The organism is Mesorhizobium helmanticense (assembly GCF_003034915.1).
GTDB classification, from domain to species: Bacteria; Pseudomonadota; Alphaproteobacteria; order Rhizobiales; family Rhizobiaceae; genus Mesorhizobium; species Mesorhizobium helmanticense.
On sequence record NZ_PZJX01000031.1, the window covers coordinates 1 to 101,560 of the forward strand.

103 protein-coding genes, 1 tRNA gene, 3 pseudogenes and 1 riboswitch are annotated in these 101,560 nt (G+C 63.0%); of the genes and pseudogenes, 53 read left to right on the forward strand and 54 right to left on the reverse strand.

Translation table 11 applies throughout. The features are described 5' to 3' along the window. Positions 1 to 660, forward strand: a pseudogene (locus C9427_RS18175) (hypothetical protein); the annotation flags it as partial. Positions 661 to 692: 32 nt separating this feature from the next. Here the strand turns inward: C9427_RS18175 and C9427_RS18180 are convergent. The 4 genes from C9427_RS18180 to C9427_RS18195 form a co-directional block, all read right to left on the reverse strand. Then, positions 693 to 992, reverse strand: a complete 300-nt coding sequence (locus tag C9427_RS18180; protein WP_107650517.1) for a CcdB family protein — start codon at positions 990 to 992, stop codon at positions 693 to 695. Then, entirely contained in the window at positions 992 to 1,234 is a 243-nt protein-coding gene (locus tag C9427_RS18185; RefSeq protein ID WP_097573514.1) for a type II toxin-antitoxin system CcdA family antitoxin, read from the reverse strand. The genes C9427_RS18180 and C9427_RS18185 overlap by 1 nt, the downstream gene beginning before the upstream one ends. A 76-nt stretch (positions 1,235 to 1,310) precedes the next feature. Beyond that, positions 1,311 to 3,128 carry an ABC-F family ATP-binding cassette domain-containing protein gene (locus C9427_RS18190; RefSeq protein ID WP_107650518.1) on the reverse strand — a complete coding sequence of 606 codons (1,818 nt, stop codon included), beginning with the start codon at positions 3,126 to 3,128 and terminating at the stop codon, positions 1,311 to 1,313. A 3-nt stretch (positions 3,129 to 3,131) separates the two neighbouring features. Beyond that, positions 3,132 to 3,776, reverse strand: coding sequence for a thiamine diphosphokinase (locus C9427_RS18195; protein WP_107650519.1), 645 nt, complete (start codon positions 3,774 to 3,776; stop codon positions 3,132 to 3,134). A gap of 114 nt (positions 3,777 to 3,890) precedes the next feature. After that, positions 3,891 to 4,005: riboswitch (TPP riboswitch) on the forward strand. A gap of 43 nt (positions 4,006 to 4,048) precedes the next feature. Between C9427_RS18195 and thiB the strand changes: the two genes are divergently transcribed. From thiB to C9427_RS18215, 4 genes are all read left to right on the forward strand, one after another. Next, the gene (thiB, locus tag C9427_RS18200; RefSeq protein ID WP_107650520.1) at positions 4,049 to 5,047 is read left to right on the forward strand and encodes a thiamine ABC transporter substrate binding subunit; all 999 of its coding nucleotides are present in this window, start codon (positions 4,049 to 4,051) and stop codon (positions 5,045 to 5,047) included. Between the two features lie 7 nt (positions 5,048 to 5,054). Beyond that, the gene (thiP, locus tag C9427_RS18205) at positions 5,055 to 6,671 is read left to right on the forward strand and encodes a thiamine/thiamine pyrophosphate ABC transporter permease (RefSeq protein ID WP_107650521.1); all 1,617 of its coding nucleotides are present in this window, start codon (positions 5,055 to 5,057) and stop codon (positions 6,669 to 6,671) included. After that, positions 6,668 to 7,450 (forward strand): thiamine ABC transporter ATP-binding protein, encoded by a 783-nt coding sequence (gene thiQ / locus C9427_RS18210; protein ID WP_107650522.1) that lies wholly within the window; start codon positions 6,668 to 6,670, stop codon positions 7,448 to 7,450. Before thiP ends, thiQ begins: the two co-directional genes overlap by 4 nt. 254 nt (positions 7,451 to 7,704) lie before the next feature. Further along, entirely contained in the window at positions 7,705 to 9,174 is a 1,470-nt protein-coding gene (locus tag C9427_RS18215) for a M48 family metalloprotease (protein WP_107650523.1), read from the forward strand. A 3-nt stretch (positions 9,175 to 9,177) separates the two neighbouring features. Here the strand turns inward: C9427_RS18215 and C9427_RS18220 are convergent, their stop codons facing one another. After that, positions 9,178 to 10,041, reverse strand: a complete 864-nt coding sequence (locus C9427_RS18220) for an RNA polymerase factor sigma-32 (RefSeq protein ID WP_107650586.1) — start codon at positions 10,039 to 10,041, stop codon at positions 9,178 to 9,180. Positions 10,042 to 10,376: 335 nt separating this feature from the next. Between C9427_RS18220 and C9427_RS18225 the strand changes: the two genes are divergently transcribed. The 3 genes from C9427_RS18225 (at position 10,377) to C9427_RS18235 (ending at position 12,795) form a co-directional block, all read left to right on the forward strand. After that, a complete protein-coding gene (locus tag C9427_RS18225; protein ID WP_107650524.1) occupies positions 10,377 to 11,150 on the forward strand; it encodes an amino acid ABC transporter substrate-binding protein in 774 nt (257 codons plus the stop codon). 194 nt (positions 11,151 to 11,344) lie between these two features. Next, entirely contained in the window at positions 11,345 to 12,025 is a 681-nt protein-coding gene (locus C9427_RS18230) for an ABC transporter permease subunit (protein WP_107650525.1), read from the forward strand. Further along, complete coding sequence (locus C9427_RS18235; protein ID WP_107650526.1) at positions 12,022 to 12,795, forward strand: amino acid ABC transporter ATP-binding protein; 774 nt, start codon at positions 12,022 to 12,024, stop codon at positions 12,793 to 12,795. The genes C9427_RS18230 and C9427_RS18235 overlap by 4 nt, the downstream gene beginning before the upstream one ends. 74 nt (positions 12,796 to 12,869) lie before the next feature. Here the strand turns inward: C9427_RS18235 and C9427_RS18240 are convergent, their stop codons facing one another. The 6 genes from C9427_RS18240 to C9427_RS18265 form a co-directional block, all read right to left on the reverse strand. Further along, on the reverse strand, positions 12,870 to 13,451 hold the full coding sequence (locus C9427_RS18240) for a CarD family transcriptional regulator (RefSeq protein WP_006327799.1): 582 nt from the start codon (positions 13,449 to 13,451) through the stop codon (positions 12,870 to 12,872). Between the two features lie 369 nt (positions 13,452 to 13,820). Then, entirely contained in the window at positions 13,821 to 14,159 is a 339-nt protein-coding gene (gene fdxA, locus C9427_RS18245) for a ferredoxin FdxA (RefSeq protein WP_008873823.1), read from the reverse strand. A 149-nt stretch (positions 14,160 to 14,308) separates the two neighbouring features. Next, a complete protein-coding gene (locus tag C9427_RS18250) occupies positions 14,309 to 14,695 on the reverse strand; it encodes an RNA-binding S4 domain-containing protein (protein ID WP_107650527.1) in 387 nt (128 codons plus the stop codon). A gap of 14 nt (positions 14,696 to 14,709) precedes the next feature. Further along, a complete protein-coding gene (locus C9427_RS18255; RefSeq protein WP_107650528.1) occupies positions 14,710 to 18,081 on the reverse strand; it encodes a helicase-related protein in 3,372 nt (1,123 codons plus the stop codon). Between the two features lie 677 nt (positions 18,082 to 18,758). Further along, positions 18,759 to 19,481, reverse strand: coding sequence for a beta-ketoacyl-ACP reductase (gene phbB / locus C9427_RS18260; RefSeq protein ID WP_107650529.1), 723 nt, complete (start codon positions 19,479 to 19,481; stop codon positions 18,759 to 18,761). Between the two features lie 91 nt (positions 19,482 to 19,572). Beyond that, positions 19,573 to 20,757 (reverse strand): acetyl-CoA C-acetyltransferase, encoded by a 1,185-nt coding sequence (locus tag C9427_RS18265; protein WP_107650530.1) that lies wholly within the window; start codon positions 20,755 to 20,757, stop codon positions 19,573 to 19,575. A 300-nt stretch (positions 20,758 to 21,057) separates the two neighbouring features. On the opposite strand from C9427_RS18265, the gene phaR reads away from it, so the two are divergent. Beyond that, a complete protein-coding gene (phaR, locus tag C9427_RS18270) occupies positions 21,058 to 21,669 on the forward strand; it encodes a polyhydroxyalkanoate synthesis repressor PhaR (RefSeq protein ID WP_107650587.1) in 612 nt (203 codons plus the stop codon). Positions 21,670 to 21,697: 28 nt separating this feature from the next. On the opposite strand, the gene C9427_RS18275 is transcribed toward phaR, so the two are convergent. After that, the gene (locus tag C9427_RS18275; RefSeq protein ID WP_107650531.1) at positions 21,698 to 22,846 is read right to left on the reverse strand and encodes a citrate synthase; all 1,149 of its coding nucleotides are present in this window, start codon (positions 22,844 to 22,846) and stop codon (positions 21,698 to 21,700) included. Positions 22,847 to 22,946: 100 nt separating this feature from the next. Here C9427_RS18275 and C9427_RS18280 point away from each other — a divergent pair, with 100 nt between their 5' ends. The 7 genes from C9427_RS18280 to C9427_RS18310 all read left to right on the forward strand — a co-directional run bounded on the left by C9427_RS18280 (position 22,947) and on the right by C9427_RS18310 (position 32,592). Continuing rightward, positions 22,947 to 24,035, forward strand: a complete 1,089-nt coding sequence (locus C9427_RS18280; protein WP_107650588.1) for a citrate synthase/methylcitrate synthase — start codon at positions 22,947 to 22,949, stop codon at positions 24,033 to 24,035. A 154-nt stretch (positions 24,036 to 24,189) separates the two neighbouring features. Next, positions 24,190 to 24,972, forward strand: a complete 783-nt coding sequence (locus C9427_RS18285) for a 3-hydroxybutyrate dehydrogenase (protein ID WP_107650532.1) — start codon at positions 24,190 to 24,192, stop codon at positions 24,970 to 24,972. A gap of 47 nt (positions 24,973 to 25,019) precedes the next feature. Next, positions 25,020 to 26,150 (forward strand): patatin-like phospholipase family protein, encoded by a 1,131-nt coding sequence (locus C9427_RS18290; RefSeq protein ID WP_107650589.1) that lies wholly within the window; start codon positions 25,020 to 25,022, stop codon positions 26,148 to 26,150. Positions 26,151 to 26,241: 91 nt separating this feature from the next. Beyond that, the gene (locus C9427_RS18295) at positions 26,242 to 27,663 is read left to right on the forward strand and encodes a coniferyl aldehyde dehydrogenase (protein ID WP_107650533.1); all 1,422 of its coding nucleotides are present in this window, start codon (positions 26,242 to 26,244) and stop codon (positions 27,661 to 27,663) included. Positions 27,664 to 27,966: 303 nt separating this feature from the next. Continuing rightward, positions 27,967 to 29,154, forward strand: coding sequence for an efflux RND transporter periplasmic adaptor subunit (locus C9427_RS18300; RefSeq protein WP_107650534.1), 1,188 nt, complete (start codon positions 27,967 to 27,969; stop codon positions 29,152 to 29,154). Positions 29,155 to 29,156: 2 nt separating this feature from the next. Further along, complete coding sequence (locus tag C9427_RS18305; protein WP_107650535.1) at positions 29,157 to 32,336, forward strand: efflux RND transporter permease subunit; 3,180 nt, start codon at positions 29,157 to 29,159, stop codon at positions 32,334 to 32,336. A 97-nt stretch (positions 32,337 to 32,433) separates the two neighbouring features. After that, a complete protein-coding gene (locus C9427_RS18310; protein WP_107650536.1) occupies positions 32,434 to 32,592 on the forward strand; it encodes a DUF3309 family protein in 159 nt (52 codons plus the stop codon). Between the two features lie 73 nt (positions 32,593 to 32,665). On the opposite strand, the gene C9427_RS18315 is transcribed toward C9427_RS18310, so the two are convergent. Then, a complete protein-coding gene (locus C9427_RS18315; protein WP_107650537.1) occupies positions 32,666 to 33,631 on the reverse strand; it encodes an NAD-dependent epimerase/dehydratase family protein in 966 nt (321 codons plus the stop codon). Positions 33,632 to 33,725: 94 nt separating this feature from the next. On the opposite strand from C9427_RS18315, the gene C9427_RS18320 reads away from it, so the two are divergent. Then, positions 33,726 to 34,631, forward strand: coding sequence for a LysR family transcriptional regulator (locus C9427_RS18320; RefSeq protein ID WP_107650538.1), 906 nt, complete (start codon positions 33,726 to 33,728; stop codon positions 34,629 to 34,631). On the opposite strand, the gene C9427_RS18325 is transcribed toward C9427_RS18320, so the two are convergent. From C9427_RS18325 to C9427_RS18335, 3 genes are all read right to left on the reverse strand, one after another. Continuing rightward, on the reverse strand, positions 34,595 to 35,770 hold the full coding sequence (locus tag C9427_RS18325; protein WP_107650539.1) for an MFS transporter: 1,176 nt from the start codon (positions 35,768 to 35,770) through the stop codon (positions 34,595 to 34,597). The two genes, C9427_RS18320 and C9427_RS18325, sit on opposite strands and share 37 nt — an antisense overlap. A gap of 269 nt (positions 35,771 to 36,039) precedes the next feature. After that, complete coding sequence (locus C9427_RS18330) at positions 36,040 to 36,348, reverse strand: DUF1244 domain-containing protein (RefSeq protein ID WP_107650540.1); 309 nt, start codon at positions 36,346 to 36,348, stop codon at positions 36,040 to 36,042. A gap of 26 nt (positions 36,349 to 36,374) precedes the next feature. Beyond that, complete coding sequence (locus C9427_RS18335) at positions 36,375 to 37,172, reverse strand: N-formylglutamate amidohydrolase (RefSeq protein ID WP_107650541.1); 798 nt, start codon at positions 37,170 to 37,172, stop codon at positions 36,375 to 36,377. 287 nt (positions 37,173 to 37,459) lie between these two features. Between C9427_RS18335 and C9427_RS18340 the strand changes: the two genes are divergently transcribed. Both C9427_RS18340 and pyk read left to right on the forward strand, forming a co-directional pair. Then, on the forward strand, positions 37,460 to 37,906 hold the full coding sequence (locus C9427_RS18340; RefSeq protein WP_425351661.1) for a DUF1036 domain-containing protein: 447 nt from the start codon (positions 37,460 to 37,462) through the stop codon (positions 37,904 to 37,906). Further along, complete coding sequence (pyk, locus tag C9427_RS18345) at positions 37,903 to 39,339, forward strand: pyruvate kinase (protein ID WP_107650542.1); 1,437 nt, start codon at positions 37,903 to 37,905, stop codon at positions 39,337 to 39,339. Before C9427_RS18340 ends, pyk begins: the two co-directional genes overlap by 4 nt. A 313-nt stretch (positions 39,340 to 39,652) precedes the next feature. Here pyk and C9427_RS18350 read toward each other — a convergent pair whose 3' ends face one another. The 12 genes from C9427_RS18350 to C9427_RS18405 all read right to left on the reverse strand — a co-directional run bounded on the left by C9427_RS18350 (position 39,653) and on the right by C9427_RS18405 (position 48,252). After that, on the reverse strand, positions 39,653 to 39,856 hold the full coding sequence (locus C9427_RS18350) for a hypothetical protein (RefSeq protein ID WP_107650543.1): 204 nt from the start codon (positions 39,854 to 39,856) through the stop codon (positions 39,653 to 39,655). 96 nt (positions 39,857 to 39,952) lie between these two features. Further along, positions 39,953 to 40,537 carry a tetratricopeptide repeat protein gene (locus C9427_RS18355; RefSeq protein ID WP_107650591.1) on the reverse strand — a complete coding sequence of 195 codons (585 nt, stop codon included), beginning with the start codon at positions 40,535 to 40,537 and terminating at the stop codon, positions 39,953 to 39,955. A gap of 214 nt (positions 40,538 to 40,751) precedes the next feature. Beyond that, positions 40,752 to 40,877, reverse strand: a complete 126-nt coding sequence (gene ykgO / locus C9427_RS18360) for a type B 50S ribosomal protein L36 (RefSeq protein ID WP_006327841.1) — start codon at positions 40,875 to 40,877, stop codon at positions 40,752 to 40,754. Positions 40,878 to 41,054: 177 nt separating this feature from the next. Continuing rightward, positions 41,055 to 42,131, reverse strand: a complete 1,077-nt coding sequence (locus C9427_RS18365) for a 5-(carboxyamino)imidazole ribonucleotide synthase (protein WP_107650544.1) — start codon at positions 42,129 to 42,131, stop codon at positions 41,055 to 41,057. Then, positions 42,128 to 42,625: a 5-(carboxyamino)imidazole ribonucleotide mutase gene (purE, locus tag C9427_RS18370; protein WP_107650592.1), complete on the reverse strand. Its 498-nt coding sequence runs from the start codon at positions 42,623 to 42,625 to the stop codon at positions 42,128 to 42,130. The genes C9427_RS18365 and purE overlap by 4 nt, the downstream gene beginning before the upstream one ends. Before the next feature lie 221 nt (positions 42,626 to 42,846). After that, a complete protein-coding gene (locus C9427_RS18375; RefSeq protein WP_107650545.1) occupies positions 42,847 to 43,365 on the reverse strand; it encodes a DUF6985 domain-containing protein in 519 nt (172 codons plus the stop codon). A gap of 93 nt (positions 43,366 to 43,458) precedes the next feature. Further along, on the reverse strand, positions 43,459 to 44,661 hold the full coding sequence (locus tag C9427_RS18380) for an aminotransferase class V-fold PLP-dependent enzyme (RefSeq protein ID WP_107650593.1): 1,203 nt from the start codon (positions 44,659 to 44,661) through the stop codon (positions 43,459 to 43,461). A gap of 25 nt (positions 44,662 to 44,686) precedes the next feature. Then, a complete protein-coding gene (locus tag C9427_RS18385; RefSeq protein ID WP_107650546.1) occupies positions 44,687 to 45,148 on the reverse strand; it encodes a RidA family protein in 462 nt (153 codons plus the stop codon). A gap of 35 nt (positions 45,149 to 45,183) precedes the next feature. After that, positions 45,184 to 45,972, reverse strand: coding sequence for an amino acid ABC transporter ATP-binding protein (locus C9427_RS18390; protein WP_107650547.1), 789 nt, complete (start codon positions 45,970 to 45,972; stop codon positions 45,184 to 45,186). A 4-nt stretch (positions 45,973 to 45,976) separates the two neighbouring features. Next, positions 45,977 to 46,627, reverse strand: a complete 651-nt coding sequence (locus tag C9427_RS18395; protein ID WP_097571995.1) for an amino acid ABC transporter permease — start codon at positions 46,625 to 46,627, stop codon at positions 45,977 to 45,979. Next, on the reverse strand, positions 46,628 to 47,293 hold the full coding sequence (locus tag C9427_RS18400) for an amino acid ABC transporter permease (RefSeq protein ID WP_097571996.1): 666 nt from the start codon (positions 47,291 to 47,293) through the stop codon (positions 46,628 to 46,630). 77 nt (positions 47,294 to 47,370) lie between these two features. After that, positions 47,371 to 48,252 carry a transporter substrate-binding protein gene (locus tag C9427_RS18405; protein WP_107650548.1) on the reverse strand — a complete coding sequence of 294 codons (882 nt, stop codon included), beginning with the start codon at positions 48,250 to 48,252 and terminating at the stop codon, positions 47,371 to 47,373. Between the two features lie 118 nt (positions 48,253 to 48,370). Here C9427_RS18405 and C9427_RS18410 point away from each other — a divergent pair, with 118 nt between their 5' ends. Further along, complete coding sequence (locus C9427_RS18410) at positions 48,371 to 49,171, forward strand: IclR family transcriptional regulator (RefSeq protein ID WP_107650549.1); 801 nt, start codon at positions 48,371 to 48,373, stop codon at positions 49,169 to 49,171. 35 nt (positions 49,172 to 49,206) lie between these two features. Here the strand turns inward: C9427_RS18410 and C9427_RS18415 are convergent, their stop codons facing one another. Then, positions 49,207 to 49,410, reverse strand: a complete 204-nt coding sequence (locus C9427_RS18415) for a YdcH family protein (protein WP_006327868.1) — start codon at positions 49,408 to 49,410, stop codon at positions 49,207 to 49,209. Between the two features lie 240 nt (positions 49,411 to 49,650). On the opposite strand from C9427_RS18415, the gene C9427_RS18420 reads away from it, so the two are divergent. From C9427_RS18420 to C9427_RS18430, 3 genes are all read left to right on the forward strand, one after another. Next, positions 49,651 to 49,830, forward strand: coding sequence for a YdcH family protein (locus C9427_RS18420; protein WP_107650550.1), 180 nt, complete (start codon positions 49,651 to 49,653; stop codon positions 49,828 to 49,830). Between the two features lie 342 nt (positions 49,831 to 50,172). After that, a complete protein-coding gene (gene ispG / locus C9427_RS18425; RefSeq protein ID WP_107650551.1) occupies positions 50,173 to 51,426 on the forward strand; it encodes a flavodoxin-dependent (E)-4-hydroxy-3-methylbut-2-enyl-diphosphate synthase in 1,254 nt (417 codons plus the stop codon). Between the two features lie 4 nt (positions 51,427 to 51,430). Next, on the forward strand, positions 51,431 to 52,282 hold the full coding sequence (locus C9427_RS18430) for a lytic transglycosylase domain-containing protein (RefSeq protein WP_107650552.1): 852 nt from the start codon (positions 51,431 to 51,433) through the stop codon (positions 52,280 to 52,282). A gap of 210 nt (positions 52,283 to 52,492) precedes the next feature. Here the strand turns inward: C9427_RS18430 and C9427_RS18435 are convergent, their stop codons facing one another. Next, complete coding sequence (locus C9427_RS18435; RefSeq protein WP_107650553.1) at positions 52,493 to 53,410, reverse strand: polyprenyl synthetase family protein; 918 nt, start codon at positions 53,408 to 53,410, stop codon at positions 52,493 to 52,495. Positions 53,411 to 53,489: 79 nt separating this feature from the next. Here C9427_RS18435 and C9427_RS18440 point away from each other — a divergent pair, with 79 nt between their 5' ends. The 3 genes from C9427_RS18440 to C9427_RS18450 all read left to right on the forward strand — a co-directional run bounded on the left by C9427_RS18440 (position 53,490) and on the right by C9427_RS18450 (position 55,239). Beyond that, the gene (locus tag C9427_RS18440) at positions 53,490 to 54,251 is read left to right on the forward strand and encodes a biosynthetic peptidoglycan transglycosylase (RefSeq protein WP_107650554.1); all 762 of its coding nucleotides are present in this window, start codon (positions 53,490 to 53,492) and stop codon (positions 54,249 to 54,251) included. A gap of 139 nt (positions 54,252 to 54,390) precedes the next feature. Continuing rightward, the gene (gene rpmF, locus C9427_RS18445) at positions 54,391 to 54,573 is read left to right on the forward strand and encodes a 50S ribosomal protein L32 (RefSeq protein ID WP_008834724.1); all 183 of its coding nucleotides are present in this window, start codon (positions 54,391 to 54,393) and stop codon (positions 54,571 to 54,573) included. 264 nt (positions 54,574 to 54,837) lie between these two features. After that, positions 54,838 to 55,239: a hypothetical protein gene (locus C9427_RS18450; protein ID WP_107650594.1), complete on the forward strand. Its 402-nt coding sequence runs from the start codon at positions 54,838 to 54,840 to the stop codon at positions 55,237 to 55,239. Positions 55,240 to 55,241: 2 nt separating this feature from the next. Here the strand turns inward: C9427_RS18450 and C9427_RS18455 are convergent, their stop codons facing one another. From C9427_RS18455 to C9427_RS18465, 3 genes are all read right to left on the reverse strand, one after another. Then, entirely contained in the window at positions 55,242 to 55,673 is a 432-nt protein-coding gene (locus C9427_RS18455; RefSeq protein WP_107650595.1) for a GlcG/HbpS family heme-binding protein, read from the reverse strand. Positions 55,674 to 55,871: 198 nt separating this feature from the next. Beyond that, entirely contained in the window at positions 55,872 to 56,105 is a 234-nt protein-coding gene (locus C9427_RS18460) for a hypothetical protein (protein WP_107650555.1), read from the reverse strand. A gap of 74 nt (positions 56,106 to 56,179) precedes the next feature. Beyond that, positions 56,180 to 56,704, reverse strand: a complete 525-nt coding sequence (locus C9427_RS18465; protein WP_107650556.1) for a winged helix-turn-helix transcriptional regulator — start codon at positions 56,702 to 56,704, stop codon at positions 56,180 to 56,182. A gap of 98 nt (positions 56,705 to 56,802) precedes the next feature. Between C9427_RS18465 and C9427_RS18470 the strand changes: the two genes are divergently transcribed. Both C9427_RS18470 and C9427_RS18475 read left to right on the forward strand, forming a co-directional pair. Then, positions 56,803 to 57,669 (forward strand): alpha/beta fold hydrolase, encoded by an 867-nt coding sequence (locus C9427_RS18470; RefSeq protein ID WP_107650596.1) that lies wholly within the window; start codon positions 56,803 to 56,805, stop codon positions 57,667 to 57,669. Between the two features lie 115 nt (positions 57,670 to 57,784). Further along, positions 57,785 to 58,441, forward strand: coding sequence for a glutathione S-transferase family protein (locus tag C9427_RS18475; RefSeq protein ID WP_107650557.1), 657 nt, complete (start codon positions 57,785 to 57,787; stop codon positions 58,439 to 58,441). Positions 58,442 to 58,506: 65 nt separating this feature from the next. On the opposite strand, the gene C9427_RS18480 is transcribed toward C9427_RS18475, so the two are convergent. The 3 genes from C9427_RS18480 to C9427_RS18490 form a co-directional block, all read right to left on the reverse strand. After that, positions 58,507 to 58,794 (reverse strand): ArsR/SmtB family transcription factor, encoded by a 288-nt coding sequence (locus C9427_RS18480; protein WP_097572017.1) that lies wholly within the window; start codon positions 58,792 to 58,794, stop codon positions 58,507 to 58,509. 31 nt (positions 58,795 to 58,825) lie between these two features. After that, positions 58,826 to 60,073: an MFS transporter gene (locus tag C9427_RS18485; protein WP_107650558.1), complete on the reverse strand. Its 1,248-nt coding sequence runs from the start codon at positions 60,071 to 60,073 to the stop codon at positions 58,826 to 58,828. Between the two features lie 98 nt (positions 60,074 to 60,171). After that, positions 60,172 to 60,366: a DUF1192 domain-containing protein gene (locus tag C9427_RS18490; protein ID WP_097572019.1), complete on the reverse strand. Its 195-nt coding sequence runs from the start codon at positions 60,364 to 60,366 to the stop codon at positions 60,172 to 60,174. Positions 60,367 to 60,501: 135 nt separating this feature from the next. Here C9427_RS18490 and C9427_RS18495 point away from each other — a divergent pair, with 135 nt between their 5' ends. From C9427_RS18495 to C9427_RS18505, 3 genes are all read left to right on the forward strand, one after another. Next, on the forward strand, positions 60,502 to 61,512 hold the full coding sequence (locus C9427_RS18495; RefSeq protein WP_107650597.1) for an NAD(P)H-quinone oxidoreductase: 1,011 nt from the start codon (positions 60,502 to 60,504) through the stop codon (positions 61,510 to 61,512). Positions 61,513 to 61,673: 161 nt separating this feature from the next. After that, complete coding sequence (locus tag C9427_RS18500) at positions 61,674 to 61,814, forward strand: DUF1127 domain-containing protein (protein WP_008873877.1); 141 nt, start codon at positions 61,674 to 61,676, stop codon at positions 61,812 to 61,814. Between the two features lie 263 nt (positions 61,815 to 62,077). After that, on the forward strand, positions 62,078 to 63,190 hold the full coding sequence (locus tag C9427_RS18505) for a helix-turn-helix transcriptional regulator (protein WP_107650559.1): 1,113 nt from the start codon (positions 62,078 to 62,080) through the stop codon (positions 63,188 to 63,190). Positions 63,191 to 63,215: 25 nt separating this feature from the next. On the opposite strand, the gene C9427_RS18510 is transcribed toward C9427_RS18505, so the two are convergent. Both C9427_RS18510 and C9427_RS18515 read right to left on the reverse strand, forming a co-directional pair. Then, on the reverse strand, positions 63,216 to 63,926 hold the full coding sequence (locus C9427_RS18510; RefSeq protein ID WP_245437098.1) for a LysE family transporter: 711 nt from the start codon (positions 63,924 to 63,926) through the stop codon (positions 63,216 to 63,218). Positions 63,927 to 63,964: 38 nt separating this feature from the next. After that, positions 63,965 to 64,108: pseudogene (locus C9427_RS18515) on the reverse strand (helix-turn-helix transcriptional regulator); the annotation flags it as partial. Between the two features lie 181 nt (positions 64,109 to 64,289). Here C9427_RS18515 and C9427_RS18520 point away from each other — a divergent pair. The 3 genes from C9427_RS18520 to C9427_RS18530 all read left to right on the forward strand — a co-directional run bounded on the left by C9427_RS18520 (position 64,290) and on the right by C9427_RS18530 (position 67,349). Further along, entirely contained in the window at positions 64,290 to 65,561 is a 1,272-nt protein-coding gene (locus C9427_RS18520) for a YadA-like family protein (RefSeq protein ID WP_245437099.1), read from the forward strand. 92 nt (positions 65,562 to 65,653) lie between these two features. Further along, entirely contained in the window at positions 65,654 to 66,235 is a 582-nt protein-coding gene (locus C9427_RS18525) for a hypothetical protein (RefSeq protein ID WP_245437100.1), read from the forward strand. Positions 66,236 to 66,650: 415 nt separating this feature from the next. Beyond that, positions 66,651 to 67,349 (forward strand): DUF1013 domain-containing protein, encoded by a 699-nt coding sequence (locus C9427_RS18530; RefSeq protein ID WP_107650560.1) that lies wholly within the window; start codon positions 66,651 to 66,653, stop codon positions 67,347 to 67,349. Positions 67,350 to 67,425: 76 nt separating this feature from the next. On the opposite strand, the gene C9427_RS18535 is transcribed toward C9427_RS18530, so the two are convergent. The 4 genes from C9427_RS18535 to C9427_RS18550 all read right to left on the reverse strand — a co-directional run bounded on the left by C9427_RS18535 (position 67,426) and on the right by C9427_RS18550 (position 69,302). Then, positions 67,426 to 68,145 (reverse strand): helix-turn-helix transcriptional regulator, encoded by a 720-nt coding sequence (locus tag C9427_RS18535; RefSeq protein ID WP_107650561.1) that lies wholly within the window; start codon positions 68,143 to 68,145, stop codon positions 67,426 to 67,428. A gap of 73 nt (positions 68,146 to 68,218) precedes the next feature. Further along, a complete protein-coding gene (locus C9427_RS18540) occupies positions 68,219 to 68,626 on the reverse strand; it encodes a hypothetical protein (protein ID WP_107650600.1) in 408 nt (135 codons plus the stop codon). Between the two features lie 18 nt (positions 68,627 to 68,644). Next, positions 68,645 to 69,010, reverse strand: coding sequence for a VOC family protein (locus C9427_RS18545; protein ID WP_107650562.1), 366 nt, complete (start codon positions 69,008 to 69,010; stop codon positions 68,645 to 68,647). Between the two features lie 124 nt (positions 69,011 to 69,134). Then, positions 69,135 to 69,302: a hypothetical protein gene (locus C9427_RS18550; RefSeq protein WP_107650601.1), complete on the reverse strand. Its 168-nt coding sequence runs from the start codon at positions 69,300 to 69,302 to the stop codon at positions 69,135 to 69,137. Positions 69,303 to 69,537: 235 nt separating this feature from the next. Here C9427_RS18550 and C9427_RS18555 point away from each other — a divergent pair, with 235 nt between their 5' ends. Then, positions 69,538 to 69,699, forward strand: a complete 162-nt coding sequence (locus tag C9427_RS18555) for a hypothetical protein (protein WP_008873884.1) — start codon at positions 69,538 to 69,540, stop codon at positions 69,697 to 69,699. 21 nt (positions 69,700 to 69,720) lie between these two features. Here C9427_RS18555 and C9427_RS18560 read toward each other — a convergent pair whose 3' ends face one another. The 7 genes from C9427_RS18560 to tkt form a co-directional block, all read right to left on the reverse strand. Then, entirely contained in the window at positions 69,721 to 70,434 is a 714-nt protein-coding gene (locus C9427_RS18560) for an SGNH/GDSL hydrolase family protein (RefSeq protein WP_107650563.1), read from the reverse strand. A 78-nt stretch (positions 70,435 to 70,512) separates the two neighbouring features. Then, positions 70,513 to 71,253: a DUF899 domain-containing protein gene (locus C9427_RS18565; RefSeq protein ID WP_107650564.1), complete on the reverse strand. Its 741-nt coding sequence runs from the start codon at positions 71,251 to 71,253 to the stop codon at positions 70,513 to 70,515. A gap of 145 nt (positions 71,254 to 71,398) precedes the next feature. Continuing rightward, positions 71,399 to 72,424: a class I fructose-bisphosphate aldolase gene (locus C9427_RS18570; RefSeq protein ID WP_107650565.1), complete on the reverse strand. Its 1,026-nt coding sequence runs from the start codon at positions 72,422 to 72,424 to the stop codon at positions 71,399 to 71,401. 127 nt (positions 72,425 to 72,551) lie between these two features. Next, complete coding sequence (locus C9427_RS18575; protein WP_107650566.1) at positions 72,552 to 73,748, reverse strand: phosphoglycerate kinase; 1,197 nt, start codon at positions 73,746 to 73,748, stop codon at positions 72,552 to 72,554. 108 nt (positions 73,749 to 73,856) lie between these two features. Next, positions 73,857 to 75,761 (reverse strand): potassium/proton antiporter, encoded by a 1,905-nt coding sequence (locus tag C9427_RS18580; RefSeq protein WP_107650567.1) that lies wholly within the window; start codon positions 75,759 to 75,761, stop codon positions 73,857 to 73,859. A 220-nt stretch (positions 75,762 to 75,981) separates the two neighbouring features. Beyond that, positions 75,982 to 76,992, reverse strand: a complete 1,011-nt coding sequence (gap, locus tag C9427_RS18585; protein ID WP_097572030.1) for a type I glyceraldehyde-3-phosphate dehydrogenase — start codon at positions 76,990 to 76,992, stop codon at positions 75,982 to 75,984. Positions 76,993 to 77,150: 158 nt separating this feature from the next. Further along, positions 77,151 to 79,142, reverse strand: a complete 1,992-nt coding sequence (gene tkt / locus C9427_RS18590; protein WP_107650568.1) for a transketolase — start codon at positions 79,140 to 79,142, stop codon at positions 77,151 to 77,153. Positions 79,143 to 79,402: 260 nt separating this feature from the next. On the opposite strand from tkt, the gene C9427_RS18595 reads away from it, so the two are divergent. The 4 genes from C9427_RS18595 to C9427_RS18610 all read left to right on the forward strand — a co-directional run bounded on the left by C9427_RS18595 (position 79,403) and on the right by C9427_RS18610 (position 81,964). Then, positions 79,403 to 79,675 (forward strand): DUF4164 domain-containing protein, encoded by a 273-nt coding sequence (locus C9427_RS18595; RefSeq protein ID WP_107650569.1) that lies wholly within the window; start codon positions 79,403 to 79,405, stop codon positions 79,673 to 79,675. 11 nt (positions 79,676 to 79,686) lie between these two features. Beyond that, entirely contained in the window at positions 79,687 to 80,070 is a 384-nt protein-coding gene (locus C9427_RS18600; RefSeq protein ID WP_107650570.1) for a cell division protein ZapA, read from the forward strand. A 212-nt stretch (positions 80,071 to 80,282) separates the two neighbouring features. Continuing rightward, positions 80,283 to 80,942, forward strand: coding sequence for a peroxiredoxin (locus C9427_RS18605; protein ID WP_107650571.1), 660 nt, complete (start codon positions 80,283 to 80,285; stop codon positions 80,940 to 80,942). Positions 80,943 to 81,088: 146 nt separating this feature from the next. After that, on the forward strand, positions 81,089 to 81,964 hold the full coding sequence (locus C9427_RS18610; RefSeq protein WP_107650572.1) for an MBL fold metallo-hydrolase: 876 nt from the start codon (positions 81,089 to 81,091) through the stop codon (positions 81,962 to 81,964). A 56-nt stretch (positions 81,965 to 82,020) separates the two neighbouring features. On the opposite strand, the gene rpoH is transcribed toward C9427_RS18610, so the two are convergent. Together rpoH and C9427_RS18620 are read right to left on the reverse strand one after the other, a co-directional pair. Next, entirely contained in the window at positions 82,021 to 82,932 is a 912-nt protein-coding gene (gene rpoH, locus C9427_RS18615) for an RNA polymerase sigma factor RpoH (RefSeq protein ID WP_107650573.1), read from the reverse strand. A gap of 205 nt (positions 82,933 to 83,137) precedes the next feature. Then, a complete protein-coding gene (locus tag C9427_RS18620) occupies positions 83,138 to 84,199 on the reverse strand; it encodes an RluA family pseudouridine synthase (RefSeq protein WP_107650574.1) in 1,062 nt (353 codons plus the stop codon). A gap of 24 nt (positions 84,200 to 84,223) precedes the next feature. Here C9427_RS18620 and C9427_RS18625 point away from each other — a divergent pair, with 24 nt between their 5' ends. The 3 genes from C9427_RS18625 to C9427_RS18635 all read left to right on the forward strand — a co-directional run bounded on the left by C9427_RS18625 (position 84,224) and on the right by C9427_RS18635 (position 85,211). Beyond that, positions 84,224 to 84,607 carry a fimbrial protein gene (locus C9427_RS18625; protein ID WP_107650575.1) on the forward strand — a complete coding sequence of 128 codons (384 nt, stop codon included), beginning with the start codon at positions 84,224 to 84,226 and terminating at the stop codon, positions 84,605 to 84,607. Between the two features lie 30 nt (positions 84,608 to 84,637). Continuing rightward, on the forward strand, positions 84,638 to 85,045 hold the full coding sequence (locus tag C9427_RS18630) for a VOC family protein (protein ID WP_107650576.1): 408 nt from the start codon (positions 84,638 to 84,640) through the stop codon (positions 85,043 to 85,045). A 91-nt stretch (positions 85,046 to 85,136) separates the two neighbouring features. After that, positions 85,137 to 85,211 (forward strand) — tRNA-Glu (locus tag C9427_RS18635). A 44-nt stretch (positions 85,212 to 85,255) separates the two neighbouring features. Here the strand turns inward: C9427_RS18635 and C9427_RS18640 are convergent. Next, on the reverse strand, positions 85,256 to 86,176 hold the full coding sequence (locus tag C9427_RS18640; RefSeq protein ID WP_146172557.1) for a hypothetical protein: 921 nt from the start codon (positions 86,174 to 86,176) through the stop codon (positions 85,256 to 85,258). A gap of 360 nt (positions 86,177 to 86,536) precedes the next feature. Between C9427_RS18640 and C9427_RS18645 the strand changes: the two genes are divergently transcribed. Further along, entirely contained in the window at positions 86,537 to 87,118 is a 582-nt protein-coding gene (locus C9427_RS18645; RefSeq protein WP_107650602.1) for a VOC family protein, read from the forward strand. A 26-nt stretch (positions 87,119 to 87,144) separates the two neighbouring features. Further along, positions 87,145 to 88,035: a glutathione S-transferase family protein gene (locus C9427_RS18650; RefSeq protein ID WP_107650578.1), complete on the forward strand. Its 891-nt coding sequence runs from the start codon at positions 87,145 to 87,147 to the stop codon at positions 88,033 to 88,035. A gap of 351 nt (positions 88,036 to 88,386) precedes the next feature. Here the strand turns inward: C9427_RS18650 and C9427_RS18655 are convergent, their stop codons facing one another. Further along, positions 88,387 to 88,602, reverse strand: coding sequence for a hypothetical protein (locus C9427_RS18655; RefSeq protein WP_107650603.1), 216 nt, complete (start codon positions 88,600 to 88,602; stop codon positions 88,387 to 88,389). A gap of 729 nt (positions 88,603 to 89,331) precedes the next feature. Here C9427_RS18655 and C9427_RS18660 point away from each other — a divergent pair. From C9427_RS18660 to phoB, 9 genes are all read left to right on the forward strand, one after another. Further along, positions 89,332 to 90,180 carry a DUF2865 domain-containing protein gene (locus C9427_RS18660; protein WP_245437101.1) on the forward strand — a complete coding sequence of 283 codons (849 nt, stop codon included), beginning with the start codon at positions 89,332 to 89,334 and terminating at the stop codon, positions 90,178 to 90,180. 165 nt (positions 90,181 to 90,345) lie between these two features. Continuing rightward, positions 90,346 to 90,582 (forward strand): hypothetical protein, encoded by a 237-nt coding sequence (locus tag C9427_RS18665; protein ID WP_107650580.1) that lies wholly within the window; start codon positions 90,346 to 90,348, stop codon positions 90,580 to 90,582. A 576-nt stretch (positions 90,583 to 91,158) separates the two neighbouring features. Next, positions 91,159 to 95,445 (forward strand): PAS domain-containing protein, encoded by a 4,287-nt coding sequence (locus C9427_RS18675; RefSeq protein WP_107650582.1) that lies wholly within the window; start codon positions 91,159 to 91,161, stop codon positions 95,443 to 95,445. A 518-nt stretch (positions 95,446 to 95,963) separates the two neighbouring features. After that, positions 95,964 to 97,022, forward strand: coding sequence for a phosphate ABC transporter substrate-binding protein PstS (gene pstS, locus C9427_RS18680; protein WP_107650583.1), 1,059 nt, complete (start codon positions 95,964 to 95,966; stop codon positions 97,020 to 97,022). 60 nt (positions 97,023 to 97,082) lie between these two features. Continuing rightward, complete coding sequence (gene pstC, locus C9427_RS18685) at positions 97,083 to 98,072, forward strand: phosphate ABC transporter permease subunit PstC (RefSeq protein ID WP_107650584.1); 990 nt, start codon at positions 97,083 to 97,085, stop codon at positions 98,070 to 98,072. A 3-nt stretch (positions 98,073 to 98,075) separates the two neighbouring features. After that, positions 98,076 to 98,927: a phosphate ABC transporter permease PstA gene (pstA, locus tag C9427_RS18690; RefSeq protein ID WP_107650585.1), complete on the forward strand. Its 852-nt coding sequence runs from the start codon at positions 98,076 to 98,078 to the stop codon at positions 98,925 to 98,927. Next, complete coding sequence (gene pstB / locus C9427_RS18695; RefSeq protein WP_097572054.1) at positions 98,924 to 99,727, forward strand: phosphate ABC transporter ATP-binding protein PstB; 804 nt, start codon at positions 98,924 to 98,926, stop codon at positions 99,725 to 99,727. Before pstA ends, pstB begins: the two co-directional genes overlap by 4 nt. Before the next feature lie 31 nt (positions 99,728 to 99,758). Next, positions 99,759 to 100,466 carry a phosphate signaling complex protein PhoU gene (gene phoU, locus C9427_RS18700; protein WP_097572055.1) on the forward strand — a complete coding sequence of 236 codons (708 nt, stop codon included), beginning with the start codon at positions 99,759 to 99,761 and terminating at the stop codon, positions 100,464 to 100,466. Between the two features lie 16 nt (positions 100,467 to 100,482). Continuing rightward, positions 100,483 to 101,172 carry a phosphate regulon transcriptional regulator PhoB gene (gene phoB / locus C9427_RS18705; RefSeq protein ID WP_010911896.1) on the forward strand — a complete coding sequence of 230 codons (690 nt, stop codon included), beginning with the start codon at positions 100,483 to 100,485 and terminating at the stop codon, positions 101,170 to 101,172. A 16-nt stretch (positions 101,173 to 101,188) separates the two neighbouring features. Here phoB and C9427_RS18710 read toward each other — a convergent pair. Further along, positions 101,189 to 101,560: pseudogene (locus C9427_RS18710) on the reverse strand (ROK family protein); the annotation flags it as partial.

The window sequence follows — 101,560 nt, forward strand, 5'->3', positions numbered from 1 at the left end:
CCCGCCGCCGGCCCCGCACCGGCGGCGCCGGCCGATGCCGCGGCAACTCCGGCCCCAGGCGCCGCACCGGCAGCGCCGACGGCCGCACCGGCGGAAACGGCAGTGCCGGTCGGCCAGAAGGCAATCTTCTACGAGGAGCGCACCAGCACCGCCCAGGGCTCGGCCGAGCCCGGCAGCATTGTCTGGTCGCTGGTGCAGGAGTCGCCTGGTGGCAACCTGCCGCCCGAGCCGGCGATCCGCGCCGAGGCGACCATTCCCGGCAAGAATGTGCAATTGCGCATGACCATCCGCCGCAACACCGACCAGACGCTGCCGGCGAGCCACATCATCGAGATGATCTTCCTGACACCCGAGGGTTTCGACGGCGGCGGGGTCGACAACATCCTGCGCGTCGCCATGAAGAGCTCCGAACAGGATGCCGGCAGCCCACTGATCGGCATCCCGGCCAAGATTGCCGACGGCTTCTTCCTGGTCGCGCTCAACGACACCAAAGCAGACGAAGACGCCAATCTGACCTTGCTCAGGGGCCAGGACTGGATCGACGTGCCGGTCGTCTACAAGACGGGCCGGCGGGCGTTGCTCACCATGGAAAAGGGCATTCCCGGCGAGAAGGTGTTCGATGAGGCACTGAAGGCTTGGCAGGCGAAGACGGCGGGCTGAGGCCGGTTCGCTAGCCCAAGCTTCCCAACGCTTCAGAAGCCTTGGAACAGCATGTCGAGCGCGGCGACGATGTCGTCGTGATGCCTCGTCAGATTCAGTCGGCTTTCGCCCAGTTCAGTCGCTGCGATCGTGGCGATCAGATGGGTGGCCATGACCAATTTCCGCCCATTGATCTCGAATAAGGGATGGAGCTTTCGCATCGGCGATGGCGCCATCGCGGCCGGCAGAAGCGGGACGACCACCCGGGTCTTGAAGTGCTCGAGCAGATCGGCCTGAACGTCAAGGAGATAGCCGCCTTCGATGCTACCCGCGAAGACATCGTAGCGCGCCATCAGAACTGCCGATGTTCTGCCAGCGGAATGCCGTGTTTTTCGATATATTCGTTCCACGCATCTATCGTCGCGCGGTTCTCAAGCTTCCACAGCCGCGTCTTCTCGGCCGCCACTGCCTCTGCAATGCCGGCTTCCGCGGCGCGCGAGACGTTCACGTCGAGTCCCTTGGCTTCCTTCATGAGCTTTGAGTCGATCGACAGATTTGCCGGCTGGCGAACCGCATTCACAGCTATCTTGCGCATGACGACCTCCGCAACATGCGCATAATGTATGCGCATCCCTGTCCAGTCGCAACGACAAGATGCTTGAATTCGAGACTTAACCCTCCATCTCCTCGCGCAGCATCTCCAGTTCCAGCCATTCCTCCTCGAGCGCAGCCAGCGTGGCGCGCTCCTTGTCCAGCGCGGCGATGGTCTTCTGGAACGAGGCCGGGTCGCGCTCGTAATAAGCGGGATCGGCGATGTTGTTCTCCAACCGCGAGATCGAGGCCGTCACCGCCTCGATCTTCCTGGGCAGGGATTCCAGCGCGAATTTCTGCTTGAACGACAGTTTTTTGGCCGGCCCCTTCGGTTGAGCCACCTCAGCCTTGTCCGCCGCCGCGTCGCCGTTTTCTGACCTTGTCCGCGCCTTGCGGTCGTCGAGCCTTGTGCCGCCGCGTTGCGCCAGCATGTCCGAGTAGCCGCCGGCATATTCGATCCAGCGGCCGCCGGAGTCGGGCGCGATCACACTGGTCACTGTGCGGTCGAGGAAATCGCGGTCGTGGCTGACCAGGATCACCGTCCCGGCAAAACCGGCGACCAGCTCCTGCAGCAGCTCCAGCGTCTCCATGTCGAGATCGTTGGTCGGCTCGTCGAGCACCAGGAGGTTCGCCGGCCGCGCCAGCACGCGGGCGAGCAGCAGCCGCGCCCGCTCGCCACCGGAAAGTTCGCGCACCGGCGTGCGCGCCTGCTCCGGCTTGAACAGGAAATCCTTCATGTAGGAGACGACGTGGCGCTGCTGGCCATTGATGACGAGGTTCTCGCCGCGCCCGTCGGTCAGGTAGTTGGCCAGCGTCTCTTGCGGATCGACGGCCTCGCGCTTCTGGTCGAGCGTGGCGATCTCCAGATTGGTGCCGAGTCGCACCGTTCCGGCATCCGGCTGCAATTCGCCGGTCAGCATCTTCAAAAGCGTCGTCTTGCCGGCGCCGTTCGGCCCGACCAGGCCGACGCGATCGCCGCGCTGGATGCGGGTGGAGAACCCCTTGACCACTGTAAGATCGCCAAAGCTCTTTTCGATGTTTTTCGCCTCGATGACCAGCTTGCCGGATTCCGCCGCGTCGCTGGCCACCATGGTCGCCGCGCCTTCGGCGCCGCGATGGCCGCGAAAGCGCTGGCGCATGGTCTGCAATTCGCCGAGCCGACGCATGTTGCGCTTGCGCCGCGCCGTCACGCCATAGCGCAGCCAGTGCTCCTCGCGCACGATCTGGCGGCCGAGCTTGTGCTGCTCACGCTCTTCCTCCTCCAATACCTGGTCGCGCCATTCCTCGAAATGGCCGAAACCCTTGTCGAGCCTGCGGGTCTGGCCGCGGTCAAGCCAAACGGTGGCGCGCGACACGCGCTCGAGGAAGCGGCGATCGTGCGAGATGACGATCAGCGCCGAGGAGGTACGGCTGAGCTCCTCCTCCAGCCATTCGATGACCGAGAGGTCAAGATGGTTGGTCGGCTCATCGAGGAGAAGAATGTCGGGCTCCGGCGCCATGACGCGGGCGAGCGCCGCGCGCCGTGCTTCGCCGCCGGAAAGGTCGTTCGGCCGCTCCTCGCCGGAGAGGCCGAGATGCTCCATCAGATAGGTGGCGCGGTAGGGATCGTCGGCCGGACCGAGCCCCGCCTCGACATAGGCGCGGACATTGGCGAAACCATCCATGTCGGGCATTTGCGGCAGATAGCGCACAGTGGCCGAAGGCTGGCGGAACACCTCGCCATCCTGCGGCTCGATCAGCCCAGCGGCAATCTTCAGCAGCGTCGACTTGCCCGAGCCGTTGCGGCCGACCAAGGCGATCTTGTCGCCTGCCGCAGCCGTCAGCTCAGCCCCGTCGAGCAGCGGCGTGCCGCCAAAGGTCAGTCTTATCCCGTCGAGATTGAGAAGCGGCGGCGCCATAAATCAACTTTCGGGAAGCGGGTAGGGATGGGCGAGCAGCAGTGCACGGCCATGGCCGAGCGCGATCTCGAGCCGGCCCTTGACCGCGTTGGATATGGTCAGCGACGAGCCAAAGGCGACATCGACATGGTTCAGCAGCCATTGGGCGCCGGTTACAGTCAGGCCGGAAAGGTCGGAGAAGCCGAGGATCGAGAACAGCGTGCCGCCGGCATAGTCGAATCGGGCCTTGCCCGGCAGCAAGGGGACGCCTTCCTGGGCGCCGCTGGTCAACAATACCTTCGTCCCTTCCTCAGCCAGCCGAACGCCGAGCGCCAGATGCAGGAACGCGTGGTCGGCGCGCTTGCCGCCGAACGCGCCTGCTAGCACGAGGCTGGTCGCACCGCGTTCGAGGGCGGCGGCGATGGCGAGTTCGCCGTCGGTCATGTCCTTTTCGGCCGGAAACACTTTCCGTGGCACGGAAGCCAGATCGTCCGGCAAATCGGCCGGCACGGAATCGAAATCGCCGACCCAGAGCTCCGGCGTCAGGCCCAGTATCCGGGCATGGCCGATGCCGGCATCGGCGGCGATGACGCGGGAGCCTTCGACCTGGCGGTCGAGCAGCGGCGTGCGGATGAGATCGCCGCCAAGCAGGATGGTGAATGTGCTCATATCGCGTGGCCCTTACCAGCCCTGCTCCAGAAACGGAAGGCGAAACGCAAGGCCATGCCTTGGCCGCCGGCAAACTTCCGCTTGCGCGGCACTTCGGCCGGGCTTATGTGTCGAAACGCTCTAACGGGGTGCCGGACGCGATCTTCGCGGACCGGCTGAGAGGCAAGCCTGCCAACCCGCTGAACCTGATCCGGTTTGTACCGGCGGAGGGATTAGACGCTTCGGACAACCCGACGCCTCAATTCCTTTCCACGCGAACGAAGGAGGCGCCGATGCGCACGCTTTTATGCTCCCTTATTTTGGCAATTGTGCTTGCTGGCTCCGTGCCGGCATCCGCGCAGGACAAACTCACCGTCTATACCTATGAGAGTTTCACCGCAGATTGGGGTCCAGGCCCTGCGGTGAAGAAGGAATTCGAGGCCGAATGCGGCTGCACTGTCGATTTCGTCTCGGTCGCCGACGGCGTGGCGCTGCTTAACCGCGTCAGACTGGAAGGGGCGGCGACCAAGGCCGACATCGTGCTCGGCCTCGACACCAATCTGACCACTGAGGCCAAGGCGACCGGGCTGTTTGCGCCACACGGCGAGGTCTTGGATGTCAATGTGCCGGGCGGCTGGAGCGACGACATTTTCGTGCCGTTCGACTATGGCTATTTCGCCGTCGTCTATGACACCGAGAAGCTGAAGACGCCGCCGAAGAGCCTCAGGGAATTGGTCGAGGGCGATGCCGCCGACAAGATCGTCATCCAGGATCCGCGCACCTCGACGCCAGGCCTCGGTCTGCTTTTGTGGGTGAAGTCGGTCTATGGCGACAAGGCGCCGGAGGCGTGGGCGAAGCTCAGGGCAAAGGTGCTGACAGTGACGCCGGGCTGGAGCGAGGCCTACGGCCTGTTCACCAAGGGCGAGGCGCCGATGGTGCTGTCCTACACCACTTCGCCGGCTTACCATGTGATTGCCGAGAATACCGAGCGCTATCAGGCCGCCTCTTTCGAGGAGGGCGAGTATCTGCAGATCGAGGTCGCCGGCATCACCACTTCAGGCGCGAAGAACCCGCTGGCGCAGAAGTTCCTGACCTTCATGACCGGACCGAAATTCCAGGACATCATTCCCGAGACCAACTGGATGTTCCCGGCCGGCAAGACCGACAAGCCGCTCAATCCGGCCTTCGACAAATTGGTTAAGCCGACCAAGACCTTGCTGTTCAGCCCCGACGAGGTCGCGGCCAATCGCAAGGCCTGGGTCGACGAATGGCTGGCGGTGATGAGCAAATAGCGCCGCGATGCCGGTGCGTTCAACCGATCCCCGCGTCACCGCCGGCGTCATCGCGCTGGCGGTGATAGCGTTGTTGATCGGCGGGGCGTTTGCCGGACTTGTCGTGGAGGGCGCACGCGACCCGTCAGGCGCGGCGTCGGCCTTCGATCCCTACCTCCTGCGCGTTGTCCGTTTCACCCTTTGGCAGGCACTTCTGTCGACGCTGCTTTCCGTGGTGCCGGCGCTGTTTGTGGCTCGCGCCCTGTCGCGGCACCCGCGCTTTTTCGGTCGCGGCTTCATCCTGCAGCTTTTTACCGTGCCGCTGGCGCTGCCGGCCATCGTCGCGGCGCTCGGCATTCTGGCCCTCTACGGCCGGGCCGGTTATTTCGCCGGCATTCTCAGCCAGGTCAGCGGCCAAAGCTGGCCCGGCATCTACGGCCTGTCCGGCATTCTCGTCGCCCATGTCTTCTTCAATCTGCCGCTCAGCGTACGGCTGTTCCTTGAAGCGCTGGGAACGGTGCCGGCCGACCAGTGGCGGCTGGCGAGCCAACTCGGCATGGGCGCCAGACCGGCCTTCCGGCTGATCGAATGGCCGGTGCTGCGGGCGGCATTGCCCGGCGTCGCCGGGCTCGTCTTCATGCTCTGTATCACCTCTTTCACCATCGTGCTGACGCTGGGCGGCGGGCCGGCCGCGACGACGCTGGAGGTCGCCATCTACCAGGCTTTGCGCTTCGATTTCGATCCGGCCCGCGCGGTGACGCTGACACTGCTGCAGATTGGTCTGACGTTCGTCGTGGTGCTGGCATTGATGCGGCTTGGCGCCAATACGGTCGGCGACGCCAATTTGCCGGTAGCGCCGCGCCGGTATCTCTCGGCAGGCGCCGCCGAGACATCGCTGAACGCTTTGCTGATCATTGCCGCGCTGCTGTTCGTCGCCGGGCCGATGGCGGCCACGGTGGCTTCAGGCCTTGGTGCCGATCTCGGCCGACTGGCCGGCGAGAGCGCGGTGCGGCAGGCGACGCTGACCAGCGCCGTGCTCGCCTTGCTGGCGGCGTTGCTTTCGGTGGCGCTGTCGCTGTCGCTCATCATGGCGCGGCGGGCGCTGGCCTTGAGCCGCGGCATTGGCGCCAGGACGCTGCTCGAACACGCCACCGATACCGGCGCCGGCTTCGTCCTCGTCGTGCCGCCCATCGTCATCGGCGCCGGCTGGTTCCTGCTGCTGCGCACGGTCAGCGATGTCTTTGCCATCGCTCCGGTCATGGTCGTCGCCGTCAACGCGGTGATGGCAATGCCCTTTGCCATCCGCGCCGTCCGCCCCGCCTATGATGCGGCGAGCGAACGCCATGAACGGCTCTGCGCACAACTCGGCATTTCCGGCTGGAACCGGCTCCGGCTGGTCGACTGGCCGTCGCTCAGGCGGCCGCTCGCCACCGGCTTTGCCTTTGCCATGGCGCTGTCGCTCGGCGATCTCGGCGTCATTGCGCTGTTCGGCAGCGATTCGGTGCAGACATTGCCTTATCTCTTGCTGGCGCGCATGGGCAGCTATCGCACGGCGGATGCCGCCGGGCTGGCGCTGCTGCTCGGGTTCGTCTGCCTCGCGCTGGTCCTTGCCGCCGACTGGCTGGGACGAGGAGAAAGAACATGACGTCTGCCAGGAAAGCCGGAGCGGAAAAAGGCGCGGCGGTGCGGCTGGAACAAGTCTCGTTCAGTTATGGCGAAACGTCGTTTGTCTTCGATGTCGAGTTCGCAGCGTCGAAGATAACCGCCATCATGGGGCCGAGCGGCTCGGGAAAATCGACGCTGCTCAATCTGGTGGCCGGGTTCGAGACGCCGCGATCGGGACGCGTGCTGATCGGCGGCGCCGATGTCGGCGCCGAACCGCCTTCGGCACGACCGGTGTCGATGGTGTTCCAGGAAAACAATCTCTTTGCCCATCTTTCCGTCGAACGCAATGTCGGGCTCGGCCGTTCGCCTTCGCTCAGGCTGACCGCGGCCGACCATGCCGCGGTCGCCGAGGCGCTCAAGCGCGTCGGCCTCGCCGGCAAGGAACAGCGCCTGCCGCGCGAACTCTCGGGCGGCGAGCGGCAACGCGTGGCGCTCGCCCGGGTCCTGGTGCGGGACCGGCCGGTGCTCCTGCTCGACGAGCCGTTCGCCTCGCTTGGGCCGGCCCTGCGCGACGATATGCTCGATCTGGTGGCTGGCGTTCATGTGGAACGAGGCATGACGGTGCTATTCGTCACGCACCAGCCGGAAGATGCGCGCCGTATCGGCCAGAACATGGCGTTCCTGGACAATGGCACGGTTGCCGCGACGGGTGTCGCCGCCGATTTCTTCGACCGCTCTGGACCGGAAGCTTTCCGGCGCTATCTCGGTGCAGGTCCGTTTGGCGACGGATCACGAGATGTTGCCCGGAAGCGGACATAATTTATGGCCAAACCAGCTTCAGGCGATGCGGCGTTTGCTTGCCATGGTCTGAGTAGTGTGGCTAGGTCGGCCCAACCGGTCCGGCGCAGGCCGTGATTTGCGACTACGGCGCCACGCGCCCTATTCGAGGCGCAAAGGGTGCGGTAGCAGTTTGATTTTGTGCATGTCTTTTCGAAAATCGGCATCGATTTTCGAAGTCGTGCGTTGAGACCCGAAAGGAAGCTGTTCTGCCAATTGGCACCGACAGAGTGAGGATGAATCCGCTGGCGCGCTTTCTCGCGCTGGCCGGCTTTGCCGTGGCGCTGGCAAGCTGCCAGATGTTCACGCCTCCCGACGTCCAGGAATCCGGCTTTCAGCCTTCCGACAAGCCGATCACGGTCGACAACGTCGCCGCCAACAGCAAGCTCGCCGAAATGGCGAAGGCGCAGCATCCGCGCATCCTGGCCACCTATGGCGGCGAATATTCCGATCCCAAGCTGGAGCGCATGGTCGCCAAGGTTGTCGGCCGCCTGACCGTGGTGTCGGCCAACCCGACCCAAACCTATCGTATCACCATCCTCAATTCGCCCAACGTCAACGCCTTCGCCTTGCCGGGCGGCTATCTCTACATCACCCGCGGGCTGCTGGCGCTGGCTAACGATTCGGCCGAGCTTGCCGCGGTCATCGCGCATGAGATGGGCCATGTCACCGCGAACCATGGCCTGCAGCGCCAGCAATTGGAGGCCGAGGAGGGGTTGGCGACCAAGGTGGTTTCCGACGTGCTCGGCGATAGCCCGACAGCCAAGGCGGCGCTGATCCGCGGCAAGCTCAGGTTGGCGCAATTCTCGCGCAACCAGGAGCTTGAGGCCGACGCCATCGGCATCAAGTCGATCGGCGAGGCGGGTTTCGATCCCTATGCCGCCGGCCGCTTCCTGCAGTCGATGTCGGCCTATACCGATTTCCGCTCGATCAGCGGCGCCACCGACGCCAGCCTCGACTTCCTGGCGACGCACCCCAACACGCCGCAGCGCATCGATCTGGCGCAGCGCCATGCCCGCCAGTTCGGCGCGCCCGGCGTCGGCTCGCGCGACCGCGATTCCTTCCTCGCCGGCATAGATGGCCTGCTCTATGGCGACACGCCGGAGGAAGGCTATGTGCGCGGCGAAACCTTCCTGCACCCGGGCCTCGGCGTGTCGTTCTCGGTGCCGGACGGCTTCGTCATCGATAATTCGGCGGCGGCGGTGACGGCGACCGGGCCGGGCGACATGGCGATCCGCTTCGACGGCGTGTCGATCGACAAGACCCGCTCGCTGACCGACTACATCCGCAGCGGCTGGGTGGCCGGTCTCGACGACAGCAGCGTGAAACAGGAAACGATCAACGGCAATGAGGCGGCGACCGCACATGCCGGCGCCGAAGGCTGGCAGTTCGACATCGCGGTGATCCGCGCCGGCGGCCAGGTCTACCGGCTGTTGACGGCAGCCCCGTCCGCCAGCACCACACTTGATGGAGTGGCGCGTTCGGTCAGCGGCTCCTTCCGCATCCTGAGCGCGGCCGAGAAGGCGGCGCTGAAGCCGCTGCATATCCGCGTTGTCACGGTTCAGCCAGGCCAGAACATGGGTTCGCTCGCCGCGCAGATGGTCGGCGTCGACCGCAAGCTCGATCTGTTCCGGGTGATCAACGCGCTGTCGCCAGGCGCTGCCGTTTCGGCCGGCGACAAGGTCAAGATCGTTACTGACAAATAGCGATCAGGCGGCTGTCGCCAGAAACTCGGGGTTCTGCTCCACCAGCGCTATTTTCAGCTTCTCCATGGCGCGCGCCTCGATCTGGCGAACACGCTCCTTGGAGATGCCGAGCGCCTCGCCGAGCGATTCGAGCGTGGCGCCCTCGTCGCTCAGCCGGCGCTCCTCGATGATCCTGAGCTCGCGGGCATTGAGCGCGCCGAGCGCCGTCTTCAACCAGACTGAGCGGCGTTCGACATCGATCGTCTCGCCGACGATCTCATCCGGCAACGGATCGTCCGAAACCAGGAACTCCATCCGCTCGGTGGCGCCGGCGTCGTCGGCGAGCGGCTGGTTGAGCGAAGAGTCCGGCGCCGAAAGGCGGGAGTCCATCATCGCTACGTCGGCTTCGGAGACGCCAAGCGCCACCGACACCTCGCGGTAGAGCGAGGCATTGGAGAGCGGCTCGGCGCCATTCGCCAGGCGGGCGCGCAGGCGCCGCAAATTGAAGAACAGCGCCTTTTGCGCCGAGCTGGTGCCACCGCGCACGATCGACCAGTTGCGAAGGATGTAATCCTGCATCGAGGCGCGGATCCACCATGTCGCATAGGTCGAAAAGCGCACCTCGCGCTCAGGTTCGAACCGGGCCGCGGCTTCGAGCAAGCCGACATGGCCTTCCTGGATCAGGTCGCCGAGCGGCAGGCCGTAATGGCGAAATTTCGAGGCCATGGAAATGACCAGGCGCATATGCGCCATGGTGATGCAATGCAGCGCATGCTGATCGTTGTCTTCCTTCCAGCGCAAGGCAAGGACGTGCTCTTCCTCGCGCTCAAGATAGGGGGCTCGCATCGCCGCCCGGACCATGGTTCGTCCTGCCGTGTCTTCGATCATGCCGGCTCCTGTTCGGCTTGCGGACGGACTGGCGGCCGCGATCTTGCCGGGCGCGGTTGAAATGTCGACGTTGCGCCCTAGAACAGACAAAACTCGCCATGCCGGGGAATGTTCCGACGGGCGCCATCCGGGTTGCGTTGCGGGAGTTGCGTCGCGGAAAGGCATAGTGGCGGCCTATATGGGCGTGGTCGGGGCAGTTGGTATGGCTTTTTGAGAATGGGATTTCTGAAACCGGCTATCTTTGAAATTCAATTCCTTATTTTGCTTGTCCGCATCTGCCATTTTCCGGTTCTTCGTAAAGCGCCGAATGCCGGCCAGGACGGGATCACAGAAAAATGAAATGGCTTACATCGATCATCATCGCGGCAACGCTGCAGGTTCTGGCCGTCACATCGGGCCACGCCGGCGCCAATCTCGATCAGATCAAGCAGGCCGGCATCATCAAGGTCGGCACGGAAGGCACCTATGCGCCCTTCACCTATCATGACGCTTCCGGCGCGCTTGTCGGCTTCGACGTGGAGATCGCCAAGGCGATCGCCGACAAACTTGGTGTGAAGGTCGAGTTCCTCGAAGGCAAATGGGACGGGCTGATCGCCGGCCTTGACGCCAACCGCTACGACGCCGTCATCAACGAGGTCGGCATCACCGAGGCGCGCAAGGCCAAATATGACTTCTCCGATCCCTACATCGCCTCCAAGGCGGTGCTGATCGTGCGCGGCGACAACACCGACATCAAGGGTTTCGCCGACCTCAGGGGTAAGAAGGCGGCGCAGTCTTTGACCTCGAATTTCGGCAAGCTTGCCGAAACCAACGGCGCCGAACTCGTTGGCACCGACGGCTTCGACCAGTCGATCCAGCTCTTGCTTACCGGCCGCGCCGACGCCACCATCAATGACAGCCTGTCCTTTCTCGACTTCAAGAAGCACAAGCCCGACGCCAATGTGAAGATCGCCGCGCAGGAAGAAAACGCCGACTATTCCGGCGTTATCGTGCGCAAGGGCGATCCGGAGCTGGTCGCCGCCATCAACAAGGCGCTGGCCGACATCAAGGCCGATGGCACCTACCAGAAGATCGCCGACACCTATTTTGGTCAGGACGTTTCTAAGTAACGCAATCACTGGGCGGGCGGATCGCCGGCCAGCCCGAACTATTTCGCGGCGAGCCGTCTTTGACGGCTCGCCGCTTTTCGCATGATAGGCAGGGCGATCTTGCCAAAACGCGTCGTGTTTGAACGGCTTCACGCGACACGTTATCGCAAAACCGCTGCGCACTTCTGCGCGACATGCATTAGGAGGAGCCTCCCGTGCCGCACTGGCTGCAATTGATGCTGGATTCATTGCCGACGGCGTTGTGGGCGGCGCTGATCTTCACCGTGCCGCTGACGCTGCTGTCATTCGCCTTCGGCCTGTTCGTCGGCCTGGTCGTTGCGCTCATCCGGCTGTTCGGCCCGAAACCACTGGTCGCCGTGGTCCGCTTCTATGTCTGGATCTTCCGCGGGACGCCGCTTCTGGTGCAGCTCTTCCTGATCTTCTACGGCCTGCCCTCGGTCGGCATCCTGCTCGACGCCTTTCCAGCGGCGCTGATCGGCTTCACCCTGAACATCGGCGCCTACACGTCGGAAATCATCCGCGCCGTCATCGGCTCGGTGCCGAAGGGGCAGTGGGAGGCGGCCTATTCGATCGGCATGACCTGGAGCCAGGCGATGCGGCGCACGATTCTCCCGCAAGCCGGCCGCGTCGCGGTGCCGCCGCTGTCCAACACCTTCATTTCGCTGGTCAAGGACACGTCGCTGGCCGCCGCCATCACGGTGCCGGAAATGTTCCAGGCGGCGCAGCGCATCGTCGCCACCACCTATGAGCCGCTGATCCTCTATGTCGAGGCGGCGATCCTCTACCTTGTCATGAGCTCGGTGCTGTCGGCGTTGCAGACGCGGCTGGAGGTGCGGCTCAACCGCTATGGCGGTTTCCTGGAGGCGCGGTCATGATCGGCCTCACCGATATCGAGAAGCGCTTTGGCGACAATCTCGTGCTGAAGGGGGTGACCGTCAGCATCGAGGAAGGCAGCGTCACCGCCCTTGTCGGCCCCTCGGGCGGCGGCAAAAGCACGCTTTTGCGCTGCATCAACCTGTTGGAGATCCCGACCTCGGGCACGGTGCGCATCGGCGATGAGACACTGGAATTTCGTCCAGGGATCAAGGTCTCCACGAGGGACATCCAGCGCCTGCGGTTGCAGACCGGCATGGTGTTCCAGAATTTCCAGCTGTTTCCGCATCGCACCGCGATCGAGAATGTCATGGAAGGGCTGGTCACCGTGCTCAAATGGCCAACCGAGCGGGCGCGCGAGCGGGCGCTTGCGCTGCTGGAAAAGGTCGGGATGGCGCACAAGGCCGACGCCTGGCCGGCAACGCTGTCGGGCGGTCAGCAACAGCGCGTGGCGATTGCCCGGGCGCTGGCGCCATCGCCGAAAGTGCTGCTCTGCGACGAGCCGACCTCGGCGCTCGATCCCGAACTGGCGCAAGAGGTGGTCGACGTGCTCGGCCAGCTCGCCAGCGAAGGCACGACCATGGTGATGGCGACGCATGATCTCAGGCTCGCCTCCAAGATCGCGCAGGAAGTGGTGTTTCTCGACGCCGGTGTCATTGTCGAAAAGGGTCCGGCGGCCGTGCTGTTCAGCAATCCGGAGCGGCAACGGACCAAGCGGTTCATTGCGACCTTGAAGCAGGAGGCGGAGAAGGAAGGCAGCGGCGAGAGGTAGGCCTCCCGTCGGTCTGCTCAAAAACAAAAACCCGGCGCAAGGCCGGGTTTTCAGAACTCAAAAGCGAAAAAGCTTCAGGCAGCTTCCTCCTGCTCGGCTTCCTCGTTGTCGGCCTTGGCGCCGCGCTTGGGACCCTTGTTGAGGTTCACCTCGATGAGGCGCACCGCTTCGGTTTCCGACATGCGGTTGACGGCCGCGATCTCGCGCGCCATGCGGTCGAGTGCCGCCTCATAGAGCTGGCGTTCGGAATAGGACTGCTCCGGCTGGTTGTCGGCGCGGTAGAGGTCGCGCACCACTTCCGAGATCGAGATCAGGTCGCCGGAATTGATCTTGGCATCATATTCCTGGGCGCGGCGCGACCACATGGTGCGCTTGACGCGGGCGCGACCCTGCACGACCTTCAGGGCGCGCTCGACATAATCCTCTTCCGACAGCTTGCGCATGCCGATGGAGGTCGCCTTGGCGACCGGAACCTTCAGGCGCATCTTGTCTTTCTGGAAATCGATGACGAACAGTTCCAGCTTGTGGCCCGCAACTTCCTGCTCGTCGATCGAGACGATCTGGCCGACGCCATGCGCCGGATAGACGATGTACTCGCCGGTCTTGAAACCGTGACGTGCTGCGGTGGACTTCTTCTGCGGGGTGATCGTTGCCATTACGCCGTGAACTCCTTGTTGTGGTGCCGGCATGGCGGCGCCGGCTGAACTCGTGCGGTCGGGTTGCCGACCGTTAGCCGCACAACAGATGAACTCACCGGAAAAGCCAGGACCGGCAAACCGCATAATTGCGACCGCCTGCCCCAGATTGCTCTGGTCCGGATTGAGAAATTCACCTTTCAGTGATTTGGGGCGTTGGCGCCATAAATCGACGTTGTGTCACCGGCATGTTTCGCTCATGTAGCACAAAAAGTCGGAAGAATCAAGGTTTTGCTGCATAAGCGAAGGCCGAGCACAATCGCTGCCTGTCAAGGCAGTTAATGTCTCATGGCCATTACGCCACGTAATCCCACCCCGGTTGGTGTTCCGTCAATCGCCCTCACCAGGCTCGGCGGAGAAATATTTCTCGAACTTTCCTGCCTCGCCATCGAAGGTTTTGGCGTCTGCCGGAGGCTCTTTCTTGGCCGTGATGTTGGGCCATTTTTCGGCATATTCGGTGTTGATCTGCAGCCATTTGTCGAGCCCCGGCTCGGTGTCCGGCTTGATCGCGTCGGCCGGGCATTCCGGTTCGCAGACACCGCAGTCGATGCACTCGTCGGGATGAATGACGAGCATGTTCTCGCCTTCGTAGAAACAGTCGACCGGACAGACTTCGATGCAGTCCATGTATTTGCATTTAATGCAATTGTCGGTCACGACATAGGTCATCGATCGGCTCCGGAATGCCCCAGTTTTGCTGGGCTTTTTTGGTGAGGTAACGTCTTTGCCCACCGCTTGCAAGGGCAGCCATTGCGGATGATGCCGGTGTTTCCGGAATGGAATTCCAGAGGGCTGGTGCAGCAAAGGGCGTCAATGTCTCAGTCTTCGCCGATCAGACGGTCGGTTTCCCGGCGTTGCTTCTTGGTCGGGCGGCCGCTGCCGGCCTCGCGAAGTGCCGGAATCGCGTCGGGAACAGCTTCGCCCTTCGGCGCGGGCGGCGGCGACATGTCCTCGTAGAGCGTGCGCGCTTCCTCGGCAGGGCCGCGTCGGGTCCCCGTGCCAAGCACCTTCCAGATGAAGATGCGCCGCTCGAGCGTGATGGTGAGAACGTCGCCGGGCCGGACCGTATCCGAGGCCTGCGCTGCTTTGTCGCGATTGATGCGGACGCGGCCGGCCACCACCAGCTTCGCCGCCAGCGAGCGCGATTTCACCGCACGCGAAAAGAACAGCCATTTGTCGATGCGCTGGCGGCCTTCAGCAACCATCGGACCGGGCTGAGCTATTTCTTCAGCTGGTCGCGCAACGCGGCAAGCTTGGCGAAGGGCGAGTCCGGATCGAAGCGCACCGGGCGCTCCTCACGCGGTTTTGCCTGGAAGGCGGGCTTGCCGCCTGGCGCGCCGCCCTTGCCGTCCTGCCGGCCGCCCTTCCAGTCAGGCCTGTTGTCGCGGCGGTCGGGACGCTCGCCTTGCGGCTTGCCATCGCGGCGTTCCGCGCCTTCGCCTTGTGGCCTGGGCTTGAACTTCGAGCGGTCGAAGCGCGGCTTGCCGGCGCCGTCGCGCTGGTCGCGGCGGCCCTCATGGGTCGGCCGGGGCGCGCCTTCGGCGCCTGCCGGCGCATCGCTTCGGCCCTGCGCAGCCTGTCCGGCGCGTGGGCGAGCGCGATTGTCGTGGTGACGGTGGCGGGGGCGCTGGTCGAAGCGACCCTGCCGCCACAGCAGGATCGGTTTCGGCTCCTCGGCTTCCACGGCGGGCTCGCTGGCGGCAATTTCCGCCATTGCGGCAGGCTCTTCGATTGGCGCCGGTTCCGTGGTGGGTTCAGCTTCGGTTGGCTCTGCCGCTGCGACCTCAACAGGTTCGGCTTCGGCCACTGGCTCGTCAGCCGGTGCAGGTTCAGCAGGCTCCTCGGCAGCGGCTTCTGCAGAGAGCGGAGCCTCTTGCGTGATTTCGGATGCAGCTTCGGGCTGCTCTTCCGCGGCGGGCAGGGCTTCGGCGACAGGCTCCACCAAGCCGTCGGCTGCAGTTTCAGCCGCGACGGCAGGCTCAGAATTTTCGACCGACGCCTCCGCGGCTGCGTCCGTTGCCGCGGCTTCCGCCGCCTTGGCCTGCTCGGCGCGTGCGGCCTCTTCCAGCTTTGCTGCAGCAGCCTCGCGCGCGGCAGTGTCCTGCGCTTCCAGCCGCGCCTTCACCTCGGCCGCCGGCTTCGGTTCGGCCCGGTAGCCCAGACCTTTCAGGATCTCTTCCATGTCGTCGGCGGTGGCGCCGAGGATCGACATCATCGGCGGCGTCACCATGAAGGATTGGCCGTCATAGGCGCCATCAGGGCGCTGTCCCAGACCCGGCTTCCAGTTGGTTGCTGGACGGATCAGGTCGGCCAGCCGCTCAAGGATGTCGACGCGCACCGCGCGCCGGCCGAGATTGCGGTAGCCGGCGAGCTTGTAGAACGTCTTGTCGAAAGCAGGATCGATGACCACCGAGGTGCGGCCTGACGCAAGCGCGTGAACCACGTCGCCGAAGCCGGGCTTGTCCTTGCCGTCGTTCTTCAGCGCCCACAACAGCGTCACCAGTCCGGCCGGCGCCGGCTTGATCAGGGCCGGCACGAAGACATGGTAGGCGCCGAAGCGCACGCCCAGCCGGCGCAGCGCCGCACGGCCTTCCTGATCGAGCGACTTCATCTCCTCGGCGATGTCGCGACGGTTGATCAGGCCAAAATGCTCGACGAGTTGGAAGGCGATGCCGCGGCCGATACCGGTGATCTGCTCGGCATTCTTGAGGTCGACCAGCGGCTTCAGCAGGGATTCGATCTGGAAATTGACGAAGCGCTCGGCACGCGCCGCGACCTTGTCGCGGGCGGGACCGGTGAGCTGCTCGTCGGCCAGCAGCACCAGCCGCGGTTTCAATGCCTCGTCGCCTGCCACCAGCGTGCCGATCGGTGCCCCGATCCAGCGCAGCGTGCCGTCGGAGCCGAGCGCGATATCGCCGTTGGCGCAGGCGCCGAACCGTTCGGCCCGTGCCTCGAATTCGGCTGCGAGCGCCTTCTGCGCTGCCGTGCGCACCGCCTTCGCATCCTCGCCGCCGGCGCTCTGGTCGGCGGTGAAGCGGAACCCCTGCAATTCGCCGACATGATGGCCTTCGACGAGGACGGTTCCGGTTGGGCTGATTTCGGCTTCAGGCATGGTATTTTCTCTAAGGCGCCGCATGAGGACGGAAGTCCTGCGGTCTACGAAGCGTTTCGTCAACCGCTCATGCAGCGCATCCGACAATCTGTCTTCGATTTCGCGCGTCTTTTCCTGCCAGTGTGCCTGATCGGCCAGCCAGCCAGGGCGGTTGGAAACAAAAGTCCAGGTGCGGATCTGGGCAATCCGGTGCGACAGCGTGTCGATGTCGCCCTCTGTCGTGTCGGCGCGGCGCACCTGCTCGGCCATGTAATTCTCATCGACATGGCCATGCCTGGCAAGGTCCATGTAGATCGAGGCGATCAGGTCGGCATGCTGGGCCGGAGCGATCTTCCTGTAGTCGGGAAGCGCGCAGGCTTCCCACAGCAGCGCCACGCGCTTGGGATCCGTGGCGAGCGTCCTTATTTCCTCGTCGCGCGAGAGGTGCTCCAGCGCCTGCGCGTCCACCGCCGGCAACGCGCGCGTCAGGCCCTCGACCGGCGCGTTGGTCTCGATCGAGCGTTTGAGCGCATCCAGGCTGGCGAAATCGAAATGCGCGGTGCGCCATTGCAGCACCTTCACCGGATCGAACTCATGCCCCTCGATCTTCTTGATCAGATCTTCGTCCAGCGGATCGACCTGGCCGGTGACGCCGAAGGTGCCGTCGCGCAAGTGCCGGCCGGCGCGGCCTGCAATCTGGCCAAGTTCGGCCGCCGTCAGGTTGCGGTACTGATAGCCGTCGAATTTGCGGTTCTGGGCGAAGGCGACGTGGTCGAGATCGAGGTTGAGCCCCATGCCAATGGCGTCGGTGGCGACGAGGTAGTCGACATCACCCGCCTGGAACAGCGCCACCTGTGCGTTGCGGGTGCGGGGCGACAGTGCGCCAAGGACGACGGCGGCCCCGCCCTGCTGGCGGCGGATCAGTTCGGCGATGGCATAGACCTCGTCGGCGGAGAAGGCGACGATCGCCGTGCGTCTGGGCAGACGGGTCAGCTTCTTCGACCCGGCATAGGCCAGATGCGACAGCCGTGGCCGGGTCACCACCGACACGCCTTTCAGCAGGCGCTGGAGGATGCCGTGCATGGTGGCCGCACCCAGCAGCAGCGTCTCCTGGCGGCCGCGCAGATGCAGGATGCGGTCGGTGAAGATGTGGCCGCGTTCGAGATCGCCGGCAAGCTGGACCTCGTCGATGGCGACGAAGGCGGCGTCGGTCTCGCGCGGCATGGCTTCCACCGTGCAGACCGAGTATTTCGCGCCCGCCGGCTGGATCTTCTCCTCGCCGGTGATGAGCGCCACCTTGTGGGCGCCGACCTTCTCGCAGACGCGTGCATAGACCTCGCGGGCGAGCAGCCTGAGCGGCAGGCCGATGATGCCGCTGTCATGCGCCACCATGCGCTCGATGGCGAGATGGGTCTTGCCGGTGTTGGTCGGGCCGAGCACGGCGGTCACGTCGCGGCCCGACAGGATCAGCGGCTCGGTGTGTTTCGGCTGGATGTTCATCGGCTCGGAAATAACGCTTCTGCCGCTCATTGCCGGGGAGCACGCCAGTGGTGGCGCGTGTGACAGGGCACACATAGGGATTTCACGCGCGAAGCGAAAGCGGAATGTTCCGCCAGCGAACCGAAGGCTGCACGGGCGCCGTCATTCTGCTCCCGAATTAACAGGTGGAACGAGTCTGGAACGAATCGGCGACGAATCACTGACTCACGCAGATTCAGGTTTTGTTCACGGCTATATCTGGATTTTCTGGCGGCGTTACGCACCACATGCTGAATCGGTGAACTGGTCCGATTCATGCTAGGAGAACGCCGTCGTTAACCTTTGCCGGTGAACGATCGTGGCGGGCCGATCGGGCTCTTCCAAGATTATGAAATTATTGATGTTTGCTAATGCGCCTTAACTTTTCCGGCTGTGGTTTCGGGCTTCGTCGTTAACGTTCCGGTCAAAGCCGGAACGAAACGGCGACGAATCAGAGATAGGCCGATATTCCTGTTTTGTTCACTCCAACATGTTGTGTTGTGAACAGGTTTTCCACCGAGAATCCACAGGTTGTGGAACCGGTTTTGCACACCCGGCTGAGCCGCCCTTAACCTTTGCGTGCCGGATTGGGTCAGGGCGTTGGGCTGGGGCAGCGAGTGGGCAAGGCATTCCCGCCCGCCCCAGTCCCTGTCGAGGCCTCAGGTAATGTACTGGCCGCCATTGGCGGTGAGGGTCGAACCGGTGATGAAGCCGGCGTCCTCGGAGGCGAGGAAGACGACGCAGCGCGCGATTTCTTCCGGCTCGCCGAGACGGCCCGCGGGGATCTGCGCGATGATCGATTCCCGCACCTTTTCGGGTACGGCCATGACCATGTCGGTGGCGATGTAGCCGGGGCAGATGACATTGACGGTGATGCCGGCCCGTGCCCCTTCCTGGGCGAGCGCCTTGGTGAAGCCGATGTCGCCAGCCTTCGAAGCCGAATAGTTGACCTGGCCGGTCTGGCCCTTCTGGCCGTTGATCGAGGAGATGGTGATGACGCGGCCGAATTTGCGGTCGCGCATGCCGCCCCACAGCGGATGCGTCATGTTGAAGACGCCCGACAGGTTGGTGTCGAGGACTTCTTTCCACTGCTCGCGCGTCATCTTGTGGAACATGGCGTCGCGGGTGATGCCGGCATTGTTGACCAGCACGGAAACCGGGCCGAGATCAGCCTCGACCCGGCCGATGCCGGCGGCGCAGGCATCGTAGTCGGCGACCGACCATTTGTAGACGGGGATGCCGGTCTCCGCCTTGAATTTCTGCGCCGCTTCGTCATTGCCGGCGTAGTTCGCGGCAACCGAATAGCCGGCATTCTTCAACGCGGTCGATATGGCCGCGCCGATGCCGCGCGACCCACCTGTGACGATTGCAACCTTGCTCATGCGTTTCCCCTTTTTTGATACGCCCGTTTTTCGGGCTTTTTATGCATTGAAGAAAGAGCGGGCGACGCGCGTCGCCCGGTCATCAATATCGTTAAAGTGCTTCCACGCACATGGCGACGCCCATGCCGCCGCCGATGCACAGCGTGGCCAGACCCTTCTTCGCACTTCTGCGCCGCATCTCATAGACCAGTGTGTTGAAGATGCGGGCGCCGGACGCCCCGACCGGGTGGCCGATGGCGATGGCGCCGCCATTGACGTTGACGATCGAGGGATCCCAGCCCATGTCCTTGTTGACGGCGCAGGCTTGCGCGGCGAAGGCCTCGTTGGCCTCGACCAGGTCGAGGTCGCCGACCGACCAGCCGGCCTTGGCCAGTGCCTTGCGCGAGGCGGGAATCGGTCCGGTGCCCATGATCTGCGGGTCGACGCCGGCGGTGGCCCAGGAAACGATGCGCACCAGCGGCGTGATGCCGCGCTTAGCAGCTTCCGCCTCGGTCATCAGCACCACGGCGGCGGCGCCATCATTGATGCCGGAGGCATTGCCGGCGGTGACCGTGCCTTCCTTGTCGAAGGCGGGTCTCAGCTTGGTCATGGCTTCGAGAGTCGAGCCGTGGCGGATGTATTCGTCCTGGTCGACAATCGTGTCGCCCTTCTTGCCCTTGATGGTGACGGCGACGATCTCGTCCTTGAACCTGCCGGCCTTTTGCGCTGCCTCGGCCTTGTTTTGCGAGCCGACGGCGAACTTGTCCTGGTCGTCTCTGGTCAGTTGCCACTGGCGGGCGACGTTCTCGGCGGTGTTGCCCATGTGGTAGCCGTAGAAGGCATCGGTCAGGCCGTCCTTGATCATGGTGTCGATCAGCTTGAAGTCGCCCATCTTGACGCCGCTGCGCAGATGCTGCGCGTGCGGGGCCATCGACATCGATTCCTGGCCGCCGGCGACGATGATCTTTGCATCTCCCATGGCGATCTGCTGCATGCCGAGCGCGATGGCGCGCAGGCCTGAGCCGCAGAGCTGGTTGAGGCCCCAGGAGGTCGCTTCCTGCGGCACGCCGGCCGCCATCGCCGCCTGGCGCGCCGGGTTCTGGCCTTGCGCCGCCGTCAGGATCTGGCCGAGGATGACCTCGTCGACCTCCTTGCCGTCGACGCCGGCGCGGGTCAGCGCTTCCTTGACGGCGACGGCGCCCAGTTCATGGGCCGGCGTGTTGGCGAAGGCGCCGTTGAAGGAACCGACGGGCGTGCGCGCCGCGCTGGCGACGACGATGGTGTTGGCAGCGGACATGTTCTTCTCCAGACTTCAAGGGGCGTATTTTGGGTATCGTTAGGGACTTTTCTTGCCCGTTCCATGACCCAAGTCAAATCGCAAATGGGCATGCTGGCCGTGCGCTGCAAGCGATTTGCCCGCGCCCATGGGAATAGGGTCGTCGCTGCTGCGCAGCATATTCAGCCCGCCATGCAGCATTAATTGATCCCGCACTGCACAAACCACTTGGAATTGTGACGCTTTTGCGCATATCCTTGAAAAGGCGCAATCGTTATCGGCCGCTTACTCAAGTGCGCCGGTGTCCGGGGAGGGATGCAGATGGCCGCGAAAGACGAACCAATCATCATCAAGAAATATGCCAATCGCCGCCTCTACAACACGGGGACCAGCACCTATGTGACGCTCGAGGATCTCGCCGACATGGTCAAGAAGGGCGAGGAGTTCACCGTCCAGGACGCCAAAACCGGGGACGACATCACGCATCCGGTGCTGACCCAGATCATCTTCGAACTGGAGAACAAGGATGGGCAGAACATGCTGCCGATCCCGTTCCTGCGGCAACTGATCGCCTTCTACGGCGACCAGATGCAGATGATCGTGCCGAGCTTCCTCGAACAGTCGATGATCGCCTTTGCAAAGGAACAGGAACGGTTCCGCGAGCAGATGAAGGGCGCGCTCGGCAAGTCACCGCTGGACATGATGAAGATCGCCACGCCGATCAAGGCGCTGGAAGAGCAGACGCGCCGCAACATGGAGATGTTCCAGAACGCCATGCGCCTGTTCACGCCCTTCCCGCCCGCCGGCACGAATGGCCCCGGCACGGCGCCGGCCGAACCAGCCAGGAAGGATGCGCCGGAAAAGCCCGACGACCTTCAGGAGCTGAAGGAGCAGATCGCCGCCATGCAGCGCAAGCTCGACACCATGTCGTGATTGCTCGCGGCTAAAGCGCGCCAGATGTTCAAGTGAGCTCCGGCAGGGGTCCCTCGTAGCGCGCGCGTGGCCTAATCACGCTGTTGCTCACGACCTGCTCCACGGCATGCGCCGTCCAGCCGACGCTGCGGCCAAGTGCGAACAGACGAAACGGTGCGTCGGCCGGCAGATGTAGGCTGCGCGTCAGCGCGGCGAGCGCGAAGTCGACGTTGGGGCGCATACCCGTTTCCGCGAAAACGGCATCACGCAGCCGCACGAGCCCCCTGTCCACGTCGATGCCGAAAAGCAGCGCCTGGGCGCGCGGATCGCCTTCAGGATAGAGCGCATGGCCAAATCCGGGCAGCGGCCTGTCATGGCCAAGCCAGCGCCCGATGGCAGCCTCCGCCCCCAGCCTCTGTGCATCCTCGACCAGCCCCATCAGCGCTTCGGCGGCGCCGCCATGGCGCGGTCCGGAAAGCGTGGCGAGGCCGGCAAGCAGGCAAGCGGCAATCGGCGCGCCGGTGGAGGCGGCGACGCGCGCGGCGAAGGTCGACGCGTTCAATTCATGATCGGCCAGCAAGACCAGCGCACGGCGGAGCAAATCCGCGCCTGCGGCGTCGACAGCCCAGCCCTGCGCCAACCTTTGGTGCACGGAGCCGCTGCCCGGCCTCGCACCCAGCGCCAGGGCCAGGGCGCCGATGGCGCCGGCGCCATCTTCATGCAGTGAAGCCGAATTGCGCCCGAGCGAAATCCTGCCTTCGGCGGCCAGCGCGGCCAGTCTCGCGAAAGCCGCCGCCCGGCCGGTTTCGGGTCTGTCATTGGAACCCGGCAAAGTGAACGATACGGCGGCGCCGGAGGCCCAGAGCAGCCTTGCCGTCTCCTCCAGCGTGGCCGTGGCGGAAAGCACCGCCGCATCCCTGCCGCGATAGATCAGGCGGCCATGCTCGACGGTCGAGATCGAGGTCGATATCGCCGGTTCGCCCCAGGCGATGGCGCTTTCGGCGATCGCCTGGGGGCTTCGTCCGCGCGCCCGGCGGGTCGCCAGCGCCGCGATGTCGTCGGCGCGATACTGGCTGCGGCGCGGGTCCAGCCGATCCGGCCTGACGCCGATGCGGCCGCGGCTGACATAGGCATAGAGCGTCTGCGCCCGCACCTTGAGCCTTTCCAGAGCCTCTTCCCGCGTCAGCCACTCAGACATGTCCCACCCTGGCGTCCGGCATATTGATTAACTTGATCAATATTGATTGATTTGTCGCTCACCATTATTTTCTGATGTGAAACCGGTCAAGGAGACAATCATGGCAAACGGGCTCGATGACGTGGTCGCGGCTGAAACAGTGCTCTCCGATGTCGACGGTCTTGGCGGCCGTCTCACCATCCGAGGCCATTCGCTGCAGGACCTGGCTGGCCGCTGGTCCTACTCCCAGGTGGTTCGTCTGTTGCTCGATGGCTTCTTCGACGACCTTCGTGATGAGGGACAGTTGGCTGATGCAATCGGGCAGGCTCGCGTCGAGGTGTTCGACCAGATCGAACCCGTGCTGCCCTATCTCGCCTCGCTCGACATCCACAGCGGCATGCGGGCCGGCGTCGCGCTGATGCCGGACGGCGACAGGCTGACCGATGCGCTGCAGCTGATCGCCGCGCCCGCGGTGCTGACACCGGCCTTGCTGCGCCTGCGTCGCGGCGAAAGCCCGATCGCACCGGAGGCGAAGGCCGATCATGCCGCTGACATGCTGCGGATGCTGACCGGCATTCCAGCGTCGCCGACACTGACCAGAGCCCTCGATGCCTATCTGGTCACGGTCTGCGACCACGGCCTCAATGCATCGACCTTCGCGACCCGGGTGGTGGCGTCGACGCAGGCCGGCCTGACGTCCTCGGTATTGGCCGGGCTCGGCGCGCTTAAAGGCCCGCTGCATGGCGGCGCGCCCGGTCCGGTGATCGAGATGCTGGACGCGATCGAGGCAAGCGGCAATGCCGCCGGCTGGCTGCGCGCCGAAATCGCGCGCGGCGAGCGCATCATGGGGTTTGGCCACCGCATCTACCGCGTGCGCGATCCGCGCGCCGACGTGCTGAAGGCCGTGGTTCGGCAACTCGGCAGTGAGGACGGAGCCGGTCGTCGTCTGGCATTCGCTGAAAAAGTGGAGCAGGCGGCGCTCGAGGTGCTTCGGGTCGCCAAACCGTCACGCTCGCTCCAGACCAATGTCGAATTCTATACCGCATTGCTGCTGGAGGCGGCAGGCTTCCCGAAAGAGGCGTTCACCAACGTCTTTGCCGCCGGGCGAGTGGCCGGCTGGATCGCCCATGCGCGCGAGCAGCAGACGACCGGGCGCCTCATCCGCCCGCAGTCTCGCTATATCGGGCCGGTGCCGAAGCTGGTCGCTTGAGGTCCGCTCCTCGGCCCATTGCAGGGCCGAGCCCGCTCTTTCGTGACAAAAATTTCATGTCATCGCGTCGACCGTGCTGCTGGTTTCACGGCGCACAAGACATATATGCTGCACTGCAATATATTCCTGTCAGCGCAGCATTGAGGATTCCGCCTTGTCCAGCAGAAAAACCGCCACCGTCACCGGATCCACCTCGGGTATCGGTCTGGCCATTGCCCATGCGCTTGCGGCGCAAGGCTGCAACATCGTCGTCAATTCCTTTTCCGATACGGCGGACGACCATGCGATTGCCGATGCGATCGGCAAACACCACAAGGTGAAGACGGCCTATATCAAGGCGGACATGTCGAAGCCGGCCGAATGCCGGGCCTTGGTCGAGAAGGCAGCCGAGGCATTCGGCTCGGTCGATATCCTCGTCAACAATGCGGGCATCCAGCATGTCGCGCCGGTGGAGGAATTCCCGGTCGAGAAGTGGGATGCGATCATCGCCATCAATTTGTCGTCGGCCTTCCACACCATTGCCGCCGCCATTCCGCTGATGAAACAGGCCGGCGGCGGCCGGATCGTCAACGTCGCCTCGGCGCACGGGCTGGTCGCCTCGCCGTTCAAATCGGCCTATGTCGCGGCCAAGCACGGCATCATGGGCCTGACCAAGACGGTGGCGCTCGAACTTGCGCGTGAAAAAATCACCTGCAACGCCATCTGCCCCGGCTATGTGCTGACGCCGCTGGTCGAAGCGCAGATACCCGACCAGATGAAGGCCAACAAGATGGATCGCGAGACCGTCATCCGCGAAGTCATGCTGGAAAGGCAACCGACCAAGGAGTTCGTCACGGTCGAGCAGGTCGCCGCAGCCGCGGTGTTCCTGTGTTCCGATGCGGCGGCGCAGATCAACGGCACGCATATCTCAGTCGACGGCGGCTGGACCGCCCAGTGAGTTCGGGGGCGCGCGATAAATCCGGCCGCCACATCAAGGATGACGCCATGACGACAAACGGCAAGGCGGAGGAGAAAAAGAAGATCAATGTCGCGCTGCAGGGCGGCGGCTCGCACGGTGCCTTTTCCTGGGGCGTGCTCGACCGGCTGCTGGAGGACGGGCGGCTCGATATAGCAGCGGTTTCGGGCACCAGCGCCGGCGCCATGAACGCGGTGGCGCTGGCCGACGGTTTCGTGCGCGGCGGCGTCGATGGCGCGCGGCGCAAGCTCGACGATTTCTGGCGCGCGGTGGCGCGGAAGGGCCGCTTCAGCCCGGTGCAGCGCATGCCGTGGGACGTCGCCTGGGGCAATTGGTCGATCGAGAACACGCCGGGCTATCTGTTCTTCGACACGATGTCGCGGGTGTTTTCGCCCTATGTCGCCAACCCGCTCGGCCTCAACCCGCTGCGCGATGTGATCGAGCATGAGATCGATTTCGGCAATGTGCGCGCCTGCAAGTCGATGGAGCTTTTCATCTCGGCGACCAATGTCGAGACCGGTCAGTTGCGCGTCTTCTCCGATGGCGAGATCGATCTCGACACGGTGATGGCGTCGGCCTGCCTGCCGCAATTGTTTCGCGCCGTCGAGATCAAGGGCGTGCCCTACTGGGACGGCGGCTATGGCGGCAATCCGGCGCTGTTCCCATTCTTCAAGTCGGCCGTCACCGAGGATGTGCTTTTGGTGCAGATCAATCCGGTGGTGCGTGAGGGCACGCCGAAGAGCGCCAACGAAATCCAGAACCGCATCGACGAGATCACCTTCAACGCCGGGCTGCTGCGCGAATTCCGTTCGATCGCCTTCGTCAAGGAACTGATCGCCGCCGGCCGGCTTCCGCATGGCGAATATCGCGACATCCGCATGCACCGCATCGACGCAGACGAGGCGTTCAAGGACCTGTCGGCCTCGTCCAAGGTCAATGCCGAATGGGCCTTCCTCACCTATCTGCGCGACCTTGGCCGCACCGCCGCCAGCGACTGGCTGGAGGAGCATTACGACGCCGTGGGCAAACGGCCAACGCTCGATCTCTCCGGCGAGCTCGATGACGGCTTCAAGCCGGTGCGCGGCCCGGCGCCCGGCCGGCGGGTCAAGGAATTCCTGGCGGCGCGCAAGAAGCCCGAGCAAGCAAGCCGTCAGGCGTAGTCCTTGCTGTGGGGCGGCTTACTCCGGGAGGTGCTGGATTAAATCCCATCGTGCGATGTAACGTGACCCCTCACACAAACGGGAGGGTGCGATGTTGCAGACTAGGCAGGATGTTCTCGATGCACGGTTCAAACTGCAGCGTGCGGCATTTGAGGAACAGCCCTTTCCGGCCCTCCATGTGCGGAAGGATCGGCTGAAGCGTCTGCTGGCGCTCACCGAAAGGCACGAGGCCGAGATTTGCGCCGCCATCGACGCCGATTTTGGCGGCCGATCGGCCCAGGAGACGCGCCTTGCGGAGTTGTTCGTGGTTCGTGCGGGTATAAGGCATGCGCTTGCGCATCTGCCGGGTTGGATGCGCGAACGCCGTGTCGCCACCAGCCTGCCGTTCTTGCCGGGGCGCAACCGTCTTCTTCCGCAACCGGTCGGTGTGGTTGGCGTCATGTCGCCCTGGAATTACCCCTTCCAGCTCGCCATCGCCCCGGCGACGGCGGCGTTGGCCGCTGGCAATCGCGTTCTGCTTAAACCCTCTGAACTGACACCGACGTTTTCCGCGCTGCTCGACCGGCTGGTCGGGGAGCATTTCGCTCCCGACGAGATGAGTGTCGTGAATGGCGACGCCGAGGTCGGAAAGGCATTCGTATCGATGCCTTTCGATCATCTGCTGTTCACGGGCTCGACTGCCGTTGGCCGCCAGGTCGCGATGGAAGCGGCCGCCAATCTGACGCCGGTGACGCTCGAACTTGGCGGCAAGTCGCCGGCCATCTTCGACGCGTCTTGCGATCTCGATGCGTCCGTGTCCAGCGTCGCCTACGGCAAACTGCTCAACGCTGGCCAGACCTGCATCGCACCCGACTATCTGATGGTCCCGCAGGGGCAGGCCGCGACGGTTGCCGCAAAGCTTGCCGCTGCGATGGCACGGCTCTATCCGACCTTGCGCGACAATCCCGACTATACCGCCATCATCAGCGAGCGGCACCATCGGCGTCTCGGCGACATGATCGCCGAGGCGCGCGAGAATGGCGCCGATGTCATCGAGGTCGATCCGGCCGGCGAAAAACTCGGTGTCACGGATCGCAAGATGGCGCCCTTCCTGGTCATGAGTGCAAGCAACGACCTGCGGCTGATGCGCGAAGAGATTTTCGGGCCGGTGCTGCCGATCATCGAATACGCAAAGATCGATGACGCCATCGACCATGTCAATCGGGCGGAGCGTCCGCTGGCACTCTACTGGTTTGGGCGCGATCGCGGCAATCGCCGACGGATGTTGCGCGAAACAATCGCCGGCGGCGTTACAATCAACGACTGCATGCTGCACCTCGTACAGGAGCGCCAGCCATTCGGCGGCGTTGGCGCCAGCGGCATGGGCGCCTACCATGGCGAATGGGGTTTTCGCACCTTCAGCAAGGAAAAGCCGATCTTCATTCAATCCAGGCTGGGCGCGGGCGGCCTTCTGCGTCCGCCCTATGGCAGGACATTCGAGCGGGCCTTGCGGCTGCTGGGGCTCATGACCTGACGCATTCCTTCATCATGCTGACGCCTGCTGACATTCTGGCGTTGCAGCGCCTTGCGGCGAGGAAGCGGCAATATAAGGATAGAAAACTGGATGGCGGCGGGTACACCGTGCCCGACGATGCAATAATCCATCAACTTTTCTGACTATATTGCGGTGCAACTTTGATGTAAAAGCGCGTCTCGCCGATCACGGCAATTTGAACACGGCCCTGCGCGCACCCATATCGGCAGCGCGTCCGAGTTAGAAGACGCGGTAGTCGTTAGAAACACGGTCTGGCCGAACCCCGCGCACTGGAAAACGACGATGCCGAAAATCAGGTTTCACAAGCTTGCAGCGATTGTTGTGCTTATCGGTTTCGCCGCCTGGATGGCGACGGGACAGTTCTCGTCCGTCGGCAGCGCCGTCGCCGACAGCAAGCCCAAGGCAGGCGAAGTCGAGCAGCCCAAGGCCGACGCGAGCAAGCCCCGGACTCCGGGGACTGCCGAAGCCGAACAGCCCAAGGCTGCCTTGCGCACCGTCGCCGTGGTGACGCCGCCACGGCGGACCCATGCGCGCGCCATCCGCATTTCCGGACTGACCGAGGCAGACAAGCGCGCGGTGCTGGCGACCCGGGTCGACGGCATCATCGACAAGCTGCCGGTCAAGCAAGGCCAGCACGTCAAGACGGGCGACCTCGTGCTGATGCTTGCCTCCGAGGAAAAACTTTCGGCGCTCAACAATGCCAAGCAGCTTGTCGCGCAGCGTCAGGCCGAACTCGATGCGGCCTCGCGGCTGGCGAAAACCGGCAATCTGCCCAAGCTGCAGCTCGACAACGCCCGCTCCACCCTGACCTTAGCGCAATCGATGCTGGAAGCCATGCAAGCCCAGCTTGATCGCAATGAGGTGAGGGCTCCGTTCGATGGTGTTGTCGACAGAGTGCCGGTGGAGCTTGGCAGTTCGGTGATGCAGGGCGGCGAGGTGGCGACCATCCTGAAGCTCGATCCAGTGATCGCCCGTGGCGAAGTCAGCGAACGTGATCTCGGCTATCTCAAGATCGGCGACGAAGCCAATGTGCGTCTGGTCAGCGGCCGGATCGTCAAGGGCACCGTGCGCTACATCAGCCGGGATGCGTCTTCGGCAACCCGAACCTTCCGGGTCGAGGTCGCCATCCCCAATGGCGATGGCTCCGTGCCGGCCGGCATGACGGCCGAGATCGCGCTCAGCGCCCAGCCGACCGACGCCGTGATGCTGCCGCGCTCGGTGGTGACGCTCGGCGACAAGGGCGATCTCGGCATTCGCGCCGTCGACAAGGACAACAAGGTCGTGTTCTTCCCGATCGACCTAGTCGACGACACACCGGCCGGCCTGGTGCTTGGTGGTATCCCCTCCGATGCGCGTGTCATCGTCGCCGGCCAGGAGCTGGTGAAGGAAGGCGAAGTGGTCAAGCCGGTCGAGGCCGATCAGGCGACCATCCAGAAGCTCTTGGGCGAAGTGGCGGCCGGGACGCAGTAATCATGGATATCGTCAAGCTTGCAATCAACAATGCCCGCCTGACCATCTCGGTCCTGGTCTTCCTTCTGCTTGCTGGCTGGGTCGCCTATCAGTCGACACCGAAGGAAGCGGAACCTGATGTTCCGATTCCGATGATGTATGTCAGCCTGATCTATCAGGGCATCTCGCCTGAGGATTCGGAGCGCCTGCTGCTGCGGCCGATGGAAGCCAAGCTGAAAAGCCTCAAAGGTCTGAAGGAGATGCGCTCCGCCGCCTTCCAGGGTGGTGGTTATGTGCTGGTCGAATTCCAGCCGCAGACGGATCTGGCGACGGCGCTGCAGGATACGCGCAGCAAGGTGCAGGACGGGAAGGCCGACCTGCCGCAGGCAGCCGAAGAGCCTGTGGTCACCGAAGTCAACGTCTCCGAATTCCCCGTCCTGGTGGTGACGCTGTCGGGCGAGGTGCCCGAGCGCGTGCTGACGGCGGCGGCGCGCGAGCTGCGCGACCGTATCGAGGAGGTGCCCGGCGTGCTGGAAGGCGCGCTGCAGGGTGCGCGCGACGATCTCGTCGAAGTCGTCATCGATCCGATGAAACTGTCGTCCTACGGCTTGCAGCTCGATCAGCTGATCGGCGCGGTCGGCGCTTCCAACAGTCTTGTCGCAGCCGGCAACATCGAAGGCTCCGAGGGCAAATACGCCGTCAAGGTGCCGTCGCTGATCGAGACGCCGGAGGATGTGGCGGCACTTCCGGTCGTCGCCGGTCCCAATGCCGTGGTGCAGGCCAAGGACATCGCCACCGTCCGTTCCACCTTCAAGGACGCCGAAACGGTAACCCGCCTCGACGGCAAGCCGGCGATCGCGATCGAGGTGAAGAAGCGCATCGGCTCCAATCTGATCGACACGATCGCCCAGGTGCGGGCGGTGTCCGACGGCTTCATCAAAAGCATGCCGGAGGGCATGCACGTCACCTACACGCAGGACAAATCGGTTTTCGTCAACCAGCTGCTCGGCGATCTGCAGAACCACGTCATGATCGCCGTGATCCTGGTGTTCATCGTCATTCTCTATGCGCTGTCGGGCCGCGCATCGGTGCTGATTGGACTGGCGATTCCGTCGTCCTTCCTGATCGGCATCCTGCTGCTCGCGATGATGGGCTACACGATCAACATGATCGTGCTGTTCAGCCTTATCCTGGCGGTCGGCATGCTGGTCGACGATGCCATCATCGTCACCGAATTCGCCGAGCGGCGCATGAGCGAAGGCATGCCGAAGGAAGAAGCCTTCGCGCTTGCCGCCAAGCGCATGGCCGGCCCGGTCATCGCCGCGACGATGACGCGCATCGCCGCCTTCTCGCCGCTGTTGTTCTGGCCGGGCATCATCGGCGACTTCATGAAATACATGCCGATCACGCTGATCGTCACGCTGTCGGCGTCGATGCTCTATGCGCTGGTTTTCGCGCCGACGCTCGGCGCCCTGTTCGCCAAGGCGCCGCCGCATCACGAGGACGACAATCGCGACGGCTGGTACATGGCGGTAGTCAGGCAGGCGGTGCGTTTTCCAGTCACCGTGCTTGTCCTCACCGTTGGCCTTTTGGTTGGAGTCGGCTTTGCCTATTCAAAATATGGCGCCGGCGTCGAGTTCTTCCCGAATGTCGAGCCCGACTACGGCCTGCTCTATGTGCATGCCCGCGGTAATCTCTCGCTCGCCGAAATGGATGCCGCCACCAAGTCCGCGGAGAACCGGCTGCTCGGCTGGCCCGGCGTCAAATCGGTCTACACCCGTGTCGGTAAGACGCAAGGCGGCGGCCAGGACATTCCCGAGGACGTGGTCGGCGTGATCCAGTACGAATTCGTCGACTGGCGCGAGCGGAAATCCGCGAATGCGATCCTCGACGAACTGCGCGGCGTCATGGCCGGTATTCCCGGCGTCGATGTCGAGGTTCGCGTGCCTGAAGCCGGTCCGCCCACCGGCAAGCCGATCCAGATCAGGCTCTCGGCCGTCGACCCGAAAGGGCTCGATGACAAGGCCCGAGCCGTTGCCGCGCGCATTGCCAAGGTGCCCGGCGTCATCGACATTTCCGATGGTCTGCCGCCGCCCGGCGTCGACTGGGCGCTCGAGGTCGATCGCGCCAAGGCGGCGCAATACGGCATCAGCCCGACTTCGGTCGGGACGGTGGTGCAATTGGTGACGAACGGGCTGAAGCTCTCAGAATACCGGCCCGCTGGAGCGGACGACGCCGTCGACATCAGGCTGCGCCTGCCTGAGGATCGGCGCACGCTGTCGACGCTCGACGAACTCAGGGTGCAGACCTCGCAAGGATCGGTGCCGATCTCGAACTTCGTCGTGCGCAAGCCCGAGCCGACCGTCGGCATCCTCAACCGCATCGACGGCGCGCGCACGGTTGTCGTCCAGGCCAATGTCGCCGCCGGCGCCCAGGTCGCGAACGTGCAGCAACAGGTCACCCAGGCTGTCACCGATATGGATCTGGGCAGCGGCATACGCTGGAAGCTCGCCGGCTCGAACGAGGACAGCGCGGAAGCCAGCGCCTTTCTCAGCAAGGCTTTCGGCGCCGCGATCTTCCTGATCTTTCTCGTGCTTCTGGCGCAGTTCAACAAGTTCACCAGCGTCTGGCTGGTGCTGTCCTGCGTGGTCATGGCGACGATCGGCGTGTTCCTCGGGCTGCTTTTGACAGGGGAGGCATTCGGCATCGTCATGTCGGGCATCGGCGTCATCGCGCTGGCCGGCGTGGTGGTGAACAACAACATCGTGCTGATCGACACTTATGACCGGCTGCGCGAGGAAGGCTGGGACAAGGTCGAAGCGGTACTGCAGACCTGCCGCGAACGCGCCCGTCCGGTGGTGCTGACGGCGGTATCGGCGATCCTCGGCGTGCTGCCGATCGCCTTCGGCCTCGGCCTCGAAATCTTCCATCACGAGACGACGATCAACGCGCCGTCGACGCAATGGTGGATTTCATTGTCCTCGGCGATCGTCTTCGGCCTGTCCTTCGCCACCGTGCTGACGCTGGTGGTGACGCCGTCGATGCTGATGGTGTTCACCCGCGCCAAGGTCAAGCCCGGCGCACGGCGCGGCTGGTTCAGCCGGCTGTTCCGGCGCGGCAAGGGCGAGGGTTCGACCGAAACGGCACCCGCACAAGGTTCGGACTCCGAGCCGGCAATTGCCTTCCCGAAAGCCGCCGAATAGCTCACTTTGATTGGCCACATAAAAAGGCCGCCCGGGAACAACCAGGCGGCCTTTTGCATTGTCTCGTCACATCTGCAGCTCAAGGCGAGGGTTTCTCATGCCGATCAGCACCATTCTCATCATCATTCTGATCCTCATCCTGATCGGCGCAGTACCGGCATGGCCGCATTCGCGCGCCTGGGGCTATGGGCCGTCCGGTATCGTCGGCGTTCTTCTGGTGGTACTCCTGATATTACTGCTGATGGGCAGGATCTGAGCTGAAGTTCAGGGCAGGCAAGACAGCGGCCGCGAAGCGGCGGCCGCCCCCTCGCCAGTCTGTATGTATGTGGTTAGGCAGCCTTTTGCTCGCCTGTGTCCGCTGCGGGCAAGATGCCGATATCGAAAAGGGCTTCGGCGACGGCCTTGCCCAATGGCGTGTGCGGGACCCTGCCGATGATGCCTTCGAGCCGGTCGGAAACAAGCCGGTGCGGTTCGAAGCGCAGATAGGACATCGAGACGATCTCGCGCCACATCGCCACGAACGGGCTGCCGGCGCGCAGCACCCACCACGGCATTGAGGTCAGCTTCAGCGTGCGCCCCAACGCCTTTTCCGATGCCGCCTTGATCTCCAGATCGGTGACGGCATGGCCGGGAAAGTTCAGCATTTCGTAAGGGCCGAGCTTGTCCAGATTCCGCGCCAGCCCGACGAATGCCTGGGCCAGGTCCGGCAGGTAGGCCCATTCATGCACGAGGTCGACCGGCCCAGGCGCTGTGTAGACACCCTTGTTCATCTTGGCGGCGACGATCAGGTCGAACCACGATCCGGTGCCGGTACCGCCGAAGAAATCGCCGGCCCTGAGAAGAATGGTGCGCACCCGACCGGCCTCGGCCTCACGCCGAAAAAGCTCTTCCATGGCGACACGGATGCGGCCCTTTTCGGTTGTTGGATGGAACGGCGTGTCTTCGCCGATCACCGCCGGGATCGGCGATCCGTAATTGTAGACATTGCCTGGAGCGAGGTGCAGGGCGCCGTTCGCCCGGCAGGCGGCCATGACATTCTCGGCCATCGGCAGGCACTTGCCCCAGTCGGTGTAGATCGGGTTGAGGCCGTTGAAGATGATGTCGACACCTTCGGTGGCGCGGATCAGCGCTTCGCGGTCGAGCCCGTCGCCGGCGACGGCCGTGGCGCCCTTGAGTTCCGCCGGCACCTTGCCGCTGCGGGTGACGGTGCGTACGTCGTAGCCGGCGTCGATGAAGGCCTTGGCCACCACGCGGCCGAGCCGGCCATTGGCGCCGAGGATTGCGATCTTGGTCATTGTTCGTCTCCGTGTTTGCGTTAGAACCCCAATGTGGAGCCTCCGCAGATGAATGAAAATTGACTGAAATTGGCGATCTGATATTCATTCTTGAATGGATATCGACTGGAATCTGATCAAAAGTTTCGTCACCGTGGCGGAAACCGGCAGCCTGTCGGCCGCCGCGCGAAAACTGGCCGCGAGCCAGCCGACACTCGGCCGCCACATCGCCGAGCTGGAGCAGGCGCTTGGTGTCACGCTGTTCAGGCGCGGGCGGCGCGGCTACGCGCTGACCGAGGCCGGCAGCACGCTCTATGAACGCGGCCGGGCGGTGAGCGAGCAGGCGAGTGCCTTTTCGCTGCTGGCGCTGGGGTCGGTCGAGGCGATCGAGGGCACCGTGCGCATCGCTGCCAGCGAAGTGGTGGCAGCCTATGTCCTGCCGGAGATGACGACGCGGCTCGGGATCGAGGAACCCGGCATCGAGGTCGAGATCGTGGCGTCGAACCAGGTCGAAAATCTGCTGCGCCGTGACGCCGACATCGCCATCCGCATGGTCAAGCCGGCGCAGAATGAGCTGATGGCGCGCAAGGTCTGCGATATTCCACTCTGCGCCTGCGCGGCAAGATCCTATCTCGACCGGCGCGGCCGCCCGCGCGACCCCGACGATCTTGCCGGCCATGATCTGATTGGCTTCGACCGTGGCGACGATATCATCCGCGGCTTTGCACAGCTCGGCGTCCCGCTCACCCGCAATTCCTTCCGCTTCAGGACCGACAACCAGATCGTGCTGTGGGAGGCAGTGCGGGCGGGAAACGGCATCGGTTTCGGCCAGCAGCCGTTGGCCGATCGCGATCCGCTGGTCGAGACAGTGCTGCCAGGCCTCGATCTGCCGAACCTGCCGGTGTGGCTGGCGATGCACCGCGACGTGCGTACCAGCGTTCGCATCCGCCGCGTCGCGGATTTTCTCTACGAGGAGTTGAAACGCTATTCGGCTGGGGCTGGCGCGAATTCGGCGCGGTGAGCGAGGCCTGCCATCAACAGGACGACGATCAAGAGCCCCGACAGCGCGACGAAGATCGGGCCGAAGCTCGAATGCTCGGCGACGAAGCCGATGGCCGACGGCGCCACCAGAATGCCTGAGTAGCCCATTGTGGTGACGACGCTCATGCCGGTGCCGGACGACATGCCTTCCTGGTTGCCGCCGGCCGAAAACAGAATCGGCACCATGTTGGCGATGCCGAGGCCGCAAAATGCAAAAGCCGCGATGGCGATGAAGGGCGAGGGCGCCAGTCCGGCCACCAGCATGCCGGCAGCGGCGGCAAGCGCCGAGATGCGCAGCGTCATCACCGCGCCAAAGCGGTTGCGCACGCCGTCGCCAAAGAAACGCATGACGGCCATGATGCCGGAAAAGGCGGCGTAAGCCAGGCCGGCGATGGCAAGGTCGGCGCCGAGTTCCTGTTGGAGATAGAGCGCCGCCCAGTCCAGCACCGCGCCCTCGGATATCATTGTCAGCAGCGCCATCAGTCCGATCAGATAGACCAGCGGATTTCCAGGCAGCGCGAATTTGCGATGCTCGGCAGCCTGCGGCCTGTCCTCGGCGATCAGGTAGCGGATCGCCACCGCGATCGCTGCAAAGGCCAGCGCCGTCACTACGCTTGCGTGGGCGAGATGGCCATAGCTCTGGATGGCGAACCCACCGAGAGCGCCGCCGGCGAAACCGCCAAGGCTCCAGAAGCCGTGCGACGACGACATGATGGCGCGTGACAGCCGCCGCTCCACCACCACCGCATTGGCATTCATGGCGACGTCCATGCCGCCGATCGAACCACCGAAGATGAACATGGCGATGGCCGCCAAAGGCACATTGGGGGCGAGCGCCACCGCCAGCAGGCCGAAGCTGCCGCACAGGCCGAACCAGCGCAGCACGGTGCGCGAACCATGCCTTGAGATCAGGTGTCCGCACCAGCTCATCGCCGCGACGGCGCCGGCGCCGAACAAGAGGATCAGCAGGCCGAGCGTGAACTTCGAAATGTCGAGCCGGGTCAGGAACACCGGGATCTGCGGCGCCCAGCTACCGGTCAGGAAGCCGTTGGCGAGGAAGATGGCCGCCACGGCCCACCGCCCGCGAATGGCGGTCTGCATGATTTTTTGCGCGTGCATCGCGTGGAATCCGGTCTGAAAATGGCCTCGCGGCGCAAATTAGATCGATTCAATTTGCAGTCAAGCGCTGCTCGTAGGGAAATGCTTGGACCAACGGCCGAGATAGGATCGGCATCGTTCCCAACGGACCACCTATGTTGGAGATGAGCGGAAACGCTTCTCTCCTCGTCATCACGGGCGCAGACCTCAGGATGACGAAGCCGCGAAAGCTTGACCCCACCCCAGAAGCCAGAAGGAGGTAGCCAGAGGCATTCGCCTTATAAAGTCTGCTAGTGATCCCTGGGGCGTCTTGCCTCGAACTCCGCCTTCTTGGCGTCGGAGGCCACGGTTTGGTTGAGCGCCTGCCATTCGGCATAGGGCATGCCGTAGATGATCTCGCGCGACTGGTCCTTGCTGAGGTCGACGCCCTCGGCTTGCGCCGCCTCACGATACCAGTTGGACAGGCAGTTGCGGCAGAAGCCGGCGAGGTTCATCAGGTCGATGTTCTGGACGTCGCCGCGCTCGCGCAGATGCGCGACCAGCCGGCGGAAGGCGGCGGCCTCGAAATCGCGTCTTTGCTCGTCGCTGAGTTCGGTCATGGCTTGTCGGCCTCCTTGGGCTTCCGTCACAGCGGCCCGGTGCGCGAGCCGAACATTTTCACCTGATGTATATCGGCACGGCGGTCGATCGCGTCAACGATCGGCGCCAGCCGTTCGGCCCATGCCAGCGCACCCTTGCTATCGGCGATCAGATCCTGGCGGATCTCGATCAGCGCATGGGCAAAGCCGTTGACGATCGCATGCCTGAACATGGTGTCGCCGCGCAAGGCGCCGTCATAGGGCTCGTTGTCGCCGACGACGAGGCCTTTGTCGGCGGCCAGCATGTCGATCAGCGGCCGGGCCACCCGGTCGTCGCGGTCCCATAGAATGCCGACATGCCACGGGCGCACAAAGCCCTGCATGGCCGGGGTGAAGGAATGCACAGAGAAGATGAAAGGCGCATGCATGGAAGCCTGCGCCACCGAGGCGATCATGGCGCCGACCGCGTCGTGATAGGGCCGGTAGAAGCGGTCGAGCCGCTTTTCGCGCTCTTCCCAGGCCATGGGATAATTTCCCGGCACGACGGTGCCGTCATAGAGCTGGCGGATCAGCGTCGGGTCGTCCTCGCCACGATTTGGATCGATCAGCAGCCGTGAAAAATTGGCGAGCACCGCCGGCGCGCCGAGCAGGGCCGCCAGTTCGCGCGTCACCATCTCGACACCGATGTCATAGGCGATGTGGCGGTCGAACTCCGCCGCCGGCAGGCCGAGGCTGCCATATTCTTGCGGCAGGTCGCGGCGGGCATGGTCGGCCAAGAGCATGATGCCTCGCTTGCGGTCGCCCTCGACAATATCGAACGGCGCGAAAACTGTGGATCGGGTCATTGGCGGGAAATGGTCTGTTCGCTGGCTTCCGGGGAGGGTGGTATCGTCATTCCACGAAGAGGACGCCCGCGCAATGCCGTTGTTTGGCCAAGGTTTCTGCGGAAATCTGGCAGAGGGTGGCAGACGCTGCGCCGAGGCGTTTCTAAATCGATTGGAATTGGGCAAAACGGCGCGTTGACATGCGCCCGGACTTTTCCGAAAAGGGGCGTTGAGAGATGCAAATGTGGTTCTTGAGGGGTTTCAGGATGGGTTCCGCCGGCAGGCCGCGCGTGCGCTATGCCTTGGCCATGCCGCTCCTGAGCCTTGCCATCGGCCTGTCAGCGCTGGTTGCCGCCTCGCCGGCGCGCGCCGATTTCCGCGTCTGCAACGCCACGCAGAACCTGGTCGGCGTCGGCATCGGCTACCGCGCCAAGGCCGGCTGGATCACCGAGGGCTGGTGGCACATCGAAGGATCGAGCTGCAAGACGCTGATCGAAGGACCGCTGTCATCAAGGTTTTACTATCTTTATGCAGAAGACGCCGAGCGCGGCGGACGCTGGGATGGCCCGATCAACATGTGCGTGGCCGAAAAAGAGTTCAAGATCGCCGGCGTTACCGATTGCGTCGCCCGGGGCTTCCAGCGCGCCGGATTCCAGGAATATGACACGGGCGAGCAGGCAAGCTGGATGGTCCAGCTCACCGACGAGTCCGCAACGGAAGGCGCTCCAGCCGCCCCGGGAACGAACAGTCAATGAGACGCAGCCGCAAGGTCAAGATCCTCGCCACCATCGGTCCGGCCTCCTCTTCCGAGGAGATGCTGAAGAAGCTCTTCGAAGCCGGCGCCGACGTGTTCCGCATCAATATGAGCCACACCGACCATGAGCTGATGCGGACACTTGTCGGCCGTATCCGCAACGTCGAGAAAGCCGTCGGCCGGCCGATCGGCATTCTCGCCGACCTGCAAGGGCCGAAGCTGCGCGTCGGCAAATTCGCCAATGGCAAGGAGGTGCTGAAGCCTGGCCAGACCTTCACGCTCGACGACAATCCCGAGCCAGGCACCTCGACAAGGGTCTATCTGCCGCATCCCGAAATCCTGAGCTCGGTCGAAGCCGGTCACCGTCTTTTGATCGATGATGGCAAGCTCGAATTGAAGGCGGTCAAGAGCAACGGCAAGGCGATCGTCTGCACCGTCGTTGCCGGCACCACCATTTCCGACAAGAAGGGCGTCAGCCTGCCCGATACCGACCTGCCGGTCGGGGCGCTGACCGAGAAGGACCGCAAGGACCTCGATGCCGTGCTGACCACCGGCGTCGACTGGATCGCGCTGTCGTTCGTGCAGCGGCCGGAGGACCTGGCAGAAGCGCGCAAGATCGCCCGTGGCCGGGCGCTGATCATGGCCAAGATCGAAAAGCCGCAAGCCGTCGCCCGGCTGGCCGAGATCATCGACCTTTCGGATGCGCTGATGGTCGCCCGCGGCGACCTCGGCGTCGAGATGCCGCTCGAAGCGGTGCCCGGCATCCAGAAGCAGATCACGCGCGCCGCGCGCCGCGCCGGCAAGCCGGTGGTGGTCGCCACGCAGATGCTGGAATCGATGATCACCGCACCGGTGCCGACCCGCGCCGAAGTGTCCGATGTCTCGATCGCCGTGTTCGAAGGCGCCGACGCGATCATGCTGTCGGCCGAGTCCGCCGCCGGCGCCTATCCGGTCGAGGCGGTGGCGATGATGAACCGGATCGCCACCAAGGTCGAAACCGATCCGACCTATGCCGGCATCATCAATGCGCAGCGCTCGGAACCGGAAGCGACCGGCGCCGATGCCATCTCGCTGGCCGCCCGCGAAATCGCCGAGACGCTCAAACTGTCAGCGATCATCACCTACACGGCGTCCGGCACGACCGGTCTGCGCGCCGCGCGCGAGCGGCCGCAGGTGCCGATCGTGGCGCTGTCGCCGATCGTCAATACGGCGCGGCGGCTGTCGCTGTTGTGGGGCACGCATTGCGTTGTCTCGCCCGATGCCATCGACCTTGATGACATGGTCGACCGCGCCTGCCGTATCGCTCTGGACGAAGGGTTCGGCAAGCCGGGCGATCGCGTCATCGTCACCGCCGGCGTGCCGTTGCGAACGCCGGGTTCCACCAACATGCTGCGCATCGCCTATATCGGCTCGGAGGCGCAGGCCAGCCGCTAAAGCGCGCTCGACCGGCCTCATGCGACGCGCTTTAGGTTCTTGTTTTTATGCATGTCGTTACCGCAAAACCGCTGCACACTTTTGCGCGACATGCATTAGAGCGGTTCATCGTTTCACGGAAACGCCGAACCGCTCTATCTCTTTGTTTCTGCGCAATTCCCTAGGGAAAGCGTTATGCGCTTTTCCCGGAAAACCGTTTCACACTTTTCCTGGAATTGCATTAGCTATGCACGCCGCCGCCCAAGCGCGCAGCGATTTTGGGCAACGATGTGCATAAGCGACGAAGTGAGCAGGCGCCCCGCCTGCGGTCGCGTCAGGCAGGCGAAGCGACGGCGAGCGCGATCGAGATTATCAGCAAGAGCGGTCCCATCCATTTGAAATGACTGGGAAGGCGTGCCAGCCAAGTCTGTTGGCTGGCCTGGGGCTGGTTCGGCATCTGGAGGAATCCATACCCTACGCCGGACATCCACAGGCCGGCGCAGAACATTATGAACTCGTCGATGTAGGCTGCAATCATGGTTGCCTCGGTCTGGGTATTTGCAGTCGGCGGAATCGTCTGGCGTCGCAGAAATGCGGCCAGTTTAACCGATAAAGCGGCGCTGTCCCACCGGCATCAAATGCCTTCGCCGGCAAGCTCCTCCGAAAGCGTGGCGACCTGATCCTGGGCGCTGCGCATCATCGGATAGATGGTGAGCACGCGCTGCCAGGCTTCCAGCGCGGACTGCTTGTGGCCGGTCGCGGCCATGATCTGCGCCAAGCCGGAAAGCGCGCCGAAATGGCGTGGCTCGAGCCGCAGCGTATGGTCGATGTCCGACATCGATTTCCCAAAATTCTTCATCATGAAGTGCGCGGTGGCGCGCCGGTTCCAGCCTTCGGCATAGGTCGGCTGCAAGGTCACCACCTGATCGAGGAAATCGAGCGCCACGTCGAACTTCTGGTTTTCGATGGCCTTTTGCGACCATTGCATCATCAGGTCGATGGAGGCGCTGCCGGACTGGGACCATTCGCTCCAGATGCGGCCGGCAATCCGCTCGGCGGCTTTTTCGTTGCGCTCGCGCTTCAGGTCGACAAACAGTTGGTCGAGCCTTGCCTCTTTGGTCGTGACAACCGGAGGGGTGGCCGGGTCTTCCGCTTGAGCCGGAAGCGAGATCGAACCGAAAAGAAAAAAGGCCGCGAGAAATGCAAAACGAATCCGCATCATCGGAATCTAACCCCGGACGGCGGATCGTCAAACTGAATTTAGCGTGAAAGGGCCGGCATGCCGGCATTAGAGCGCCACGCGTCCTTTTGGACGCGTAAAGGACGCTCTAACACTTTAAATTCTCCGCATCGTACTTTCCGAAAATCGATTCCGATTTTCGGGTCGATGCGGTAACATCATATGCGCGCGGCGCAAGGCCGCGCTACTAGGCTCAGCCCTGGCGCGCCTTGTAGCGCGGAGCGGTCTTGTTGATGATGTAAACGCGGCCCTTGCGGCGAACCAGCTGGTTGTCGCGATGACGCGCCTTCAGCGCCTTGAGCGAATTCTTGATCTTCATGGTCTTGCCCGTTGGTGTAGGCCCGGTCCCGGGCCGAATTATAAAGGCGCGCCAGAAGACGCGCCTCAAGACTTGTGCGTGGCTCATAGACGAGGAGCCTTGCCCATGTCAACCGTAAGCATGCTTCATAGATGAAGCCGGTGTGGCGGATACTGGAGCGACGACGTTCGGCAATATTCAGCCGCGGCGGCTGGTCCGCGTGAAATGGCCCATCTTGCGGCCCGGCCGCGCCTCGGCCTTGCCGTAGAGATGCAACATCAGATCGGGCTCGGCGAGCAGGGCCGGAACGCGCAAGACATCGTCGCCGATCAAATTCTCCATGACGCAGTCGAAATGGCGGCCGGGATTTCCGAGCGGCAGGCCGGCTACGGCGCGAATATGCTGCTCGAATTGCGAGACGACGCAGGCGGCTTCCGTCCAGTGGCCGGAATTGTGGACGCGGGGCGCGATCTCGTTGGCCAGCAATGAACCGTCGGCGAGGACAAAGAACTCGACGCCGATGACACCGACATAGTCGAGCGACGCCAGTATCCTTGCCGCCGCCGCCTGCGCCGCCGCGGCGGTTTCGGAGGTGATCGGGGCCGGCAGGGTGGACGTATGCAGGATGCCGTCGCGATGGACGTTCTCGGCCGGATCGTAGGCGGCAAGCGAACCGTCCAGCCCACGCGCCGTGATCACCGAGATCTCGCGCTCGAAGGCGACGAAGGATTCTAGGATCAGCGGCACATTGCCCATCGCCTCGCAGGTGCCGGCGAACCCGCCCGTTTCCATGTTGCGGAAGACTCGCTGGCCCTTGCCGTCATAGCCCATGCGCCGCGTCTTCAATATGCCGCTGCCGTCAAACTTTTTCAGCGCCGCCGTCAGTTCCTCGTCCGTGTCGACGGGACGGAAATCGGCGGTTTGGATGCCGATGCCGTTGAGGAATTGCTTTTCCGCCACCCGATCCTGAGCCACTTCCAGGGCGCGCGCCGGTGGATAGACCGGCACCGTTGCGGCAAGCGCGTTGGCGGCCACGACCGGCACGTTCTCGAACTCATAGGTGACGACGGCGCTGGCTGCCGCCAGTTCGGCAAGTGCTGCCGTATCGTCATAGGCGGCAACGATCTGCCGGTTGGCGAGTTGGGCGGCCGGGCAATCGGCTTGCGGCTCCAGCACCACAGTGCGATAGCCGAGGCGAGCCGCTGCCATGGCCAGCATGCGGCCGAGCTGGCCGCCACCGATGATGCCGATGGTCGATCCCGCGGGCAGGCTCACGGCGCGTCCGTGGGTTCGGACGCGACCTTGGCGGTCTGGGCGGCGCGCCAGCTATCCAGCCGGGCAGCGAGTTCCTCGTCGTTCAGCGCCAGCACGGCGGCGGCCAAAAGGGCGGCATTGGTGGCGCCCGCCTTGCCGATAGCCAGCGTGCCGACCGGAATGCCGGCCGGCATCTGCACGATGGAGAGCAGCGAGTCCTGTCCCGACAGCGCTTTCGATTCCACTGGCACGCCGAAGACCGGCAGCGGCGTCATCGCCGCCGTCATGCCGGGCAGATGCGCCGCACCGCCGGCGCCGGCGATGATCACGCGAAATCCGGCCGCCTTGGCGCCCTTGGCGAACTCATAGAGCCGATCGGGGGTGCGATGGGCCGAGACGATCAACCGCCTGTGCGGGATGCCCAGCGCCTCGAGCGTTTCGGCGGTGTGGCGCATCGTTGCCCAGTCGGACTGGCTGCCCATGATGATGGCGACGTCGGCGCGTTGATCGTTCAAGCTTCTGCTCCCGGCGACAAAGGCGCGCATTAGCGGAATTCGGAGAGAGCCGCAAGGATGCGGTTACTGCAGCGCGCCCTTCTTAGCCAAGGGAACGTCACCGCGAAAAAGAGCGTCATCCAAACCTTTGGCTCGGGGGTATTGTGAGAACATTCTATACTGACGCTGACGTTGGCTAAGGCCGCGTTCGTAATCCGCTGACCTTCAACGGCTTATCGTAGTTAGCGATAGATAACATTTTCAAGAGTGCTGTCAGCATAGGCATCCGAGTTTGTGAGGTGCCCGTCATAAGAGCCCACTTTATTGACGACGGCGCCATTCTTAAAAACGATCTGAAGGCCGTGTTCAGGCTCCCAATCACAATTGCACTCAAGTGACACGTATATGCCATTATCACCTTCGGGCCGGCGGCTAACGAAGGCCTCTCCGCCAAGCTGCACGAATTGCCATATCTCGGAAGGTGAGCTGATAGATGGGAAATCATCGGCTGGTTCAATGTTTGCTTTGACGTCAAGATAATATTTGAAGATATGCGATGCTGCTGCCCTAAGAACAGTATTGGGCGCTTCCAAGAAGTTTGCAATCGCTTTGTGGAAATCTTCAACTGGAGGGTCTTCGTCGTATCCTTCAACGAGTATTCTGCATTTGTCCCCATTCATAACCGCCAACGAGATGGGCTCGCTAACGTAGCAACCGTTGCGTTCATCAAATCTACATTCGCCAAGGCCTGGAATTTTCATTATTGCGCTCCTTCCAAGGGGGCATAAACAGAAATGAAAGAGAATCATCCATCGGTAGAATCTTCGGTAGATAATCTACTCGACGCCGCGAGCCTAATCCGGCCAGCGCAAGGCGCCGGACGACACCTTGCGAGGCTGGTTCATGGCGTCGGCGGGGCGCTCGGCGCTCAGCAACGCCCGCATGCGCTCGGCGACGATCTCCGCCTCGCCCGGATGCAGATTGCACGGATCGAGGAAGAAATGCCCGCGTTCCACTTCGTGGTTGCGCACGATGATCGGAGGCGAGCCCGCCGCCAGCGCCGAGGCGAGGCCGGCGGCGCTGAAGCCGCTTTCCGGCCGGACGAAGACTTGCAGGCGATCGAGCGGGTTGGCGGTCGGATCGGGGATGATCTCGGCGCCAATTCCGGCAATGCCTTGCAAGGCGTCCTTCCACAGGTTGAGCGCCGCTTCCTCCCGTTGCCGGATGCCGGCATGGTCGCGCTTTTCCCAGGCTTCGAGTGCGGCAATAGTGCCGGCGATGCTTTCCTTGCCGACCTTCATGGCGCGCGCAACGCCACGGTTCTGGAGATAGGCGGCCCGCACCAGGTCCTTGCGCCCCGTGACGATGCCGCTGGTCGGGCCTGAGAGGAATTTGTGGCCGCTGTAGATGACGATATCGGCGCCGCGCGCGAGGAAGCCCCGCAGATCATATTCCGAGGCGGCGTCGACGATGACCGGAACATTCCTGGCGTGGCAGATCTCGCAGAATTCCTCCAGCGACAGCATGCCGTATTGCACGGTGTGATGGGCAACGACGTAGAGGCCGGCCGCGGTGCGGTCCCGGATCGCGTCGCGCACATGATAATCCTGCGTGACGCTGACGGTGCCGGCCGGGATGGTTTTTGCTCCGGCAAGGCGGATCGACTGGTCGATCGGCGCGCCGTAATTGACGATGTGGCCCAGCTGGACGATGACCTCCGACTTCAGCCCTTCCGTGTCGTCCGGCAGCCGCTCGATCGCCAGCAGGTTGGTGCCGGTCATGGAGCCGGCAATCGCCATGGTGATGCCGCTGGCGCAGCAAGCGGTGATGAAGCCGGCCTCGCCGCCGGTGAGGCGCGCGACGACCGTGCTTGCGGCGCGTTGCAGGTCGTCCATCTCCACCCATTGCGAGGCGATTTCGGCCATCGCGCTGATCGCTTCCGGGACAATGATCGAGGCGCCGAGCGACGTCATAGTACCGGAAACATTGATGATCGGGCGAAGGCCGAGCCGTTCGCGGATTGTCGTGTTGGAGCCGTTTGCGGAATAGGTTTTCATCGTTTGCGTATCCATGGGTGAAAATTCAGGCGGCGATCTCGACGACCGCCTCGATTTCGACTGTGATGTTGCCCGGCAAGGAGCCGACGCCGATCGCCGAACGAGCATGCCCGCCGATGCCGTCAAAGACGTCAGCGAAAAGATCGGAGCAGCCGTTCACCACTTTCGGGTGGTCGCTGAAGGTCGGGATCGCATTGACGAAGCCAAGCAGCTTGACGATGCGCACGATGCGGCCGAGGTCACCAGCCGCGGCGTGCATGACGGCGAGCAGGTTCAAGCCGGTGAGGCGGGCATGCGCATAGGCCTCTTCCACCGTGACGTCGTCACCCACCTTGCCGGTATAAAGCGTGCCATCGGCGCGCAACGGCCCCTGGCCGGAAAGGAAGATCAGGCGTCCGCTCTCGGCGTGGGTAACGAAGTTGGCGATGGGTGTTGGCGGCTCGGGCAGCGTCAGGCCCAGTTCAGCGAGCCGGATGTAAGGCGTCATAAAAAGCTCCTTGCGACAGCTTTCGCTGCCCGGTGTCAGAAATGCGAGGCGCGGAACCGTGCCAGGAAGTTGCGAAGGCGTTCGTTCTCGATCTCCGCCCCCAGGATCTCGGCGGGCGGCCCGGCAGCGCTGACGCTGCCATCCGCCATGAAGACGATGCGGCTCGAGGCGTCGCGCGCAAAGGCCATTTCATGCGTGACCATCAGCATCGTCATGCCGTCCTCGGCCAGGCTGCGCACGACCGCGAGTACCTCGCCGACGAGTTCGGGATCGAGCGCGGAGGTTATCTCGTCGAGAAGCAGGATCTTCGGTTCCATCGCCACGGCGCGGGCAATGCCGACGCGCTGCTGCTGGCCGCCGGAAAGCTCAGCCGGCAGGCTGTCGGCCTTGTGGGCGAGGCCGACCCGGCCAAGCCAGTGCTCGGCGATCTGGCGGGCCTCGGCGTCGCTCTTGCCACGCACCTTGCGCAGGCCGAGCATGATGTTGCCGGCCGCCGTCAGATGCGGGAACAGGTTGAAGCTCTGGAACACCATGCCGGTCTCGGCGCGCATCGCCGCCAGGTCGCGCTCGCTGCGCCGCTGGCGCGTGGCGGCCTCACGGTAGCCGACCTCCTTGCCGTCGATGCGGATCGAGCCGCTGTCATAGCTCTCGAGGAAATTGACGCAGCGCAGCAGCGTGGTCTTTCCGCTGCCGGATGGCCCGATGACCGACACCACCTCGCCGCGTTTCACCTCGAGACTGACGGCACGCAGCACCTCGACGGTGCCGAAGGCCTTGGAGACATCGCGTACATCGAGCAGAGCGGCATTGGCGTTTGCGGACATCTTGCTATTCCCGGATAAAGGAGAAACGCCGCTCCAGCCGCCGGCTGGCGAGCGAAAGGGCGTAGTTGACCGCGAAGTAGACGAGCGCGCCGAAGATGTAGAGCGGCATTGCCTCGTAGGTGCGGCCGATGACCTGGTTGATGGCCTGCATCAGGTCGGTGATGCCGAGCAGCGAGACCAACGCGCTGCCCTTCACCGCATCGGTGACGCCATTGATCCATGGCGGCAGGAAGCGCCTGAACGCCTGCGGGAAGATGACGTAGGCCAGGCGCTGGCGAAAGGTCAGGCCGATCGCCATCGCCGCTTCGGATTGCCCTTTCGGAATGGAGGCGACCGCGCCCCTGAGATACTCGACGACCTGCGCCGTCTTGAACAGAGTTAGCGCCAGCACGGCCGCCCAGAAGGACTGCAAATGGACGCCGACGGCAGGCAGGCCGTAATAGACGAAGAAGATGAGCACCAGGATCGGGATGCCGCGGATGGTGTCGCTGAAAATGCGCACCGCCCAGCGCAGTGGAGCCGGACCGTAGACAAGGCCGACGCCCATCAATACGCCGGCGATGAGCGACAGCACCACGACCAGCAGCGACACCCAGAGCGTCAGGGCGAAACCCTGGGCCAGGAAAGGCAAGGCGTAGAGGATCTGGCCGAGCATCTAGCGTGCCGCCCTGAACCGGCGCTCGACGAGCCGCAGCCCGAAAAGCAGCGCGTAGCCCGTCAGCAGATACATGGCCGTCACCACGAGGTAGACCTCCACGATCCGGAACGTGTTGAAGTTGATCCACTGGGCGCCGTAGGTGAGTTCGGGCACCGAGATGACCGAGGCGACGGACGTGTCCTTGAACAGCGATATGAAGGTGTTGGAGAGCGCCGGCAGCGTGATCCGCAGCATCGTCGGCAGCCGCACGTGGATGAGCCTTTGCCAAGGCGTCAGGCCGATTGCCTTGCCGGCGTCGATCTGGCCGCGCGGAACGGCTTCGAGCCCCGAGCGAAACACCTCGACCAGATAGGCGCCGCTATAGAGCGACAGCGTGGCGATGAACGAGGTCTGCGCGGAGTAGGCGATGTCGACCACGGTCGGCAGGCCGTAGAAGACGAGATAGACGAGCAGGATCAGCGGCACGTTGCGGATGAACTCGACATAGGCGGCGATGACGGCCCGCACCACGCGTCCGGCCGAAACGTACCAGACCGCCAGAACCAGCCCGATGACGATGCCGATGGCGATCGAAATCACGGCGAGTTCAAGGCTGAGCAGCAGCCCGCCCCAGAGCTTGTCGAAATGCCGCCAGATCAGGTTGAAATTGAGGGCATAGCCCATGCGTCCGCCTCAGTGCCAAGGGCCATCGGGGAGAAAGAGGCGGAAGGGCGCCGATTGCCGCCCTTCCGCCGGCTGTATCAGATGACCGGGAAGCCGGGATGGCGCGCCGGTGGCTCCAACCCGAAATAGTCCTTGAACGCGGCGTCGTAGAGCGCCGTTTCATGACCGAACATTGCCGTTGCGAAGGCTGTGTTGACGAAGGCCAGCCAGTCGGGATCGCCTTGCCGCAGTGCTGCACCGTATAGCATCGAGAACCAGCTCTTGCCGGCGTCGAAATATTTGTCCGGATTGCGCGAGGCGAGCCAGCGCACCGTCGACAGATCGACGGCGGCCGCATCGGCGCGCTTCGATTCCAGCGCCTGCAGCACATTGGCCTGGGTGTCGATCTGCATCACCTGCGACTCCGGCAGGACGAGATGCACATTTTGCTCGGCATCGACGTTCTGCAGGATGGAAATCCGTGTTGCCGAACCACCGGCGAGCAGCTTGTCGAAAGTCTTGTTCTCAGCGGTCGGCAGCGTCAGCAACGCCACACCTTCAACATAATAAGGTCTGGAGAAGTTGATCAGCTGCGAGCGCTGGGCGGTCATGGTCATGAACTGGATGGTGATGTCGACCTTGTTGGTGGTCACGTTGGGAATGCGCTGTGCCGGATCCTGCATGACGAACTCGACCTTGGTCGGATCGTCGAACAGACCCTTGGCAAGGATGCGCCCCATGGTGATGTCCATGCCGACGAGTTCGCCGGCGTCGTTTTCGAAGTGCCAGGGCGCGTTGGTGCTGCCGGTGCCGACGATCAGCTTGCCGCGATCGAGAACGGTGCGCAGCAGGCTGTCGGATGCGGCCTGGGCCGCGGCTTTCTGGACATCGACCGCTGTGGCCGCGCTCATCACGCCGGCCGTTGCCAGCCCGGCCATGCCCAGTTTCAGAAAATCACGTCTCTTGGATGTATCGTTCACGGCGACCTCCTTTTTCGTGTTGTGTTCCCCTTGGCAGACACATGCGTCACTATAATTTGTCTCTTACAAAAGACACATGTATCCTGTACAAGACAGATACTAACATCGGGAATCAACAATGCAAGATGGCAATGCCTTGGCGGCTCGGCTGGATATCGGTCCGGGCGAGGACAGGATTTCGGTCTCTCGCGAGAAGGGTCTCAACCGGGTGCTCCATATCCTGGAGTTCCTGCACACGACCCAGCGCGCGGTCGGCATCGGCGACCTTGCCAAGGGCGTGAATGCGCCCCGGTCGACGACCTACACGCTGGTGCGCGAACTCGTGGATGCGGGCCTGCTGGAAATGGCCGGCGACGGCAACCGGGTCTATTTCGGCAAGAAGCTCTATCTCTACGGAATGGACTATGTCAGGGGCAACGACCTGCTCAGGAGAGGCCGCCAGGAGGTCGACAATCTGTCGCGCGAGACGGGCGAGACCTCGGAATTGTGCATGCTGCAAAGCGGCCGCTACACGATCGTCCACTCCAGTCCGGGCACCAGGCCGTTCCGCATCAGCTCGGCCACCGGCTTGCAGATCCCGCTTCCCTGGACCGCTTCGGGGCGTCTGCTGCTGGCCGGTTTCGAAAGGGCCGCGATCGAAGACATGGTGTCCGAAGACGACCTCGTTCTGCCGGACGGCCGCAGATTGCGGCTCGACGATTTCATAGCCGACATCGCCACCGCCAAGGCGACCGGCCATTGCATCACGTCAGGGCTGGTCGATGCCTACACAAAATGCCTGGCCGCACCGGTCTTCTCGGCGCCTGGCAAGGTGGAGGCGACGATGTGCCTGGTGGTGCCGATAGACACGTCCGAAGCAAAGACCGGCGAGCTCATTGCCTTGCTGCGGGGGCGCGCGGCCAGCCTGTCGATCTCGTGATCCGGCTTCCACCGAGGCGCCGCCGGCGGCTTTGCTCACGCAATGATGTCGGGGATGATCCGGTCTTCCAGCGCCATCAGCCTATCCTTCAGGAAGAGCTTCTTTTTCTTCATGCGCTGGATCTGCAGCGGGTCGCAACTCATGGCGATCATCGCGTTGATGGCGGCGTCGAAATCGGCGTGTTCCTGCTTCAGCCGAGAATATTCGAGGCGGATATCAGCCTGTTCCTGTTCGGACATTACCTACCGTCTGCACGTCTGCGACGCCCAAAATGGGCTTGATTTGGGCGGGGGCGGCATATTTTGCCACCGGCGCGCAGCCCTTACCACATTTCACATTGTCGTGGAATGCTACCACGCAGCATTCGACATCGATGCCCGATGGTGGCAGAGTGTCATGGTGCCGTCACAGATGCGAGCCTGCGGTGGAACGCGCCTTGACGGCTGCAATCGAGGAAACCATGAAAGGGAGAACCAATCATGTCTCTTGCATCCCATCTTGATGAGTTGCAGCGGAAACACGGCGACATCGAGCGTGAGCTCGACGATGCGATGAACCATCCATCGGTCGACGACCTCGAAATCGTGAATCTGAAGCGGCGCAAGTTGGCAATCAAGGACGAGATTGAAAAACTGAAGGCGAAACCGACGACGCACTGACGCTCCTCCAGGACTAGCTGCGCCGCTTTCGGCGCGCGACCATCTTTCCGGTGGCAGCCATGCCGCCGGGAGTGGCGCTTTGTTTTAACCTCTGAACATGGCTCCTGCCACTGGCGACATCGAAGGTGTTTGCCGCCGCCTTCTGTTATGGATTTGCTAGGTCTGCCTGACTGTCGCCATTGACAAGCCATCTTTGCTCCTCCACCTCATGCCCGGACCTTCGCATCGGCCCGAAAACCGGATCCGGTTTTCGGAAAGCACGTTGCGCAGATTAAAAGCGTTGGAGCGTACTTTGTGCGTCCAAGTGGACGCGCGTCGCTCCAGAAATAAAAGGCAGCCGGCATGACCGGATATTTTTCCTCCCCCTTTGCGCGCCGCACATCGGTCGGTGTCGATGTCGGCGGCGTGATGGTCGGCGGGAGCGCCCCTGTCGTCGTGCAGTCGATGACCAACACCGATACCGCCGATGTCGACCAGACGGTCGCCCAGGTTGCCGCACTGCATCGCGCCGGCTCCGAGATCGTGCGCATTACCGTCGACCGTAACGAGAGCGCCGCCGCCGTGCCCGCCATTCGCGACCGGCTTGCCCGGCTCGGCATCAACGTGCCGCTGGTCGGCGATTTCCACTATATCGGCCACAAGCTGCTCGCCGACCATCCGGCCTGCGCGGAGGCTTTGGCGAAATACCGCATCAACCCCGGCAATGTCGGCTTCAAGGACAAGAAGGACCGACAGTTCACTGACATCGTCGAGATGGCGATCAAATACGACAAGCCGGTGCGCATCGGCGTCAACTGGGGTTCGCTCGACCAGGAACTGCTGACCCGGCTGATGGACGACAACCAGGCCCAGGGCTTTCCGCTGACCGCGCAGGAAGTGACGCGCGAGGCGATCGTGCAGTCGGCCATTCTGTCGGCCGAAATGGCCGAGGAGATCGGCCTTGGCCGCGACAAGATCATCCTGTCGGCCAAGGTCAGCGGCGTGCAGGACCTGATCGCCGTCTATACCGAGCTTGCCACCCGCTCCAACCACGCACTGCATCTCGGCCTGACCGAGGCCGGCATGGGCTCGAAAGGCATCGTCGCCTCGTCTGCGGCGATGGGCATCCTGCTGCAGCAAGGCATTGGCGACACCATTCGCATCTCGCTGACGCCGGAACCGAATGGCGACCGCACCCGCGAGGTGCAGGTGTCGCAGGAACTGCTGCAGACCATGGGCTTCCGGCAATTCGTGCCGATCGTCGCTGCCTGTCCGGGTTGCGGGCGCACCACTTCGACCGTATTCCAGGAACTCGCCCAGAACATCCAGGCCGATCTCAGGAAGAACATGCCGGTGTGGCGGGAAAAATATCCAGGCGTCGAGAACCTCAAGGTCGCGGTGATGGGTTGCATCGTCAATGGCCCCGGCGAATCCAAGCACGCCGATATCGGCATTTCGCTGCCCGGCACGGGCGAGACGCCGACGGCGCCAGTATTCGTCGACGGCAAGAAGGCGGCGACGCTGCGCGGGCCGTCGATTGCCGCCGACTTCGAGAAGATGGTCGCCGACTATATCGAGAACCGGTTCGGACAACACGGCAAGGCCGCAGCGGAGTAAGTCGATGCGCTTCCGCCGGGCGACGCTGGTCTTGCTTGCCGGGCTGGGCTGGGCAACTGCCGTCCACGCCGATCCGCCGCGTCCCGCCAAGCAGCGCCTGATCGACCGGGTCTGCAACCTGATCGAGGCCCATGCGAACCAGAACGGCCTGCCCGAGGATTTCTTTGCCCGGCTGATCTGGAAGGAAAGTCGCTTCGACCCCAATGCGCTCAGTCCGGTCGGCGCCGAAGGTATTGCCCAGTTCATGCCGGGCACCGCCAAGATGCGCGGTCTCGCCAATTCCTTCGATATCGAGCAGGCCATCCCGGCCTCGGCGAAATATCTCGCCGAACTGAAAACCGGCTTCGGCAATCTGGGTCTCGCCGCCGCCGCCTACAATGCCGGCGAAACCCGGGTTTCGCGCTGGCTGAAATCCGGCGGCTTCCTGCCGATGGAAACCGAAAGCTACGTTCTGGACGTCATGGGCGAGCCGGCCGACAGGTTCACCGACACCGCCTATGCCGGCATCGTCCGGCCGCTCGACAAGAAAGCGAACTTTGCGGTCGCCTGCCGTACGCTGCCGGTGATCATGTCGAGAACCGTGGCCATGGCCTCGATCAACGTCAAGCCTTGGGGCGTGCAGGTGGCCGGCAATTTCCGCCGCGGCGCGGCGCTCAGCCAATGGAGCAGTGTGAAGCGCCGGTTTCCGGCCTTGCTCGGCGGCAGCAATCCGGTGGTCAGCCGGGTGCGCACCCCGATCGGCCGGCGCGGCATCTATGCGGTGCGGATCGGCGCCGACACCAAAGCCAAGGCCGACAATATCTGCCAGAAACTGCAAAGCGTTGGCGGCGCCTGCATTGTGGTGCGAAATCGATAGGTCTCGGCGGGCGGCCTCGCGAAGACATTGGCAAAGCATCGCCAGAACCGCGCATCGGACGCACGGTTCTGGCAAGCTCAAACCCCGAAGGCGCCCCCCGCCGATCGGATGACGCGGAACCTATGTTTGCCTTCGAGGGAGGTCAATTCGACGGATGGGTATCCGGCTGACTATTATTGGGTGGAATTTTGCCAGCCGTTGCGGGCGGGTTCAGTTGTTGCGCGCCGCCACGAATTTGGCAGCTTCTTTCAGAAGCGCGGCGTCTTCGCCATAGGGATCAAGCAGCGCATGCGCCTGGTCGACCAGCCCGTTGAGCTGGCCCCGCGCCCAGTCGGCGCCGTGCAGCGCCACCAGCGTCGCCTTGCCGGCGGCGGCATCCTTGCCGGTGGCCTTGCCCATCTGGCTGGCGTCCGCCGTCAGGTCGAGCAGGTCGTCGGCAAGCTGAAAGGCCAGCCCGATCGCCGAGCCGAACTCGGCCAGTCTTTCGCGGTCGGCCGGTGGCGCGCCGGCAATGATCGCACCCGCCTCGCAGGCGAAGCGCATCAGCGCACCGGTCTTCATCGCCTGCAGCCGGATGATCCCGGCTTCGTCCGGCCTGATATGCTCGGCTTCGAGATCGAGCGTCTGGCCGCCAACCATGCCGCCGGCCCCGGCGGCGCGGGCAAGCGCCAGCACCAGAGCTGCCCTGCGCTCAGCCGGCAGCGCTGTCGCCTCATCGGCGATGATGTCGAAGGCAAGTGTCAGCAAGGCGTCGCCGGCGAGGATGGCGGTCGCCTCGTCGAAGGCCTTGTGCACGGTCGGCTGGCCACGGCGCAAATCGTCGTCATCCATGGCCGGCAGATCGTCATGAATCAGCGAATAACAATGCACGCATTCGAGCGCGGCGGCCACGCGCAGCGCCGCTTCGCCGTCGGCGGAAAACAGCGCGGCACTTTCCAGGACCAGGAATGGGCGCAGGCGCTTGCCGCCGTTCAACACGCCGTGGCGCATCGCCGCCATCAGGTGTTCCGGCCGCGCGATCTCGCCGGAATGCGGGCGTTCATCGAGAAGTTGCCTGAGCAGCGCCTCGAGCGGGCCAGCGCGTGCGACAAGTGCTGCCTCGAACGGCATTTGGTCGTCTTTCGTCATGGCCGGGACCGGTAGCCGACACTCAGACGTTGCGCAAGAAGCCAAGCGCCATTATGCCGGGGGCAGGGAGTAGCGTGGGTTGGACGGCTTGGCGGAACCGATCGTCGATCTCGAAACCGAAGGGTTGGACATGGCGGGTAGACCGAAACGCGGCAACCGCATCGGTCTCAAACGCTGGGCCCGGCGCGGCATTGCCGTGGTCCTTGTGCTGGCGCTGATCCCGGCGGTGCTGACCTTCCTTTACCTGCCGTGGTTCGTGCATCCCGTGTCGACGCTGATGCTGAAGGATCTGGCGACGTTTTCCGGCTATGACCGGCGCTGGGTTTCGATCGACGATGTGGCGCCGGTGCTGGCGCATTCGGTCATCATGTCGGAGGACGGGCAGTTCTGTTTCCACCGCGGCATCGATCTCGGCGAATTGAGGGGCGTCGTCGACGATGCGCTGTCGGGTGAGATGACGCGGGGCGCCTCGACCATCACCATGCAGACGGTGAAGAACCTCTATCTCTGGTCACGGCCGCTGGGCTCGGTGCGCAAGGTCGTCGAACTGCCGCTTGCCGTCTATTTCGACGCGGTGATGTCGAAACGGCGCATCATGGAAATCTACCTCAACATCGCCGAATGGGGACCGGGCATCTATGGCATCGAGGCCGCCGCCCAGCACCATTTCGGAGTTTCGGCAAAACAATTGTCGCGGCGGCAGGCGGCGCTGCTTGCCGTCACCTTGCCGAACCCGATCGCGCGCAACCCGGCCAAACCCGGGCCGGGGCTGAGACGGCTGGCCTCGCTGATCGAGCGGCGTGCGGGCCGGTCCGGCGCCTATGTCGGCTGCCTGCAGTAGCGGCAAAAAAATTCGCTGCAGCGCTGGCCAAAACGGCATCAGGCGTGTATAGGCACCCGACTTTCTCAGATTCCGGCCCCTGATGCGGCCCTTTCACGAGGGCGGCCGGGGCATTTTGACCATCTAGTGGAGCATATCCATGGCCGTTCCGAAACGAAAAACCTCTCCGTCCAAGCGCGGCATGCGCCGCTCGGCCGACGCCCTCAAGGCGCCGACCTATGTCGAGGACAAGAATTCCGGTGAGATGCGCCGGCCGCACCATATCGACCTGAAGACCGGCATGTATCGCGGCCGCCAGGTGTTGACGCCCAAGGAAAGCTGAAACCAGCTTGCCTGGGAAAGCTGAGAAGCTTTCCACGGGTTCGTGACTACCAATGGACCGGCCTCTGGCCGGTCCTTTTGCATTTGCGCGCAGATATAGCTGACACCGAACGAACCCCAGGCATCCCAGCAGCCGTATCGATTGACTTTCGGCTGACACGGTTATTTCGCACCGTCTTTGTCCGTGTTCGCGGCTGCATGCGAAAATTCTTGACGGCGCATGCCGGGCGCCTACTACAGAAGGCAGTCCAACCGGAGCCGCCAGATGTTCGGTGCCATTCCGCTGCTGATCGTGCCCTTCGTTCTCTACAATCTCGGGCTTCTGGGAATATTCGGCGGCGGCGACGATCCGTGGGCGACAGAGATGTTCTCGGTCCGCATGATGTCGGGCGGCGTCTTCTCGATGACCCTTGGCGACCTGATGGTGCTGATCGGGCTCATCTTCTTCTTCGTCGAAATGGTGAAGGCGACGCGCACGACGAACGCGTCGATCATGGACCATCTGTTGTCCACCTTCGTCTTCGTGGCTTTCCTGGTCGAGTTCCTGCTGGTGAAGGGCGCGGCGCATTCCGTCTTCTTCACGCTGACGGTCATCGCGCTGATCGATGTACTGGCCGGCTTCTCGGTATCGATGCGGTCGGCGAGCCGCGACATCAACATGAATTGAGTTCAGCCGGGGTCGGCGGTGAAGCCGGCGGCCTCGATGCCGGCGATTGCGGCTGCCTCGTCATTGTCCGACGTATCGCCGGAAATGCCGACCGCGCCGACGATGGCGCCTGATTTGTCACGGATCAGCACTCCGCCGACGACGGGCAGGACGCGGCCGCCCGACACGTCGGAGACGCCGGCCATCAGATGCGGGCGTTCCTTGGCGAAGGCTTCCGCGCGGCGTGAGCCCATGCCGATGGCAAGCGCGCCATAGGCCTTGCCGGCCGACATTTGCGGACGCAGGAACGAGGCGCCGTCCTGGCGCTGGAAGGCGACCAGATGGGCGCCGGCATCAAGGACGGAAACGCCGAGCGGCTTGAGCTTGAGTTCGGCGCCTTTGGCAAAGGCGGCCTCGATGATGTTGATGGCGGTGTCGAGCGTCAGCGCGGTCATGGCATTCTCCTGTTGAAACGCCTCAATCATCGACCGGGAGCAGGAGATGCAAAATCCCGGTTCCGGTTGAAATTGCTTTGCATGTGAAAGCGAAATGGAAGGCGATGGTATTCTGGAGCGGGTCGATGGCTCGCGCAAGCCGAATAGGCGCAGCCTTCCACCGCTTCCAGACCTGCGCCGGAGTTCAGACGAGTGAGACTATTTCTTCTTGGCGCGCGCCGGCTTTTTCACCGGGGCAGGCGGCGCATTGGCCAGGTCTTCCGCTTCCTTGGCGAGGCGCAGCGCCCTCAGCTTGTTGGTCTTTATCTGGCGGGCGTCGCTCTCGGCGACATATTCCGCCATCGCCTTCTGACGAACGGTGGCGGCCTCTTCCTGCTTCTTGAAACGCAAATCGGCCCGCGCGCGGGCCGTATCCTTAGAATTCTCAACCAAGGGCTTTTCCAATCCCGTTATGATTTTCTGTGCCTTGATAGCAGAGCCAGCCTGCAAATGGCAAAATAAGTTGGTCAGGCAGCCGGCTCGCACCCCGCCTCCGACGCCTTGCGGGCGACAACCGCTTCATATCCGGCCTGCAAGGTCGCGCGGACCGTGGGGCCTGATGCGGGGGAAGGCGTGCCCAGATGCTCGTGGCGCAACTCGTCCATGAACTTGTCCCACATTGGCTGGCCACCCTTTTCCAGCAGTTCGGCCCGGATCGAGAGTTCCTCGCTGACCGGCAGCCAAACGCGGCCCCAGGCGCCGAGATGGGCCAGGATCGGCATCAGGGTGATTGCCATTTCGGTCAGGCTATAGATCGCCTTCTGCTTGTGGGACGGATCGTCGGCCTTGGTCAGCATGCCCAGTTGCATCAGCCGCTTCAGCCGGTCGGCGAGGATGTTGGAGGCGATGCCTTCGATCGAACCGTTGAGCAGTTCGCGAAAATGGCGTTTGCCGCCGAAAATCATGTCGCGAAGGATGATCAGGCTCCACCGGTCACCAAATACTTCGAGCGACAGGTTGATCGGGCATCCGGACCGGTGATCGGTGTGCATGCGATTCTCCAGGAAAAACTGGTTGCATTATCGTAGCAGTCTTATTATGGTGCAACTGATTGCAAAATGCAATCAGTTGCACGGAGGAGATCGCGATCATGACGAGCACCTTGGAACCCGACATTGCGTCCCAGACATTTGGCGATCCGGCGCATCCGCCGCTGCTGCTGATCATGGGCGCCATGGCGTCGATGCTCTGGTGGCCGGAGGCGTTTTGCCAGAAATTGGCCGGCGAGGGTCTGTTCGTGATCCGCTATGACAATCGCGATACCGGCCGCTCGACCAAATATGCGCCGGGCGAGCCGCCTTACACATTCGACGACATGGTGGACGATGCCATTCGCGTGCTCGACCACCATGGCATAAGCAAAGCGCATGTAGCCGGGATGTCTATGGGTGGCATGATCGCACAGCTTGTGGCGCTGAAATATCCGTTGCGCGTCCTCTCGCTCACCGCCATCAGCACATCGCCGGCCGGGATCGATACGTCGCATCTGCCCGGGACGAGCGAGACCTATAAGAAGCATTCGGCCAAAGGGGCTGACGTCGACTGGTCGGACCGCGACCAGGTGGTCGACTTCATCGTCAAGGACGCACAGGCCATCGCCAGCACCGCGCATCCATTCGACGAGGAGCGGACGAGGCGTTTCGTCGAACAGGATTACGACCGGTCCGGTGGCTTGTTGAGCGCAACCAATCATTTCCTGCTCAAGGGAGCGGAAGGCGAGGGCGCGGAAGGCGGGGACGCCGATGATCGGAAAAGCGACCTGCACGAATTGAAGGTTCCACTCCTCGTCATCCACGGCACGGCGGACCCGATCTTTCCGATCGAGCATGGCGCCGCTCTCGCCGAAGCCGTTGCCGGCGCGACGCTTGTCCGCATCGAAGGCGGTGGCCATGAACTGCATCCCGACGACTGGGCGGAGATTGTCGCCGCCATCGCGGCGCATTGCCGGGCCAGATAGAGCAGGGCGGGTCTTGAGGCGCACCATCTTGGCCGCAATAGTAGTGCAGCCGCATCTGTTTGACCCCCGGCCATCTGAGCAAGGCCAAGCCGCGCGAACCACGGAAAGCAAAGCAATGTCCCTGACGATGCATCTCCACCCGCTGGCCTCCTTCTGCTGGAAGCCGCTGATCGCGCTCTATGAGAACGGCACGCCGTTCGACGCCGTGGTCGTCGACCTTGGCAACGAGCAGTCGCGCGCGGCGTTCCTGAAACTGTGGCCGGCCGGCAAGATGCCGGTGCTGCGCGACGAGGCGCTGGACCAGACGGTGCCGGAATCGACGATCATCATCGAATACCTCAACGCGCACTATCCTGGACCGGTCGAGATGATCCCCGCCGATGTCGACCTCGCCCGCAAGGTTCGGCTGGCCGACCGGTTCTATGATTTCCACGTCCAGGAACCGATGCAGAAGATCGTCGGCGACCGGCTGCGGCCGGAAGGCAGGACCGATCCGTTTGGCGTCGAGCAGGCCCGTGCTCAACTGCGCGGCTCGTACGCCATCATCGAGCAAGACATGTCGTCTCGGATATGGGCGACGGGCGAGGCCTTCACCATGGCCGATTGCTCCGCGGCGCCAGCCCTGTTCTACGCCAACAAGGTCGAACCGTTCGGTGACAAATATCCCGCGGTGAGACGTTATCACGACCGGCTGCTTGAGCGCCCGTCGGTGGCCCGCGTGATCGAGGAAGCGCAGCCCTATTTCAAGTTCTTTCCCTACAACAACGGTTGAAGCGGCGGCTCGATCTGGCTTTGCGGGCGGCAGCCGACCCGGTACTGTCAGTCAGGCCGACAGCATCAGCTCCCGGGCGAGCCAAGCTCTCCCGCATCCCAGAACTGGTCGAGCCACAGGTTGAGCCGGAGGAAGCCGGCATTGCTGACGGTATAGATGCGCCTGGTGCCTTCGGCCTTGGCGTTGACCAATCCGGCCTCGAGCAGCACCTTCAGATGCTGCGAAACGGCCGGGCGCGAAACCGGCAAGCCGGCGGCCAGTTCGTTGACGGTCTTCGGGCCGCGCCGGAGCTCTTCCAAGAGATAGCGCCGGTTGGGATCGGCAATCGCCATGAAGGCGTCAGAAAAGTTCATGCCTTATTTGTGAGGCAAAGCCTTTCGAATCTCAACCGTCGGTTACATCTTTTCTGCGCGGGTCGAGCCGCAGCGCCTCCGGCGTCAGCGAACGCTCGGCCGGCTGCGTCGTGAAGGCGTCGCGATTTTCGATCGGTACCGGCGCGCGGCGGCTGATGCGCAGCAGCGTGTAACCAGCCAGGCAAAGATGTGCGAGCGCTGTCGCCAGGAACAGGCCCTCGGGACGCATCCAGCCCATCAGGCCGGCGGCCAGCAACGGCCCGATCATCGTGCCGAAGCCATAAAGCAGCAGCAGGCCGCCCGACACTTTGACGAAATCCTCCGAGCGCGCATGGTCGTTGGCATGCGCCACGGCGATCGAATAGAGCGTGTAGGCGAAGGCGCCGTAGGCGGCGGTGCAGACAAGGACGAAGACGCCGGCGCGAGGTTCGAACAGGAAGATGGCGATGGCGAACAGCGCGGCGCCGAAAGCGGCACCCGCAAGCACGAAGCGGCGGTCCGTCTTGTCGGAGAGGCGCCCGGCCGGAAGCTGCATGGCGGCGCCGGCAACGACCACCAGGCTCATCATCAGCGCGATCTCGGCCGTGGAAATGCCGATGCGGGCGCCATAGACAGCGCCAAGCGTGCCCCAGGCGCCATTGGCGATACCAATCAGAAGGCAGGCGATCGCCGACACCGGCGAATTGGCATAGAGGCCCTTGACGTCGAGCTTGACGTCCTGCAGCGGCTTGGGGTGCGACTGTGTCGAGACGGCGGTCGGGATCAGCGACAGGCAAAACAGGATGCCGGTGATCATGAACAGCGAGGCCGATTTCACGTCGCCGCCAGCAACGATCATCTGGCCGCCCATGATCGATGCATAGGTGACCATCATGTAGAGGCCGAAGACGGTGCCGCGGTTCTCGTTGGTGGCCTTCTCGTTCAGCCAGCTTTCGATGACCATGAAGGCGCCCGCCATGGTGAAGCCGGTGAAGGCGCGCAGCAGGATCCAGGTGTATTCATCGATGATCAGGCCGGTCAGCAGCGCCACGATTGCTCCCGACGCGGCAAAGGCGCCGAAAGCCCTGACATGGCCGGCGCGACGCACGAGGCGCGGGGCAAAGAAGCAGCCGGTGACGAAGCCGCCGGCCCAGGCCGTGCCCATCAGGCCGAGCGATGCGGTCGAAAACCCTTCCAACTGGCCGCGCAACGGCAGCAGCAGGCCGTGCAAGCCGGACGCCGCCAGCAGGAAAGCGGTGCCGCGAAGCAGCGAGAGGATCGGTCTGTATGTTGCGAACATTGGCTGATCCGGGCTGGAGCTTGGGTGCGGGGTCGGAAGACAATTGCTTTCAGGCTTTTCGGCGGCGGCGCTTCAACACCGGAAACGATGCGCGGAAACTATCCGCGGCGAAACAGCGCCTCGGCCGCCGACTTGGTGGTGCTCTTGGCCTTGAGTTCAGCCTCCAGCCGCGCGATCTCGTCGCGCAGGATGCCGATCCGCTCGGACAGTTCGTCGACCGAGAGCAGCGCCAGGTCCTGGCCGATCTCGTGCGGGCGCGCTTTCTTCTTGGGTTCGTCGTCGAAGATCGCCATCGTCGCTCCTCCCTGGTGAGGTGAATTGCGGGTTCGCTACATCAGTTTGGCCATTTGCCTGATTTGGCAATCAGCATACATAGGGCAGGGGTGCTGATGCAAACAGCCGGCAATCAGACCGGCACGGGACAGTTCATGGCGAGCGCACAGAAAATTCCGGCGAAGATGACGGCCATTGCAATCTCCGAACCCGGCGGGCCGCGGGTGCTGAAGCCGGAAACACGCGATGTGCCATTGCCCGGTCCTGGCGAAATCCTGATCCGGGTGCGCGCTGCCGGCGTCAACCGGCCGGATGTACAGCAGCGCAAGGGCGCCTATCCGCCACCGCCCGGCGCGTCCGACCTGCCCGGTCTGGAGGCGTCAGGCGAAGTCGCGGCCCTTGGCGACGAGATATCGCGCTGGCGCGTCGGCGACCGGGTCTGCGCGCTGACGCCGGGTGGCGGCTATGCCGAATATGTCAAGGTCCATGCCGGCAGCGTGCTGCCGCTGCCGGCCGGCTTCACCCACACCGAAGCGGCGGCGGTGCCTGAAAACTACTTCACCGTCTGGCACAATATGTTCGAGCGCGGCGGCCTGAAGAGCGGCGAGACGCTGCTTGTGCATGGCGGCTCGTCGGGCATCGGCACCACCGCGATCCAGCTTGCGGCGGCCTTCGGCGCCTATGTCGTCACCACCGCCGGCAGCAAGGAGAAATGCGACGCCTGCCTGAAGCTTGGCGCCGACCGGGCAATCAATTACCGCGAGGAGGATTTCGTCGCGGCGGTCAAGGAGGCGACCGGCGGCAAGGGCGCCAATGTCATCCTCGACATGGTCGGCGGCGACTATGTGGCGCGCAACTACGAGGCCGCGGCGCTGGAAGGCCGCATCGTTCAGATCGCGACGCAGGGCGGGGCGGTGGCCAGCGCCGATTTTTCGAAGATCATGGTCAAGCGGCTCGTCCATACCGGCTCGACGCTCAGGCCGCGCACCGTCGAATTCAAGGCGGCAATCGCCGCGGCACTCGAGGCGCAGGTGTGGCCGTTGCTCGGCACGCGCAAGGTGGCACCCGTCATGGACATGATCTTCCCGCTCAAGGAGGCCTGGCGGGCGCATGAGCGGATGGAGGACGGCGAGCATATCGGCAAGATCGTGCTCGACGTCGGCTAGGACGTATCGTCCGAGACGCGCGCCCCAACAACCTGAACAAAAGCTTAATGCTGCAATGCACAATTGCATTGCGGCCATGCAAAAGCGTCTGTTCAATTTCTGGGCAGCGATGCCTATTTACGCGTCATCGAAACGAATTATCCAACAAATGGAGGACCACCATGAACCCGATCCGCGCTTTCCGTAACTGGCGCATGTACAACGAAACCGTGCGCGAGCTGAACAAGCTCAACGCCCGTCAGCTCAACGATCTCGGCATCAATCGCGGCGATATCGAGAGAATCGCCCGTCAGGCGCGTTGATTTCGAGCAGGTTCGGTCCGAAAGGCCGATCCGCCGAAAAAAGCCAGAGCCGCCGCTGACAGTTTTTCGTCGCCGGTTCCGAGCCCGCTGGACGCAAGTCCGGCGGGTTTTGTTTTGGGGCTGCAACAACCAATTAGGCTCAACGGCAATCTACGGTTGACCTTGGGTTCCAACATGGCATTTTGGGCGCGCGGGAATCGGTTGGCGTGGGGAGCGTAGGCGATCCGGCCAGCTCCACGCTCTGAAAAGGCCGCGCGCGCCCCATGTTTGATGATCTTACCGACAAGATCTACGAGGCCGCCTTCGTGCCGGATCTTTGGGCAGGTGCGCTCGAAGCGGCCAGCGGTCTTTCGGGCTCGGCCAGCGGTTCGATCTTCGTTTTCAGCGATGGCTCTCCTGCTCGCGGCAGATTCAGCAACGAGTCACCCGGTCACGCCAGATCCCTCGAAAGCATCCGGCCTGTGTTCGATGAATTCCTGATCGGCGACAACTGGAAGTTATCCCCTGGCGTCATGCGGATGTACGACATGCAGCCGGCGAGCTTTGTCCATGTGGAAGCTTTCATGACCGCCGAAGAGATTGAGCGTGATCTACAGCGGACACGTCTGCGAGCGGCGGGTATCGGCGCTCATCTTTGCGCGGCAATTCCTGTTCCGAGCGGCGAACTCGTCACATTCGTCTTTCAACGGTGGACGAAGGATGGCAGCTACGATCGGTCGTCGGTCGACAGGCTCGATCAGCTTCGCCCGCATTTCGCGCGGGCCGGCATGGTCTCGGCGCGATTGGGAATGGAGCAGGCCAGGGCGACCGTCTCGGCGCTCGAGGCCATCGGGCTGCCGGCCGTGGTGATGACCGCATCAGGACGCGTGCTGACGGCCAACAGCCTCCTGGAAGACATGCCAGAGATTTTTCTGCCGACCGCCCATGGGGGCATGGCGATCGCCAGTGCCGCCGCCAACGCGCTCTTCCAGCAGGCCATCGTCGAGAACCGGCACAATTCCGCAGTGCGCTCCATTCCTGTCGCGGCGAACGAAAGCCGGCCGGCTCTGGTCATCCACCTCTTGCCGCTGCGCCGCGCCGCGCATGATATCTTTTCCGGTGCCGACATTCTGGTTGCGGCGACGGCGGTCAGCGCCAGTTCCGTGGTACCTTCGCCCACCATCCTCGCCGGCCTGTTCGACCTGACGCCCGCCGAGGCGCGTCTGGCCGCCACGCTTTCGCAAGGGCGGCCGTTGAAGGATGCCGCGTCCGACCTGAATATCACCGTGAAGACCAGCCGAACCTATCTGGAACGGATATTCGCCAAGACCGGAACGCGGCAGCAAAGCCAGCTCGTCGCCCTGCTCAAGAGCACGGAACCGCTCAACCGCGGATGATACCGGCAGCATCCGCCCATTCGATTCAGTGGCCAAGCGCGGCAAAGCCAAGCGCCACCAGGGCTCCTCCCAGAGTAATGTCGGCATGTTTTCGGAAGCGATTGTAAAATCGACGCATGGCCGGTTGGGAAATGCAGAGCCCGAGGAGACCAAACCACGCGATCGCGATGGCAAAAACCAACGCGACCACCGACAGCCGAGTCGCCCCGCGATCATTTAAGGCCAGCGTCGAAGAGGCGAAAAACAGCGCGGTGGCGGGATTTGCCACTGCCGTGACGAAGCCTAGCCGGAAATGCCGGACGATTGGCGCGGGCTTCGGCTCGATGGCGCCGACCCTGATCGACAGCGCCCGCCGCATCGAATTCCATCCGATGAAGACCAGCATTGCGCCGTAGAGGCTGGCAGCCAGCTGATGCGCAATGCCGCCTGGCGGCAGTACGCCGGCTCCCGTCGCGACGACGGCCGCCAGTGAACTCGCGCCCAAGGCAACACCGGCGGCAGCCGAAAGCGCCGTGGGGCGAGACGCGGTCAGCCCGGCCTGCGCGACGACGGCAAAATTGGCGCCCGGCAGCATTGCCACAAGCGCGTAGGAAATGGCGAACGGAAACAACCCCGCCGCGACCGCATGCCCAGTTTCCAACATCGATTGGCCCCGCACCATCGATGACCCGCAGGACAGGCCACCGCAATCGAAGCCGAAATCTGAACGAAAGGTGCGGTTGCCGACAATCGGCAAATGCCGACTGTTGGAGGCTTTTTTTGAAAGGCGAGGTGCTACCGGCCGCGCCCACTGAGCGGTTCTGTGCTCTTGAGCAATGCGACCAGTTCGCTCTGCTGACGGGTACGTGTCTTGGAGAAAATCCGTTCGAGATAGGTGCGGCAGGTCTTCACCGTGATGTTCGACCTGGCCGCGGCTTCCATCGCCTCATCGACGATTAGCACAAATGAATATGTAACCCGGCGGCAACAGCCCGTTCCAGCAAGGCAGCAGTTGCGCCCACAAACCGGCGAGGAGTCGTCATATGACGATTGTTCGGATCGTGGCCTTGTCCGCAGTCTCCGTCGCATCGGCAATTCGATTTGTGGGGCACTGAGCGTAATGGCAAGCATGATCAAGCAGATGGGAGGGGACGGCGCGACATTCGTTTCCGGGAGCGCGGGGCGGCTGATGCTCTTATCGGGATGCGTGAAACTCACCGGGCATTTTAGCCTGCGTGGCGTTCTGGCCCTGGCGCCCGCCTTGGTTGGCTTGATGGTTTTGGCCGCCCCGGGAAACGCGTCGGCAAGCGAATGCGAGGGCGGCACCGACGGTAATGAAGGAACAAGCTTTGCCTGCGGCGAAGGTGCCGCCACACGTTTCGGCTACTCTGTAGCTATCGGGTCGTCCGGTGATTCTGGGTTGTCGGCTACCAACACCAACGCGTCGGCGGCTACGGCCGTAGGTTATGGCGCGGTAGTGGGCCATCCAGTTCAAAATCCCGACGGCTCTACCGGATGGGCGGGCTTTCAGGGCACGGCGATAGGTTATAACACTTATGCAGCCGAAAGTTCCACAACGGCACTGGGTTCACTGGCGAAAGCGTACGGGCAAAACTCCATGGCGCTCGGCGCCGATGCGGTGGCGAGCAGAGACAATCAGATCGCAATCGGCACGGGCGGAAACACCTATACGCTGGCCGGCGTCAATTCGCAGGCGAGCAAGGACGCGCAAGGCGCCACAACCTATCTGATGACGACGGACAGCGACGGCAATCTGGCGGCGTCCACGTTCGATGTCGCGACACTGGAGAATCTGCCGGCACAGGTCGCCCAGAACAGCGCCGACATCACCAATCTGGGCACCACGGTGAACAATCATACGACGCAGATCACGGCCAACACCACGGAGCTGGCCGACCACGAGACGCGCATCACCAACAACACGACGCAGATCACGGCCAACACCACCGAGCTTGCCGATCACGAGATGCGCATCACCAACAACACCAACACGCTGAATGTGCACACCACTGAGATCGCGGACCTCGACACCAGGGTGACGACCAACACCACCAACATTGCCACGCTCGACGGCCGCGTCGGGGCGTTGGAGGCAGGCTTCCAGGATCTCGGTGACCAGATCAGCGAGAATCGCACAGAGGCGCGTGCCGGAACGGCACTGGCACTTGCCACGGCGGGGCTGCGTTACGACGATCGACCTGGCAAACTGTCGCTCGCCGGGGGCTTTGGAAATTTCAAGGGACAGTCGGGGCTGGCACTTGGCCTCGGATACAATCCCAGCCTGGATTTCCGCCTCAACGGCGCCATCTCGGCAACCACCAACCATGGCGATGTCGGCGTCAGCCTCGGCGCATCGTGGACTCTCAACTGATTTCGGCAGGGACGGTGCTGGACGCAAGCACACGGCGGCGCACAGACGTGCGGGTAGGCTGTCTTCGGCGGGGGGCGATCGTTGCCAGTGCCATGTTGGCGCTGGCAACGATCGTTGGGCCGCTGCCCGCTGCCCATGCGCAGGCCAAGGAAAAGCGGGTAGGGCAAAAGGCGACTGTGGCTCATCCGGCCAACATCGACCGCAATGGCGTCCTGATCCTGACAAGAAGCGCTCTGCTGGCGCTCGACCAGGCCAACAAGACCGGCAACTACACGGTGCTGCGCGATCTCGGATCGCCGAATTTCCAGACCAACAGCGCGGCCCAGCTCGGCGACATCTTTGCCAACCAGCGCAAGCAGGCGCTCGATTTCAGTGCCGTTGCCGTGCTGGAGCCGCAACTGACGCTGCTGCCGCAGATCGAACCGAGCGGCATGCTGCACATGGCGGGTTTCTTCCCGTCGGTGCCGCTGCAGGTCAATTTTGAACTGCTGTTCGAGCCGGTCGACCGGCAGTGGAAGATCTATGGGGTATCGGTCAACCTTACGTCCGGTGGGCCGCAGGCGCCGGACACGCAAGCCGGCGAGCAGCCGAAGCCAGCCGATAGCGCGCCGCCTCCGGACGCACCTTCGATTGCCGTCCAGCCGAAGAAGAAAGCCAAACCGGTCAAGCCGTAACAAGTGGAGCGCAGCTGCAATCGTGCCGCCCAACGAAAAGACACATCAGAGGTATATCTGCATACTCGACCCGACAAACGCATGGACGGTTTGGGATTGCGAGATGGAGATGCCGGCCTCGCTGGGAGGCCGCCACCTGACTGGCCGGTCAAAGGATCGAGCCGAAGCTGCGCGTGCAATTCTGGAGCGTATCGACAAGGGTAAGATGAGTAGCGGGTAGGTCGCATCAGCTCGTCGACCCGCTAAGGCTCTTTCACAGTCCTCGCATGGTCTTCCGCCATCACCACCCCCGCCTCTCCCAAAAACGTTGCGAAATGGCAAGAGAGCGGTTATACAGGCCGCGAATTTCCCATTTTGGTGGCTCTAAAACCACCGCCCGCGCGGGAACGCGGGCGAACGAGAAGGATTTTTCATAATGGCCAATACGCTGCTGATGCCCAAAGCGACCGCCGTCTGGCTGGTCGACAATACCGCGCTCTCCTTCGAGCAGATCGCGCAGTTCTGCGGGCTGCATCCGCTCGAGGTCAAGGCGATCGCCGACGGCGAATCGGCGCAAGGCATCAAGGGCATGGACCCGATCATGACCGGCCAGTTGACCCGCGACGAGATCGCGCGCGCCGAGAAGGATGCGAACCATCGGCTGAAGCTGTCCGACCCCAAGGTGCGGGTGCCGGAATCCAAGCGCAAGGGTCCGCGCTACACGCCGCTGTCGAAGCGCCAGGACCGGCCCAATGCCATCCTCTGGCTGGTGCGCAACCATCCCGAGCTGAAGGACGCGCAGATCGCGCGCCTCGTCGGCACGACCAAGTCGACGATCGACCAGATCCGCGATCGCAAGCACTGGAACTCGGCGAATCTGCAACCGATGGATCCGGTGACACTGGGGCTGGCCTCGCAGATCGACCTCGACATGGAAGTCAACCGCGCCTCGCGTGGCCGCGAACAGGCGCAGCCAGCCGGCGACACGCTGCTGCCGGCGGCATTGACCGAGCGGCTGGTGCCGGCGCCGGAGAAGCCGAAGGACGAGGATGCCGAACTCGACGCTAGCGCCGTCTTCGCCAAGCTTTCGGCGCTGAAGTCGAAGGACAAGGACGAGAGCGCGGACGAAGAGTAAGCCAAGGTCCGTCGCGGGTTAACGCCCCGCGGCTTCAAGAAAAAGCCCGCTTCGCGCGGGCTTTTTGCGATCCGCGTCAGGTTCGGCCGGCGCGGTCGCGCGACATGCCGTAATCCTCGCTGCGTTCCACCGCGCGATAGAAATCGGCGAGCTGCTTGCCGCGCTCCGGCTTGAAGACGCGGCCGGCAATCACCACCGAGGCGATGCGGTCGATGCGGAAAGCGCGGAAATCGTCGCGCATCTCGCACCAGGCGACCAGCGTCCACACCTTGCCCCAGAACCACAGGCCCAACGGCCTGATGTCGCGCGCGGTGCCGCGGCCGGCCTCGTCGGAATAGTCGATGGTCAGCACCTGGCGCTTTTCCACGGCACGCTCGATCAGGTCGATCGCCTCGCGGGCGGCATCGCTCACCACCCACATCGGCGTGTGGATCTCGGTGCGGGCGATGCGGTCCTTTTCTGTGTCGGGCAGCACCGCGCCGATCTTGACCAGCGCCTCGTCGGCGGCGCGCGCCATGGCTGCGCCGCCGAAGGCACGCACCATGCGGGCGCCAGCGACCAGCGCGACGATCTCGTCACGCGTGAACATCAGCGGCGGAAGGTCGAAACCCTCCCTCATCATGTAGCCAACGCCGGCCTCGCCGTCGATCGGCACCCCGGTCGACTGCAGGTCGGCGATGTCGCGGTAGATGGTTCGCTCGGAAACTTCGAGCCACGTGCCCAGCTTCTGGGCGGTGACCAGACGGCCACCGCGCAGATGCTGCACAATCTGGAAGAGCCTGTCGGCGCGGCGCATCGTATGGTCCCTCCACGTTATCCGTGTGCATGTCGTTGCCCCAAAACCGGTTCCCACTTTTGGGCGACATGCATCATGGCTTCAGCCCTTCACGCTTGCGCTGCGCGGCGACGAACTCCGCGCCGAAGGACAATTTCCTCGTTGTCGGCGTCTTTGCGTCGATCACTCGCCAGTAGGGAGCGATGTCGCTCAGCGGCATGCCGCGCTCGAGATCCTCATTGGCGGCCTCGGCCACCGTGCGCAGATGATAGCCGATGGTGACCGGACATGTCACTTCGGCACCGTGCTCGATGGCGAGCGCGGTGCGCAAGGCTCTGATATCCATCTCCACCCCTTCGGGAATCGAACGGATGAAATCATCGACCTGGCGTGCTGTCGGCACCAGCATCGGCTGGCCCTCGACGACGTCCGCCACCGTGCGTGGCGACGGCTTGATGCCGTTGATGCCCGGTGTGTTCAGCCTGTCGGTCCAGCTCTTCACCACGCGAATGTTCTCGTCCTAAACAAAAAGGCCGAAACTGTTGCCATCGGGATCCAGGCAATAGGCGAATGTGCCGGCCGGAATGGAGATCGCCGGCGAGACGACCTGGCCGCCATTTTGCGTCACCCGCTCCATGGCGTCCTCAATCGGCGCGGCCACCGACAAATGAATGGTCGGTCCGGTTCCAGGTGCCGCCGGCTTGCCGGGATAGACGTGGCCCGATGCGGTCCGATCCTGTGCCGTGAACATGGCGATCGGGTTCGGCCCGCTTTCCTCTAGCGCCAGATCATTCCCGAGCACCGATGCATAGAAGGCGCGGGCGCGCGCCATGTCGGTGACAGGTATCTCGAACCAGGCCGAGGCTTTTGCGGGGATGAAGGCCATGTCTCTCTCCTGAACTTGCTGCTTTATTGCACGCCGCTCCTGACAACATAGTGTCAGGAGCCTTCACCAGCCCTGCCCCCTACATCTGGGAGCTGCGGCGCTGGTATAAATCCTTGCAAAAACCTCAGTTGTCGTTCCTGCGGCCACTGGCGTACATGTCAGGCCAGCCGATGTCCTTGCGGAGGTCCGCCGGCAACCCGTCCATGAACCGCTGGGTGCGGATCTCGTTACGCATTGTCCGGATCTTGCCGACATAATGCTGCACGCTGCGCAAAATCGCAAAACCGTTCATGATTAGCCTCCTCTGTTTCGATGGAAGCATCATCGCACACCCCTACTGACAGCAGTCTGTCAGGAGGGTGTCGGTGTCGGCGATTTGCTTTGTGAGGGCCTTCGCAACTGGCCGCGATACTGGAGCGCCGCGCGTCCTTGGACGCGCAAGGACGCTCCAGCAGTTTTGAGTCTACGCATCATGCTTTCCGAAAATCGATTTCGATTTTCGAGCCGATGCGCTAGTCAAAAGCGGCATGTCGAAACTCCTCGCGCTCGTCATCATTGCCATGATGGTCATCCAACTCATCAAGCCGCTCGGCTGGCCGGGGCTGAAGCGGCGCAGCGATTTCTGGAAGCTGGCGCTGCTGGCCATGGCGGCGATCTCGATAACGGCGGTGCTGGGGCATTGGACATAGGCCGAATTGGCCCTGCCAAGGTCACGCGTTCAGCACCAGACCGACGAGATGTTCGGCCCAGGCCCGGTAGCCGGCTTCCGAGGCATGGAATCCATCGGAGGCAAAGCCGGCCTCCGGATCGGTGATCGGCAGGCGCGGCGCCGGCACCGCGCCGCGCTCCAGGCAAAGGCGCTCGCCCATCCGGTTCATCTCGGCAGCGCGGATTTCAAGGATCTTGCCGAGCAGTGGCGGCATTGCCGGCGCGCGGGTGAATTCGAGCACCGGCGACCACACCACACGCGCCTCCGGCCATTTGGCGCGCAGCGCGTAGAGCAGGCCGCCGAATTCCTTCTTGAAGCGTGGCACCGAGTGGAAGTTCTTGGTGTCGTTGGTGCCGATGGCAAGCACGATATGCGTCCACGGATCGGCCGACAGATTGGGCAGCACATGGTCGCGGATCTGGCCAGATGTCGCTGAATTGAAGCCGGCCGCCCGCCAGCGCACGGCCTGACCGGTGCGTTGCGAGATCAAAACAGCCAATTGCGCGGCGAGGCCATTCTCGGAATGGCCGATGCCGACCGAAGCTGCCGAAGAATCGCCCAGCACCAAAAGCGAGATTGCCGGCGCTTTGCCCGATATCTCGTGCATGACCGGTCCCTGCGCCGGCAGCATGCGGGTGGTGCGGCGACGCACGCCGAGCCCCTGCCAGATATAGACCGGGAAGGCGAGCCAGGTGAGGAGGGCTGGAAGACGCATGCCGATACCATAGAGCGGATTACAACCAGCCTTTAGCGCATGTGGCGCCGCAGGTGAATTGCAGCGGTCGACGAAGGGTCAATCGCAACATTCATGCCCTGTCTCCGGTCTGTCCTGATATTCGTCATGCAGCCGCACCCAGTCCATCAGCCCGTGATAGTGGCCGGTTTCGTTGCGGCCCTTCGGCGTCATGTCGAGATAATGGTAGGCGCCGATCAGCGGGTCGCCGCCGCGGGCGCGTGTCATGAAGGTCAAGAAGATGTCGCCGGCCTCATCCCGGTAGAACACGCTGGCGCCGGGAAGATCCTTCGACTTTCGCGGACGCTGGTCAAAATTGTAGGTGGTGTCGCCGGCTGCGATCTGCTTGTCGGTGAAGGAAACCTGCATGTCGAAGTTGAAATCCGAGGCATAGGACGACACCCAGTCGAATTTCCAGCCCATGCGCTGCTTGTAAGGCAGCAACTCGGCCAAGGGCGCGCGCGAGACCACGACCAGCGACACGTCGTGATGCCTCAGGTGCTGGTTGGCGCCGTCGATGTGGTCGGCGAGGAAGGAACAGCCTTCGCAGCGGTAGTCGGCGCCCGGCCCGAACATGAAGTGATAGACGATCAGCTGGCTCTTGCCGGCGAACAGGTCGGCCAGTTTCTTCGGCCCCTGTTCGGTCTCGAAGACATAGTCCTTGCGGATCTTCAGCCACGGCAATTGCCGGCGTTCGGCAGCGATGCGATCGCGAAACCGCGTCAATTCCTTCTCGCGCGCCAGATGCGCCTTGTGCGCCTGGAACCAGTCTTCGCGTGAGACGGTCTTGTTGTTTGGCATGAGCCTGCTCCTCTTTTACACCAGAGGACGTTCGGCAGCGGCGCAAGCCGACACGGCTGACGCTTTTTCTCACGCAGGATTGTGGTGGCTTCGTCCAAACAAAACCCGGGCGCTGGCCCGGGTTCAACAAATGAGGAAAATTTCGTCAGGCGGCCTTTTCCAACGCCGGTTGCCATTTTCCGAGGGCCGCCAGATGGTTCATGTGGGCGCGGTGGGCGAAGGCGGCCTGGCCGGCGGCGACATTCGCCGCCTTGCCGCTCCATGCTTTCTGCGGGGCTGCCTGCAAGGCGCGGCCATAGGAGAAGGTCAGCTTCCACGGGTGCGGGCCGATGGCGTTGATGGCGTTGAGGTTGGCGGTCGCTTCCTCGTCCTCCTGGCCGCCGGAGAGGAAGGCGATGCCCGGCACCGCCGCCGGCACCGTCTCGCGGAACAGTTTTATGGTCTTCTCGGCGACCTCCTCGGGGCTGCTCACCTTGCCGGATTTCTTGCCGGCCAGCACCATGTTCGGCTTCAGGATGGTGCCTTCGAGGACGACACGGGCCGCATAGAGCTCGGTGTAGAGTTTTATCAGCGTGGCCTTCGAGATCTCGTAGCAGGTGGCGATGTCGTGGGCGCCGTCCATCAGCACCTCCGGCTCGACGATCGGCACGATGCCGGCCTCCTGGCAGAGTGCCGCATAGCGGGCCAGCGCATGGGCGTTGGAGCCGATCGAGGTGGCGGAAGGCACGCCCCTGGCAACATCGATGTCGATCACGGCGCGCCATTTGGCGAAGCGGGCGCCCATCTTGTAGTAGTCGGCGAGGCGCTCGCGCAGGCCGTCGAGCCCTTCGGTGACGGTGTCGCCGGGGAAGCCGGCCAGAGGCTTGGCGCCGGCGTCGACCTTGATGCCGGGGATGGCGCCCGCGGCCTTGATGATGTCGACCAGCGGCGTGCCATCGGCTGCCTTCTGGCGGATGGTCTCATCATAGAGGATGACGCCGGAAATGTATTTGGTCATCGCCTCCCTGGCGCGGAACATCATCTCGCGATAATCGCGGCGGCTGTCGGCGGTGGATTCCACACCGATGACGTCGAAGCGCTTCTTGATGGTGCCGGAACTTTCGTCGGCCGCCAGCAGACCCTTGCCGTCGGCCACGATCGCGGCGGCGATATCCTCGAGACGTTCGCTCATTGTGGTTCTCCCTGAATTGGTCCGCCTAGCAGAACATCAGCGCGAGGGAGGTTCAAGTCTAACCGTTCAGCTGCGGCTAGCGCGAATCGATTGAAAGTCGCCGACGCCCCTTCTTAGCCCTCTCGTTTCAGGGTTTCAGCGCGTCGACACCGGGCAAAGGCTTGCCTTCCATCCATTCGAGAAAGGCGCCGCCGGCGGTCGAGACGTAGGTGAAATCGTCGGCGACGCCGGCGTGGTTGAGCGCCGCCACCGTGTCGCCGCCGCCGGCGACGGAGACCAGTTTGCCGGCCTTGGTGCGCGCCGCCGCGTGCCTGGCTGCCGCGACCGTCGCATGGTCGAACGGCTCGATCTCGAAGGCGCCGAGCGGGCCGTTCCAGACCAGCGTCGCGGCGCGGTCGATCCATTCGGTAATGGTCTTCACGGTCTTTTCGCCGACATCGAGGATCATCGCGTCGGCCGGCACCTCCGATATGGCGACGGTCTGGCTGGCCGCACCCGCCTTGAACTCCTTGGCGACGACGCCGTCGACCGGCAGGACGATGGCGCAGCCGGCCTCCGCCGCCTCGATCATGATCTGCTTGGCGGTGCCGGCGAGGTCGTGCTCGCAGAGCGATTTCCCGACATCGGTGCCGCGCGCGGCAAGGAAGGTGTTGGCCATGCCGCCGCCGATGACCAGCGCGTCGACCTTCTTCACCAGATTCATCAAGAGGTCGATCTTGGTCGAGACCTTGGCGCCGCCGACGATGGCGACGACGGGACGGGCCGGATTGCCGAGGCCCTTTTCCAGCGCGTCGAGTTCAGCCTGCATGGTGCGGCCGGCAAAGGCCGGCAGAAGCTGGGCCAGACCTTCCGTCGACGAATGGGCGCGGTGCGCGGCGGAAAAGGCGTCGTTGACGAAGATGTCGCCATTGGCGGCGAGTTTTTCGGTGAAGGCCGGGTCGTTCTTTTCCTCGGCCTTGTAGAAACGGGTGTTTTCGAGCAGCAGCACGTCGCCCTTGTTCATGGCGGCGACAGCGCTTGCAGCCTTGTCGCCGATACAGTCGGACGCAAAGCCGACGGGGCGGCCAAGCACCTCCGCTGTCGCCCGGGCGATCGGCTCGAGCGAGAATTCAGGAGTCGGGCCCTCCTTGGGGCGGCCGAAATGGGCAAGCAGGATGACCTTGGCGCCCTTGCCGGACAATTCGGCGATGGTCGGCGCGATGCGCTCGATACGGGTGGCGTCGGTGACTTTGCCGTCGGCAACGGGAACATTGAGGTCGACGCGCACCAGCACGCGCTTGCCGCCGATGTTGCCGATGTCGTCCAGTGTCTTGAAGCCGGCCATGCTGATCCCTTTCGCGAAAAATCGCCGGGACCATACCCCGCGCCAATGACGATGCAAGACCTGCGACAGGCCTAGACGGAAAATATGACCCGATGCCTGTGTGAGTGGTCAGTTCTCAGTCGCGGCCTTTTCCACCGCTGGTTCCGGGGTCGGCTTCGCGTCCGCCTGTGCCTCGGCAATCCGCGTCTCGGCAATCTGCGTCTCGGTTGGCTTGCGCCAGTTGCGGACGAAGGCGGCGATGCGGTCGCCGATCTCACCGGCGCTGAGGAACACCGGCACCCGCGCCACCGGCGCGGTCGGTTCGAAGGAAAGACCGAGGCCTGTGATCCTGCCCTTGTCGTCGACGTCGCGGACGATCAATTCGATCGGGCCAAGCAGCACGCGGTCGGCATATTCGGCATGGCCGCCCAGCCGCGCCGTCACCAGGGCGCCGACGGTCAGCTTGCGTTCCTCCTCGGTCAGGCCGGTCGAATAGGCTGCTTCCAGTTCCGCGGCGGAGCGCGCCGGGTCGACGGCGAAGGCGCCGAAGAAATCCGCATCCTCGGGATCGACCACCGCGCGGCTGGCGAACAGCTTGTCGAGCAGGCGCGGATAGCGGTCCGGCACGAAGATATAGACGTGGTCGCCGGCGGTCAGCCTGCCCATGTCCTGGAAGCGCATCGAGCGCCCGTCGCGCAGCACCAGCGAGGGCCGCGCCCAGCGTGGAATGCGTTCGCCGCGGGCCACCGGGCTGCCGGGCGCCACGCGGTAGGCGAGCAGCTCGTGATGGGCGGAACCCGGCAGTTCGAGCTCGACCTTGTCCAGCGGCCCGAGGCGGGCCGGCACGATCAGGCCGAGGCGGCGCGCCAGCGGGCCGACGGTCCATCCCTGGATGACCAGCGACACCAGCACGACGATGAAGGCGATGTTGAAGATGAAGCGGCCGTTCTCCAGGCCGCCGAGCACCGGGGTGATGGCGAGCAGGATCGACACGGCGCCGCGCAGGCCGACCCAGGAGATGAAGGCGATCTCGGGGCGTGGCAGGCGAAACGGGATCAGGCAGACCCAGACGGCGATCGGCCGCGCCACGAAGATGAGGAACAGGCCGAGCAGCACCGCCGGCACCAGGATCGCCGGAAATTGCGAGGGCGTGGCGAACAGGCCGAGGATCAGGAACATGATGATCTGCGCCAGCCACGACATGCCGTCCTGGAAGCGCTTGAGAATGGTGACGGCGCGGATGTCTGAATTGCCGGCAACCAGGCCGGCGAGATAGACCGCGAGGAAGCCGGAGCCGCCAATGGCGCCGGCGGCGGCGAACACCATCAGCGACAAGGTCAGCACGAAGATCGGCAGCAGGCCGTGATCGAGATTGAGCCGGTCGACAAGGCGCACGATGGCGAGGCCACCAAGCACGCCGACGATGGCGCCAAGTCCCATATTGATGAGAAAGCCGAGGAAAAGGTCGGTGACCAGCATCTTGGCTTCAGGGTTGGCGTGAGCCGCGATGATCTCCACCAGGGTGATGGTCAGGAAAATGGCGATCGGATCGTTGGTGCCGGACTCCACCTCGAGCGTGGAGCGCACACGCTCGCGCAGGTTGATCTCGCCGGCACGCAACAGGAAGAAGACCGCCGCCGCGTCGGTCGAGGCGACGGCAGCCCCGAGCAGGAAGGATTCCAGCCAGGTGAGATCGATAAAATAATGGGCGGCGGCGCCGAACAGGCCGGTGGTCAGCAACACGCCGAAGGTTGCCAGCGAAAGCGCCGGTGCTGCCGCCTGCCGCAGCGCGTTGAGCGGCGTACCGAAGCCTGAATCGAACAGGATGACGGCCAGCGCCAGCGAGCCGGCAAAATAAGCCAGCCGCGCATTGTCGAACTCGATGCCAAGGCCGTCGGTTCCGGTGGCAAGGCCGATGCACAAAAATAGCAGCAGGAGAGGGGCGCCGAAGCGGAAGGCGATCAGGCTCGAAAACGCGGCGGCAACGACGAGCGCGGTGCCGACCAGCGTTACGAGATAGATCGCATGCTCCATCCGAATTTGCCCCTCACATTCGTGTCCCTCTCGAATTACGGGAGAGTGAGGCGAAGACGTGACCAGTGCAAGGCGGGAGGGCGGCTTTTTGGCCTATGCCGCTGATTTTCGCAGGTTTTGATGCTCGCAGTACAATCGTGCCGGCCAAAGCGCGAAGCGGTCCTGCTCCAACAAAAACGCCCGGACGAAGCCGGGCGTTTCAGGTCGCGAGGAGAAGAGATCAGGCGATGGTCTTGCCGAAGGCGACCGATGTGTCGCCCATGCGGTTGGAGAAGCCCCATTCATTGTCGTACCAGGACAGCACCGAAACGAAGTTTCCGTCCATGACCTTGGTCTGGTCGAGTGCCATGACCGAGGAGCGCGGATCGTGGTTGAAGTCGATCGAGACATTCGGATGGTGAGTGACGCCGAGGATGCCCTTCAGCTTGCCGTTGGAAGCGGCGATCACCGCCTCGTTGATTTCCTGCACGGTGGTCGAACGCTTGGCGATGAACTTGAAGTCGACGACCGAGACGTTGGGGGTCGGCACGCGGATCGAGATGCCGTCGAGCTTGCCCTTGAGGTCGGGCAGCACGAGGCCGATCGCCTTGGCTGCACCCGTCGAGGTCGGGATCTGCGACAGGGCCGCGGCGCGGGCGCGGTATAGATCCTTGTGCATGGTGTCCAGCGTCGGCTGGTCGCCGGTGTAGGAGTGGATCGTCGTCATCATGCCCTTTTCGATGCCGACGGCTTCGTGCAGCACGGCTGCCAGCGGCGCCAGGCAGTTGGTGGTGCAGGACGCGTTGGAGATGACGATGTGGTCCTTGGTCAGCTTGTCGTGGTTGATGCCATAGACGACAGTGAGGTCGGCGCCTTCGGCCGGCGCCGAGACGATGACGCGCTTGGCGCCGGCAGTCAGGTGCGCGGCGGCCTTGTCGCGCGCGGTGAAGATGCCGGTGCATTCGAGCGCGATGTCGATGCCGAGTTCCTTCCACGGCAGCTGCGTCGGATCCTTGATCGCGGTGACCTTGAACGTCTCCTTGCCGACGGTGATCTTGTCGCCGGAGACCGTCACTTCATGCGGGAAGCGGCCATGCACGCTGTCGTAGCGCAACAGATGCGCATTGGTCTCGACCGGGCCGAGGTCGTTGACAGCGACGACGTCGATGTCCTTGCGGCCGGATTCATGGATGGCGCGCAGGATGTTGCGGCCGATGCGGCCGAATCCGTTGATGGCAACTCTGACGGTCATTTTTCTCTCCCTGAGAGCTGAAAGGCAGACGATTGGTCCGCAGCTTCATAGCGGCGGACGGGCAAAGAATCTAGCCATACACGGCTTGGATTTAAATCGATTAGGTTGGGCCAACCCACCAAACCGCTGCACGCGGAGTGGTGGGCTTCTCCTCAACCTTACTTCCCGTGCAGACGGGTTTCCGCCGCCTTGGCCGCGGCTTCGGCGGTGATGCCGAAATGCGGATAGAGCTGTTCGATCGAGCCCGAAGCGCCGAAGCCGGTCATGCCGATGAAGATGCCGTCGATGCCGATGAGATGATCCCAGCCCTGGCGGATGCCGGCTTCGATCGCCATCTTCACCGGCGCGTCGCCGATCGTCTTTCTGCGGTAGTCGTCGCTCTGCTTGTCGAACAGTTCGAAGCAAGGGACCGAGACGACGCGGGTCGGGTGGCCGTGCTTTTCCAGCAATTCGCGGGCGGCAAGCGCGATCTCGACCTCGGAACCGGTGGCGAAGATCGTCACCGCCGCCTCGCCGCTGGCAGCGGCCAGTTCATAGGCTCCTTGACTGCTGAGGTTCTTGGCCGAGAATTCGGTGCGCACCGTCGGCAGGTTCTGGCGGGTCAGCGCCAGCGTCGATGGCGTCTTTTCCGTCTCGAGGGCCAGCTGCCAGCACTCGGCGGTCTCGACCGCGTCGGCCGGGCGGAAGACGTTGTGGTTCGGAATGGCGCGCAGTGCTGCCAGATGCTCGACCGGCTGGTGGGTCGGGCCGTCTTCGCCGAGACCGATGGAATCATGGGTCATGACGAAGATCGAGCGGATGCCCATCAGGCAGGCAAGGCGCATCGACGGGCGGGCATAGTCGGAGAAGCACATGAAAGTGCCGCCATAGGCGATGAGGCCGCCATGCAGCGTCAAGCCGTTGATCGCGGCGGCCATGCCATGCTCGCGGATGCCATAATGGACGTAGCGCTGGCCGTAATCATCCGGAGTGATGTTCTTGGTCTGGCTGGTCTTGGTGTTGTTGGAACCGGTCAGGTCGGCCGAGCCGCCGATGGTTTCAGGCACCGCGCCGTTGATGACTTCCAGCGCCATCTCCGACGATTTGCGGGTGGCGACCTTCGGCTTGTCAGCCGAGAGCTTCTTCTTGTAGTCGGCGATAACGGCATCGAAATTGGCCGGCAGCTTGCCAGCGATGCGGCGCTCGAACTCAGCCTTCAGCTTGGGCTCGGCCTTGGCGAGGCGGGCTTCCCAGTCGGTGCGGGGCTTGGCGCCAGCCTTGCCGGCGGTGCGCCAGGCATCGAGGATGTCGGCCGGAATCTCGAAGGGAGGATAGTCCCAGCCGAAGAACTTCCGCGCGCCGGCAATTTCCTCGGCGCCGAGCGGCGAGCCATGCGCCTTGTTGGTGCCGGCCTTGGTCGGCGCGCCGAAGCCGATGGTCGTCTTGCAGGCGATCATCGTCGGCTTGTCGGAGTGGCGGGCAGCCTCGATGGCATAGGCGATCGCTTCGGGGTCCTGGCCGTCAATGTGGCTGGCGTTCCAGCCCGAAGCCTGGAAGCGGGCGACCTGGTCGGTGTTGTCGGCGAGCGACACCGGACCGTCGATCGAGATGTTGTTGTTGTCCCAGAAGACGATCAGCTTGTTGAGCTTGAGGTGCCCGGCAAGCGCGATGGCCTCCTGACTGACGCCTTCCATCAGGCAGCCGTCACCCGCCAGCACATAGGTGTAGTGGTCGACAAGGTCGTTGCCGAAGGCGGCGTTCATGATGCGCTCGCCGAGCGCGAAGCCGACCGAATTGGCAAGGCCCTGGCCGAGCGGCCCGGTCGTCGTCTCGATGCCCGTGGCATGGCCGTATTCGGGATGGCCCGCGGTCTTCGATCCCAACTGGCGGAAGTGCTTGATCTGGTCGAGGGTCATGTCCTCGTAGCCGGTCAAATGAAGCAGCGAATAGAGCAGCATCGAACCATGTCCGGCCGACAGGATGAAACGGTCGCGGTCGGGCCAATGGGGGTTCTTCGGATCATATTTCAGGAAGCGCGTGAACAGCACCGTGGCGATATCGGCGCAGCCCATGGGCAGGCCGGGGTGGCCGGAGTTCGCCTTCTCGACGGCGTCCATGGAGAGAAAACGGATCGCATTGGCCATCCGGTCATGTTGTTCACGCGACGTCATGGTTCCTCCGGGGTGGGGGTTCGGGCGTTGGAAAAGCCCTTGGAAAAGGGTGCGCGACACATAGCAGGCGCGGCCCTTGAGTCAACAAATCGGTGCGTTTTTGCCGGGCTTGTGATGCCGTAACCCCGCTACATTAGCGTTAGCGGGGGACAGTCGCGAGAGCTTTATTGACGTCGCCTTCACACGGTGGGTAATGTTTCCGACATAACGCGTTCTGAACGTGAATGATTCGGTGATGGGCAGGGCGCAGGACGAAAGCCATGACCGGGGAAACGACGCTTAAGGAAGTTATCGCCAGGCTGGGTAGAGCCATCGAGGGGCTGGAAAACGCCGTGGTGGCCAAGCTCGAGAACGAGCGGGACTATTCGGAGGCCGAGGCCGAGGTGCAGCGCATGAACGCTGACCGCTCGCGGCTGGCGCAGGAACTCGACAATTCCGAAGCGCGCGCCGAACGGCTGGAGGATGCCAACAAGGAAGTCTCGCGCCGGCTGGTGACCGCCATGGAAACCATCCGCGCCGTGCTGGACAGATAGGGGCTGGCCCAATGGCACAAGTCACGGTTTCCATAGACGGCAAACAATATCGCATGGCCTGCGACGAGGGTCAGGAAGAGCACCTGATCGACCTCGCCGAGCGCTTCGACCGCTATGTCTCGCATCTGAAGGATTCGTTCGGCGAAATCGGCGACCAGCGGCTGACCGTGATGGCCGGCATCATGGTCATGGATGAGCTTTCCGAACTGCAAAAGCGCGTCAAGGGCATGGAGACTGAAGTGCTGACGCTGCGCAAGACGCGCGACGACGCGCTGACCAAGGCCGACAAGAACGACAGCGTGCTGACCGGCGCGCTTGGCGCGCTGGCCCAGCGCATGGAGGATCTGGCGACGACGCTGGCGACGAAGAGGCCTGAGCCCGGGCATTCTCAATAGAGCGGCCTGTCTCCTTCGGAGGCACATCGTCCCGGCACTTTGAACTTCGCGGCAGGAATTCCTTCTGCATTTGCCGAGAACGGACGGAAATTATTCGCCACCGACAGCGATGCCGGCGGCAACTGACGTTTGAAGGATGGCGCCAGAGTGGTAGAAAAGGTGGAGCGGCGCCCGTGATCGGGGCCGGCTGCAATTTAGGGTAGGGAAACGCCATGAGTCTTCGTATCAACGACATCGCACCGGATTTCACCGCCGAGACCACGCACGGGCCGGTCAGCTTCCATGAATGGATCGGCGAGGGCTGGGCGGTGCTTTTCAGCCATCCGAAGAACTTTACACCGGTCTGCACCACGGAGCTCGGCATGATGGCCGGGCTGGAAGGCGAGTTCAAGAAACGCAACGTCAAGATCATCGGCATTTCCGTCGATCCGGTCGCGAACCACGCCAAATGGCAGGAAGACATCAAGACGGCGACCGGCCATTTGGTGCAGTATCCGCTGATCGGCGACAAGGATCTCAAGGTCGCCAAGCTATACGACATGTTGCCGGCGGGTGCCGGCGAGACCTCGGAAGGCCGCACGCCCGCCGACAACGCGACGGTGCGTTCGGTCTACGTCATCGGTCCCGACAAGAAGATCAAGCTGGTCCTCACCTATCCGATGACGACCGGCCGCAACTTCGATGAAATATTGCGCGCCATCGATTCCATGCAGTTGACCGCCAAGCACCAGGTGGCGACGCCGGCGAACTGGAAGCAGGGCGAGGATGTCATCATCACCGCCGCCGTTTCGAATGAGGACGCTATCAAACGTTTCGGCGCTTACGAGACGATCCTGCCCTATCTCAGGAAGACCAAGCAGCCTTCTGGCTGACAAGGCGCTACGGAACAGTTTTTGGCTTTCTCGCTCTTGCGAGCCAAGTTGTGCTTGACTGACCCACCCGAGTGGAGAACCATGCTCCTCTCGGGTGCCGGCAGAGAAAATCATTCCTGCCGGGCGTTGGTTTGAGGAAGCCGAAATTGGACGTAGCTTTGGCCAGGCCACAGGTCAGCGGCTTCTATGACAAGCCGACGGGAGCCATCCAATATGTCGTCGCCGACCCGACGACGAAGCGGTGCGCCATCATCGACCCGATCCTCGATTTCGACGAAAAGTCCGGAGCAACAGGCACGAAGAGCGCCGACGCCTTGCTCGACTTCGTCAGGGAGCAGGGGCTGGGCGTCGAGTGGGTCCTCGACACCCATCCGCATGCCGACCATTTCTCGGCGGCGCACTATCTCAAACAGAAGACCGGAGCGCCAACGGCGATCGGCGACAGGATCGTCGACGTCCAGGCATTGTGGAAAGCGATCTACAACTGGCCAGATTTTCCCGCCGACGGTTCGCAATGGGACAGGCTGTTCGCCGATGGTGAAACCTTCCGGATCGGAACCCTTCCCGTCAGGGTGCTGTTCTCGCCAGGCCACACGCTGGCCTCGATCACCTATGTGATCGGCGATACCGCCTTCATCCACGACACGCTGTTCATGCCGGACAGCGGCTCGGCGCGAGCCGACTTTCCCGGCGGCAGCGCCGCGCGGCTGTGGCGCTCGATCCAGGACATTCTGGCACTGCCGGACGAGACGCGCCTGTTTGTCGGCCATGACTACCAGGCCGGCGGGCGCGAGGCGCGATGGGAAAGCACGGTCGCGGAGCAGAAGGCGGGGAATATCCACCTGGTTGCCGCGCACACCGAAGCCGATTTCGTCGGCTTGCGTGAGGCGCGCGACAAGACACTGCCGATGCCCCGGCTGATCCTGCACGCGCTGCAGGTCAACATGAACGGCGGCCGCCTGCCGGAACCGGAAGCCAATGGCCGGCGGTATCTGAAGTTTCCGCTGGATGGGCTGAGATAACAAAAAAGCGGCGCCAGTTTCCTGACGCCGCTTTGTGTTTCATTGCCGATGCCGGCTTAAGCCGCCGGTTGCGCCTCGATGGTGCGCAGGGCCTGCGTCTGGCGCTTGGCCGCGGCCTTGACCGCGTCCTGCACCTTCTCGAAGGCGCGCACCTCGATCTGGCGCACGCGCTCGCGGCTGATGTCGAACTCGGCCGACAGTTCCTCCAGCGTCAGCGGCTCCTCGGCGAGGCGACGCGCCTCGAAGATGCGCCGCTCACGATCGTTGAGCACCGCAAGAGCGCCGGACAGCATGCCGCGCCGGTTTTCCAGCTCGTCCTGCTCGATCAGCATCTCTTCCTGGCTTTCGTGGTCGTCGACCAGCCAGTCCTGCCATTCGCCAGATTCACCTTCGCTCGCCCGGATCGGGGCGTTGAGCGAGGCGTCGCCGGACAGGCGGCGGTTCATCGACACGACTTCGGCTTCAGAGACGTTCAGCCTTGTGGCGATCTCGGTGATCTGGTCGGGCTTCAAATCGCCGTCGTCGAGCGCCTGGATCTTGCCCTTCACCTTGCGCAGGTTGAAGAACAGACGCTTCTGGTTGGCGGTGGTGCCCATCTTGACCAGGCTCCACGAGCGCAGGATGTACTCCTGGATCGAGGCCTTGATCCACCACATGGCGTAGGTGGCGAGCCGGAAGCCACGCTCCGGTTCGAATTTCTTAACGGCCTGCATCAGGCCGACATTGCCTTCCGAGATCACCTCGCCGATCGGCAGGCCGTAGCCGCGATAGCCCATGGCGATCTTGGCGACGAGCCGAAGGTGGCTGGTGACGAGCTTGTGCGCAGCCGTGGTGTCCTCATGCTCGGCGTAGCGCTTGGCGAGCATGTACTCTTCCTGCGGCTGAAGCATCGGAAAGCGACGGATTTCTTCCAGGTAGCGGCTGAGGCCGCCTTCGCCGGAAACGATACTGGGTAGTGACTGGGCCATGATAGCGCCCCCTCTCTATTGGAGTGATGCCCCCGAAACGCGGCGGGCATGTGACGCGAGCACCAAAAGGCTCGCTCGCGACAACCGGAATATATAGGAACAAAACCAGAAAAGACAGGCATTTGTTCAACACGAAACAGTGTGTCACGCTGAAGTGAACAAGACCAGTCAGGTTTCTTGATGGCTAGCTTGAGGCTTGTTGATCTCAGGTTCTAAGCTTGCGGAAGCCGCCGACAAGTTCCTCCATGTCCCTTGGCATCGGCGCCTCGAACCTCATCGTTAAATGGGTGGTCGGGTGCCGGAATTCAAGAAGGCGGGCATGCAATGCCTGGCGTGAAAATGCCTTCACCAGTGTCTTGAGCGGCTCGGGCAGCCGGTTGGCCTTGGTGCGGAAGGCCTGGCCGTAATCGGGATCGCCGACGACGGGATGGCCGATATGGGCCATGTGGACGCGGATCTGATGGGTGCGGCCGGTCTCCAGCCGGCATTCGACCAGGCTGGCCGTGGCAAACTCCCGCTGCTGTTCGCCAAAGCGCTCGACCACCGTGAAATGGGTGACCGCGTGGCGGGCGTCGTCACGGCCTTGCGGCACCACGGCGCGGCGCACGCGGTCGGCGGCCCGGCCAAGTGGCGCGTCGACCGTTCCGGTCGGCCTTGGCGGTATGCCCCAGACCAGCGCCAGATAGGCGCGTTTGAGATCGCCGGTCAGGCCATGGTCGGCAAACGCCTCCGACAAGGCCTTGTGGGCGCGGTCGGTCTTGGCCACCACCATGACGCCGCTGGTTTCCTTGTCCAGGCGATGGACGATGCCCGGCCGCTTGACGCCGCCGATGCCGGAAAGGCTGTCGCCGCAATGGTGGATCAGCGCGTTGACCAGCGTGCCGGTCCAGTTGCCGGCGCCGGGATGCACGACCAGCCCCGCCGGCTTGTTGATGACGATCAGTTCGCTGTCCTCATAGAGGACGTCTAGTGCGATCGCCTCGCCTTGCGGTTCGGCCGGTTCCGGCTCCGGCATGTCGACCGAGACGCGGTCGCCGGCGGCCATCTTGCGCTTGGCCTCGTCGACCGGCTTGCCGCCGATGCTGACCGCGCCTTGCTTTATCAGCATCTGCACGCGGCTGCGCGACATGTCCGGGCCAAGCTTGCCCGCCAGCCATTGGTCGAGGCGCTGGCCAGCCGCGTCGGGACCGGCCACCTGCACCGTCGATCCGCCCTTCATGAATTGGTCCTCTATCAATTCGGGGGCCTCTTCGTTATGAGCGCTCATCGAAAATTGTTCCGGAATTCTTGCATGGCCAGGCCGCTTGCCGAGGAAGAAGAAGAAAAGCCGCTCGACCCCAAAGTCGAAAGCGTGCGGAGGAAACTCGTGCGCTTCATGGCCATCAATCTCGGCCTGCTCTTCCTCGCCCTTATGGTGGTGATCGCGGCGCTTGTCTACAAAGCGCGCAACGCACCGCCCGTCAGCCCGCTGCCGGCGGGCGACATCCAGGTGCCAGCAGGCGAGCCGCTGACCGGCGACATCGTGCTGCCGGTCGGCGCCAAGATCGTCAGCCAGTCGCTCTCCGGCAACCGCGTCTCCATCGATGCCGAGCTTGCCGATGGCAGCCGCGCGATCTTTGTCTATGACATTGCCGAGCGCCGTATCATCGGCCGCTTCGCAATCCGCAACAGATGACTTCGCCGCAATGAAGTTAGGCCCGAAACAATGACAGGCTTTGCCGAAGGCCGCCGCGTCGCGACGGTGGCGCTCGTGGTCAGGAATTATGACGAGGCGATTTCCTGGTACGTCGGCAGGCTAGGCTTTGTTCTTACCGAGGACGTCGATCTCGGTGGCGGCAAGCGTTGGGTCACGGTCGCGCCGGCGAACGGCCAGGGCGCGCGGCTGCTGTTGGCCGAGGCGGCGGACGAGGCGCAGGCAAGCCGCATCGGCAACCAGACCGGCGGCCGTGTCTTCCTGTTCCTCGAGACCGACGATTTTGCTCGCGATCACGCGACGATGCTGGAAAAGGGCGTCGAATTCCGCGAGGCGCCGCGCCATGAGCCCTACGGCACGGTGGCGGTTTTCGCCGATCTCCATGGCAATCTCTGGGACCTGATCCAGCCGAAACGATAGGCTCGCCGGCGACGGATTGCGGCCGCGGCGGGAGTGTCGCAAGCCCAGTTGCTTTTTCCCGGCGGTCAGCCTATATCGCCGGTTCTTGAACGCGCCCATCGTCTAGCGGTCAGGACACCGCCCTCTCACGGCGGGAACAGGGGTTCGATTCCCCTTGGGCGTACCAGGAACTCAACACATGCAGGGTTGTTTCTCCGCCGCCAAGCAATGCTAGGCCTCCATGACGGCCTTGAATTTCTTGGCAACGTCAATTGACCCTGCTTTCTTGGGGTGGAGTTCGTCCGTCCAGCGCCCTTTTACCGTATCGCGGACATCAACCACAGTTATGTGCTTCACTCGCCGTAGCGTGAGACAGAACGCATCGACCAGGTGTTTCATGATCTTGTCGATCAGAATCTTGTCGGTCCTGAGATTGTAACCCTTTTGAATCAACGGTTTCCCAAGCCAGATGCCGTCCGGGCGAGGTGTGGGGTAATCGTATGTGTTGACGAGCATCTTGGTCCGTTTTGCGCCAGAGATAGAACGGACGTCATCGGCGATTTCTTGATACCCGGAGCGCAACGTTTCGAGGCTCATTTGCAGCCATGGCATGTTGAGATGGCTTGTCGGATCGATTCCGTCTCCTTCCTCGCGCCACCGGAGCAGGTTCCGCAGCGCCCCGCCCCCAAGAAAATCGTTTCCGCCTGCCGACATTATGAAATAATCGAACGACTCCGAAGCTACATTCTGCCGGTAGTCTTTCTCGACGCGAATCTGTTGGAACGTATCACCGGGATAGGCTGTACCGGTTGCGTAGTAGCGGGGATCAGCTTCGATAATATCGAAAAATGTCTGGCTGTAACCGGCAACAGCCGACAACGGCCACAAGATGTTAACCCACGAATCGCCGTCGGAAGTGACTCTGATTTCACCTGCCTTTGCCAACTTGTCGGGAGCCGCGCGCCGCCGCCTCTCCAGAGGAGTGCGATAGACTTTTGGTCGCGTAACGAGGCGCCCCCGACTATCATAAACATCGTAGACCAGCGCGACAGCCGCATTGGGTTTTGGAAAGAGGGAACCTGTCTGTCTATTTGCGGTACTTGCAGGCTTCGTTTGAGATTTCGATCGTGACTTCGATGCTGAGTTTGCCATGCCCACCTCCCAAACAACAATTGAAGGCTATACGTTACACTGGCGGTAGTCCGTCACACCAGCGGCAACATAGACTGATACATTTCTTGTGTTCGCTAGAGAGCGACGGCCCATATTTCTCGATTCTGGAAAGGGTTTCGTCCCTCAAAGCGATCGCGGCCGACTTCATCGCTTCTGGCGCAAGACTGCGGATTGAATTAGCATCACATGATCAAAGCCTCCGGTCGCAACCCAAGAAAGGTGTGCGGAACACGAGGCGCAGGGGAACATCTCTGGCTGCGCATATCCAACATGCCAATCGGCGCGGCGGATTCGGACACGCCCGGCACAAAGGCGAAAATCCTCGGAGGAGAGGGCCAAATGCAGAAGCTGCAATCGCAGGGCGTCCATCACATCACGCTGGTCGGCGCCGGGCGTCAGACGTCGATCGATTTCTGGGAAGGCGTGCTTGGCATGCCTTTTGTCTTCGAGCAGCCCAATCTCGACAGGGCCAGCGAGAGCCATCTCTATTTCGATCCGGGCGACGGCCGGCTGATCACCATCTTCACCGATGAGAGCCGTGCGCCAGTGGCGCGGCGCACGCCGACCGACACGGGCTGCGTTCATCACATCGCCTTTGCCGTGTCGCGGGTCACCTTCCTGCAGGCGGTCGCCCGGCTCGACGAGCGCGCCATCAAGCACAGCGGCGTCAAGGATCGTGGCTTCATGGATTCGATCTATTTCGAGGATCCGCTCGGCCTTTTGATCGAGCTCGCCTCCTACCGCTTCGAGCCGCCGGCGGGTTTTACTCATGCCGACGTGCTGATGGAGGCGCACAAGCTGCGTGTCGCGCGCGGCGATTACAATATCGCCGAAGTGCATCTCGCCGACGCTATCCAGGCACTGGTCGAGCGCTCGCGCGCGACCTTGTCGGACGACCGGGCGCCGAAAAATCCATACTGACGACAACCAACCGAGGGAGGATCACAATGGCAAAGACGACAACGAAGAGCGCGAAGAAGCCGGCTGCCAAGGCGGCCGCGAAACCAGCGGCCAAGGCCGCGACAAAGCCTGCGGCCAAGGCGTCGAAGGCCGCCGCCAAGCCGGCAAAGAAGGCCGCCGCTAAGCCTGCTGCCAAGGTTTCCGCGAAGTCCACGCGGAAGGGCGTAGCGAAATCACCGAAAAAAAGCGGACTGAAGCTCAGCATGCTGAAGCCGAGCGTCAACAATATGAGCGTGCGGGTGTTCGCGCGCGCGGCCGGGCTCGACCATTTCGAGACCGACGTATGGGGCGTTACGCGCTCGCCCGAATTCATGGGGCGAAACCCGGCGCATCTGACGCCGATGATCGAGGACAAGGGCCTGCCGCGCGGCGTCCTGTGGGAGAGCTGCGCCATCATGCAGTATCTCGCCAACAAGCACGGGCTGGAGAAATTCTATCCCAAGGCGCCGGCCAAGCGGGCGATGATCGACAGCGCCATGTTCTATCTCATCGGCACGCTCTATCCCTATGTGGCGCGCGCCACCTATCCCGCGCTGAACTTCCCGCAATATGCCGGCGAGGTCGGGCACAGCGACGCCCACCCCGACAGGAAGTCGGAAGCCCAGAAAGCCGCCGCGGCCGCGATTGCCGAGCCGCTGGAGGTCTTTCATTCCTTCTTCAGGAACGGCAAGCCATTCATCGGCGGCAAGAACCCGTCGATCGCCGACATCCGGCTCGCGGCGACGCTCGAATTCCTGGCCGTCATCGACTACGCGCTGCCCGAATGGGCGAAGGAGTATATGGCGGCGATGGAGAAGAAGCTTGGCAAGGCCTATGCGGAACCGGCCGGCGACGTGCGCGGCTATGTCGCCTATGTGAAGTCGCAGGCCACGGCCTGAGCTGCATAGCTGGACGGCTTGAGATCAGGGGCTTGGTTTTAACGAGCCACTGACACTTTTTCTGTTGAGAGTACTCTGTCGCGCCCTCTGTCTGGCATCGCGCCGCCAGCAGATCGGCGTCGTTCATTTGGCTGATGGCAAGTGCGCGGCAAAGGTTAAGGTTTCGTTTACCAATACTGCTGTCTACTGGTGAGCAGTTCACCTCATGCCCGCGACCGCGGATGTACCGGCGCGGATGTCGAGGAGGAAAAAAGGTCGGCCACGCGCCGGCCTTTTTGTTTCAGCTTTATTTCATCGCCGGCAATGTCTTCACCTGCAATCGGGCAGATGCGCGAACCCGTTCAACACGTCTCAATGGTGACTGCGCCTCGCCTCGACATGCCGCGCCAGTTCCGGCGTCTCGAAGACATAATCGCTCCAGGCCGATTCCGGAATCTGGCCGGCCAGATAGCATTCGAGCAGCAGACCTTCCTCAGGGTTGAGAGGCCGCGGTGCGCGCTCATGATCCAGGCCCAGCGAGTGGAACAGATTCTTGGTGAGGTCCGAGACAGTGAAGTGGATCGACATCTTGCGTCTCCTTTGCCGCATCAACGTCGTAGTCAGGGCAAAGGTTTCAGTGAAATTGCCAGTAACGCCGGATTGATCAGGGAAGTTGCCGGCCAGGTTTAACGACCGCGCCGGCGTCGACGTCATGAATTGACGTGCGGTTCCGTTGTTGGCGCCAGGATTCGGGAATTGGAAATGCAAATTGATATACGGCGCCATGCATCTCCCCGTTAACAAGTAAATATCGACAAATTCAATCATAATTCTTGCGATAAACTTTTCTATAATATGACGTTTCAAGAAATATTCGATCTATACGTCATTTTTAAGATTCATGTTCCGATGAATTTTGATTGAGTTCCATGGCTGTTTTCGCAAGTCCAGTAATTCGCTTGACGCCATGATCGACGCCAAGGCGAATTCCGGTTCGGCCGTGCCGGTGTTGCTGCCGCTGCTTTCGTCTCAATCTTGAAACAAAAGTGTAATATCGAATTTACGAGAGCGCGTTTAATAGACTAGAGTTAAAATCTCTGGGAATCCTGGTATAGACAGATTAGATGAGTCTTATTTAGTCCAGTCTTATTCGAGATCAACAAGAATGCGATTCCGGGCTCTCGGCGGCAACAAGGCAAGGGTCCTCCAATGACACGCTTCTGGTCTAACGCTACGCTGGTGCTGGTGTTGGGAACGACATCTGCGCTCGGCGTCTCCTCTTCATATGCGGATACTTGCAGCGCGCTCAGGAGCCAAATGGTCTCGGCCGGTCGCGGCGCCGGGTCGGGCCCGCAGGTTGCCCAGTTGCGGCGGCAGCTTGTCGCAATCCAAAGGCTGGAGAAGCAACGCCGATGCTCGGCGAAAAGCTCGATGGTCGGGTTCTTCTTCAATCCCTGCGCCGATCTCGTCCAGAGCAAGGCGCAGGTGCAGCGCCAGATCGCGAGCGCGTCGAATTCGGGCAGGGATACATCCGGCCTGAGGGCGCGGTTCGTTGCCTTGGGCTGCGCGTCCTCACCAAAGACCCAGGAACGGCAGAAAGCGCAGCCGCAGCAACGTTCAGCACCCAAAACCGGATCCGACACGTACGCCGGCAGCCCGATGCTGTTTTGCGTGCGCCTTTCGGACGGATATTTCTTCCCCGCGCCAAAATCACAATTCGCCAAAAAGGACGATCTGAAAGAGACAGTCGATCAGTGCCGTTACATTTGCGACGATGTCGGCGTCGACCTCTACACGCTGAGCGATGTCAGCCGCGAGACCGAAGAGATGGTCGCGCTGGAAACGAAACAACCGTATGTGGAGCTTCCGACCGCTTTCAAATACCGCGACGATGCGAATTTCAAGGCGTGTGACGTCAAGCGCTACAACCAGCGGGTCGCCGAACTCAGGGCACGGACGGTAACCCCCGCCAACATGGCCAACGCCATCATTCCTCTGCCGACGGCAAAGCCGGATCTTGGCACCGTTGCGCAGATTCCCGAAGCTAGCGTCCCCGATGCCAAGGTCTCGGAGGCCAAGGGTGCCGCCCAGCATCAGTCGATCGAAAAAGTGGACGGCACACGACCGGTAAGGGTGGTCGGGCCGGCTTTCTTTCCCGAAGATTGATTTTTTCCCTGAATTGAGGGCCTAGAATTGACGGCCAAGACTGGCAGAACCCCAGCATCCAGCCGGTCGCCGCTTCGGCTGCACCCGGCCGTTGACCCGATTGCCGCCTGGAACGCATTGGCCGGTCGCCGCGTTACCTCCCAAGCAAATCGGGGAGCAGTGGCCATGGTCACATTCAGGGAAATGAAGGTACAGGAGATCGTCGAAGACGAGACCCTGACCACCGAAGAGAAAATCGCAAGGCTTCGAGAGATCGAATCCGAAGCGCGGGGCTTGCAGCGCGCGGCTTCGGAAAGCCCGATGGGCGACGACGATGGCTGGCAGGACGAACTGCGCCAAGTCCGTATTGCACTGGACAAGCTCGGCGCGAAGGAACCCAGGAAGGGCGCAGCGTCGTTGTAGCGTCGCCCTCCGGCCTCGCAGTTGAACGCGCGGCAGATCGTTATTCGCAGACCATACGGACGCGCCTGCCCGGCTCGCTGACATTCCTGCAGGCGAGCGGCTTTGCCGGCCCGGTCGACAGGATGGACGGATTGCCGGGCGCTCTCCTCACGCGCCTCGCGGGCGTTGCGGGGGTGCTGCGGCGGGCCAGCGACTGTCTTGGCATTTGCGGCGCCACTGGAAAGACGTCGCTTTCCAGTGGCAACGGATCGGCTTGTACATGCCGCGGGGGTCTGTCCCAAACGCGCCGGACATCGATCGGCCTGGGAATGACCACGGTGCCGTCGTAACTGCGCGCGCATCCGCCCCCGAACAACAGCATCGGGCACAGGAAAAGTGGCAAGATCCGTCCCAACATCAGTAACACCCTTGCAGAATTTATAGCGCGGCTTCGGCGCCGGCGACAACAGGCAGATCAGCGCAGGCTAATGCTGGCCGGCGATCCTTTAAGGTTAGCGCAACGTTAATGCTTCTCAGGCACATTCCGCCGACGAGCCGTGGGGGAAGGTTCGGCCTTGATCTTCGGGTTGGAACAGCATGGCGGAAGTGGAGGGACCAGTACGCGGCAAACGCAAGCCTCGCAAGACGGCGACGCGTGGCAGCAGTGCGCCGTCGTCGGGGGAGCACAAGGATTCGGCGAAAGCGCTTCGCGAACTGGTCGAGGCTGACTGGATCTGGGAGACTGACGCCGAGCTGCGCTTCTCCTGGCTTTCAGAAAGCTTTCAGACGGCCACCGGCATCGATCCGGCGAGCGTTCTCGGCCGCTTCTGCTTCAACTTCCTCGAACAGGTCCTGGTCGGCAACCGAAATGCCGCGAACCACCTGGAGGATTTGCGGGCACATCGGCCGTTTCGTGATTTCGTCTTTGAGCTGAAGCGTGGCCGGGCGGATTGCCGTTGGGTTTGCATCAGCGCCTTTCCACGTTTCGACAGCGAGAAGAAATTTACCGGCTATCGCGGCATCGGCCGCAATGTCACAGCGCTCGCCGCTGCGTTTGAGGAACTGAGGCGGACGCGAGAGCAAAGCGTTGCGTCGACAGACGGTGAGACCGAACAGATCCTGTCCGACGTGGCGCGCACGGTAGCCACCGTGCTCATGGATGACGGACCCTATACGCTCGCCCCCAGCCAAGCTCATCCGGGGGGCTCCGGAACGTCCGAAAGCGAGGCGGTGGCCGAACCCTTTGCCACCCTTCGCATCATGGTCGATTCGATGCCGATCGGCATTGTCCTCCTCGACGCTGAACTGCGCGTGGAAATGATCAACCGGGCTTTTTACGAACTCTGGAAGGTCGACCCCCGGCGCGCCGGTGTCGGAAGCTCGTTTCGCAATGTCATGGAGGCCAGCCGGAATGTCGATCCCAATGGTTCCGATGAAGAGGCCTGGCAGAAGCACATTGCCGGGCGCGAGACGGAAATCAGGGCGGGCATGGCGGGGTCGCGGCAATTGCCGCGCACTGACGGCCGGACGCTGGTCTCCTCGATAGCCTCGCTTGCCGACGGCAGGCGGCTGATTTCCTATGTCGATGTCACCGACATCAAGGACCGCGAGGCGGAACTCGCCGAGGCGCTGGAAAAGTCCCGGCTGGCCGAGGCGGTGATCAACAACGTCAAGGACCCGATCTTCGTCAAGGACGACAATCTGCGCTTCGTCTTCGTCAATGAGGCGTTCGCCGCGCTGTACGGACAGCGCCCGCCAGCCATGCTCGGCAAGCGCGGCGCCGACTTCGCCAAGCCGGATGCCGCCGCTGGCTTCGAAGAAAGCGAAAAACAGGTCCTGGCGAGCGGCCAGATCTACGAGGTGGCGGAAGACTTCGCCTCTTCCGGCATGGGCAGATCCCGCATCGTCAGGAAGAACCGCGTCTCGATGGCGAGCGGCCGCAACTATGTTGCAGGCTTCATCTTCGACATTTCCGACATGAAGCGGCGCGAGACCGAAGCCGAAGACGCGCGCAGGCAACTCGCAACGGTGCTGGATTCGCTGCCGGCCGCCGTCATCATCTATGACCGAGACGACAAGTTCGTCTTTGCCAACCGCGCGCTGCGGGACACGCTGCCTCTGCTGAAGCCCGCCTGGCAGCCCGGCTGCACCTTCCGCGAGGCGCTGGCGCTCGGTCATTCGACGGGCTATTTCCGCCTCAGCGGCGATCCCGAACTCGACAAGCTCTATGACAGCGATCCGGACCGCTGGCTCGACGGGATATTGGCACGCTACCATCTGCCCAGCGCGTCCTTTGAACGCCTCAATCCCGACGGCCGCTGGTATCAGGTCCTCGACATGAGGACCGATGACGGCACGTTTATCGGCCTGCGCGTCGACATCTCCGAGATCAAGAGCCGCGAAAAGGCGCTGCATGACAGCATGCGCCAGATCGAGCTGTTCGGGCACGTGCTGGACGAACTGCCGGTCGCTGCGTTCATCAAGGCAGAGAATCTGAGCATCGAGTTCGTCAACAAGGCCTGGTGCGCCATGACCGGCATTCCCAAGGAGGATGTCATCGGTCGAACCGACTCCCAGCTCTTCGGAGCCGCGGATGCCGAAAACTACAATCGCGACGATACCGAGGTCGTCGTCACCGGCAGTTTCAAGGAGATCGAGGAGCCCGTCGCCCATCGTGATGGGTCGGTCAGGCAAATGATGACGCGCAAGAACCGTCTGGTGGCATTGGACGGGTCAGTGCATGTGGTCGGCTCCAGCACCGATATCACTGACGTCAAGGCGCGGGAACAAGCGCTGGAACAAAGCATGCGCGAGAATGAGGTGTTCCGCAGCCTCATCGACAATGTGCCGGTGTCGATCTACGCCAAGCGCTCCGACCTCAGGCTGTTCTACGTCAACAAGCGCTGGTGCGATCTCACCGGCTTCGGGATGGAAGAGGCGATCGGCAAGACCGACGTCGAGATTTTCGGGGCGGACGGCGAAGCCTTCATGAAAGGCGATCTCGCGGTGCTGCGCAGCGGCGAGACGCAGGAGATCGAGGAGACCATAACGCTGGCCGATGGCCACCTCCGCCAGCAATTGGCCCGCAAGAGCGCGCTGATCGCGTCGGACGGCTCGCTCTACGTGATTGGCTCGACCATCGACATCACCGAGCGGAACCAGCGCGAGGCCGAACTGCGCGAGGCAAGGCAGCGGGCGGTGCTCGCCGACCGCGCCAAGTCGGAATTCCTGGCCAATATGAGCCACGAGATCCGCACGCCGATGAATGGCGTGCTCGGCATGGCCGAGTTGCTGGCCAAATCCAATCTCGACCCGAAGCAGACGATCTTCACCGATATCATCGTGAAATCGGGGAACGCGCTGCTCACCATCATCAACGACATCCTGGATTTCTCCAAGATCGATGCCGGCCAGCTCGTGCTCGACCCGGCGCCCTTCAACCTTCGCGAGGCGATCGAGGACGTCGCCACGCTCGTATCTGCACGCGCCAAGGAGAAGGACCTCGAGCTCATCGTGCGCGTCGAGCCCGGCCTTGAGAGCCTGTTCCTCGGCGATGCCGGCCGCATCAGGCAGATCGTCACCAACCTGCTCGGCAATGCGGTGAAGTTCACCGACGAAGGCCATGTGCTGGTCGATGTCACTGGCGAAAGGGCGGCGGCGGGAACCAGGCTCACCATCTCGGTGACCGATACCGGCATTGGCATTCCGACGGACAAGCTGAAATTCGTCTTCGAGAAGTTCAGCCAGGTCGATACCTCGTCGACGAGACGGCACGAAGGCACCGGGCTTGGCCTTGCCATCACCTCGCGGCTCGTCGACCTCATGGGAGGCGAGATCGGCGTCGACAGCGCCGAGGGCAAGGGCTCCACCTTCTGGTTTACAGTGACATTGCCCGTAGCCGAGAACCAAACCGGGCAGCGCGTCATGCCGGTCGACGTGACCGGCGCGCGGGTGTTGATCGTCGACGACAATGCCGTCAACCGGTCGATCCTGACAGAGCAGATGATTTCATGGGGTTTTGATTCGTGTGCGGCGGAAAGCGGCGACCTGGGACTTGACGTGCTCGTCACTGCCGCCGCCTATGGCGTACCGGTCGACTGCGTCGTGCTCGACTATCAGATGCCGGAGATGAATGGCGCCGAAGTGGCGCGGATCATGCGCAATACTGCCGGCCTCGCCGAGACGCCGATCGTCATGCTGACATCCGTCGACCAGTCGCTGGCCAACACCAGCCTTCATGATCTCGGCATCGACGCCCAACTCATCAAGCCGGCGCGCAGCTCGGTGCTGCTGGAAACGCTGGTCGCCACCATTCAGCGCCGCCGCCATATCCTGACCGGCGCCGGCGCGCAGGCGGCCGGTTCGGTAAACGACATGTCGCAGTCATCGCCGAAGCAATCGCCCGCCGCGGCGTCGAGCGCGTCCGAACAAGCGCTGCTTGAGCCGCCGCCGGTTCGCCTCCGCGCGTCTGTGGACGCCGGGCATCGGCTGGACATACTCGTTGCCGAGGACAATGAGGTGAACCAACTGGTCTTCACCCAGATCCTCGGAGAAACCGGCTACCGCTTCGAGATCGTCGACAATGGCCGCAAGGCGCTTGACGCCGTCGACAGGCTCGATCCGCGCATGATCCTGATGGATGTGTCGATGCCTGAGATGAACGGCCTCGAAGCGACCGCCGCGATTCGCCGGCTGGAGGAAGAGAGCGGCAGGCATGTCCCGATCGTCGGCGTCACCGCGCACGCGCTGAAGGATGATCGCGAGCGATGCCTGGAGGCCGGCATGGACGATTATCTGCCCAAGCCCATCAGCCCGAGGGCCCTGCTCGAAAAGGTCGAGCGCTGGCTCGATGCCGACGGCGTGGTCCAGCGCAACGCGGGATAGAGAACCTTCGGTTCTGTCATGCGCAAGTTCGCGAAGACTGTCACGAAATCAGCCGAGATTCGGGTGATGCCTGACGGGCAAGACTATGGTGCGATCGCACCATATCAAAGCGCGCGCCCAGCCGGAACAATGAGCGCATTCGAGTTCCGCCCCTCCAGTTACGGGCGGGAGCAGCGACCGCCGGCAAGAGACAGCGTCAATTCTACCCCAACGGACCCTGTTTCGGCGATGGCGCGGGCCATGACATCCTCTGGCCGTACGCAACGCGCTCCCGCCCGGATTTTCTTTTTGACTAGACCGTTCGGCCGGCGGGCGGTGGGAAATCGTGCAAGCCGCTGATTCCAGCGGTAAACATGGCCTTGCCGGCGAGAGTTCGCGATCAGTCCTTTCGACATGGCTGTGCGGCGTTACCGGTGTGACATGAAACTGTCATGCGACTGTAATAATCGGAGGCTATTGGCCTCAGCGGGCGCCGAAAAAATGGCGTCGAGAGATCATCATCCGAACAGGAGCAGGCCATGAGACATTTCATCCGCTCGACGGCCGTTGCTATTGCAATGGCTGCGGCGTCCACCCTCACACTGTCCGCCGCGTTCGCCGCGGACCTCTCCGGCGCCGGCGCCACCTTCCCTTATCCGATCTATGCGAAGTGGGCTGATGCCTACAAGAAAGACACCGGCGTCGGCCTTAACTACCAGTCGATCGGTTCCGGCGGCGGCATCAAGCAGATCAAAGCCAAGACCGTGACCTTCGGCGCTTCGGATGCGCCTCTGAAGGGCGAAGATCTGGAATCGGTCGGACTCGTCCAGTTCCCAATGGTGATGGGCGGCATCGTTCCCGTCGTCAACCTGGAAGGCATCAAGCCGGGCGAACTCGTTCTCGACGGAACGACGTTGGCCGACATCTTCCTCGGCAAGATCACGCAGTGGGACGACGATGCGATCAAGAAGCTCAATCCCGATGCGAAGCTGCCTTCGCAGGCGATCGCGGTGGTGCACCGTTCCGACGGCTCGGGCACCACGTTCAACTTTGCCTACTATCTCGCCGACGTCAACGCCGATTGGAAGGCCAATGTCGGCGTCAACACGGCACTTGAGTGGCCGGTGGGCATCGGCGCCAAGGGCAATGAGGGCGTTGCCAACAACGTCGCGCAGACCGGTGGTGCGATTGGCTATGTCGAATACGCCTATGCCAAGCAAAACAAGCTCACCTACACCGACATGATCAACAAGGATGGCAAGAAGGTCGAACCGACATCGGCCGCTTTCCAGGCCGCTGCGGCCAATGCCGACTGGAGTTCGCAGCCGGGCTTTGGCGTGATCCTCGCCAACCAGCCGGGCGCCGAATCCTGGCCGATGACGGCGGCGACGTGGATCCTCCTATACAAGAAGCCCGACGATGCCGCAGCCACTGGCGAAGCGCTCAAGTTCTTCGCCTGGTCCTACGCCAAGGGCGACGATATGGCCAGTGAACTGGACTACGTCCCGATGCCTGACAACGTGGTCAAGAGCATCGAGGAAACGTGGGCCAAGGAAGTCGTCGGCAGCGATGGCAAGCCGCTCTATTCCGCCATGTAATTTCCTCTGCGGGAGGGCCCTTTTCGGTGCCCTCCCGTTCCTTTCCAACGCGAGGGGTAAATGACTGTCGTTTCTGAAGCCATGCCACCGTCAGCCGCCATGAAGATCAGGGAAGCGACGGTGCGGCGCTTCGCCCTCACGGATACCATCTTCCGGACGGCCACGCGCTTTTCAGCCATCCTCGTTCTGCTTATTCTCGGTGGCGTTGCCGTCTCGCTGTTCGCCGGCTCATGGCAGGCGCTGTCGACCTTCGGTTTCTCCTTCCTCACGACCGAGTCCTGGAATCCGGTCACCGAGAAATTCGGCGCGCTCGCGCCGATCTATGGCACCATCATCACTTCCGCTATCGCCATCCTGATCGCAGTCCCGATCGGCATCGGCATCGCAGTTTTCCTCACCGAACTGTGCCCGCGCCCACTCAGGCGCCCCATCGGCATTGCCGTCGAACTGCTCGCGGGCATTCCCAGTATCATCTACGGTATCTGGGGTCTGTTCGTCTTCGCGCCCTTCCTGCAGACCACTGTGCAACCTTTCGTCATCGACCTGTTCAAGGGTATTCCGGGACTGAGCAATCTTTTTGCCGGCCCGCCCTATGGTATCGGCATGCTGACCTCGGCGCTCATCCTCGCCATCATGGTTCTGCCCTTCATCACCTCGATCAGCAAGGACGTCTTCGATACGGTCCCCTCGGTGCTGAAGGAATCGGCCTATGGCATCGGCTGCACGACCTGGGAAGTGACCCGCCGGGTGGTCATCCCCTATACCCGTGTCGGCATCATGGGCGGCGTCATGCTGGGGCTTGGCCGCGCGCTCGGCGAAACGATGGCGGTGACTTTCGTCATCGGCAACGCCCACCGCATCAGCGCCTCGCTGTTCGCGCCGGGCACGACGATTTCGGCAACCATCGCCAATGAATTCACCGAGGCCGATGGCGAACTCTACACCTCTTCGCTGGTGGCGCTCGGCCTGATCCTGTTCGTCATCACCCTCGTGATCCTAGCCATCGCCCGCTATATGCTGATGCGGATCGACGCCCGCACGGGAGCCTGACCGATGTCGACAGCTGAATCGCTTCACCAAAGCCGCAAGCGCAAGAATGCCGTGATGATGACGCTGTGCGTCGCCGCGGCCGGTATCGGGCTTGCATGGCTGGCGCTGATTCTCGGCGCACTCCTCTACAAGGGCGTCTCGGGCCTTTCGCTTTCGGTGTTCACTGAAATGACGCCGCCGCCCGGCGAAGCCGGCGGCCTGCTCAACGCCATTGCCGGAAGTCTAATAATGACGATTATCGCGGTCGTTGTCGGCACGCCGATCGGTGTGTTGGCCGGCACCTACATGGCCGAGTACGGGCGTTTTTCAAAACTCACCACGATTGTTCGCTTTATCAATGATATCCTGCTTTCGGCGCCGTCGATCATCGTTGGCCTGTTCGTCTACGAACTGCTTGTACGACCGATGGGCCATTTCTCGGCAATCGCTGGCGCCTTCGCGCTGGCCATTCTGGTCATTCCCGTCGTCGTTCGCACCACCGAGGACATGCTGACGCTGGTGCCGAACTCATTGCGCGAGGCCGGCACCGCGATCGGTGCGCCGCGATGGATCGTGATCAAGTCGGTCGCTTACCGCGCCGCGCTTTCGGGCATCGTCACCGGCATATTGTTGGCCATCGCCCGCATCTCCGGCGAAACAGCGCCGCTTTTGTTTACCGCGTTGAACAACCAGTTCTGGAGCGGCAACCTCAACGCGCCGATGGCCAGCCTGCCGGTAACCATCTTCCAGTTCGCCCTCAGCCCGTACGAGGAATGGCAGCAACTGGCGTGGACCGGTGCACTCATAATCACCTTGACCGTGCTTGGGCTGAGCATCTTCGCCCGAAGCCTTACCGGACGCAGAGAGGACAGATGAAACCGATGTTGTCCACCGATTTGAACATGGCCGAGTCGGTCACCGAGAAGACGAAGATCGAGGTCAAGAACCTCAACTTCTATTACGGCGAGAGCAAAGCGCTGAAGGATATCAGCCTGTCGTTGCGCGAGCGCAGCGTCACCGCCTTCATCGGGCCTTCGGGCTGCGGGAAGTCGACGCTGCTGCGCGTCTTCAATCGCATCTACGAACTCTACCCGAAGCAGCGCGCCGAGGGACAGGTGCTGCTCGATGGCAAGAATATTCTTGACCGTTCGCAGGATCTCAACCTGTTGCGCACCAAGATCGGCATGGTGTTCCAGAAGCCGACGCCGTTTCCGATGTCTATCTATGAGAATATCGCCTTCGGCGTCAGGCTCTACGAAAAGCTCGGCAAGGGCGAGATGGACGGCCGTGTCGAACAGGCATTGAAGCGCGCCGCGCTGTGGACCGAGGTCAAGGACAAGCTCAACGCCAGCGGCCTCAGCCTCTCCGGCGGCCAGCAGCAGAGGCTCTGCATCGCCCGCACCGTAGCGGTGAAGCCGGAGGTAATCCTGCTCGACGAGCCGGCTTCGGCGCTCGATCCGCTGTCGACGGCCAAGATCGAGGAACTGATCGACGAGTTGCAAGCCGATTACACAATCGTCATCGTCACCCACAACATGCAGCAGGCCGCCCGCGTCTCCAAGCAGACGGCCTTCATGTATCTCGGCGAATTGGTAGAGTTCGACGCCACGGAGAAGATCTTCACGTCGCCCCGTGAGAAGCGCACCCAGGACTACATCACCGGCCGTTTCGGCTGAGCGTTCCGACAACGCATAGAAGGGCAAGATCATGGGCGAACATACAGTCGCGTCTTTCGATGAGGATCTGGAGCAGATCAGCAAGCTGATCAGCGATATGGGCGATCTCGCCGGCTCGATGGTCGGCGGCGCCACCAAGGCTTTGCTCAATTCCGACAATGCGCTGGCGCAGCGCGTGGTTTCCGACGACGTCATCATGGATGCGCGCCAGCGCGAGCTGGACGATCGCGCCATCACGCTCATCGCCAAGCGCCAGCCGATGGCCAATGATCTGCGGGCGGTGGTCGGATCGATCCGCATGGCCGGCGACCTCGAGCGCATCGGCGACCTTGCCAAGAACATCGCCAAGCGCGTCGGCACGGTTGGCCTCAGTGTCACGCCGCGCGACCTGTCGCACTCCATCGACGCGATGGCGCAGCTGGTGCTGATCCAGGTGCAAGGCGTGATCGAGGAATATGCCGCAAGGGACGCGGCGGCACTCGCCAAACTCAGAAACGAAGACGAGCGGATCGACGTCAAATACACCTCGGTGTTCCGCGAGCTCTTGACCTACATGATGGAGGATCCGCGCAACATCACCGCCTGCACGCATCTCCTGTTTTGCGCCAAGAATCTCGAGCGCATCGGCGACCACGTCACCAACATCGCCGAGAACGCCTACTACGTGCTGACCGGCTCGCAACTGCCCGCCAATCGTCCGAAGCAGGACGAGACGGCGATGTCGGCGCCGGCGGCATGACAGGGGCGACCGGTTAATGATCGCGCCACGCATCATGGTGGTGGAGGACGAGGAGCCGCTGGGGGTACTGCTCCGCTACAACCTCGAATCCGAAGGCTACCAGGTCGAGGTGGTGACGCGCGGCGACGAAGCCGAGATCCGGCTGCAGGAGAACGTGCCCGATCTCCTGGTGCTCGACTGGATGGTGCCGGCGGTTTCGGGCATCGAGCTCTGTCGGCGCCTTCGGATGCGTCCGGAAACCGAGCGGCTGCCGATCATCATGCTGACCGCGCGCGGCGAGGAGAGCGACCGCGTGCGCGGCCTTTCCACCGGCGCCGACGACTATCTGGTCAAGCCGTTCTCGACGCCGGAATTCATGGCGAGGGTCAAGGCGCTGCTGCGCCGCGCCAAGCCGGAAGTCCTGTCCAGCGTGCTGAAGGTTGGCGACATCGTGCTCGACCGTGAATCGCACCGGGTCTATCGCAAGAAGAGCGAGATCCGGCTCGGACCGACCGAATTCCGCCTTCTCGAATTCATGATGCGGCACCCTGGCCGTGTCTTCTCGCGCAGCCAGTTGCTCGACAATGTCTGGGGCGAGACGATCTACATCGACGAGCGCACGGTCGACGTGCATGTCGGACGATTGCGCAAGGCGGTCAACAATGGCCGCATGCCCGATGTCATCCGCACCATCCGCGGCGCCGGCTACGCGATCAGGGAAGATTAGAGCGCCGCTACCGAGTTCAGGCCACGTCCTTCTTTCCGGCCTTCACCTGGATGCCCGGCGCGAAAATCTCCTGGTCGACGAAACTCAGCGCCCGCATGGCGCACCCTTCGCGGATCAGCGGCAACTCATTCGGCTCGGTGTCGAAGGAGATCGATTCCGAATGCTGACCGCCGGCAGTCTGGGCGATGGCCTCGCGCAGCGACGGCTCGATCAGATCGAAGGCGCCGGCGCTGACGCCGACCATGGCGACCGGCGCCGGATCGATCAGCGCGAACAGGCTGCCGAGGCCGAAGCCGAGCGCTTCGCCGGCCTTGCGATAGGCTTCCCGCTCCGGCCCGTCCGCCTCGCGCGCCCGGGTGGCCAGTGCCCGCATGTCGGCGTCGCTGAC

What these genes read in the sequence shown, in the direction of transcription:
- fdxA (WP_008873823.1), bottom strand. Translation starts at nt 14,159, where the DNA reads ATGACCTATGTCGTGACCGACAATTGCATTAAATGCAAATACATGGAC.
- C9427_RS18220 (WP_107650586.1), bottom strand. Translation starts at nt 10,041, where the DNA reads ATGATCGAAGACACGGCAGGACGAACCATGGTCCGGGCGGCGATGCGA.
- ykgO (WP_006327841.1), bottom strand. Translation starts at nt 40,877, where the DNA reads ATGAAGATCAAGAATTCGCTCAAGGCGCTGAAGGCGCGTCATCGCGAC.
- C9427_RS18580 (WP_107650567.1), bottom strand. Translation starts at nt 75,761, where the DNA reads ATGGAGCATGCGATCTATCTCGTAACGCTGGTCGGCACCGCGCTCGTC.
- C9427_RS18215 (WP_107650523.1), top strand. Translation starts at nt 7,705, where the DNA reads ATGAATCCGCTGGCGCGCTTTCTCGCGCTGGCCGGCTTTGCCGTGGCG.
- rpmF (WP_008834724.1), top strand. Translation starts at nt 54,391, where the DNA reads ATGGCCGTTCCGAAACGAAAAACCTCTCCGTCCAAGCGCGGCATGCGC.
- C9427_RS18400 (WP_097571996.1), bottom strand. Translation starts at nt 47,293, where the DNA reads ATGGGCTATGCCCTCAATTTCAACCTGATCTGGCGGCATTTCGACAAG.
- C9427_RS18525 (WP_245437100.1), top strand. Translation starts at nt 65,654, where the DNA reads ATGTTGGCGCTGGCAACGATCGTTGGGCCGCTGCCCGCTGCCCATGCG.
- C9427_RS18600 (WP_107650570.1), top strand. Translation starts at nt 79,687, where the DNA reads ATGGCACAAGTCACGGTTTCCATAGACGGCAAACAATATCGCATGGCC.
- C9427_RS18340 (WP_425351661.1), top strand. Translation starts at nt 37,460, where the DNA reads ATGCCGCTCCTGAGCCTTGCCATCGGCCTGTCAGCGCTGGTTGCCGCC.
- rpoH (WP_107650573.1), bottom strand. Translation starts at nt 82,932, where the DNA reads ATGGCCCAGTCACTACCCAGTATCGTTTCCGGCGAAGGCGGCCTCAGC.
- C9427_RS18655 (WP_107650603.1), bottom strand. Translation starts at nt 88,602, where the DNA reads ATGTCGATCCACTTCACTGTCTCGGACCTCACCAAGAATCTGTTCCAC.
- C9427_RS18640 (WP_146172557.1), bottom strand. Translation starts at nt 86,176, where the DNA reads ATGGCAAACTCAGCATCGAAGTCACGATCGAAATCTCAAACGAAGCCT.
- C9427_RS18320 (WP_107650538.1), top strand. Translation starts at nt 33,726, where the DNA reads ATGGATATCGACTGGAATCTGATCAAAAGTTTCGTCACCGTGGCGGAA.
- C9427_RS18195 (WP_107650519.1), bottom strand. Translation starts at nt 3,776, where the DNA reads ATGAGCACATTCACCATCCTGCTTGGCGGCGATCTCATCCGCACGCCG.
- C9427_RS18475 (WP_107650557.1), top strand. Translation starts at nt 57,785, where the DNA reads ATGTCCCTGACGATGCATCTCCACCCGCTGGCCTCCTTCTGCTGGAAG.
- tkt (WP_107650568.1), bottom strand. Translation starts at nt 79,142, where the DNA reads ATGACGTCGCGTGAACAACATGACCGGATGGCCAATGCGATCCGTTTT.
- C9427_RS18495 (WP_107650597.1), top strand. Translation starts at nt 60,502, where the DNA reads ATGGCGAGCGCACAGAAAATTCCGGCGAAGATGACGGCCATTGCAATC.
- C9427_RS18625 (WP_107650575.1), top strand. Translation starts at nt 84,224, where the DNA reads ATGGCCAGGCCGCTTGCCGAGGAAGAAGAAGAAAAGCCGCTCGACCCC.
- C9427_RS18180 (WP_107650517.1), bottom strand. Translation starts at nt 992, where the DNA reads ATGGCGCGCTACGATGTCTTCGCGGGTAGCATCGAAGGCGGCTATCTC.
- C9427_RS18355 (WP_107650591.1), bottom strand. Translation starts at nt 40,537, where the DNA reads ATGCGGATTCGTTTTGCATTTCTCGCGGCCTTTTTTCTTTTCGGTTCG.
- pstS (WP_107650583.1), top strand. Translation starts at nt 95,964, where the DNA reads ATGAGACATTTCATCCGCTCGACGGCCGTTGCTATTGCAATGGCTGCG.
- C9427_RS18335 (WP_107650541.1), bottom strand. Translation starts at nt 37,172, where the DNA reads ATGACCCGATCCACAGTTTTCGCGCCGTTCGATATTGTCGAGGGCGAC.
- C9427_RS18595 (WP_107650569.1), top strand. Translation starts at nt 79,403, where the DNA reads ATGACCGGGGAAACGACGCTTAAGGAAGTTATCGCCAGGCTGGGTAGA.
- C9427_RS18240 (WP_006327799.1), bottom strand. Translation starts at nt 13,451, where the DNA reads ATGGCAACGATCACCCCGCAGAAGAAGTCCACCGCAGCACGTCACGGT.
- C9427_RS18470 (WP_107650596.1), top strand. Translation starts at nt 56,803, where the DNA reads ATGACGAGCACCTTGGAACCCGACATTGCGTCCCAGACATTTGGCGAT.
- C9427_RS18235 (WP_107650526.1), top strand. Translation starts at nt 12,022, where the DNA reads ATGATCGGCCTCACCGATATCGAGAAGCGCTTTGGCGACAATCTCGTG.
- C9427_RS18380 (WP_107650593.1), bottom strand. Translation starts at nt 44,661, where the DNA reads ATGAAAACCTATTCCGCAAACGGCTCCAACACGACAATCCGCGAACGG.
- C9427_RS18315 (WP_107650537.1), bottom strand. Translation starts at nt 33,631, where the DNA reads ATGACCAAGATCGCAATCCTCGGCGCCAATGGCCGGCTCGGCCGCGTG.
- C9427_RS18500 (WP_008873877.1), top strand. Translation starts at nt 61,674, where the DNA reads ATGAACCCGATCCGCGCTTTCCGTAACTGGCGCATGTACAACGAAACC.
- C9427_RS18325 (WP_107650539.1), bottom strand. Translation starts at nt 35,770, where the DNA reads ATGCACGCGCAAAAAATCATGCAGACCGCCATTCGCGGGCGGTGGGCC.
- C9427_RS18545 (WP_107650562.1), bottom strand. Translation starts at nt 69,010, where the DNA reads ATGGCCTTCATCCCCGCAAAAGCCTCGGCCTGGTTCGAGATACCTGTC.
- C9427_RS18455 (WP_107650595.1), bottom strand. Translation starts at nt 55,673, where the DNA reads ATGACCGCGCTGACGCTCGACACCGCCATCAACATCATCGAGGCCGCC.
- C9427_RS18290 (WP_107650589.1), top strand. Translation starts at nt 25,020, where the DNA reads ATGACGACAAACGGCAAGGCGGAGGAGAAAAAGAAGATCAATGTCGCG.
- pstC (WP_107650584.1), top strand. Translation starts at nt 97,083, where the DNA reads ATGACTGTCGTTTCTGAAGCCATGCCACCGTCAGCCGCCATGAAGATC.
- C9427_RS18275 (WP_107650531.1), bottom strand. Translation starts at nt 22,846, where the DNA reads ATGTCTGAGTGGCTGACGCGGGAAGAGGCTCTGGAAAGGCTCAAGGTG.
- C9427_RS18435 (WP_107650553.1), bottom strand. Translation starts at nt 53,410, where the DNA reads ATGACGAAAGACGACCAAATGCCGTTCGAGGCAGCACTTGTCGCACGC.
- C9427_RS18465 (WP_107650556.1), bottom strand. Translation starts at nt 56,704, where the DNA reads ATGCACACCGATCACCGGTCCGGATGCCCGATCAACCTGTCGCTCGAA.
- C9427_RS18605 (WP_107650571.1), top strand. Translation starts at nt 80,283, where the DNA reads ATGAGTCTTCGTATCAACGACATCGCACCGGATTTCACCGCCGAGACC.
- gap (WP_097572030.1), bottom strand. Translation starts at nt 76,992, where the DNA reads ATGACCGTCAGAGTTGCCATCAACGGATTCGGCCGCATCGGCCGCAAC.
- C9427_RS18630 (WP_107650576.1), top strand. Translation starts at nt 84,638, where the DNA reads ATGACAGGCTTTGCCGAAGGCCGCCGCGTCGCGACGGTGGCGCTCGTG.
- C9427_RS18395 (WP_097571995.1), bottom strand. Translation starts at nt 46,627, where the DNA reads ATGCTCGGCCAGATCCTCTACGCCTTGCCTTTCCTGGCCCAGGGTTTC.
- C9427_RS18530 (WP_107650560.1), top strand. Translation starts at nt 66,651, where the DNA reads ATGGCCAATACGCTGCTGATGCCCAAAGCGACCGCCGTCTGGCTGGTC.
- thiB (WP_107650520.1), top strand. Translation starts at nt 4,049, where the DNA reads ATGCGCACGCTTTTATGCTCCCTTATTTTGGCAATTGTGCTTGCTGGC.
- pstA (WP_107650585.1), top strand. Translation starts at nt 98,076, where the DNA reads ATGTCGACAGCTGAATCGCTTCACCAAAGCCGCAAGCGCAAGAATGCC.
- C9427_RS18385 (WP_107650546.1), bottom strand. Translation starts at nt 45,148, where the DNA reads ATGACGCCTTACATCCGGCTCGCTGAACTGGGCCTGACGCTGCCCGAG.
- C9427_RS18555 (WP_008873884.1), top strand. Translation starts at nt 69,538, where the DNA reads ATGTCGAAACTCCTCGCGCTCGTCATCATTGCCATGATGGTCATCCAA.
- pyk (WP_107650542.1), top strand. Translation starts at nt 37,903, where the DNA reads ATGAGACGCAGCCGCAAGGTCAAGATCCTCGCCACCATCGGTCCGGCC.
- C9427_RS18375 (WP_107650545.1), bottom strand. Translation starts at nt 43,365, where the DNA reads ATGAAAATTCCAGGCCTTGGCGAATGTAGATTTGATGAACGCAACGGT.
- C9427_RS18185 (WP_097573514.1), bottom strand. Translation starts at nt 1,234, where the DNA reads ATGCGCAAGATAGCTGTGAATGCGGTTCGCCAGCCGGCAAATCTGTCG.
- ispG (WP_107650551.1), top strand. Translation starts at nt 50,173, where the DNA reads ATGACCGGATATTTTTCCTCCCCCTTTGCGCGCCGCACATCGGTCGGT.
- phbB (WP_107650529.1), bottom strand. Translation starts at nt 19,481, where the DNA reads ATGAGCAAGGTTGCAATCGTCACAGGTGGGTCGCGCGGCATCGGCGCG.
- C9427_RS18450 (WP_107650594.1), top strand. Translation starts at nt 54,838, where the DNA reads ATGTTCGGTGCCATTCCGCTGCTGATCGTGCCCTTCGTTCTCTACAAT.
- C9427_RS18570 (WP_107650565.1), bottom strand. Translation starts at nt 72,424, where the DNA reads ATGAGCGAACGTCTCGAGGATATCGCCGCCGCGATCGTGGCCGACGGC.
- C9427_RS18350 (WP_107650543.1), bottom strand. Translation starts at nt 39,856, where the DNA reads ATGATTGCAGCCTACATCGACGAGTTCATAATGTTCTGCGCCGGCCTG.
- C9427_RS18675 (WP_107650582.1), top strand. Translation starts at nt 91,159, where the DNA reads ATGGCGGAAGTGGAGGGACCAGTACGCGGCAAACGCAAGCCTCGCAAG.
- C9427_RS18535 (WP_107650561.1), bottom strand. Translation starts at nt 68,145, where the DNA reads ATGCGCCGCGCCGACAGGCTCTTCCAGATTGTGCAGCATCTGCGCGGT.
- C9427_RS18520 (WP_245437099.1), top strand. Translation starts at nt 64,290, where the DNA reads ATGGCAAGCATGATCAAGCAGATGGGAGGGGACGGCGCGACATTCGTT.
- pstB (WP_097572054.1), top strand. Translation starts at nt 98,924, where the DNA reads ATGAAACCGATGTTGTCCACCGATTTGAACATGGCCGAGTCGGTCACC.
- C9427_RS18305 (WP_107650535.1), top strand. Translation starts at nt 29,157, where the DNA reads ATGGATATCGTCAAGCTTGCAATCAACAATGCCCGCCTGACCATCTCG.
- C9427_RS18410 (WP_107650549.1), top strand. Translation starts at nt 48,371, where the DNA reads ATGCAAGATGGCAATGCCTTGGCGGCTCGGCTGGATATCGGTCCGGGC.
- C9427_RS18310 (WP_107650536.1), top strand. Translation starts at nt 32,434, where the DNA reads ATGCCGATCAGCACCATTCTCATCATCATTCTGATCCTCATCCTGATC.
- C9427_RS18480 (WP_097572017.1), bottom strand. Translation starts at nt 58,794, where the DNA reads ATGAACTTTTCTGACGCCTTCATGGCGATTGCCGATCCCAACCGGCGC.
- C9427_RS18280 (WP_107650588.1), top strand. Translation starts at nt 22,947, where the DNA reads ATGGCAAACGGGCTCGATGACGTGGTCGCGGCTGAAACAGTGCTCTCC.
- C9427_RS18295 (WP_107650533.1), top strand. Translation starts at nt 26,242, where the DNA reads ATGTTGCAGACTAGGCAGGATGTTCTCGATGCACGGTTCAAACTGCAG.
- thiQ (WP_107650522.1), top strand. Translation starts at nt 6,668, where the DNA reads ATGACGTCTGCCAGGAAAGCCGGAGCGGAAAAAGGCGCGGCGGTGCGG.
- C9427_RS18560 (WP_107650563.1), bottom strand. Translation starts at nt 70,434, where the DNA reads ATGCGTCTTCCAGCCCTCCTCACCTGGCTCGCCTTCCCGGTCTATATC.
- C9427_RS18665 (WP_107650580.1), top strand. Translation starts at nt 90,346, where the DNA reads ATGGTCACATTCAGGGAAATGAAGGTACAGGAGATCGTCGAAGACGAG.
- C9427_RS18420 (WP_107650550.1), top strand. Translation starts at nt 49,651, where the DNA reads ATGTCTCTTGCATCCCATCTTGATGAGTTGCAGCGGAAACACGGCGAC.
- phaR (WP_107650587.1), top strand. Translation starts at nt 21,058, where the DNA reads ATGGCCGCGAAAGACGAACCAATCATCATCAAGAAATATGCCAATCGC.
- C9427_RS18660 (WP_245437101.1), top strand. Translation starts at nt 89,332, where the DNA reads ATGGTCTCGGCCGGTCGCGGCGCCGGGTCGGGCCCGCAGGTTGCCCAG.
- C9427_RS18390 (WP_107650547.1), bottom strand. Translation starts at nt 45,972, where the DNA reads ATGTCCGCAAACGCCAATGCCGCTCTGCTCGATGTACGCGATGTCTCC.
- C9427_RS18550 (WP_107650601.1), bottom strand. Translation starts at nt 69,302, where the DNA reads ATGAACGGTTTTGCGATTTTGCGCAGCGTGCAGCATTATGTCGGCAAG.
- C9427_RS18430 (WP_107650552.1), top strand. Translation starts at nt 51,431, where the DNA reads ATGCGCTTCCGCCGGGCGACGCTGGTCTTGCTTGCCGGGCTGGGCTGG.
- C9427_RS18620 (WP_107650574.1), bottom strand. Translation starts at nt 84,199, where the DNA reads ATGAGCGCTCATAACGAAGAGGCCCCCGAATTGATAGAGGACCAATTC.
- C9427_RS18645 (WP_107650602.1), top strand. Translation starts at nt 86,537, where the DNA reads ATGCAGAAGCTGCAATCGCAGGGCGTCCATCACATCACGCTGGTCGGC.
- C9427_RS18255 (WP_107650528.1), bottom strand. Translation starts at nt 18,081, where the DNA reads ATGAACATCCAGCCGAAACACACCGAGCCGCTGATCCTGTCGGGCCGC.
- C9427_RS18330 (WP_107650540.1), bottom strand. Translation starts at nt 36,348, where the DNA reads ATGACCGAACTCAGCGACGAGCAAAGACGCGATTTCGAGGCCGCCGCC.
- C9427_RS18300 (WP_107650534.1), top strand. Translation starts at nt 27,967, where the DNA reads ATGCCGAAAATCAGGTTTCACAAGCTTGCAGCGATTGTTGTGCTTATC.
- phoB (WP_010911896.1), top strand. Translation starts at nt 100,483, where the DNA reads ATGATCGCGCCACGCATCATGGTGGTGGAGGACGAGGAGCCGCTGGGG.
- C9427_RS18415 (WP_006327868.1), bottom strand. Translation starts at nt 49,410, where the DNA reads ATGTCCGAACAGGAACAGGCTGATATCCGCCTCGAATATTCTCGGCTG.
- C9427_RS18265 (WP_107650530.1), bottom strand. Translation starts at nt 20,757, where the DNA reads ATGTCCGCTGCCAACACCATCGTCGTCGCCAGCGCGGCGCGCACGCCC.
- C9427_RS18650 (WP_107650578.1), top strand. Translation starts at nt 87,145, where the DNA reads ATGGCAAAGACGACAACGAAGAGCGCGAAGAAGCCGGCTGCCAAGGCG.
- C9427_RS18505 (WP_107650559.1), top strand. Translation starts at nt 62,078, where the DNA reads ATGTTTGATGATCTTACCGACAAGATCTACGAGGCCGCCTTCGTGCCG.
- C9427_RS18225 (WP_107650524.1), top strand. Translation starts at nt 10,377, where the DNA reads ATGAAATGGCTTACATCGATCATCATCGCGGCAACGCTGCAGGTTCTG.
- thiP (WP_107650521.1), top strand. Translation starts at nt 5,055, where the DNA reads ATGCCGGTGCGTTCAACCGATCCCCGCGTCACCGCCGGCGTCATCGCG.
- C9427_RS18485 (WP_107650558.1), bottom strand. Translation starts at nt 60,073, where the DNA reads ATGTTCGCAACATACAGACCGATCCTCTCGCTGCTTCGCGGCACCGCT.
- C9427_RS18190 (WP_107650518.1), bottom strand. Translation starts at nt 3,128, where the DNA reads ATGGCGCCGCCGCTTCTCAATCTCGACGGGATAAGACTGACCTTTGGC.
- C9427_RS18565 (WP_107650564.1), bottom strand. Translation starts at nt 71,253, where the DNA reads ATGCCAAACAACAAGACCGTCTCACGCGAAGACTGGTTCCAGGCGCAC.
- C9427_RS18490 (WP_097572019.1), bottom strand. Translation starts at nt 60,366, where the DNA reads ATGGCGATCTTCGACGACGAACCCAAGAAGAAAGCGCGCCCGCACGAG.
- phoU (WP_097572055.1), top strand. Translation starts at nt 99,759, where the DNA reads ATGGGCGAACATACAGTCGCGTCTTTCGATGAGGATCTGGAGCAGATC.
- C9427_RS18250 (WP_107650527.1), bottom strand. Translation starts at nt 14,695, where the DNA reads ATGGTTGCTGAAGGCCGCCAGCGCATCGACAAATGGCTGTTCTTTTCG.
- C9427_RS18575 (WP_107650566.1), bottom strand. Translation starts at nt 73,748, where the DNA reads ATGGCCGGCTTCAAGACACTGGACGACATCGGCAACATCGGCGGCAAG.